Annotated in this window: 101 protein-coding genes, 1 tRNA gene and 5 pseudogenes (2 of these 107 cut by a window edge); 59 read left to right on the top strand and 48 right to left on the bottom strand. The window is 63.7% G+C overall.

All coding sequences use genetic code 11. The features are described from left to right. On the top strand, positions 1–406 hold the 3' end of the coding sequence (locus tag QFZ60_RS11060; RefSeq protein WP_307090517.1) for an HpcH/HpaI aldolase/citrate lyase family protein. The gene continues 440 nt to the left of window position 1, outside the view; 406 of the gene's 846 nt are visible here — the last part of the coding sequence; its start codon lies beyond the left edge, outside the window; its stop codon occupies positions 404–406. 63 nt (positions 407–469) lie between these two features. Here QFZ60_RS11060 and QFZ60_RS11055 read toward each other — a convergent pair whose 3' ends face one another. Beyond that, complete coding sequence (locus QFZ60_RS11055) at positions 470–1,756, bottom strand: TetR/AcrR family transcriptional regulator (RefSeq protein WP_307090515.1); 1,287 nt, start codon at positions 1,754–1,756, stop codon at positions 470–472. 215 nt (positions 1,757–1,971) lie between these two features. Here QFZ60_RS11055 and QFZ60_RS11050 point away from each other — a divergent pair, with 215 nt between their 5' ends. From QFZ60_RS11050 to QFZ60_RS21670, 20 genes and pseudogenes are all read left to right on the top strand, one after another. Continuing rightward, positions 1,972–2,775: an IclR family transcriptional regulator gene (locus tag QFZ60_RS11050; protein ID WP_307090514.1), complete on the top strand. Its 804-nt coding sequence runs from the start codon at positions 1,972–1,974 to the stop codon at positions 2,773–2,775. Positions 2,776–2,911: 136 nt separating this feature from the next. Then, on the top strand, positions 2,912–3,931 hold the full coding sequence (locus tag QFZ60_RS11045) for an ABC transporter substrate-binding protein (protein WP_307090512.1): 1,020 nt from the start codon (positions 2,912–2,914) through the stop codon (positions 3,929–3,931). Between the two features lie 5 nt (positions 3,932–3,936). Next, positions 3,937–4,788: an ABC transporter permease gene (locus tag QFZ60_RS11040; protein ID WP_307090510.1), complete on the top strand. Its 852-nt coding sequence runs from the start codon at positions 3,937–3,939 to the stop codon at positions 4,786–4,788. Then, a complete protein-coding gene (locus QFZ60_RS11035; RefSeq protein ID WP_307090508.1) occupies positions 4,785–5,543 on the top strand; it encodes an ABC transporter permease in 759 nt (252 codons plus the stop codon). The genes QFZ60_RS11040 and QFZ60_RS11035 overlap by 4 nt, the downstream gene beginning before the upstream one ends. A 13-nt stretch (positions 5,544–5,556) precedes the next feature. Further along, the gene (locus QFZ60_RS11030; RefSeq protein WP_307090506.1) at positions 5,557–6,399 is read left to right on the top strand and encodes an ABC transporter ATP-binding protein; all 843 of its coding nucleotides are present in this window, start codon (positions 5,557–5,559) and stop codon (positions 6,397–6,399) included. 41 nt (positions 6,400–6,440) lie between these two features. Then, entirely contained in the window at positions 6,441–7,676 is a 1,236-nt protein-coding gene (locus QFZ60_RS11025; RefSeq protein WP_307093293.1) for a CaiB/BaiF CoA-transferase family protein, read from the top strand. Between the two features lie 58 nt (positions 7,677–7,734). Then, entirely contained in the window at positions 7,735–8,895 is a 1,161-nt protein-coding gene (locus tag QFZ60_RS11020; protein ID WP_307090504.1) for an acyl-CoA dehydrogenase family protein, read from the top strand. Between the two features lie 12 nt (positions 8,896–8,907). Then, on the top strand, positions 8,908–10,377 hold the full coding sequence (locus QFZ60_RS11015) for an aldehyde dehydrogenase family protein (protein ID WP_307090502.1): 1,470 nt from the start codon (positions 8,908–8,910) through the stop codon (positions 10,375–10,377). Beyond that, on the top strand, positions 10,364–11,251 hold the full coding sequence (locus QFZ60_RS11010) for a 3-hydroxyacyl-CoA dehydrogenase family protein (RefSeq protein ID WP_307090500.1): 888 nt from the start codon (positions 10,364–10,366) through the stop codon (positions 11,249–11,251). The genes QFZ60_RS11015 and QFZ60_RS11010 overlap by 14 nt, the downstream gene beginning before the upstream one ends. An 83-nt stretch (positions 11,252–11,334) precedes the next feature. After that, the gene (locus QFZ60_RS11005) at positions 11,335–12,033 is read left to right on the top strand and encodes an IclR family transcriptional regulator (RefSeq protein WP_307090497.1); all 699 of its coding nucleotides are present in this window, start codon (positions 11,335–11,337) and stop codon (positions 12,031–12,033) included. Between the two features lie 143 nt (positions 12,034–12,176). Beyond that, on the top strand, positions 12,177–13,046 hold the full coding sequence (locus QFZ60_RS11000) for an alpha/beta fold hydrolase (RefSeq protein ID WP_307090495.1): 870 nt from the start codon (positions 12,177–12,179) through the stop codon (positions 13,044–13,046). Positions 13,047–13,076: 30 nt separating this feature from the next. Beyond that, positions 13,077–14,804 carry a bifunctional 3-(3-hydroxy-phenyl)propionate/3-hydroxycinnamic acid hydroxylase gene (locus tag QFZ60_RS10995; RefSeq protein ID WP_307090493.1) on the top strand — a complete coding sequence of 576 codons (1,728 nt, stop codon included), beginning with the start codon at positions 13,077–13,079 and terminating at the stop codon, positions 14,802–14,804. After that, on the top strand, positions 14,773–15,711 hold the full coding sequence (locus QFZ60_RS10990) for a 3-carboxyethylcatechol 2,3-dioxygenase (RefSeq protein ID WP_307090491.1): 939 nt from the start codon (positions 14,773–14,775) through the stop codon (positions 15,709–15,711). Before QFZ60_RS10995 ends, QFZ60_RS10990 begins: the two co-directional genes overlap by 32 nt. Then, entirely contained in the window at positions 15,712–16,527 is an 816-nt protein-coding gene (locus QFZ60_RS10985) for a 2-keto-4-pentenoate hydratase (protein ID WP_307090490.1), read from the top strand. 9 nt (positions 16,528–16,536) lie between these two features. Further along, positions 16,537–17,478 (top strand): acetaldehyde dehydrogenase (acetylating), encoded by a 942-nt coding sequence (locus QFZ60_RS10980; RefSeq protein ID WP_307090487.1) that lies wholly within the window; start codon positions 16,537–16,539, stop codon positions 17,476–17,478. Next, positions 17,475–18,506: a 4-hydroxy-2-oxovalerate aldolase gene (gene dmpG / locus QFZ60_RS10975; RefSeq protein WP_307090485.1), complete on the top strand. Its 1,032-nt coding sequence runs from the start codon at positions 17,475–17,477 to the stop codon at positions 18,504–18,506. The genes QFZ60_RS10980 and dmpG overlap by 4 nt, the downstream gene beginning before the upstream one ends. Positions 18,507–18,623: 117 nt before the next feature. Then, complete coding sequence (locus QFZ60_RS10970; RefSeq protein WP_307090483.1) at positions 18,624–19,811, top strand: acetyl-CoA C-acetyltransferase; 1,188 nt, start codon at positions 18,624–18,626, stop codon at positions 19,809–19,811. A 456-nt stretch (positions 19,812–20,267) separates the two neighbouring features. Beyond that, positions 20,268–21,431: pseudogene (locus tag QFZ60_RS10965) on the top strand (diguanylate cyclase domain-containing protein); the annotation flags it as partial. A 17-nt stretch (positions 21,432–21,448) separates the two neighbouring features. Further along, a pseudogene (locus QFZ60_RS21675) lies at positions 21,449–21,604 on the top strand (hypothetical protein); the annotation flags it as partial. 73 nt (positions 21,605–21,677) lie between these two features. Beyond that, positions 21,678–22,237 (top strand): annotated as a pseudogene (locus tag QFZ60_RS21670) (EAL domain-containing protein); the annotation flags it as partial. Between the two features lie 304 nt (positions 22,238–22,541). Here the strand turns inward: QFZ60_RS21670 and QFZ60_RS10960 are convergent. Then, on the bottom strand, positions 22,542–23,564 hold the full coding sequence (locus tag QFZ60_RS10960) for an acetylxylan esterase (protein WP_307090479.1): 1,023 nt from the start codon (positions 23,562–23,564) through the stop codon (positions 22,542–22,544). A gap of 164 nt (positions 23,565–23,728) precedes the next feature. Here QFZ60_RS10960 and QFZ60_RS10955 point away from each other — a divergent pair, with 164 nt between their 5' ends. Further along, on the top strand, positions 23,729–24,460 hold the full coding sequence (locus QFZ60_RS10955; protein WP_307090476.1) for a FadR/GntR family transcriptional regulator: 732 nt from the start codon (positions 23,729–23,731) through the stop codon (positions 24,458–24,460). 134 nt (positions 24,461–24,594) lie between these two features. After that, a complete protein-coding gene (locus QFZ60_RS10950) occupies positions 24,595–25,356 on the top strand; it encodes a glucosamine-6-phosphate deaminase (protein ID WP_307090475.1) in 762 nt (253 codons plus the stop codon). Between the two features lie 44 nt (positions 25,357–25,400). Here the strand turns inward: QFZ60_RS10950 and QFZ60_RS10945 are convergent, their stop codons facing one another. The 8 genes from QFZ60_RS10945 to QFZ60_RS10910 are packed head-to-tail and all read right to left on the bottom strand — an operon-like array spanning position 25,401 to position 34,797. After that, the gene (locus QFZ60_RS10945; RefSeq protein WP_307090473.1) at positions 25,401–26,654 is read right to left on the bottom strand and encodes an N-acetylglucosamine-6-phosphate deacetylase; all 1,254 of its coding nucleotides are present in this window, start codon (positions 26,652–26,654) and stop codon (positions 25,401–25,403) included. After that, a complete protein-coding gene (locus QFZ60_RS10940) occupies positions 26,651–27,334 on the bottom strand; it encodes an N-acetylmannosamine-6-phosphate 2-epimerase (protein ID WP_307090472.1) in 684 nt (227 codons plus the stop codon). Before QFZ60_RS10940 ends, QFZ60_RS10945 begins: the two co-directional genes overlap by 4 nt. Then, positions 27,331–28,296 carry an ROK family protein gene (locus tag QFZ60_RS10935; RefSeq protein WP_307090469.1) on the bottom strand — a complete coding sequence of 322 codons (966 nt, stop codon included), beginning with the start codon at positions 28,294–28,296 and terminating at the stop codon, positions 27,331–27,333. Before QFZ60_RS10935 ends, QFZ60_RS10940 begins: the two co-directional genes overlap by 4 nt. 19 nt (positions 28,297–28,315) lie before the next feature. After that, the gene (locus tag QFZ60_RS10930) at positions 28,316–29,233 is read right to left on the bottom strand and encodes a dihydrodipicolinate synthase family protein (RefSeq protein WP_307090468.1); all 918 of its coding nucleotides are present in this window, start codon (positions 29,231–29,233) and stop codon (positions 28,316–28,318) included. A 45-nt stretch (positions 29,234–29,278) separates the two neighbouring features. Next, positions 29,279–30,085 (bottom strand): ATP-binding cassette domain-containing protein, encoded by an 807-nt coding sequence (locus QFZ60_RS10925; protein WP_307090465.1) that lies wholly within the window; start codon positions 30,083–30,085, stop codon positions 29,279–29,281. After that, positions 30,082–32,193, bottom strand: a complete 2,112-nt coding sequence (locus QFZ60_RS10920) for a dipeptide/oligopeptide/nickel ABC transporter permease/ATP-binding protein (protein ID WP_307090463.1) — start codon at positions 32,191–32,193, stop codon at positions 30,082–30,084. The genes QFZ60_RS10925 and QFZ60_RS10920 overlap by 4 nt, the downstream gene beginning before the upstream one ends. A gap of 3 nt (positions 32,194–32,196) precedes the next feature. Then, complete coding sequence (locus QFZ60_RS10915) at positions 32,197–33,153, bottom strand: ABC transporter permease (RefSeq protein ID WP_307090461.1); 957 nt, start codon at positions 33,151–33,153, stop codon at positions 32,197–32,199. Between the two features lie 21 nt (positions 33,154–33,174). Further along, positions 33,175–34,797 (bottom strand): ABC transporter substrate-binding protein, encoded by a 1,623-nt coding sequence (locus QFZ60_RS10910; protein ID WP_307090459.1) that lies wholly within the window; start codon positions 34,795–34,797, stop codon positions 33,175–33,177. Positions 34,798–35,012: 215 nt separating this feature from the next. Here QFZ60_RS10910 and QFZ60_RS10905 point away from each other — a divergent pair, with 215 nt between their 5' ends. After that, positions 35,013–35,906, top strand: a complete 894-nt coding sequence (locus QFZ60_RS10905; protein WP_307090457.1) for a DUF4862 family protein — start codon at positions 35,013–35,015, stop codon at positions 35,904–35,906. A gap of 39 nt (positions 35,907–35,945) precedes the next feature. Here the strand turns inward: QFZ60_RS10905 and QFZ60_RS10900 are convergent, their stop codons facing one another. Further along, positions 35,946–37,661, bottom strand: coding sequence for an exo-alpha-sialidase (locus QFZ60_RS10900; protein WP_307090455.1), 1,716 nt, complete (start codon positions 37,659–37,661; stop codon positions 35,946–35,948). Between the two features lie 158 nt (positions 37,662–37,819). On the opposite strand from QFZ60_RS10900, the gene QFZ60_RS10895 reads away from it, so the two are divergent. Next, complete coding sequence (locus QFZ60_RS10895; protein ID WP_307090453.1) at positions 37,820–40,768, top strand: exo-alpha-sialidase; 2,949 nt, start codon at positions 37,820–37,822, stop codon at positions 40,766–40,768. A gap of 325 nt (positions 40,769–41,093) precedes the next feature. Here QFZ60_RS10895 and QFZ60_RS10890 read toward each other — a convergent pair whose 3' ends face one another. The 3 genes from QFZ60_RS10890 to QFZ60_RS10880 all read right to left on the bottom strand — a co-directional run bounded on the left by QFZ60_RS10890 (position 41,094) and on the right by QFZ60_RS10880 (position 44,996). After that, the gene (locus QFZ60_RS10890) at positions 41,094–42,128 is read right to left on the bottom strand and encodes a DUF4192 domain-containing protein (RefSeq protein ID WP_307090452.1); all 1,035 of its coding nucleotides are present in this window, start codon (positions 42,126–42,128) and stop codon (positions 41,094–41,096) included. A 1,283-nt stretch (positions 42,129–43,411) separates the two neighbouring features. Then, on the bottom strand, positions 43,412–43,912 hold the full coding sequence (locus QFZ60_RS10885) for a hypothetical protein (protein ID WP_307090450.1): 501 nt from the start codon (positions 43,910–43,912) through the stop codon (positions 43,412–43,414). 232 nt (positions 43,913–44,144) lie between these two features. Continuing rightward, on the bottom strand, positions 44,145–44,996 hold the full coding sequence (locus tag QFZ60_RS10880; protein WP_307090448.1) for a cyclopropane-fatty-acyl-phospholipid synthase family protein: 852 nt from the start codon (positions 44,994–44,996) through the stop codon (positions 44,145–44,147). A gap of 234 nt (positions 44,997–45,230) precedes the next feature. On the opposite strand from QFZ60_RS10880, the gene QFZ60_RS10875 reads away from it, so the two are divergent. The 3 genes from QFZ60_RS10875 to QFZ60_RS10865 all read left to right on the top strand — a co-directional run bounded on the left by QFZ60_RS10875 (position 45,231) and on the right by QFZ60_RS10865 (position 46,702). Next, complete coding sequence (locus tag QFZ60_RS10875) at positions 45,231–45,569, top strand: hypothetical protein (RefSeq protein ID WP_307090446.1); 339 nt, start codon at positions 45,231–45,233, stop codon at positions 45,567–45,569. Positions 45,570–46,130: 561 nt separating this feature from the next. Next, complete coding sequence (locus QFZ60_RS10870; RefSeq protein WP_229666519.1) at positions 46,131–46,337, top strand: ribbon-helix-helix protein, CopG family; 207 nt, start codon at positions 46,131–46,133, stop codon at positions 46,335–46,337. After that, the gene (locus tag QFZ60_RS10865) at positions 46,334–46,702 is read left to right on the top strand and encodes a type II toxin-antitoxin system death-on-curing family toxin (RefSeq protein WP_307090443.1); all 369 of its coding nucleotides are present in this window, start codon (positions 46,334–46,336) and stop codon (positions 46,700–46,702) included. The genes QFZ60_RS10870 and QFZ60_RS10865 overlap by 4 nt, the downstream gene beginning before the upstream one ends. 613 nt (positions 46,703–47,315) lie before the next feature. Here QFZ60_RS10865 and QFZ60_RS10860 read toward each other — a convergent pair. Further along, positions 47,316–49,724 (bottom strand): alpha/beta fold hydrolase, encoded by a 2,409-nt coding sequence (locus tag QFZ60_RS10860; RefSeq protein WP_307090441.1) that lies wholly within the window; start codon positions 49,722–49,724, stop codon positions 47,316–47,318. A gap of 69 nt (positions 49,725–49,793) precedes the next feature. Here QFZ60_RS10860 and QFZ60_RS10855 point away from each other — a divergent pair, with 69 nt between their 5' ends. Together QFZ60_RS10855 and QFZ60_RS10850 are read left to right on the top strand one after the other, a co-directional pair. Beyond that, entirely contained in the window at positions 49,794–50,426 is a 633-nt protein-coding gene (locus tag QFZ60_RS10855) for a TetR/AcrR family transcriptional regulator (RefSeq protein WP_307090439.1), read from the top strand. 24 nt (positions 50,427–50,450) lie between these two features. Further along, positions 50,451–51,305 (top strand): 3-hydroxyacyl-CoA dehydrogenase, encoded by an 855-nt coding sequence (locus QFZ60_RS10850; RefSeq protein ID WP_307090436.1) that lies wholly within the window; start codon positions 50,451–50,453, stop codon positions 51,303–51,305. Positions 51,306–51,316: 11 nt separating this feature from the next. Here QFZ60_RS10850 and QFZ60_RS10845 read toward each other — a convergent pair whose 3' ends face one another. Together QFZ60_RS10845 and QFZ60_RS10840 are read right to left on the bottom strand one after the other, a co-directional pair. After that, positions 51,317–51,538, bottom strand: coding sequence for a VOC family protein (locus QFZ60_RS10845; protein ID WP_373427677.1), 222 nt, complete (start codon positions 51,536–51,538; stop codon positions 51,317–51,319). 90 nt (positions 51,539–51,628) lie between these two features. Then, complete coding sequence (locus tag QFZ60_RS10840; protein WP_373427719.1) at positions 51,629–52,378, bottom strand: alpha/beta fold hydrolase; 750 nt, start codon at positions 52,376–52,378, stop codon at positions 51,629–51,631. A gap of 440 nt (positions 52,379–52,818) precedes the next feature. Here QFZ60_RS10840 and QFZ60_RS10835 point away from each other — a divergent pair, with 440 nt between their 5' ends. Then, complete coding sequence (locus tag QFZ60_RS10835; protein WP_307090434.1) at positions 52,819–53,019, top strand: ribbon-helix-helix protein, CopG family; 201 nt, start codon at positions 52,819–52,821, stop codon at positions 53,017–53,019. Positions 53,020–53,488: 469 nt separating this feature from the next. On the opposite strand, the gene QFZ60_RS10830 is transcribed toward QFZ60_RS10835, so the two are convergent. Next, positions 53,489–53,800, bottom strand: coding sequence for a 4a-hydroxytetrahydrobiopterin dehydratase (locus QFZ60_RS10830; RefSeq protein ID WP_307090432.1), 312 nt, complete (start codon positions 53,798–53,800; stop codon positions 53,489–53,491). Between the two features lie 188 nt (positions 53,801–53,988). Between QFZ60_RS10830 and QFZ60_RS10825 the strand changes: the two genes are divergently transcribed. Next, positions 53,989–54,330: a hypothetical protein gene (locus tag QFZ60_RS10825; RefSeq protein ID WP_307090430.1), complete on the top strand. Its 342-nt coding sequence runs from the start codon at positions 53,989–53,991 to the stop codon at positions 54,328–54,330. 446 nt (positions 54,331–54,776) lie between these two features. Next, positions 54,777–54,854, top strand: a pseudogene (locus QFZ60_RS10820) (IS3 family transposase); the annotation flags it as partial. A gap of 71 nt (positions 54,855–54,925) precedes the next feature. Here QFZ60_RS10820 and QFZ60_RS10815 read toward each other — a convergent pair. The 3 genes from QFZ60_RS10815 to QFZ60_RS10805 all read right to left on the bottom strand — a co-directional run bounded on the left by QFZ60_RS10815 (position 54,926) and on the right by QFZ60_RS10805 (position 59,536). Next, positions 54,926–56,323, bottom strand: coding sequence for an MFS transporter (locus tag QFZ60_RS10815; RefSeq protein WP_307090428.1), 1,398 nt, complete (start codon positions 56,321–56,323; stop codon positions 54,926–54,928). Between the two features lie 292 nt (positions 56,324–56,615). Next, on the bottom strand, positions 56,616–58,796 hold the full coding sequence (locus tag QFZ60_RS10810) for a glycogen debranching N-terminal domain-containing protein (protein WP_307090426.1): 2,181 nt from the start codon (positions 58,794–58,796) through the stop codon (positions 56,616–56,618). 203 nt (positions 58,797–58,999) lie between these two features. Further along, the gene (locus QFZ60_RS10805; RefSeq protein ID WP_307090424.1) at positions 59,000–59,536 is read right to left on the bottom strand and encodes a hypothetical protein; all 537 of its coding nucleotides are present in this window, start codon (positions 59,534–59,536) and stop codon (positions 59,000–59,002) included. Positions 59,537–59,894: 358 nt separating this feature from the next. Here QFZ60_RS10805 and QFZ60_RS10800 point away from each other — a divergent pair, with 358 nt between their 5' ends. Both QFZ60_RS10800 and QFZ60_RS10795 read left to right on the top strand, forming a co-directional pair. Continuing rightward, on the top strand, positions 59,895–61,103 hold the full coding sequence (locus tag QFZ60_RS10800) for an aspartate transaminase (protein ID WP_307090422.1): 1,209 nt from the start codon (positions 59,895–59,897) through the stop codon (positions 61,101–61,103). 46 nt (positions 61,104–61,149) lie between these two features. Further along, positions 61,150–61,845 (top strand): 4-carboxy-4-hydroxy-2-oxoadipate aldolase/oxaloacetate decarboxylase, encoded by a 696-nt coding sequence (locus QFZ60_RS10795; protein WP_307090421.1) that lies wholly within the window; start codon positions 61,150–61,152, stop codon positions 61,843–61,845. A 150-nt stretch (positions 61,846–61,995) separates the two neighbouring features. Here QFZ60_RS10795 and QFZ60_RS10790 read toward each other — a convergent pair whose 3' ends face one another. Together QFZ60_RS10790 and nac are read right to left on the bottom strand one after the other, a co-directional pair. After that, a complete protein-coding gene (locus QFZ60_RS10790; protein WP_307090419.1) occupies positions 61,996–62,238 on the bottom strand; it encodes a hypothetical protein in 243 nt (80 codons plus the stop codon). Positions 62,239–62,362: 124 nt separating this feature from the next. Next, positions 62,363–63,313, bottom strand: a complete 951-nt coding sequence (gene nac / locus QFZ60_RS10785; RefSeq protein WP_307090417.1) for a nitrogen assimilation transcriptional regulator NAC — start codon at positions 63,311–63,313, stop codon at positions 62,363–62,365. A 397-nt stretch (positions 63,314–63,710) separates the two neighbouring features. Here nac and QFZ60_RS10780 point away from each other — a divergent pair, with 397 nt between their 5' ends. From QFZ60_RS10780 to QFZ60_RS10740, 9 genes are all read left to right on the top strand, one after another. Next, positions 63,711–64,496, top strand: a complete 786-nt coding sequence (locus QFZ60_RS10780; RefSeq protein WP_307090415.1) for a LamB/YcsF family protein — start codon at positions 63,711–63,713, stop codon at positions 64,494–64,496. 2 nt (positions 64,497–64,498) lie between these two features. Continuing rightward, positions 64,499–65,230, top strand: a complete 732-nt coding sequence (locus tag QFZ60_RS10775) for an allophanate hydrolase subunit 1 (protein ID WP_307090413.1) — start codon at positions 64,499–64,501, stop codon at positions 65,228–65,230. Then, positions 65,227–66,240 carry a biotin-dependent carboxyltransferase family protein gene (locus QFZ60_RS10770; RefSeq protein WP_307090411.1) on the top strand — a complete coding sequence of 338 codons (1,014 nt, stop codon included), beginning with the start codon at positions 65,227–65,229 and terminating at the stop codon, positions 66,238–66,240. The genes QFZ60_RS10775 and QFZ60_RS10770 overlap by 4 nt, the downstream gene beginning before the upstream one ends. A 41-nt stretch (positions 66,241–66,281) precedes the next feature. After that, positions 66,282–67,622: an MFS transporter gene (locus QFZ60_RS10765; RefSeq protein WP_142121529.1), complete on the top strand. Its 1,341-nt coding sequence runs from the start codon at positions 66,282–66,284 to the stop codon at positions 67,620–67,622. A gap of 80 nt (positions 67,623–67,702) precedes the next feature. Beyond that, positions 67,703–68,464: an SDR family oxidoreductase gene (locus tag QFZ60_RS10760; protein WP_307090410.1), complete on the top strand. Its 762-nt coding sequence runs from the start codon at positions 67,703–67,705 to the stop codon at positions 68,462–68,464. A 66-nt stretch (positions 68,465–68,530) separates the two neighbouring features. After that, positions 68,531–69,472, top strand: a complete 942-nt coding sequence (locus tag QFZ60_RS10755) for a 2-hydroxyacid dehydrogenase (RefSeq protein WP_307090408.1) — start codon at positions 68,531–68,533, stop codon at positions 69,470–69,472. Continuing rightward, complete coding sequence (locus QFZ60_RS10750; protein ID WP_307090406.1) at positions 69,469–70,239, top strand: SDR family oxidoreductase; 771 nt, start codon at positions 69,469–69,471, stop codon at positions 70,237–70,239. Before QFZ60_RS10755 ends, QFZ60_RS10750 begins: the two co-directional genes overlap by 4 nt. Beyond that, positions 70,239–71,330 (top strand): L-idonate 5-dehydrogenase, encoded by a 1,092-nt coding sequence (locus QFZ60_RS10745; RefSeq protein WP_307093290.1) that lies wholly within the window; start codon positions 70,239–70,241, stop codon positions 71,328–71,330. Before QFZ60_RS10750 ends, QFZ60_RS10745 begins: the two co-directional genes overlap by 1 nt. After that, positions 71,327–71,869: a gluconokinase gene (locus QFZ60_RS10740; RefSeq protein WP_307090404.1), complete on the top strand. Its 543-nt coding sequence runs from the start codon at positions 71,327–71,329 to the stop codon at positions 71,867–71,869. The genes QFZ60_RS10745 and QFZ60_RS10740 overlap by 4 nt, the downstream gene beginning before the upstream one ends. A gap of 32 nt (positions 71,870–71,901) precedes the next feature. Here QFZ60_RS10740 and QFZ60_RS10735 read toward each other — a convergent pair whose 3' ends face one another. From QFZ60_RS10735 to QFZ60_RS10685, 11 genes are all read right to left on the bottom strand, one after another. After that, entirely contained in the window at positions 71,902–73,131 is a 1,230-nt protein-coding gene (locus tag QFZ60_RS10735; RefSeq protein WP_307090402.1) for an amidohydrolase family protein, read from the bottom strand. A 3-nt stretch (positions 73,132–73,134) separates the two neighbouring features. Further along, positions 73,135–73,587 carry a GAF domain-containing protein gene (locus QFZ60_RS10730; RefSeq protein ID WP_307090401.1) on the bottom strand — a complete coding sequence of 151 codons (453 nt, stop codon included), beginning with the start codon at positions 73,585–73,587 and terminating at the stop codon, positions 73,135–73,137. Then, positions 73,584–74,966 carry an MFS transporter gene (locus QFZ60_RS10725; RefSeq protein ID WP_307090399.1) on the bottom strand — a complete coding sequence of 461 codons (1,383 nt, stop codon included), beginning with the start codon at positions 74,964–74,966 and terminating at the stop codon, positions 73,584–73,586. The genes QFZ60_RS10730 and QFZ60_RS10725 overlap by 4 nt, the downstream gene beginning before the upstream one ends. A gap of 354 nt (positions 74,967–75,320) precedes the next feature. Next, complete coding sequence (locus QFZ60_RS10720) at positions 75,321–76,916, bottom strand: glycoside hydrolase family 32 protein (RefSeq protein ID WP_373427676.1); 1,596 nt, start codon at positions 76,914–76,916, stop codon at positions 75,321–75,323. A gap of 70 nt (positions 76,917–76,986) precedes the next feature. Further along, positions 76,987–78,543, bottom strand: a complete 1,557-nt coding sequence (locus tag QFZ60_RS10715; protein ID WP_307090397.1) for a glycoside hydrolase family 32 protein — start codon at positions 78,541–78,543, stop codon at positions 76,987–76,989. Further along, complete coding sequence (locus QFZ60_RS10710; RefSeq protein ID WP_307090394.1) at positions 78,540–79,634, bottom strand: ATP-binding cassette domain-containing protein; 1,095 nt, start codon at positions 79,632–79,634, stop codon at positions 78,540–78,542. The genes QFZ60_RS10715 and QFZ60_RS10710 overlap by 4 nt, the downstream gene beginning before the upstream one ends. Next, complete coding sequence (locus QFZ60_RS10705) at positions 79,631–80,593, bottom strand: ABC transporter ATP-binding protein (RefSeq protein WP_307090392.1); 963 nt, start codon at positions 80,591–80,593, stop codon at positions 79,631–79,633. Before QFZ60_RS10705 ends, QFZ60_RS10710 begins: the two co-directional genes overlap by 4 nt. Beyond that, positions 80,590–81,528, bottom strand: coding sequence for an ABC transporter permease (locus QFZ60_RS10700; protein WP_307090390.1), 939 nt, complete (start codon positions 81,526–81,528; stop codon positions 80,590–80,592). The genes QFZ60_RS10705 and QFZ60_RS10700 overlap by 4 nt, the downstream gene beginning before the upstream one ends. Before the next feature lie 11 nt (positions 81,529–81,539). Then, a complete protein-coding gene (locus QFZ60_RS10695) occupies positions 81,540–82,517 on the bottom strand; it encodes an ABC transporter permease (RefSeq protein WP_056333473.1) in 978 nt (325 codons plus the stop codon). A 195-nt stretch (positions 82,518–82,712) separates the two neighbouring features. Continuing rightward, on the bottom strand, positions 82,713–84,380 hold the full coding sequence (locus QFZ60_RS10690) for an ABC transporter substrate-binding protein (protein ID WP_307090386.1): 1,668 nt from the start codon (positions 84,378–84,380) through the stop codon (positions 82,713–82,715). Between the two features lie 78 nt (positions 84,381–84,458). Beyond that, complete coding sequence (locus tag QFZ60_RS10685; RefSeq protein ID WP_307090383.1) at positions 84,459–85,529, bottom strand: LacI family DNA-binding transcriptional regulator; 1,071 nt, start codon at positions 85,527–85,529, stop codon at positions 84,459–84,461. A 171-nt stretch (positions 85,530–85,700) separates the two neighbouring features. On the opposite strand from QFZ60_RS10685, the gene QFZ60_RS10680 reads away from it, so the two are divergent. The 3 genes from QFZ60_RS10680 (at position 85,701) to QFZ60_RS10675 (ending at position 87,456) form a co-directional block, all read left to right on the top strand. Continuing rightward, positions 85,701–86,003, top strand: a complete 303-nt coding sequence (locus QFZ60_RS10680; protein WP_307090381.1) for a hypothetical protein — start codon at positions 85,701–85,703, stop codon at positions 86,001–86,003. Positions 86,004–86,207: 204 nt separating this feature from the next. Then, positions 86,208–86,663 carry a substrate-binding domain-containing protein gene (locus tag QFZ60_RS21665; RefSeq protein WP_373427675.1) on the top strand — a complete coding sequence of 152 codons (456 nt, stop codon included), beginning with the start codon at positions 86,208–86,210 and terminating at the stop codon, positions 86,661–86,663. Continuing rightward, a complete protein-coding gene (locus QFZ60_RS10675; protein ID WP_307090379.1) occupies positions 86,578–87,456 on the top strand; it encodes an aldo/keto reductase in 879 nt (292 codons plus the stop codon). The genes QFZ60_RS21665 and QFZ60_RS10675 overlap by 86 nt, the downstream gene beginning before the upstream one ends. On the opposite strand, the pseudogene QFZ60_RS10670 reads toward QFZ60_RS10675, so the two are convergent. The 9 genes and pseudogenes from QFZ60_RS10670 to QFZ60_RS10630 all read right to left on the bottom strand — a co-directional run. Next, positions 87,382–88,224 (bottom strand): annotated as a pseudogene (locus tag QFZ60_RS10670) (carbohydrate kinase); the annotation flags it as partial. The gene QFZ60_RS10675 and the pseudogene QFZ60_RS10670 sit on opposite strands and share 75 nt — an antisense overlap. Positions 88,225–88,252: 28 nt before the next feature. Then, on the bottom strand, positions 88,253–89,770 hold the full coding sequence (locus tag QFZ60_RS10665; RefSeq protein ID WP_307090377.1) for a glycoside hydrolase family 32 protein: 1,518 nt from the start codon (positions 89,768–89,770) through the stop codon (positions 88,253–88,255). 23 nt (positions 89,771–89,793) lie between these two features. Continuing rightward, positions 89,794–90,705 (bottom strand): carbohydrate ABC transporter permease, encoded by a 912-nt coding sequence (locus tag QFZ60_RS10660; protein ID WP_307090376.1) that lies wholly within the window; start codon positions 90,703–90,705, stop codon positions 89,794–89,796. 8 nt (positions 90,706–90,713) lie between these two features. Further along, positions 90,714–91,643: a carbohydrate ABC transporter permease gene (locus QFZ60_RS10655; protein WP_307090374.1), complete on the bottom strand. Its 930-nt coding sequence runs from the start codon at positions 91,641–91,643 to the stop codon at positions 90,714–90,716. After that, a complete protein-coding gene (locus QFZ60_RS10650; protein ID WP_307090372.1) occupies positions 91,640–93,100 on the bottom strand; it encodes an extracellular solute-binding protein in 1,461 nt (486 codons plus the stop codon). The genes QFZ60_RS10655 and QFZ60_RS10650 overlap by 4 nt, the downstream gene beginning before the upstream one ends. A gap of 214 nt (positions 93,101–93,314) precedes the next feature. Continuing rightward, a complete protein-coding gene (locus tag QFZ60_RS10645; protein WP_307090370.1) occupies positions 93,315–94,358 on the bottom strand; it encodes a LacI family DNA-binding transcriptional regulator in 1,044 nt (347 codons plus the stop codon). Positions 94,359–94,594: 236 nt separating this feature from the next. Next, a complete protein-coding gene (locus QFZ60_RS10640; RefSeq protein ID WP_307090366.1) occupies positions 94,595–94,975 on the bottom strand; it encodes a RidA family protein in 381 nt (126 codons plus the stop codon). Positions 94,976–95,194: 219 nt separating this feature from the next. Beyond that, the gene (locus tag QFZ60_RS10635; protein ID WP_307090364.1) at positions 95,195–95,644 is read right to left on the bottom strand and encodes a rhodanese-like domain-containing protein; all 450 of its coding nucleotides are present in this window, start codon (positions 95,642–95,644) and stop codon (positions 95,195–95,197) included. Between the two features lie 301 nt (positions 95,645–95,945). Beyond that, positions 95,946–96,548 (bottom strand): TMEM175 family protein, encoded by a 603-nt coding sequence (locus QFZ60_RS10630; RefSeq protein ID WP_307090361.1) that lies wholly within the window; start codon positions 96,546–96,548, stop codon positions 95,946–95,948. A 111-nt stretch (positions 96,549–96,659) separates the two neighbouring features. Between QFZ60_RS10630 and QFZ60_RS10625 the strand changes: the two genes are divergently transcribed. After that, a complete protein-coding gene (locus QFZ60_RS10625) occupies positions 96,660–96,893 on the top strand; it encodes a hypothetical protein (protein WP_307090359.1) in 234 nt (77 codons plus the stop codon). 23 nt (positions 96,894–96,916) lie between these two features. Here the strand turns inward: QFZ60_RS10625 and bioB are convergent, their stop codons facing one another. Further along, positions 96,917–97,963 carry a biotin synthase BioB gene (gene bioB, locus QFZ60_RS10620; RefSeq protein WP_307090357.1) on the bottom strand — a complete coding sequence of 349 codons (1,047 nt, stop codon included), beginning with the start codon at positions 97,961–97,963 and terminating at the stop codon, positions 96,917–96,919. A gap of 133 nt (positions 97,964–98,096) precedes the next feature. After that, a complete protein-coding gene (locus QFZ60_RS10615; RefSeq protein WP_307090355.1) occupies positions 98,097–98,708 on the bottom strand; it encodes a TetR/AcrR family transcriptional regulator in 612 nt (203 codons plus the stop codon). Between the two features lie 276 nt (positions 98,709–98,984). Between QFZ60_RS10615 and QFZ60_RS10610 the strand changes: the two genes are divergently transcribed. The 5 genes from QFZ60_RS10610 to nrfD all read left to right on the top strand — a co-directional run bounded on the left by QFZ60_RS10610 (position 98,985) and on the right by nrfD (position 105,170). Further along, positions 98,985–99,248, top strand: coding sequence for a hypothetical protein (locus QFZ60_RS10610; protein ID WP_307090353.1), 264 nt, complete (start codon positions 98,985–98,987; stop codon positions 99,246–99,248). Positions 99,249–99,463: 215 nt separating this feature from the next. After that, positions 99,464–99,676 carry a hypothetical protein gene (locus tag QFZ60_RS10605; RefSeq protein ID WP_307090351.1) on the top strand — a complete coding sequence of 71 codons (213 nt, stop codon included), beginning with the start codon at positions 99,464–99,466 and terminating at the stop codon, positions 99,674–99,676. A gap of 86 nt (positions 99,677–99,762) precedes the next feature. Then, complete coding sequence (gene fdh / locus QFZ60_RS10600) at positions 99,763–103,077, top strand: formate dehydrogenase (protein WP_307090349.1); 3,315 nt, start codon at positions 99,763–99,765, stop codon at positions 103,075–103,077. Next, complete coding sequence (locus QFZ60_RS10595) at positions 103,078–104,085, top strand: 4Fe-4S dicluster domain-containing protein (RefSeq protein ID WP_307090347.1); 1,008 nt, start codon at positions 103,078–103,080, stop codon at positions 104,083–104,085. Further along, positions 104,082–105,170, top strand: a complete 1,089-nt coding sequence (nrfD, locus tag QFZ60_RS10590; RefSeq protein WP_307090345.1) for an NrfD/PsrC family molybdoenzyme membrane anchor subunit — start codon at positions 104,082–104,084, stop codon at positions 105,168–105,170. The genes QFZ60_RS10595 and nrfD overlap by 4 nt, the downstream gene beginning before the upstream one ends. Positions 105,171–105,185: 15 nt before the next feature. On the opposite strand, the gene selD is transcribed toward nrfD, so the two are convergent. Further along, positions 105,186–106,190, bottom strand: coding sequence for a selenide, water dikinase SelD (selD, locus tag QFZ60_RS10585; protein WP_373427718.1), 1,005 nt, complete (start codon positions 106,188–106,190; stop codon positions 105,186–105,188). Positions 106,191–106,256: 66 nt separating this feature from the next. On the opposite strand from selD, the gene QFZ60_RS10580 reads away from it, so the two are divergent. The 4 genes from QFZ60_RS10580 to QFZ60_RS10565 all read left to right on the top strand — a co-directional run bounded on the left by QFZ60_RS10580 (position 106,257) and on the right by QFZ60_RS10565 (position 110,412). Beyond that, positions 106,257–106,351 (top strand) — tRNA-Sec (locus QFZ60_RS10580). 36 nt (positions 106,352–106,387) lie between these two features. Continuing rightward, entirely contained in the window at positions 106,388–107,719 is a 1,332-nt protein-coding gene (gene selA / locus QFZ60_RS10575; protein WP_307090340.1) for an L-seryl-tRNA(Sec) selenium transferase, read from the top strand. Between the two features lie 3 nt (positions 107,720–107,722). Then, entirely contained in the window at positions 107,723–109,519 is a 1,797-nt protein-coding gene (gene selB, locus QFZ60_RS10570) for a selenocysteine-specific translation elongation factor (protein ID WP_307090339.1), read from the top strand. A gap of 140 nt (positions 109,520–109,659) precedes the next feature. Further along, the gene (locus QFZ60_RS10565; protein ID WP_307090337.1) at positions 109,660–110,412 is read left to right on the top strand and encodes a lytic transglycosylase domain-containing protein; all 753 of its coding nucleotides are present in this window, start codon (positions 109,660–109,662) and stop codon (positions 110,410–110,412) included. A 40-nt stretch (positions 110,413–110,452) separates the two neighbouring features. Here QFZ60_RS10565 and QFZ60_RS10560 read toward each other — a convergent pair whose 3' ends face one another. Then, positions 110,453–111,619 (bottom strand): cytochrome P450, encoded by a 1,167-nt coding sequence (locus QFZ60_RS10560; protein WP_307090336.1) that lies wholly within the window; start codon positions 111,617–111,619, stop codon positions 110,453–110,455. A gap of 194 nt (positions 111,620–111,813) precedes the next feature. Further along, positions 111,814–113,034 carry an aromatic acid/H+ symport family MFS transporter gene (locus QFZ60_RS10555; RefSeq protein WP_307090335.1) on the bottom strand — a complete coding sequence of 407 codons (1,221 nt, stop codon included), beginning with the start codon at positions 113,032–113,034 and terminating at the stop codon, positions 111,814–111,816. Between the two features lie 285 nt (positions 113,035–113,319). Here QFZ60_RS10555 and QFZ60_RS10550 point away from each other — a divergent pair, with 285 nt between their 5' ends. Both QFZ60_RS10550 and QFZ60_RS10545 read left to right on the top strand, forming a co-directional pair. Beyond that, positions 113,320–114,201 (top strand): SMP-30/gluconolactonase/LRE family protein, encoded by an 882-nt coding sequence (locus QFZ60_RS10550; protein WP_373427674.1) that lies wholly within the window; start codon positions 113,320–113,322, stop codon positions 114,199–114,201. A 14-nt stretch (positions 114,202–114,215) separates the two neighbouring features. After that, a protein-coding gene (locus QFZ60_RS10545) for an aldo/keto reductase (protein WP_307090331.1) crosses the window boundary here: on the top strand, positions 114,216–114,478 show its 5' portion. Its footprint extends 769 nt past the window's final position; only the first 263 of its 1,032 coding nucleotides appear in the window; it begins with the start codon at positions 114,216–114,218; the stop codon falls past the right edge of the window.

The raw sequence follows: 114,478 nt of genomic DNA, 5'->3' as shown, positions 1-114,478 counted from the left end.
TGTGACGGATTACGTCCTGGCGGCAGGCGACAGTATCTGCCTCGTAGTCCAGATTGAGACCGCCGAAGCCATCGAAAACCTCGAGGAGATAGCTGCGATGGACGGAGTCGACGGAGTGCTTTTTGGGCCAGCGGATCTCGCCGCCGATCTGGGCTTCAGGGATCAACGTAGCCACCCGGAGGTAGCCCGCACCATCCAGCAGGGCATTGAGACCGCTCGCCGCGCCGGAACTCCAAGCGGCATCATGCTCAGCGACGTCGCTGCCGCCCGGGAGTGGTTGAACAAGGGAATTACTTTCGCCGGTGTCGGCGTGGACTCATCACTGTTAGTCCGGGCAGCGGATAACCTGCTGGGTCAGTTCCGCGCCACCAGCCAGAAACCGGCAGACACAATCAGCAGCTACTGAAGCCGGAAGGTGCCGCAGGTGCCTCTGCCGCCAGGTGGAGCTGCAGAGGGGAAGGGGTTCCGCTCAGACCTTGGACTGCCAGCCCTCCAGGGCCTTGGAAAGCATGGGAACCAGGATGCCGGCAACGGCGTCGGATGCCAGGGGGTGGCCCAACGCCGAGCCGAGCATCAGGCCTTCGCAGAGCCGGGCAACAATCCAGGCCAGATGCACGCCGATTGTCTCTTTATCCTGTGCCGCTGGGAGAACCTCTTCGAACCATAGGGCCAACTGTTCCTCGGCTGACGCTGTACCTGCCAGGACAGCGGACCCACCTGAGGTGGGCGGGTCCCAGCGCTGGAGCTTTAGCAGCAAGCCGCTTTTGACGGTGTCCGGGTGTTCGTGCGCGTCGCTCATCACTTTGGTGAGTGCGGACGACAGTTCCTGCAGCCAATCATTGCTGGTCATTGGCAGCTCGCGGAGGGGTGTCAGCAGCTCCAGGAAGGGTTCCGCGACAGCGGCTGTAATCAGCGCATCCTTGTCCTTGTAACGCCAGTAAATTGAGCTGCGTTTCATCCCTGACGCTTCACAGATCCTACTCATCGTGGCGCCTTCATAACCATGTTCGGCGACCAATGCCCGGGTTACGTGCAACAGGTTGGGGGTTTCCGGCGCGGTCTGGGCCGTCTCAGGCCGCGCCGGGAGGGCGGTAAGGGGGTTCCGTTCCGGGACGAGATGCTGAGCGGATCCAGTCATGACCTCAAATGCACCAGCAAGGGCATGTGCCACGATGGTGCTGCGTTGGGCCGCGTCACGGTCCTCAACCGCGACGTCGGAAATGTAGTGGCCGTCCAGGAAGGCCATGGTCAGCCTTCCCATCCATTCAACCCCCGCGGCCCGGGCGGCAGCTTCAACCGCACTTTGCCCGGCGAAGGCGGCCTCCCACCAGGCTTCGATACGCAGTTGAGCGCCTGTCCGGCGCCGCTGGAAGGGCTCCTGGATCTTGGAGTTGGCCGCGCTTCCCTCCAGCGCGAGCATGATGCCGAGCCGCAGCGGGTCTTCGGACTCTGAAGCGCGGAGTTCGGGTTCCAGTTCTTCCCTGAGCTGTTCCAGCAGCGGACGTTCAGGCTTGAACTCTTCCCATGGCCGGCGGGAGGGGGCTCCGTGCGAATACGAGTTTTCCAATGCCGCCGTAATCAGCTCGTCCTTATTCTCAAAAAACCAGTAAATCGAGCTGGCGGGGCGTTCAGTAGCTCGGACAATTCTTGCGATGGTCGTGTTGTCGTATCCGTAACGGCTGACCAGTTGCACCGTGGACTGCAGGATGCGCTGCAGGCTGGCTTCCCCGCGGGCGTTTCGACGGCTGGTGTTCATGAAAATCTCCCCTCGGAGGGCTGTGCCGCGGAGGGCGGAGGCGGAAGCGCTGGCACCCCATCGTACTTCTGCCGGGCTCAAGGGCGGCCATTGCGACGGAGTGGAACGCTCGTTACAATCAGTGTACCATTCACTACAGAAGTGAGTCAGCTCACCGCCTTCCGTGAGTAGACAGCGAAGTGGCAGGCCCGCCACGGACAGAAGTGGAGTCAACCATGACAGCAGTAATAGAAGACCGACACGATCTTCACGAGACGGCCCGACTCGATGCCAGAAGCGACAGCCAGGGAACCGCCTCAGTACTCAAGGCCCTCCAGTTGTTGGACGCCTTCCGCGATGGCGGCCCCCTCCTGGGTGTGAGTGAGATTGGACGCCGCGTCGGGGTTCCCACCTCCACCGCCTTCCGTCTGCTGGCTTATCTGGTGGAAGGCGGTTTCGTTTCCAAGGAAGGCACTCGCTACCGCCTGGGAGACAAACTCTTCGAACTTGGAAACCAAGTAGCTCTGTGCCGGCCCAAGGGGTTGCGGGAGCAGGCCTCGCCTTACCTCGGGGAGCTTTACGCGGCTACGGGCATGACGGTCCGGCTTGCCGTCCCCGAAGGCTCCGAGATTGTTCTCGTGGACAAGGTCGTGGGGCTGCGCACCGTTCCGGCCCCAACGGCGATCGGCGGCCGTGCTCCTTCCACGTGCACCGGCCTGGGCAAAGCCATGCTCGCGTTCCAGCCGACCGAGACGGTCGCACGAGTCCTGCAGGGACTGCTTCCGCGGCCCACCCGCTACTCCCTAATCCACCCCCGGCTGCTGCAGAAGCAACTCATCGATATCCGCTCGACCGGGTTGGCTTACGACCTGGAGGAATCTGTTCTGGGCCAGGTCTGCGTCGCCGCGCCCATCCTGCATCGCGGTGTGGCCGTGGCCGCCATCAGCGTGTCCGCACGGACACACCAGACGAACCTGGCGCAGTCCACGACCGCCCTTCAGCGAGCGGCGGGTCAACTTCAAAAAACTCTCGGCGCCTAGGATCCGGCGTTAGCTTTGCGCCATGTGGAAAGACCCGTTGCATGGCCCGCCCGCCCTTCGTAGCATTCTGTACCAAGCACTACATAAGTGATTCACCGCACAAATCATTCCGCTTACATGAGACCGGAGTTACCCAATGCCCGCCATTACCAACTCATCCTCCTTGGTTCGCCGCAGCAGCGCCGCCGCAGCGACCGTGGCCCTCGCACTGATGCTGGGCGCGTGCGGGGGTTCTGACACAGCCGCCCCCCAGCCAGCCGCCGCGGACCAGGTAAAGGATCTCAAGGTCGGAGCGACGCCAACTCTTTCGGGGTTGGGCTTGCGCGTGGCCGTCAGTGACGGCAACTTCTCTTCCAGCAGTCTGAACGTCTCGGCAGTAGCCAACAAATCGGCAAACGATGCGGTGCCCCAGCTGCTCAGCGGTGAGCTCCAAGTCGCTCAGATGGATACCATCACTTTCATGCAGGCCCGCAGCCAGGGCCTGCCGGTAAGGATCATCGCCGTCAATGGTGAGCAGTCCACCAACGGCGGTAACGGCGAAATGTCCGCTGCCGGGGTTGTGGCAAAGACCGACAGTCCCATCAACTCTCCAACTGACCTCGTGGGGAAAAAAGTCGGCGTTCCTGCAATCAAGACGCAGACGTGGATGAACATCAGGGCATTCGTTGACGCCGCCGGCGGTGACTCGTCGAAGATCGATTTCGTGGAGGTTCCCTCCGCTCAGACCATCGATCTGGTCACGCAGGGGACGGTTCAGGCCTCCACTCCCGCTGAGCCGTTGATGTCCAGCTCCATTGCCGCAGGAAAGGTCAAGCTGATCCACAACACGGACGCCCCGGGAAACAAGGGAGTTCCGAGCTCTGTTTATGTGGCTACCGAAGACTTCATCGCTAAGAACCCGGACACGGTTAGAAAGTTTGCCGACAGCGTCTACGCCGCTGCCAAGAAGGTCAACGGCAACCGTGAACTTGCTGCGAAGGTGGCCCAGTCGGAGCTGAAATACACGCCGGAACAACTTGCCAACGCGTTCTACCAGACCTTCGGCACCTCGGAGACTACTCCAGCCCAACTCGATAAGATCTCCGATTTGGCGGTCAAGTACGGGATCCTGACCGAAAAGCCCAAGGCCGAGGACCTCCTCGCTGATATCAAATGACCGAAATGACGGCGAACAATAAGGCGGCTGCCCTTGCAGGGGTGCGCGCAAAAGCCAGGAGGGGGAACCCCGCGAGCCCTGAGCGGAAACGGGTCGGGCTGGGTTACAAGGCTGTCGCTGTCGCCGCCGTCCTGCTGATCTGGCAGCTGGTATCTGTGAGTCCACTCGTGGACAGTGACAGCCTCCCTGCCCCGACGGCCGTGTTTAGCGCGCTGATCGGACTGTGGGGTACGCGCGGATACTGGGCTGCCCTCGGCAGCACCCTGCAGGTATGGGCCATCGGGTTGGCACTCTGCGCGGTCATCGGCATCCCGGCCGGGTTGCTTATTGGCGTGTCCCTGAGGGCGACCCAGAGCACACGGTGGGTCATTGACTTCTTTCGTACCATTCCAACAATCGCCCTCCTGCCTCTGGTCCTCCTGCTCTTCGGGGCCACGAGCAGGATGGAAATCACCATGATCGTCCTGGCCGCGGTCTGGCCGCTGCTCATCCAGTCGATGTACGCGGCCAAACAGGTGGAACCACTGCTGAAGTGGGTTGTGCGGGTGTTCCGCATTTCCACCAGGGACCGGTTGCGTTTCCTGTGGGCGCCGAGCGTGACCCTGCTCGTTTCCACCGGGATGCGGCTCGCGGCAACAATGGCTCTGCTCATGACAATCGCTGCCGAGTACATCGGCGGTGCGCCGGGACTGGGCCTGGAACTGTCGCATATGGAACAGGCCTTCAAACGCCCAGAGGTGTTCGCATACGCGATCACCGCCGGTGTTCTCGGTCTTTTGATCAATGCGGCCCTCGTCCTGTTTCAGCGCCGGATGCTCTGGTGGCATCCGATCATCCGAGGGGAGCGCTCCGCATGAAGCGCCTTACGTCTCTTGCCTGGGAGATTTGGCTCCCGTTCGTCCTCATTATGCTGTGGCTCGTTTTGTCAGCCGGCAGCAAGTCCTTCTACTTTCCCCCGCTGGCGAAGATCCTGGATGCAGTGAACCGGCTCTGGTTTTTCGACGGGATCGTAGAAAACCTGGTTCCGAGCCTGTTCCGGATTCTGACAGGATTCGGGGTCGCCCTCCTGGTGGGGGTCATCGGAGGGATCGTGCTGGGACTCCTGCCCCGTTTCGAGGAAGCTATCCGGCCGCTTCTGGAATTCCTTCGTTCGACCCCCGGCGTTGCGCTGCTTCCGATCGCAATTATCTTCCTCGGAATCGGGGATGGCATGAAAGTCTTCATGATTGCCCTTGCTTCCATGTGGCCGATCCTGCTGAACACCATCGATGGTGTGCGTTCCGTCGAGCCGGTCCTGCTCAGGATGGCCAGCAGCTACCGCCTCCCGCTTAGAGACAGAATCCGCTTCATTTACGTCCCCAACGCGGCACCGCAAATTTTCTCAGGTGCCCGGGTAGCCCTTGCTATTGCCGCTGTCGTTATGGTGGTGACCGAAATGGTCGGTTCCCCCGGGGGTATCGGCTACTTCATTCTCGACTCCCAGCGCACCTTCAAAGTGTTGAACATGTGGTCAGGCATCGTGATGCTCGGCGTGCTGGGGTATCTCCTCAACTTCGGGTTCCGATTGGTGGAATCCCGGGTCCTCGACTGGCACAACAAGAAGAATGCTTAGGAGCCTGACTGACATGACCACCTCTGAAACACCACTCGTGGGCGACCCGGCCCAAACGGACGAACTCCTCGTAGTGGAAGGTCTCGGCAAGAGCTTCGCGGACCACCAGGTACTCGGTGACATTAACGTCACCGTCCGCTCCGGTGAGTTCATGTGCATCGTCGGTCCTTCCGGCGCCGGAAAGACTACCCTTCTCCAGTGCCTTTCCGGACTGACCACCCCCACAAGGGGAAAGGTCTCCCTCCGGGGCCGGGAAGTCACAGAACCGCCGGCCGAAATGGCAATCGTTTTCCAGGACTACTCGCGATCACTCATGCCATGGCTCTCGGTCATTGACAACGTCATGCTCCCGCTGCGCTCGGCCGTGAAGGATAAGTCCAAGCGCCGGGCCAAGGCAATGGAGGCGCTCGTTGAGGTAGGCCTGAAGGACCACGTGGACAAGTACCCGTGGCAGCTCTCCGGAGGCATGCAGCAGAGGGTCGCCATCGCGCGGGCGCTTGCCTATGCGCCTGCAATCGTGCTCATGGATGAGCCCTTCGCCTCGGTGGACGCCCAGACCCGCGGTGACCTCGAAGACCTGACCCTGAAGTTGAAAAACCACCTCGGCATCACCATTGTGCTCGTAACCCACGACATTGATGAAGCCGTGTATCTCGCCGACCGCGTCTTGGTCTTAGGTAAAAAACCCACCCAGGTCGTCGATCTGATCGAAACCAACCTGGGCGAGCGGCGCGACCAGATCACCACCAAAGCCACCCGTGAGTTCGCCGAACTGCGCACGCGTGTCTACCAGGAAATCCGGCATGGCGACATTCCTAGTTCGTCGGGGTCTGTAGCTGCGCCGGCGGGCGGCTAGTCGCTGTCTTTTTGACCGCGGTTGGCGAATTTTTGAAAGGAATGCTGTTGGAATCTCACGGTGGGCCGGGCCCTCATCATGTGCTGCCGTTGAATGGCCTCGTTGTGGCGGACTTTTCGCGTGTCCTCGCCGGCCCTCTCGCCAGTATGACGCTGGCAGATCTTGGGGCTCGGGTTATCAAGGTCGAACGTCCCGGTGCCGGTGATGACACGCGCAGTTGGGGGCCTCCCTTTTCAGCTACGGGAGCTACGTATTTCGAGAGCGTGAACCGTAATAAGGAATCAGTCTGCCTCGATCTTGCCGACCCGGAAGATCGGGAGCTGGCCCGTGAGCTGGCCCGCAGGGCCGACGTCGTCATTGAGAATTTCAAACCGGGCGGGATGGCCCGGTTGGGGCTCGGCTATCCGGACCTGGCCGCGGATAATCCCGGTCTGATCTATGTTTCGGTTACGGGGTTCGGTAGCGGTGGCGGGGCCGATCTCCTCGGATACGACTTTGTGGTCCAGGCCCTGGGAGGCCTTATGAGTATCACGGGAGAGGCTGACGGTGACCCGACCAAGGTTGGTGTTGCGCTCGTTGACGTGCTGACGGCCAAAGATGCAACCATCGGGGTGTTGGCGGCGCTGAACGAACGCAACAGGTCAGGGAACGGGGCACTGATAGAAGTCAATCTGCTCTCGAGCCTTCAGGGTGCGCTGGCGAATCAGGGCCAGGGGTTCCTTGGCGCCGGTGTGGTCCCTGGAAGGATGGGCAACGCCCATCCTTCCATCGCCCCTTACCAGCTCCTCCAATGCGCGGACGGGCCGCTGGCGGTTGCCTGCGGAAACGACGGCCAGTTCGCCAAGCTGTGTGACGCTCTGGGCCTTAGCGCTCTGGCTGTGGACGAGCGTTTTCAAACCAACAACAGCCGGGTTCAGCACCGTGCAGAATTGATCCCGCTGCTCGAAGGCGCTCTCGCCCGCGGCCGTGCCCAGGATTGGCAGGACACGCTGAACAGGGTGGGTGTGCCCGCAGGGCAGGTAGCCACCATCAAAGAATCCGTGGAGTTCGCAGAATCGCTGGGACTGGAACCGACAATTAACGTCCATGATGCGATGGGCCAGGTCACGGGCAAGCAGATCCGGCATCCCATCACTTGGACGCCCCCGCTGCATGAGCGCCGCTTCGCGCCACCTGCGTTGGGGGAGCACAGTACCTCGGTGCGCCGCTGGCTAAACGACACCCCTGACGATGCTGAAGACCGCGCACCAAGGACAAAGCAAACCACTGAAGTATGACCGGTTCGACGCTGGAACCTGCCACTACAGAGACCACATCTCGCACTAAAAGGACACCATGACTGACCCTTCAGACCTTCTCAAATTCGACACACTTCTGACCCCGGACGAGATTGCGCTCCGGGACACCGTGCGGTCTTTCGTTGACTCAACCATCAAGCCCAACATTGCCAACTGGTATGAATCCGCCGTGTTCCCGCTGGAAATCGTGCCCGAGATGGCAAAACTGGGCCTGCTCGGTATGCATCTGAAGGGTTACGGCTGCGCCGGCCGCACGGCCGTTGAATACGGCCTTGCCGGGGCAGAACTGGAAGCGGGTGATTCCGGGCTCAGGACCTTCGTCAGCGTCCAAGGCTCCCTCGCCATGAGCGCCATCTACAAACACGGCTCCGAAGAGCAGAAACAGGAGTGGCTGCCGCAGATGGCGGACGGGGAAGCGATCGGCTCATTCGGCCTCACTGAACCCACCGCCGGGTCCGACCCCGGTGCCATGAAAACCTTCGCCCGGCGTGATGGGGACGACTGGATCATCAACGGCTCCAAACGCTGGATCGGCCTGGCCTCTGTTGCCAAATTGACGATTATTTGGGCCCAGACAGAGGACGGTGTCCGCGGCTTCATCGTGCCCACCGACACCCCCGGATTCAAAGCCACTCCGATTGAGCCGAAACTTTCCATGCGCGCATCCATCCAATGCGACATAGAGCTGACAGACGTCAGGCTTCCCGCCGACGCAATCCTTCCCAACGCGAAAGGATTGAAGGGTCCCTTCGAATGCCTCAACGAAGCACGCTATGGCATCATTTGGGGCGCCATGGGCGCTGCCCGCGACAGCTTTCTCACCGCCCTCGCCTACTCCCAGGAACGCCTGCAGTTCGACAAACCCCTCGCCGGCTACCAGCTCACCCAGCAAAAACTCGTCGACATGGCCCTGGAAATCAACAAAGGCTTTCTTCTCGCCCTGCACCTGGGTCGGCTAAAGGACGCCGGAGATCTGGAGCCGCACCAGATCTCAGTCGGTAAGCTCAACAACTGCCGGGAGGCCATCCGGATTTGCCGTGAAGCCCGCACCATGCTCGGCGGTAACGGCATCACCATGGACTACTCCCCGCTGCGGCACGCCAACAACCTCGAATCCGTCCGCACCTACGAAGGCACAGACGAGGTCCACACGCTAATACTTGGCAACAAAATCACCGGCCTACCCGCCTTCCGCTAAGAAAGCACAACCATGACAGCAACAATCGGACTCCAGCACCTCATCAACGGGGCCTGGGAAGACGGGACCGGGTCCCCTGTGGCAAGCAGCAATCCCGCCCGCCCCGCCGAAACAGTAGCCCACGGCCTCCAAGCGGGCGGGCCCGATGTTGACCGGGCCATGGCCGCCGCCACGGCAGCCAAGCACGGCTGGGCCAGGACACCGGCTCACGAACGGGGCCTGGTGCTGCTGCGAGCAGCAGCCATCCTGGAGCAATCCGCCTCAGCCCTGGGACTGGAATTGGCCCGCGAAGAGGGAAAAACCCTGGCCGAAGGAGAAGGCGAAGTCCTGCGCGCCGCCCAAATTCTCCGGTACTACGGGAACGACGGCGACCGCGCAGCCGGTAGCATCTACTCCTCACCCCGGCGGGGAGAGACCATCATGGTCACACGCAAACCCCTGGGCGTCATTGGCGTCGTCACTCCCTTCAATTTCCCTATCGCCATCCCGGCCTGGAAAATCGCCCCCGCACTGGCATACGGCAACACCGTCGTCTGGAAACCGGCCAGCACAGTACCGTTGCTGGCCATGCGGCTCGCGGAAGCCCTGCAATCAGCCGGCCTGCCCAAGGGCGTACTGAACCTGCTGATAGGCCCGGGGTCGATGGGAAACAGCATCGTTGACCACCCCGCACTGGACGGGCTGACCTTCACGGGATCCACCGGTGTAGGCAGGAACCTGGCCTCCAAAGCCGCCGGGCGGGGTGTCCCCGTGCAGGCCGAAATGGGCGGAAAAAACGCCGCCATCGTGCTCTCTGATGCCGACCTGGACCTGGCCGTCGAACAAGTGATGCTCGGCGCGTTCCGCTCCTCGGGACAAAAATGCACAGCCACCTCCCGGCTCATCGTCGCCGACGAGATCGCCGATGACTTCCTCACCGAACTAGGGAAACGGGCTGCCGACCTGGCAGTAGGGGACCCCACAACACCCGGAATTAACATGGGCCCGGTGATCAACGAAGCAGCACGCTCATCCATCCAACAGGGAATCAACACTGCAATCTCCCAGGGAGCCAACGTCCTCGCCGGCGGAACCCCCTACGCCGGTGACCTCGCTGCAGGCTACTTCATCGCCCCGACCGTGCTGGAACTCCCACGTGACCAGAACCAGGACGTTTGGACTCAGGAGCTCTTCGGTCCGGTGCTCTCGGTCCGCAGAACCGGCTCAACCCAGGAAGCGCTGGAGTTGGCAAACGACAGCGAATTCGGCCTCTCCGCGGCACTGTTCACCCAGGACATAACCACAGCACTCTCTGCAATCGACGAAATCGACGTCGGGATCCTGCACGTCAACTCCGAATCAGCCGGCGCTGACCCTCACGTCCCGTTCGGCGGGGCGAAGAAGAGCGGTTACGGCCCCAAGGAACAGGGCGACGCCGCCAAGGAATTCTTTACGCACACCACGACCGTCTACCTCCGCGGAGGCAACAATGTCAGCCGCTGAGGGGGCAAACCAGCGCGAGATTGAGCGAGTCCTCGTTGTGGGGGCAGGTGCCATGGGCTCCCAGATCGCCATGGTCTTCGCTCTGGCCGGCCACCACGTCACCATCCAGGACATAGCGGAATCGGGTTTGACGACGGCCAGGAAGCAGCTCGAGGAGCGCATGGATACCGCCGTGGCCAAGGGCCGCACTAGCGCGTCGGCCGCCCAGGAGGCACTGAGCAGGCTCAGCTTCACTACCGACTTGGGCAACGCGGCATCAGCTGCGGACTTTGTCATCGAGGCTGCCACGGAGCGGTTGGAGATCAAGCAGCAGATTTTCGCCGACCTCGACCGGTTTGCTCCACCGCACGCCATCCTTGCCACGAATTCCTCCACGCTTGGCTCCTCAAAAGTCGCCAAAGTCACGCACAGGCCAGAGCAAGTATGCAACGTGCACTTCTTCAACCCGGCCCTCGTAATGAAGTGCGTGGAAGTGGTCCGCCACCCCCAGACTTCACAGGCGACGGTGGACATCGTCATGGAGCTGGTTCGAAAGATCGGCAAACAGCCGGTCCTAATCAACAAGGAGATTCCCGGCTTCGTGGCCAACCGACTCATGGGCGTGCTCCGTGACGAAGCGCTGAACCTCTTAGGCGCCGGAATTGCCAGTACCGAGGACATCGACACCGCCGCCAAAACCGCCCTTGGGCATCCCATGGGCCCCTTCGAACTCATGGATCTGGTCGGAATCGACATCAACTGCATGATCGCCGAAGCCACCTACGCAGAAACAACCGACCCCGCCGATCTACCCCACCCCATGCTCCGTGAAATGCACCAGGCAGGAAACCTAGGACGCAAAAGCGGCAAGGGCTGGTACACCTACGAACGCTAAATGGCGTGGGTGTCTGCCGCAGCAGGCGTCCTTCGTGACAAAAGCCGGGACCCCACGTTTTCTCCTCTCACTAGGATGTCCCTGTGACCAGAGAATCGCCCGGAAAGCCGTCCCGAACCGTCGGATCTCAAACTCTTGCCCGCGGACTTGAGGCCTTGAAGGCTATTGCCGACGCCCCCGACGGGCTTGCCGTCAATGACGTTGCCCTGAATCTGGATGTTCACCGCACCATTGCATACCGCATCCTCAATACGTTGAGCGACGCGAAACTAATACATCGAAGCGACGACAACCGCTACAGGGGCGCGGCAGGGTTGCTCCAACTCACTTCCGCTGCACATGACGCAATTCGTGCCGCCGCCCTCCCGGTACTAAACGATGTTGCCAATGACCTGGCTTCCACAGTCTCGCTACTCATCAGGGAGGGGGGAGAGGCGGTGGCACTGGCGGTAGTAGAGCCGCGGGGCGCCTCGTACCACGTCTCATTCACCCAGGGAAGCCGGCATCCACTTAACCGCGGAGCCGCGGGACTTGCAATCCAAGCAAGCCAGCCCCCGCTGTCCTCAGAAGACGAAGCTGTGCGCACTGCCAGGGGCAACGGCTTTGCCATCACCTTCGGTGAAGTGGAACCCAACATGTATGGCCTCGCAGCGCCCATCAAAGGTTCCGGACCAGAAGTCGCAGCCTGCATCAACCTCATCACCACCCGAAGGGAAGTCGCAGAAGGCGCCGCCACCACCATCGTTTCCGCGGCGGAACGTATCTCCAACCGCCTTCGCTAAGCGTGCACTTCCAAAACTTGACCTGGGATTCCACTGGGCGGCAAGCGCCTGTAGACCCTGAAATCCTCCCCATGATCTGATGATTTCAAGAAATTGTAATTATCGCCTTTCCTTGTGCGTTATATACACAATAGGAGCCCGCTATGCCAGCACATCCGTACACGAGCGTCTGGTCCGACCTGGCCGAGACGGAATTCAGCCAGGGATATATCCAGGCCGGCCCCTACCGGACCCGCTACCTGCACGCAGGGGACTCCTCGAAGCCCACCCTGATCGCCATGCACGGCATCACGGGCCACGCCGAGGCCTACGTTCGCAATCTGCGGGCCCTGTCCGAACACTTCGATGTGTGGGCCATCGACTTCATCGGCCATGGCTACAGTGCGAAGCCTGAACACCCCCTTGAAATCAGGCATTACATCGACCAGCTTCTTGGCTTGATGGACGCACTAGGCGCCGAGAAGGCCTACCTGACCGGGGAATCACTGGGTGGATGGGTTACCGCGCAGTTCGCTATCGACCATCCGGAGAAAGTTGAGCGCATCTTCCTGAACACCATGGGTGGAACCATGGCCAATCCCGCTGTGATGGAGCGCCTTTACACGCTCTCCATGGAAGCAGCCAAGGATCCCTCGTGGGAAAGGGTGAAGACGAGGCTGGAATGGCTGATGGCTGATCCTTCCATGGTCACCGAAGACCTCATCCGCACCCGCCAGGCCATCTTCCAACAACCGGGCTGGCTCCAGGCCTGCGAAGCCAACATGGCACTTCAGGATCTGGAAACCCGGAAGCGCAACATGCTGACGGATGAGGCGCTGGCCAGGATCAAGGCGCCGGCACTGGTGCTCTGGACTACCAAGGACCCCTCCGGGCCAGTAGACGAGGGACGCCGGATTGCCGGCATTATCCCCAACGGGGAGCTGGCCATCATGGAAAACTGCGGTCACTGGCCGCAGTACGAGGATCCGGCCACGTTCAACAAGATTTTCCTTGACTTCATGCTGGCCCGCTAGAACAACGTGCAACGACGCGAAAGCACCCAAATGACAACCGACAGCTTCGATATTGAAACCGAAGTCCTGGTGGTAGGCGCCGGGCCGGTAGGGCTCATGCTCGCCAACCTGCTTGGCCTGTATGGCCAGGACGTCACCCTCGTGGAGCAGTTGCCCGAGTTGATTGACTACCCGCGTGGAGTCGGTATCGACGACGAATCACTCCGCTCGGTCCAAACGATCGGGCTCACCGAAACGGTCCTGCCCCACACCACCGCCCAGCACATCATGCGGCTGGTTAATGGCCGGGGCAAGGTCATCATGACCAACGAACCCAAGGCTGATGAATTCGGCTGGCCCCGCAAAAGTGGTTTCGTCCAGCCTTTGGTGGACCGCGCCATGTTCGACGGCCTGAACCGTTTCGCCTCAGTGACGGCGCACTTCGGCCACGCCGTCGTGGATGCAAAGGAAACGGCCGACGGAGTCATCGCCACTCTCGAGTACCGCGACGGCGGCACGCCTGCCGTCAAGCGGATCAAAGCCCAATACCTCGTGGGTTGCGAAGGCGGAAAGTCACCGACCCGGAAGAGGCTCGGTACCAGCTTTGACGGGCAGTCGCCATCAACCCGCTGGCTCGTGGTTGACGTGGAGAACGACCCTTTGGGTACCCCGAACGTGTTCCTTGGCGCCGACCCCAAGCGGCCCTACGTATCCATCGGCCTGGCCCACGCAATCCGGCGCTGGGAGTTCATGATCTTCGACCACGAGACCGACGAACAGGTCACGGACAAGAAATTCATCCATAACCTGCTCAAGGACCACGTCCCTGATCCCTACGAGCTGGAAGTGATCCGGGAGCGGGTCTTTACGCATCATGGCCGGATCGCCGGTTCCTTCCGCAAGGGACGGCAGATTGTTGCCGGGGACGCCGCACACCTGATGCCGGTCTGGATGGGCCAGGGCTGGAACTCCGGCGTCCGGGATGCCACCAATCTCGCTTGGAAACTGTCCACTGTGCTGCGAGGACAGGCCGGGGAGGGGCTTCTGGACACGTATGAGGACGAGCGCCGTGACCACGCCAAGGCCATGATCGACCTCTCCCTTACCCTGGGCGCGGTCATCAAGCCAACAAATCCGGTGGTAGTGGGAGCCCGCGATGCGACGGCCGCGGTCCTGAACCTGTTCCCACAGGTGAAGTCCTACTTCTCAGAGATGCGGTTCAAACCGATGCCCCGCTATACCAGAGGTGTTGTTGTTGACCCCACCTCAGCTTCCCCGGGGACCGCCAAGGCCCGGCTGACCGGCAAGCTGATTCCCGTCCTCACGGCCAACAACCGCAATTCGCCCGTGGGCGTACAGTTCATCCAACCCCGCGTCAACACCAAGGACGGTCAGGGCGTCCGTCTCGACGAGGCGATCGGTAAATGGTGGACCGTGCTGGCTTGGGGCAATAACCCCAAGGGCATGTTCAGCTCCGAAGAAGTCGCAACCCTGGAGGCACTCGGGGCCACCTTCGTCGCCGTCGTTCCCGAATCCCAACGAAGCTGGGCCGAGGAGCGCTACAGCCGTGACGTGATCGTTGTCGGCGACGCCGAAGGGCGTCTCAAGAAGTGGTTTGATGACCGCCCGACGCCGGTCCTTTTCATCCGCCCAGACCGCTTCGTAGCTGGTGCCTGCCTGGCCCAGGACGCGCCGCGCACACTTTCCGCCATCCTCACCGCAATGTCTTTCAAGAAAGGAGCCAGCCATGACACTCGCTCTCGTCTGCATGTCGCATAGCCCGCTGCTGGAGGTCACCGACCCTCCGGAGGAAATCCAGAAGGACGTCGACGCCGCCTTCGCGGTGGCACGCAAGTTCGTTGAAGACTTCGATCCGGACCTCGTCGTGTCCTTCGCGCCGGACCACTACAACGGCTTCTTCTATGAACTGATGCCGCCATTCTGCGTCGGCTACGAAGCCGTTTCCGTAGGCGACTACGGATCCGAGGAAGGCCCGCTGAACGTCCCCACGCAAATTGCCAAGGACCTCGCCCAGGCAATCATCGACGCCGACCTTGACGCAGCGATCTCGCTCAAAATGGAGATCGACCACGGGGCCGTGCAGCCCCTCGAGCTGCTCTTCGGCTCCATTGCTGCCAAACCGGTCGTGCCGATTTTCGTCAACTCCGTGGCCCCGCCGTTCGTCTCGATGCGCCGCGTGCGGCAGCTGGGAACCGCCGTCGGCAACTACCTGAAGACCCTGGACCAGAAGGTCCTCATCATCGGTTCCGGGGGACTTTCCCATGATCCACCCGTGCCCCAGATTGCCACCGCCACTCCCGAGCAGAAGGCAATGCTGCTTAATGGCCGGCACCCCACGGCGGCCGCCCGTCATGCGCGGCAACAACGCGTCATCGACACTGCCGCAGCATTCGCGAAGGGAGAGGCCAACATCATGGAGCTGAACCCCGATTGGGATCGCGAATTTCTCGCCATTATCGCCTCCGGCGACCTCGAGAAACTCGACACATGGACCGCCCCCGCCATGGCCGCCGCCGCCGGCAACTCCGCCCACGAGGTTCGCAACTGGGTGGCCGCCTATAACGCCCTGGCAACGGCTGGGGATTACACGGTCGTCTCCGAGTACTACCGCCCCATACCCGAATTCATCGCCGGCTTCGGCGTGACCACAGCAACGGTGAAATAGATGAGCACCCAAACCGAAACCGCACGTACCGAGCTGAAGAACCAGATGGCCGCGGAACTGCTGGAGGCCACCGGCACCCGGGTACCCGTGGCACCCTTACGGGACCGGCTCGAAAACATGACCGTCCAGGACGCTTATGAGATCCAGACGACCCAGCTTGAGCATCATCTGGCAGCCGGACGGGTACTCGCCGGCCGCAAAGTCGGGCTTACATCTCTTGCCATGCAGCGGCAGCTCGGCGTGGACTCCCCCGACTTCGGCTTCTTCTTTGAAGACATGGTCCACCACGATGAGGCGCGAATCCCGGCTTCCCAGTTCATTCAGCCCAAGGTGGAACCGGAACTCGGATTCATCCTGAAAGAGACCCTGCACGGCCCAGGTATCACACTCGAGCAGGCGGCGGCCGCAATCGGAGCCATCTACCCTGCAATCGAAATCATCGACTCCCGCGTCACGGACTGGGACATCAAACTCGTCGACACCATCGCGGACAACGCTTCCTGCGGAGCCATCGCTGTCAGTGCCCACGCACTCTGGCTGGATCCGTGCGATCCCGCCGGTCTTCTTGATGTCACCTGTTCGCTCCTCATCGATGGCGAAGTCACCGGTACCGGCACAGGCGAGGACGTCATGGCGCATCCACTCGCACCGCTCGCCTGGCTGGCAAACGTCCTGGGCGAACAGGGCGTAGCACTGGAAGCGGGACAACTCATCCTTCCGGGCTCCTTCACCGTTGCCATGCCAGTGGTGTCAAACAGCACCGCGACCGCGGATTTCGGGCCGCTGGGATCGCTGACCATTCACTTCACAGACTAAGGATCCTCCATGGCCAAGAAAACCGCCGCCATCGTCGGCTCGGGCAACATCGGCACCGACCTGATGTTCAAAATCATGCGACGCAGCAAAAACCTCGAAGTAACGTACATGATCGGTGTTGACCCTGCCTCGGACGGGCTCGCCCGCGCCGCCCGCCTCGGCATCACCACCTCCGCGGAAGGCGTCGACTGGCTCCTCGCCCAAGACGAACTCCCGGACTTCGTATTCGAATGCACCTCCGCCAAAGCCCACGAAGACAACGCCCCCAAGTACAAGGCCGCAGGCATCCACGCGATCGACCTGACCCCTGCCGCCGTCGGGCCCTACCTGTGCCCGGTCGTGAACCTCGACGCGCTCGAGGACGTCCTGAACGTCAACATGATCACCTGCGCAGGGCAGGCCACCACCCCGATCGTCGCCGCGATCGCGGCAGTCGTCCCCGTGGACTACGCCGAAATAGTCGCATCCATCGCCTCCAAATCCGCAGGGCCGGGAACGCGCGCCAACGTCGACGAGTTCACCGAAACCACCGCCAAGGCCCTGGAAGAGGTCGGCGGAGCCAAACGGGGCAAAGCAATCATCATCATCAACCCGGTCGAGCCGCCCATGATCATGCGCAACACCATCTACGCCGCGATCCCCGCCCACGCCGCCGAACCCGGCCAGGAGCAGGACAGGATCATCGCTTCAATCAACGATGCCGTCGCCCGTATCCAGGACTACGTGCCGGGATACTCACTGCGGGTGGAGCCCCAGTTCGACACCGCCCGGGAAGACTGGAACGGCAACGGCCGGGTGGGCGTCTGGGTCCAGGTCAAGGGTGCCGCCGACTACCTGCCCGAATACGCCGGAAACCTGGACATCATCACCGCCGCGGCCACCCGGACAGCTGACCTGCTCGCCGAACGCATGGACGCCAGCACATCGACCCCCGTAGGAGCACAGCCATGACCCCCACCCAGAATCTGAGCGTCCGACTGACCGACACCACCTTGCGCGACGGCTCCCACGCCATGAGCCACAGATTCACAGAAAAACACGTGCGCTCCGTGGTCCGCGCCCTCGACGACGCCAAAGTCCAAGTCATCGAAGTCACCCACGGAGACGGCCTCGGCGGCTCCTCCTTCAACTACGGGTTCTCCCTCACCCCCGAACTGGACCTCGTCCGCGCCGCAGTCGACGAAGCCAGGAACGCCAAGATCGCGGTGCTCCTTCTCCCAGGCCTGGGCACCATCCACGACCTGAACCAGGCCCACGACGCAGGCGCCTCCGTCGCCCGCGTCGCCACGCACTGCACCGAAGCCGACGTCTCCATCCAACACTTCCAGCACGCCCGGAAACTCGGCATGGAAACCGTCGGATTCCTCATGCTCTCCCACCGAACCACACCCGAGAACCTCGCCAAGCAAGCCAGAATCATGGCCGACGCCGGCTGCCAATGCGTCTACGTCGTCGACTCCGCCGGCGCCCTCATCCTCGACGACGTCTCCGACCGCGTCTTCGCACTGGTCACCGAACTCGGCACCGACGCCCAGGTCGGGTTCCACGGCCACCAGAACCTGTCCTTCGGCGTCGCGAACTCCGTCTACGCCGCGCGTGCCGGCGCCAAACAAATCGACGGCACACTCCTCGCCCTCGGCGCAGGAGCCGGTAACTCACCCACCGAAGTCCTCGCCGCCGCCTTCGAACGGCTCAACATCCACACCGGCGTTGACGTCCACGGCGTCATGGCCGCCGCCGAAGACATCGTTAAACCCATCATCACGCGCATGCCCATCATGGACCGCGCTTCCATCATGCAGGGCTACGCAGGCGTCTACTCCTCCTTCCTCATCCACGCCGAACGCGCCGCCAAACGCTACGGCATCCCTGCCTGGCAAATCCTCGAAGAAATCGGCAAAGCAGGCTACGTCGGCGGCCAGGAAGACATGATCGTCGACGTCGCAGTCCAGCTCGCCTCCGGAGCACGGGTCGCCTGAAGAACCTTCCCTACCGAAGTTTCCTTAAGCCCTTGCTGGTCTGCCGGCCCTCGATCAAGGGCACCGCATCAGCCGTTACCCCGCATTTGTGGCTTTTCGTTCCCATAAAGGAGAAGTATGAACTCCAGTTCTGACGTAGTCATCGTTGGTGCCGCCCGCACAGCCCAAGGCAAGCTGATGGGCCAACTGGCTCCGTTGTCCGCCGTTGAGCTCGGTGGCGCGGCGATCGCTGGCGCGCTGGATAAAGCGGGGCTCCGGCCGGAAGCCGTCGAAGCAGTCATCATGGGTCACGTACTCCAGGCGGGCGCCGGGCAGAATCCTGCCAGGCAGGCTGCCGTACTCGGTGGCATCCCGCTCAGCGCGCACGCGGCCACCGTCAACAAGGTGTGTCTGTCCGGGCTCAGTGCCATCATCGAGGCAAGCCGACTCCTGAGGCTGGGTGAGGCCATTGTGGTGGTGGCTGGAGGTCAGGAATCCATGAGCAATGCCCCGCATCTGTTGACAGGGTCACGAGCAGGGCACCTCTATGGGGACGCGGCGCTGATCGACTCCGCTGCTCGCGACGGCCTCACCGATGCCTTCAACCACGAGTCCATGGGATTAGCCACCGACCGCGCCAACGACGCCCTTGGCATCCTGCGTGCCGATCAGGACAAGTTAGCCGCCGCATCCCACCAGCGTGCGGCAGCAGCCCAAGCTGCAGGGCGCTTCGACGCTGAAATTATCCCTGTCAAAGTGCCACGGCGCAGGGGGGAGGCCGAACTGGCACGAATCGACGAGGGCGTTCGTCCCGACAGCACAGAGGAATCGCTCGGCAAGCTCCGCCCCGCCTTCTCCGCAGCCGGCACCGTAACAGCTGGCAATGCGTCACCGCTTAACGATGGCGCCGCCGCCGTCGTTCTGACGACGCGGAGCTACGCGGAGAAGCATGGGCTCGAGGTACTTGCGTCGTTAGGCGCCTCGGGACAGATCGCAGGCCCGGACACCTCACTGCCGGACAAGCCCGCCCTTGCCATCCACCAGGCGCTCAAAGCGGCGGACTGGACTGTGGAGGACCTCGACTTCGTGGAAATCAACGAGGCATTTGCCTCTGTGGCCCTGCACTCGGCTGAACAGCTGGGTCTCAGCCCCGAAAAGGTCAATGTCAATGGGGGAGCGATTGCGTTCGGGCATCCTATCGGCGCCTCAGGTGCACGGATTGTCGTCTCCGCTGTGCACGAACTTATCCGACGCGGAACCGGGAAAGCGGCCGTGGCATTATGCGGCGGCGGAGGCCAGGGCGAAGCGCTGCTCTTGTCACTCTGACTTTCGAAGAATGCTTCGCGCGGACAGGAAAATTTGCACGGGGGTAGCCGCCCGGGCCGAAAAAGAGCTTCGAGGGAGCATCGGGGTGTTGCCAGCAGGGGTGGGTGAGCCCTGGCCCTTGGCTTGCGCTGCAGTATCGGTCGAGGGTTTCCGAAGGCGTGCCTTGTGACAGCGCTGGCACGAGAGTGAATGAAGCGCGCTGACGATGCTGCAGGACAGGGACTGGACTCGAGGTGGTTGGGATACTGTGATTTGAATGTGGGTGGGCTGGGTGCGCAAGTTTGGAGAAATGGCTTTTGCGCGCCCGCGCCTGCTCGGGCGAATCCTGATCCAGTTGATGTGGGTTCTGCTGGCTCTTTACGTGCTGTTTCTTTTGTTCCATGGCGGAGGGTTTGATCTGCTGGTGGACGGATTGTTGGGTTGGCTGCCCAGTGGGTTCCTGCAGCGGTGTGTTGGATGGCTGTGCGGAGGGCCCGGGCACGGAGGTCCCTTGTCTTGGTCGCGTCCGCGGTCACCGCGTACGCGGCGGGAAGCACCTGCAATGTTCTTGAGCTGGTCACGGGCGGCTCATTTGTCTTTCCATCCGTGGCTGACATCGGCTTTTTGTCGTTTTACCCGCTGGTACTTTGCGGTTTGTTTGTCTTTGTCCTCGGCCGGGGCCAGCGGTTGCCCCGGGTGGCTCTTTTAGATGGTGCCGTAGGCTCCCTGGGAGCCGGTGCCGTTTTGGCCGTACTGCTCGGCCCGCTGCTGATGCCCTCGGTCGATGCGCCGTCCCTGGTTGTTGTCGTAGCGGTCGCGTACCCGCTGTTTGACCTGCTCTGCATTGCCTTGGTCGCCGGTATTGCGGCGTTGCCTGGTCGTGCCACGGGTCGGTACGGGATGCTTCTGCTCCTGGGGTTGACGATTTTTGCTCTCACTGATGTTTTCTACGCCTATCAGGTGGTGGTTTGCAGCCATCAGTTGGGGACCATGTTGGACGCCGGATGGACGGCCGGTATCTGCCTGACCGCGGCATGGGCGAACAACCTCGGACGTAGCGGCGTTCCGGACCGATGGGAGTCCGCCCCTGGCGCGTTGGCTGTTCCCGCGTTCACAACCACTGCCGCGGCAGCAGTACTGATAGCCGGCACACGAGTACACGTGCCGGTCCTTGGCGTGTTCCTGGCGGGTGCAACTCTTCTAGGTGCAGGGTTCCGCAGGAGCTGGGCATTCCGACAACTAGTGACCCTCGAGGAAGTGCGCCGCCAGGCGAGAACAGATGAGCTAACAGGCCTGCCCAACCGTCGTTCCCTGTATGCAGATGTCCCCGAGCGGCTAGGCACCGGCACCGTGGCCAGCGGCTCGCTGCTGTTGTTGGATCTTGACCGGTTCAAGGAGATCAATGACAGCCTGGGCCACGATGCCGGGGATCAATTACTGGTCCAGATCGGTCAGAGGTTCTCGAAGTCCCTGCGGCCAACGGATCTGATCGCCCGGATCGGCGGGGACGAGTTCGCCCTTTGGCTGGAGGACACCAGCGCTGAGGAGAGTATCACCATGGCCAATCTTCTCCGGGAGGCCCTGATCGAGCCCTTCACGCTCGAAGGGCTGGCCCTGCATATCAATGCCAGCGCTGGCATTGCCCTCTATCCCCGCGCATGGCTAGGATCTGGGCGTGCTGCTCCGAAAAGCCGAACTGGCCATGTACACGGCGAAAACCTCCCGCACCGGGCACTATGTTCACCTCAGCGGCGCTCGTCCGTTGGGACCACCCAGAGCGTGGGTTGCTTTACCCGGGCCAGTTCCTTCCGCTGGCCGAAGAAGCAGGGCTCATGAACCGGCTCAGCAACCAGGTCCTCGAACTGGCACTGGACCTGGCAGTCCCAGAACCAGTCCCTGACGATCGCCGTCAACCTCTCAGCCAGTTCCCTGATCGACGCAGAGTTGCCCGACCGAATCGCTTCCATGCTCCGCGAACGCGCCCTGGCCGGGACCTCCGTCATTATTGAAATCACGGAGGAATTCATGATGCCCGACCGTGACCGGGCCAGAGGGATCCTGTCCCGGCTCCGCGAACACGGGATCCGGATCTTGATCGATGACTTCGGCACCGGTTACAGTTCTCGGCCTACCTCCGCGACCTGCCGGTCAACGAACTCAAGATCGACCGCTCCTTCGTGCTTCCCATGTCCGAAGACCCGAGAGCAGCAGACCTTGTCACTTCCATCATCGTCCTCGCCCAAAGCCTGGGGCTAACAGTTGTCGCCGAGGGAGTCGAAAACGCCCAGCGGCTCGATCAACTCACATTATCCGGATGCGACCAAGCGCAGGGCTTCTACATATCCAAGCCCCTCCCCGCCTCCGACCTAAACGCCTGGCTCACCAGGGACAGCCCAGAACCAAACCCACCCTGGCGGAAGCCGGTCATCAATAAAAGACGGGGTTGAAAATGGTGGCTCAAGACTCCCGAGCGACAGATGCCTGCCAGCAGGAGCCTCCGCAACCGTCACTGATCGGCGACACCGGTTGGGATGTGGCGGGAAGCCCCCGATGATGGTGAGCTGCTCCCCGAACGTTGGACTGGAAAGGAAGGACGAACGCCATCCCCCTCGGGATTCCAGCCCTACTTCAGGCACCTCCTGCACGTATTTGATGATCTGATAGCTGACATTCTGTCGGTCGCCCACACCCGGGGCAGGTCCAAGCCCTCATTGTGTGGAACAACATGTGGTTCCGACGGGGATCGATGTGCTAGCTGGCGAGGCTCTCGTTCAAGTACGCAAGCTGGCGGACCCAGTGGTGTTCCTGTCCGCCCTCGTGTCCGTTGAAGTGGTAGACCTCGATGGATTTGGTGGGCCCTTGTTCCCGGGGTCGTGGCCTTCCGGTTCCGTAGCTGTTGTAGGAAGCGAAGACGGTGGATGGTGGGCAGACGTCGTCGAGCAGGGCGACGGAAAACAGTGCCGGAGCGGTTGCCCTGCGGGCGAGGTGGACTCCGTCGAAGTAGTTCAGGACCTCTAACACATGCTCGTGGTGGTTTCGGTGGCGGGAGAGGAATGCAGTGATCTCCGGGTAGGGACCCCGTTGGGCGAGATTGATTGCGCGGGGAAGGTCCTGAAGGAAGGGTACGTCTGCCAGAACAGCTCGAATCCCGTTGAGCCTTCCGGCAGAAAGCCCGGCCGCGGCCAGGGCCAAACCCCCTCCCTGGCTTATACCGGCGAGGACGACGTTGTCGCTGTCCACCTGGGGGAAGCTTTGGACTGTTTCGATCGCGCGGAATGCGTCCACATACAACCGGCGGTAGTAGTAGTCCTCCTTGGAGGCCAGGCCGCGTGTCATGAGGCCCGGGTGTGCCATGTCTCCTGCTGATGGGTGGGGATCTGGAGTGGCGCCGGTGATCCCGCCGTAGCCTTGGCCTCGGGTGTCCATGATGAAGTGGGCGTAGCCCGCCTGTGCCCATGTGGTGTCCTGCTGGACCAGGCCGCGGCCGCCGGAGTATCCGATGTACTGGACCACTGCCGGCAGACGTTTGCTGGGGGACCGGTGTGCGGGAAGGTGGAGCCAGCCCCGGATCCGGTCTCCGCCGTAACCGGCAAAGGAGACGTCGAAGCTGTCAATGAGTGGCAGAAGGTTCTCGACGGGAGAGTATGCAGGTGCCAGAGGGACGGCGCGGGCCTCGGCGAGGGTTTCATCCCAGAAGGCGTCAAAGTCGTGAGGCTTTCTTGCGGCAGAGGTGTAGTTGCGTAAGTCTTGCAGGGGCATGTCTACGGTTGGCATTTCTCGTTTTCCATCATCTGGTGCTCGAGGGGTCCTCTTACCCAGCCTTGCGGGGTGTAGGATTCTCGGAAATTGGTGGACAGAAAGAAGACAGAGGACGTCCCATCTCCTGTATCATGAGTCTAGACGAATGGCCGCCGCCGAGTGCGGCTGAAGGAGATGACGTGACAGTAGCACCCGCCTCGGTGTCGCCGGCAAGGTTTAGCGCGCAAATCCGTTCCCAGGCCCTGCAGACACGGATCATGGAGCTCATCCTGGAGCGGGGCCTTGATGTTGGTGATGCCCTTCCCACTGAAAGTGAGCTGTCCGCGGAGCTTGGGATCGGACGGAACACTGTTCGGGAATCCCTGAAGGTGCTGCAGGCCCTTGGCGTTATTGAGATCCGGCACGGATTCGGCATGTTTGTCGCTCCGAATAATTTCAGCGCCCTGGTGTCCGGGCTGACGTTCCGGGGCAGGCTTTCGCTCCGGCACAAGGGCGAGGAAGCCATGGAGCTTATCGACGTCCGGCAGGCTCTGGAGTCGGGCCTTATCGGCTCGGCCATCGAGCTCCTCACGGAGGATCATTTGGCTGATCTGCGTGCCACGATGGAAGCGATGCAGGACGCCGCCGGCAAGGGTGAGCTCCTTGTCCAACACGATGCGGAATTCCACCGACGTCTCTATGCGCCCCTGAACAACGAACTGCTCATCAACCTGATGGACGTGTTCTGGCAGGTCTACCGGCAGATCCATGAGGCCTTGGGCTCCGGGCCGGTCAACCTTGACGAACAGGTCCAGATGCACTGGGACATCTACGAGGCAGTGGCGAACAGGGACAAAGCTTTGGCTTCCGAGCGCCTTCAACGGCATTTTGACGGGATACGCCGCAAGTTGAAAGACGTCGCGTCAACCTGACACTCGAGACTGCCAAGCGGGGCGTGAAATCCCTACCGGCGGCAGAATCGTCACCTAAAGCTCCCGTTTCCCGTAGTCCAGATGACTGCCGGAGCAGCGGTGAGGCACCCATTTTGAGAGAGCGCCCTTTTGCCATGGAGATTTTTGTTGTGCCCGACGCCTCGGGTACCGGAGCAGTTGCCGCCGGAATTCTTGCCGCCGTCATCCGAAGCAAGCCGGAAACGGTCCTTGGTGTCGCTACCGGCAGCTCGCCACTGCCCATCTATGCGGCACTGGCCGAGCACCACCTGGACATGTCCCGCGTGCAGGCGTTCGCGCTCGATGAGTACGTGGGCCTGCCTGCCGGGCACCCGCAAAGCTACGCGGAAGTGGTCCGCCGTGAAGTAACGGAACGCCTGGGTCTGGACCCGGCCCGTGTTTCAGTTCCCCACGGTGGCGCCGAAGATCCTGATCACGCAGCGTCCCTGTACGACGCCGCCATCCGCGTGGCCGGCGGCGTGGACGTGCAGATCCTGGGGATTGGCCACAACGGACACATCGCCTTCAATGAACCAGGTTCGGAATTTGGTTCCCGGACGCGGGTGGAATTTTTGGCAAAGCGGACCCGCAAGGCCAATGCGCGCTACTTCCGGTGCATTGACGACGTGCCGACCCGATGCATTACCCAGGGCCTCGGCACCATCCGTGAGGCCAGGCACCTGCTGATGGTGGTCAACGGGGCGGATAAGGCTGACATTCTGGCTGCCGCGCTGCAAGGCCCGGTGACCCCTGACTGCCCCGCTTCAGTCCTGCAGCTGCACCCGCACGTGACCGTGGTGGCCGATGAAGCCGCGGCTGCCCTCCTTGGCGCCGACCTCGGACAGGTGGCCGTCCGGGTCGCAACTCCGAGCGCCTGAACCAGCCCCTGAACCGAGAGTCGGAATGAGCGGCAACCGTGGCCTTAGGACGCAGGCGAAGGGGCGGCCGTGACGGCTGCGACAGGCCGGGGGAGTGGCAGGCCGCGACGGAACACCCTGATCGGGCCGAAGTCACGATCCACCGCCAGGATGTCAGCCTTCAGCCCTGGGCGAAGGCTTCCTACCTCTTGCTGGATCCCAAGGATCCCTGCCGGAACGGCCGTGGCTGACAGGACGGCGCTTGCCGCATCCACCCCTGCTTCGACCGTCCGCCGTAGAACGTCCAGCAGTGTCGCCGTTCCGCCGGCCAGGGCGCCATCGCTGCGCAGCCTGGCCTCGCCATTGTGGACTTTCACTCCTGCCGGGCCAAGGTCGTAGTCGCCGTCCGGCAGTCCCGTCGCGGCCATCGAATCGGTCACCAGGATGACGTTGTCGCGGCCGACGAGTGCGAAGACCATCCGCACGGTCTCGGGGTGGAGGTGGACGCCGTCGGCAACGAGTTCCACGGCAACCGTTCCTGCCGCTGCGAGGCGCAGGCAGGCCGCTGTGGGCCCGGGGTCGCGGTGGTGCAGCGAGGGCATGCCGTTGAACAGGTGGGTGACCGTGGGCCGGGTAGTGCTGCCCTGCGCGGAGGCGAGCAGGCTCGCTGCCCGGGTGAGGGAAGCCGCCGTCGTGGTTGTAGCGGCGTTCGTGTGTCCCAGGGACGGCGTGACCCCGAGATCAACTAAGGCTTGTACCAAAGCTGCGGTGCCGGGCAGCTCGGGTGCATAGGTCATGGTGCGCAGGTGCCCGCCGGAGCTCTCAACGAGGTCCCGGAGCAGGTGAGGATCGGGGTCGAGGAGGAACCGGGGATCCTGGGCTCCGCAGCGCGCGTGGGAAAGGAACGGGCCTTCGGCGTGGATCCCGGCGATCAGTCCCTCCTCCGAAAGAGGCCGCAGGGCCCCGGCAGCGCGCAGCAGGTCCTCACGGGGAGCTGTCACCAGGCTCGCCAGCAGGGTGGTGGTACCGCTGGCGTGGAGAAACTCCACCGCGCGGCGCGCAGATTCGAGATCGCCGCCGGGGAAGTCCCCGCCTGCTGCGCCATGGCAGTGCAGATCCACCAAGCCGGGCAGGAGCAGGGTTCCGGGCGGAAGCTCCACTTCCTCCAGCCCCGGCAGCGAGGAAGTGTCGAAGCCGGTCCGTGGGCCGGCATAGGCGATACGTTCACCGGAAACGGCGACCAGCGCGTCCACAACGACAGTTCCGTCGCTGACAATGGTGCCGGACAGCAGGAAAGCGGGCGGCGTCCGGGTGGTCATTTCAGCGCGTCCGCAAACCAGCCAGTAATGGTGGCCGGATGCGTGATGGCCGTTCCGACCACCACGGCGAAGGCCCCGGCATCAAGTGCCTGCCTCGCCTGGGCGGGGGTGTGCAGCCGGCCTTCGGCGATGAGCGGCACGCCGAAGTCCGCGGCTGCTATCTGTCCCAGCAGTTCAAGGTCCGGGCCCTGGGTTTTGGGGCGTTCGCCGGAATAGCCGGCAAGTGTGGTGCCGATCAGGTCTGCTCCGGCTTCGACGGCGGCGGCTGCGTCCTCGAGGGAGCCGCAGTCGGCCATGACCAGGGCGTGGGATTCGGTGTGGATTCCGGCTACTGTTTGGGCCAGGGTCAGGCGATCCGGGCGTGGGCGGCGGGTGCCGTCAACCGCGACGATGTGGGCGCCGGCGTTGGCTACCGCCAGTGCGTGCCGGAGGGTGGGGGTGATGAAGACGCCGTCGTGCCCGTCCTTCCAGAGCCCGATGACCGGGACCTCCACGGCTGCCCGGGTGTGTTGGACGTCCGCGAGACCCTGTACCCGGACTGCGGCGGCGCCGCCGGTGACTGCTGACGCGGCGACTTGTGCGGTGGTGCGGGGATCGCGCATCGGCTCACCGGGATAGGCCTGGCAGGAGACGATGAGCCTGCCCCGCAAGGATTCAAGGCCATCGGGGGAGAGAATCATGGTCGGTTCCTTCGGAAGGTGAGCGAATCGGTGAGCACCAGCTTGGCTGCGCCAATGATGGCGGCGGCGTTGCCCAGTGAGGCGGGCAGGACGGGAATGTTTGCCAGGGCTGGAAGAAGTTCGGCCCGAACGGCGTCTTCCAGGGGCCGCCACCAGGGTGCTCCTGCGTCCGAGAGCCCGCCTGAGACGACGACGACTTCCGGGTCCAGGATGTTGGCCAGCCCGGCCACGGCCTGCCCGGCCGCTGCGGCGGCAGTGCCGATGGTCCTGATGGCGGTGGCATCGCCATGGGCGGCGAGGGCGAAGACACCGCGGGAATCCGGTGAACCTGCCTCCCCGCCCAGCCGCCGGTAGGCTTCGGCGATGGCAGGTCCGGAGGCGATGGCTTCAACATGGCCTGCTCCGCCGCAGACACAGGGCAGCGGCCGGTCGTCGTAGCATGCGTAGGGTGAGGCAAAGTGGCCAACGTGTCCGCCCACGTAGCGGTGTCCGAGAAATGGTGTGCCTTCATGAATGTAGCTGCCGCCGACGCCGGTGCCGAAGGCCACCAGGAGTGAACTGGCGGTTCCGGCGGCGGCCCCGGTCCAGGCTTCGCCGAGGGCGTGGGCATGGACGTCGTTCACTGCCCGGATGGAGCCCGGCGGCAGGTCCAGGCGCGCTGCCAGGCCGGCGCTGATGGCAGTACCGGCCCACCCGAGGATCGCATCGGTTGCTGAAACCACTTCGCCTTTACGGGCATCAATGACACCAGCCGAACCGATGCCGACGTGATCGACGGCGATTCCGGCAGCAGCGGCGCGTCCCATGAGTCCAGCCACCAGAGCGGCAGTGGCGTCGAGGATTGCCTCGCCGCCGTCACGGTTGAGGGTGGGAATGGTCTCGGAAAACAGCACTTCACCCGTGTCTGAGACGACCCCGGCAGCAGTTTTAGTGCCGCCGAGGTCAACACCAATGGCGTGCATCAGCTTCAGCGACCTGTCCCTAGACCAGGCTGTTGCGTTCGAGGATGACCTTGATCGCGGTGCTTTCCTCGTCGTTCAGCGCGGGCATCGGGATGCTCATGGTGTTGGATTCGATGATGCCCATGATCTGCAGGGCGGTTTTGAAGGCGCCCAGGCCCGCTGCCCCGCCAGAGACGCGTCCGTTGGGGGTGTAGACGATCTCGAAGAGGTCGGCCATGCGGTCCTGTTCGGCGGATGCTTTGGCCCAGTCCCCGGCAGCGGCGGCGTCGACGAGGTTGCGGTAGCCGCGGGGGTCGACGTTGCCCAAGCCGGGAACGACGCCCTGCGCGCCGCCCAGGAGCGCGCCGTCGACCACGACTTCGTGGCCGGTGAAGATGTCGAAGTTCTCGATCTCCCGGGCCGCGAGCAGGAGCTGGCGGAAGGAGACGTCGTCGCCGGAGGAGTCTTTGACGCCGGCGATCACGCCGTCGCGGCCCAGCCGGACCAGCAGGTCCGTGGGGAGCTTGAAGTGGGTACGGACCGGGACGTCGTAGGCGAAGATCGGTGTGTCGACGGCGGCGTGGATGTTCCGGAAGTGGGTCTCTGTTTCGTCGGCGTTGCCGATGGCGTAGTACATGGAGGTGACCACGATGGCGTCGGCCCCGAGGTCGATGACGCGTTTGGCTTCCTCGATGACGCGGTTGGTGGTTTGTTCGTTGGCCCCCACGATCAGGGGCACGGCCCCGGCGTTGGCCGCGGCGATGGTGCTGACCACGAGTTCGCGTTCGGTGTTGGTCATGTACGGCACCTCCGCGGAGGAGCCCAGGACGAAAAGTCCGGAGACTCCGCCGTCGAGCAGGTGCTTGGTGAGGTTCTGCAAAGAGGCGGTGTCGATGCTGCCGTCAGCATGGCGGGGTGTGACGACGGGCGGGATGACGCCGGAGAACTGGGAAGACACGGAAAAACTCCAATGGGTGGGTTGTAAAGGGTGAGGTTTGGGAATCTAGGTGTGCAGCAGGCTGGGGGCTGCTCCGAGGAGCTTCTTGGTGTAGTCGTTCCGGGGGTTGTCGAAGACCTGGGCGGCTGGGCCTTCCTCGACGATTTCGCCGAAGTACATGACGCAGATCCGGTCCGAGACATAGCGGACGGTCTGGATGTCGTGGGAGATGAAGACCATGCCCAGGTTCAGCTGGGTTTTCAGGTCCGAGAGAAGGTTCAGGACCTGCGCCCGGACAGAGACGTCCAGGGCCGAGGTTGGTTCGTCGGCGACGATGATGTCCGGGTCCAGTGCCAGGGCCCGGGCGATGGCCACGCGCTGGCGCTGGCCGCCTGAAACCTGCGATGGCATGACTTCGGCCGCGGAGGCGGGCAGCCCTACCAGGGCGAGGAGTTCTTTGACCTTGGCCGCACGGGACGCGGCGTTGCCGATTCCGTGTATTTGGAGGGGGTCGGTGAGGATGTCCTGGATGGTCATGCGCGGGTTCAGGGCCGTGGCGGGGTCCTGGAATACGACCGATACGGCCCGGCCGAATTCCTTGCGCATGGCGGCGTTCCGTTTGATGGCGGGTTTGCCGTGGAAGAGGACCTGCCCGGATGTCGGTGTTTGGAGGCCTACCAGGACGGAGGCCAGGGTTGATTTGCCGCAGCCGGATTCTCCCACGATGCCCACGGTTTCGCCGCGGCTGATGCTGAAGTCCACGCCGTTGACGGCTTTGACGATGTTGGGGCGGAACAGGCCGCCGGTCCGTGCACGGTGGTGGACTTTGACGTCTTTGAGTTCGATGACGGGTTTGCCGGTGGAAATGCTCATTTTGCATCCTCCTTTCGGTGGCTGGCCCAGTAGTGGTCAGAGTCCCCGCCGACGGCGGTGAGGACCAGTTGCTGGTTCGGATCGGCGCCCGGGCGCAGTGAGCGGGGTGCGAAGCGGTCGCCGGGGGCGAAGTCCTGGGGTGAGGGAACAGTGCCGGGGATCTGGTGCAGGCGGGTGGCGTCGGCTTCGATGGAGAGCACTGCGCCCAGGAGCCCGCGGGTGTATTCGTGCCTGGGGTTTTGCAGCAGCTCGGACGCCTGGGCGGATTCGACCACTTGGCCTGCGTACATCACGGTGATGCGGTGTGCCAGCGAGGCGACCAGGGCCAGATCGTGGCTGACGAACACCATCGCGAAACCGAGCTGTTCACGGAGTTCGTTGAGCAGGTCCACTACCTGTTTCTGGACGGTCACGTCCAGGGCGGTGGTGGGTTCGTCGGCGACCACGATCTTGGGGGAGCGGGACAGGGCCATGGCGATCAGGACGCGCTGGCGCTGGCCGCCGGAGAGCTCGTGAGGGTAGCTCGCGAGCGTGCGCACCGGGTCCAGCTTGACCATTTCCAGCAGCTCGGCAGGGGTTTTGCGGCCGCCCCGGCGGGTCAGTTGAAGTATTTGGTCTTTGATCTTCATGGACGGGTTCAGCGAGCTGAGGGCGTCCTGGTAGACCATGGCGATCTGTTCGCCGCGCAGGCCCTGGTAGGCCTGGGGATCGCTGTGACTGGTTTGCGGGTCCAGCAGTTCCTTGCCATCGAATTTGATCGATCCGCTGATCCGGGCCGTTTTGGGCAACAGGCCCATGACGGCGAGGGAGGTGATGGACTTGCCGCAGCCGGATTCGCCCACCAGGCCCATGGTTTCGCCCTCGCGGACACTGAAGGAGACGTTGTCCACGATGGCTGTGTCACCGAACCTGCCGGGGAACCGAATGGAAAGGTTTGTCACCTCCAGGACCGTGCGGGCGTCCGCGGGGACCTGTGGCAGGCGGTCCGTTCGGGTGGCTTCGACCGCGGCCAGCAGTTCCAGTTCGCGGTCGAGCAGCAGGTGCGGGTTGGCGGCGGCCACCTTGACATCGGTGAGTACAGCTGACCTGTTGTAGTTCTCCTCCTCGAGGGTTCCTCCGGAAGCGGAACGCACGCCGTCGAGCTCGTGCTCTTCCACGACGGATGGCTGCGCTACAGAGGTGGCGACTTCGGAGTCCACGGCTGCGCCGGCGACAACGGCACCGGAGCCGTCGTCGTCCTTCACAGCGGGTGCCTTGCGCAGTTTGGGGTTCACCATGGCGTCGGTGAGGCCTTCGGCGAGGATGTTCAGTGCCAGCACGGTGAGCAGGATGGTCACGCCGGCGAAGGTGGTGGCCCACCATCCGCCGGACAGGACCAGGTTGCGGCCGTAGGAGATCACGTTGCCCCAGGAGGGGGCGGGGTCCTGGACGCCGGCGCCCAGGAAGGACAGGGACGCTTCGAGGATGATGGCGTCGGCGACCATGACGGTGGCGAACACCAGGACCGGGGCCGCGGTGTTGCGGACGATGTGCTTGATCAGGATGTAGAAGCGGCCGGCGCCGATGACCCGCTCGGCACGGACGTAGTCCTCGCCGTACTGGGAGAGTACGTTGGCGCGGACCACCCTGGCCAGCTGCGGGGTGTAGATGATGGCGATGGCAACGATGATGGTGGGCACCGAGTTGCCGAAGGCTGCCAGCAGCACGGCCGCCAAAGCGATCCCGGGGAAGGCCATCAGGATGTCCATGAGGCGCATGATGAGCTCGTTGACGGCCTTGCTGGACGTGGCAGCGAGCGAGCCCAGCAGGGCGCCGGCCAGGACAGCCAATGCCACGGCGCCGAGGCCGATCATGAGTGAGGACTGCGAGCCGTAGAGCAGGCGGGAGAAGATGTCGCGGCCCAGCCGGTCGGTGCCGAAGAAGTGCTCAGCTCCCGGAGGCGTTGCCGGGATGAAGGTTTCGAGTGGGTCGTGCGGTGCCAGGGCCGGGGCGAAGATGGCGGCGAGGACGATCACCACCAGGAAGGCCAGGGCCAGTCGGGAGCTCCAGGGCAGGGCCTTGAAGCGGAGTCCGGGGGCGCTCAGACGTTCAGCGAGTTTGCTGCGCATGGGTCACACGGTCCTGATTCGGGGGTTGATGAGCAGGTAGAGAAGGTCCACGGCGATGTTCACCAGGACGAAGGTGACGGAGATGGTGAGGACCACGCCCTGTACCAGGTTGACGTCCAGGTTGGTGATGCCGTTGAGGATCAGCTGGCCCATGCCGGGCAGCGCGAAGATCATTTCAATGACGACGGCGCCGCCCAGCAGGTAGCCGACCCGCAGTCCCAGCACGGTCACCGGGGTGACGAGTGCGTTGCGGAGCACGTTCTTGGAGACCACTTCCCGGTAGGGGACGCCGTTGCCGATGGCGGTCCGGACGTAGTCCCGGTCCAGCTCCTCCACCATGGAGGTGCGCACGACCCTGATGAGGGAAGCTGAGACCGGGATGCCCAGGGCCAGGGCGGGCAGAGCCATGGAGTTGAGCCAGCCGCCGAAGCCGGACTCCGGGGTGGCGATGCCGCCGGACGGGAACATCGGCGCCGGTCCCAGGGCGAACCACTGGATCAGCAGGATGCCCAGCCAGAACGACGGTGTTGCCACCGCGGCGATGGAGAAGACGCGGACCAGTTGGTCCTGCCACTTGTCCCGGTACAGGGCACCGATGATGCCGAAGACCAGGGAGACCACGACGGCGATGATCACGCCCAGGAAGGTCAGCTGCAGCGTCAGGGGGAACGCGGAGCCGATCATGCTCGCCACGGATTTCGCCGGGGGAGTGGTGACTCCCAGGTCGAACTGCAGGAGCTTGCCGAGGAACCGGACGTACTGGGCCAGCAGCGGATCGTTCAGGCCGTTGGCCTGGCGGTACTGCTCTTTGGCTTCCTCACTGGCCCCTTCGCCCAGGGCGCTGCTCGCCTGGTCGCCGGGTGCGGCCTGCAGGACGAGGAACACGAGCAAGGTGATGCCCAGGACCATCAGGGGCAGGGCCGCGAGCCTTCGGCCCAGCAGGCGCAATATCGTGGTCAATGTAGTCTCCGGTTGGTGGGGCTAAGCCGTGCGGCCGACGTCGATAAACGACAGTCCGGTGGTGGGCAGGGGCTTGAAGCCGTTGAGCTTCTTCTCGTCCCAGGCGCTGGGAAGCTGGCGGTGGAAGATGGGGTACAGCGGAACTTCCTCGGAGATGAGTTCCACGATCTGCCCGGTGATCTTTTTGGCTTCGTCCTTGTTGGCCCTGGAGCCCTTGTCCATCAGGTCCTGCAGCTGGGCGCGTTCAGGGGCGGTCCAGTAGGCGCGCTTGTCCATCCAGGTGGGGCCGGAGTAGAACCAGCTCAGCAGCAGGTCTGCGTCGTTGCCGAAGACGGACGGATCGCCGGGGGCAGCGACGACCGAGTAATCACCCGCGCCGACGCGGTCCGCGTACAGGGCGCCGGACTGGATGCTCTTTACGGTGGCCTTCACGCCGGGGATCTTGTTCCAGGACTCCAGAAGCAGAGGGGCGACGTCCTTGACCCAGGCCGTGTCTGTCGTCAGGAGTTCGAATTCCAGGTTGCTGACCCCTGCCTGCTTCAGCAGGTCCGCGGCCTTGCTGGCGTCGTAGCCGTAGACGTTCTTGGCCTTGACGTAGTCCGGATGGCCTTCCTGGAAGTAGGAGCTGGCCGGCTTGGCGTTGCCGAACAGGGCCTTCTTGATGATGGCGTCCTTGTCCAGGCCGTAGTGCAGCGCCTGGCGGACCAGCTTGTTGTTAAACGGTGCCTTGGCGCAGTTGAACATCAGGAACATGAGCCCGAAGGACTGCACTGCCTCAACCTTGACCTTGGATTTCAGGCCCTCCATGTCCAGGTACGGGACGTCCTCGATGGCCTGGACACGGCCCGACTGCACGGCGGTGACACGGGCTGCCGCGTCCGAGAGCAGCAGCCAGGTCATGCCCTTGGCCAGCGCCGGCTTGGGACCGTTGTAATCGGCGAACGCTTCAAAGACGATCTTGTCGTCCTTTGCCGCGGAGACAAACTTGTAGGGGCCGGAGCCGACCGGCTTGGCGTCGAAGGCCTTCAGGTCGGTGGCGAGGGCCTTGGGGACGACCTTGACCACCGAGATGCGCGGGCCGAAGCCCGGGAACGGGTACTTGAGGGTGAACTCGACCGTCTTGGCATCGAGGGGTTTGACGTCCTGGATGAAGGGGATGAACTGGGAGAACAGGGACTTGTTCGCGGGATCCATCACCCGGGTGAAGGAAAAGGCCACGTCCTCGGTGGTGACAGGGGTGCCGTCGTGGAACTTGGCGTTGTCCCGGATGGTCACCTGGTAGGTGGTGTCGTTGACCTTCTTGGGGTCGGAGGCTGCCAGGGCGTTGTAGGGCTCGCGTGTGGCCGGGTGCAGCTCCACGAGGCCCTCGAAGATGTGCAGGTTGGCGGCCATGGGGGTGGCGCCGGAGGAGCTCAGCGGGTCAAAACCGGTGGACAGGGCGTAGGAGATACCCGCCTCGATAGTGAGGTCCTTGTTAACAGCGGCGGTGTTGGCGGCGCCGCCGGTGGTGGTGGCGGCCGGCCCACCGCAGGCGGCGAGAGAGCTGGTGAAGGCTGCAGCCAGGCCCATGGCCCCGCCGAGCTTGAGGAAGTTCCGGCGGCTGGCGTCATTGACCAGCGGCAGGTTCTTGGAGGAGAAATTCATGAAGCCCCATTCCAGAAGGTTTATCGGACGTAGGACGTCCGAGCTCGTGATAAAACTGTAAGTGCCATCACAAGCAGCCGTCAAGTGGCAAGCATCACCCGCCCTTTGCCTGTTGCTGCTGGTTCATATCCGCTCGGACCTGCACCTTGCCCCGCTTTCGGTCAGGCCGGGCCGCAACCGGCGGCCGGCCGTTTTATCCTCTGAATGGAGTTCAGATGTCCCTGATTGTTGGCGCCTATCCCGCCCAGCCACCCGAGGACTCACGGCGCCAGTTCTATGAAGAGCTGGGGCGGGTTCCGTCGATCCGTGGGCTGGAGCTCCCGTATGGTCCGTGGGGCGGACAGCCGTGGCCTGCCGGCGCCCCGGACGGCTGGACTGCGGTGATCACGGCGATCCCCGGGACAATGCAACGACTGACGGCCGCGACCACCTTTGGCCTTGCTTCGGCAGACCCCGACGGCCGGAAAGCGGCGCTGGACTTCGTTTCCGGACTGCGGGAATACGGCCTCGCACTTGCCGATGAGGGGTACCGCGTGGAAGCCGTGGAATTGCATTCCGCCCCACCCTTGCGTTCGTCTGTGGACTTCTTTGAGCAGTCCCTCAAAGAAGTAATGGACTGGGACTGGGGCGATACCCGGGTGCTCATTGAGCATTGCGATGCTCCCCGAACCGGCAGCAGACCTGAGAAGGGGTTCCTCACCTTTCAGGAGGAACTGGATGTCACCTCGTCCCTCCACAGCCAGGGCGCAGGGAACCTGGGTATGGTGATCAACTGGGGCCGGTCGGTCATCGAATCCCGAAACCCCGACACCGCAGTGGAGCACGTGGCGGAGGCACGGGAAGCCGGCGTCCTGGCGGGCGTGATGTTCTCCGGCTGTTCGCCGGTTTCAACCGAATTTGGCTACCCGTGGATCGACGCGCACCTTCCTGCCGTAGAGGTGGAGGGCGCCCCGCCGAGCTCGCTGCTGAACCACGGTGAAATTCAGCGCTGCCTCGCCGCGGCAGGCCCCGTGCCGATCACCGGCTTTAAGATCGGGCTGCCACAGCATGGACTCTCGATACAGGACCGCGTCGAACGCCTGAAACATATGGGCGCCCTCCTCGGGTGACAGCGCCGGTTCACCTGACCCGAGGCGACCACACCAGAGTTAAGGCCTTGCCGTCATGTCGTCCTGCACCGAGACCTCTCCTGTTATGACGTCAAAGCGGAAAATCCGTGACGACCTCCAAGGAGAGCTCCCACATAGCCCGGAGAGCTCGTAGGTGACGGTGAAAGCGTTCTGCTCCACGTCCTCCTCGGTCACGGTGTAGGTGGGGGTGAAGTACAGGGCCTCCTCACCGGCCAGGAGATCCGCCACTGGAAAGGCATCCGCACCCGGTCCGGACAGGCGGACAGTAGCCGCGGCTTCCGGGCCTTCATTCAGGACCCGGCCGGTGAATGCCAAAATGTCCCCGGCCTTGTACCCGGGGATAATTGGGCCATAATTCAAATCCTGCGCCTCCCGGGTCCCCAGGACCTGGACCTGGTCCGGCGAGTACCCCTGACCGATCTCCTTCCACGACTCGGCGCCCCAGCCCTCCCCGCCGGGGGCCATTACGTGGAACTCTCCGGCGTTCTGCCACACCGCCGGAAGGCCGGGTGTGATGGACCGCAGCTCCATGTCGAAGGTGAGTCCCGGCACCGATGGCGGCAGGCCGCCGTCGGACACTGCTGCGGGAAACGTCGCTGGCGGAAGCTGGCCGGTCAGCTGCCCGGGCGGAACGGACACAAAAACAATCTCCCGGTATCCCTGCCGCTCGTACAGGACGCCGATGTTGCCATCCGGAAGCCGTGTCGCCGTCGAGTACGCCGAACTTCCCTCGCAGAGGACCAGCTTGGCAGGCCAAGTCGCCCCATTGTCGGGGGAGAGGCTCAGCACGGTGTTCCGCCGCAGATTGGCGTCGTGGTTGTTCGTGGCCAGGAGCCAGCTATCTGTCGCAGGCATGGCCAGGTTTGGCACGGAGGGCAGTCCGTCGAACCGGGTAAGGGAGCCGTTGTCGCTGGGATCCGGCAGGTCCTCGACGGGAACCAGAGAGCTCCAACTGTGACCGCCGTCGTCCGAGAACGCTGCCAGGCGCCGTGGAGTGGCGCGGCTGTGCAGGAGCAGCCGCCCGTCGGCCAGCGCGGCGACCTTGTTTTCGTTGGGCGCTCCGCCGTCGGCAGTTCCTTCGATGAGCTTTCCCAGCCGCCAGGTGTCGCCGTGGTCATCGCTGTAGGCCGAGGCCGCCATGATCCTGCCGCCGCGGAGTACGACGAACTGCTGGACGAGCCGGCCCCGGTAGGGTCCTGCGTGGATCTGGATACCCTGGCCGGCGGCCGCGAAAATGCCGGTAATCTGTCGGGCGGCGGCATCGCTGCCCTTCAACTGGGCCGTGATCCGCCGGTGCTGCCACGTCATGCCGTCATCGTCCGAGTAGCTGAGGTCGCAGTGCTGTATGAACTCGTCCTCCGGGTCCAGCCCGGTAGTTGATTCAAAAAACCCCGCCCGTGTCCCCGCGGCATGGAAGAGGAAGACCCTGTTGGTCTCGGCATCGACCAGCAGGCTTGGATCCCCAAAACCATCCAACCCGGACCCGGTCCGCACCACCTGCTGAGCCCCCCAGGTCTGCCCGCTGTCCATGCTCCGCCGGAGCAGCAGATCGATGGGACTGGGCAGGTCATCAAGATTTGGCCGCCCGTCATACGCCGCCAACAGCGTGCCCCGGACGGTCACCGCCAGGGCAGGAATGCGGTACTGCCGGTACCCGGCATACCCACGGACGGCCAGGACCTGCTCAACAGAGGGATGGGCGGATGCAATCGAAGCGGAAAGGTAGGATGTCACATCTTCAGTGTACCCAGCTCTGGTTTTGTGATCGCTGACACCTTAGGGTTTGTAGGACGTCGTATGTAGAAGGAACAGGGCATGTGTTTTGACCGGCATCGACGTCTTCATGTAGAGCCGCGGAGCGGAGTCCAGAAAGGGCAATGGATTTGCGAGATATGACAAGACGCACCAAAGAGCGAACGATAGGCTGGGCAGCGGGAGCAGGCGCACTGGCCCTGGCACTGCTGGCCGGCACCGGGGTGCTGGCGCAGGCGGCCCCCATCCCGTCAAATAGTCCGGCAGCCCCGCCAGGTTCCTTCATGGAAGTAAACCTGGGAGCGGACAGGACAGCGAACAACTTCTTTTACCGCATCCCCGCCTTGACGTACCTTGGCAACGGGGTGGTCCTGGCCGCGTGGGACGGCAGGCCTGGAAGCGCCGCTGACGCCCCCAACCCCAACTCCATCGTCCAGCGGCGCAGCACCGACGGCGGCCGGACCTGGGGCCCGGTGCAGGTCATCGCTTCCGGACACGTAGCCGACGCGGCCGGCCCGAAGTACGGCTACAGCGATCCTTCCTTTGTCTATGACGCCGAGGCCGGCAAGGTCTTCGCGTTCTTCGTCTACTCGAAGGATCAGGGCTTTGGCGGAAGCCAGTTCGGCAATGACGACGCCGACCGGAGCGTGATTTCCTCCGCCGTCATCGAGTCCTCCGATGGTGGCATCACCTGGAGCCAGCCCAGGCTTATCACGGACGTCACCAAACCGGGCACCAGCAAGACCAGCCCCGCGGCCGGTGATGTCCGCTCCAACTTCGCATCCTCAGGTGAAGGCATTCAGCTCAGATACGGCCCGTACAAGGGCCGCCTGATTCAGCAGTACGCTGGAGACGTCCGTCAGGCGGACGGCACCAACAGGATCCAGGCCTACAGCGTTTACTCCGATGACCATGGTGCAACGTGGCACAAGGGCGCCAATGTGGGCGACCGCATGGACGAGAACAAGACCGTGGAACTTTCCGACGGGCGGGTGCTGCTCAACTCCCGGGACAACGCCAACCAGGGCTACCGGAAGGTAGCCATCTCCACCGACGGCGGGGCTACCTACGGGCCGGCCACCCAGGACACCGAACTTCCGGACCCTGCCAACAATGGTTCCATTGCGCGGATGTACCCGTCTGCGGCCCAGGGATCCGCCGACGCAAAGAAGCTAATTTTCACGAACGCCAACTCCAAGACTGGCCGGGAAAATGTGTCCGCCCGGATCTCGTGCGACGATGGCGCGACCTGGCCGGGGGTACGGACTATCCGTCCGGGCTTCTCGGCCTACTCCACCGTGACCCGGTTGGAGGAAGGCAAATTCGGTGTCCTGTATGAGGGTAACTACACCGACAGCATGCAGTTCGGCACCTTCGACGACGCGTGGCTCAACTACGCCTGCGCCCCACTGTCAGTACCAGCTGTCACCTCTGCGCCGGGAGCAACCCGGCAAGTGCCGGTGACAGTTACAAATCAGGAAGCCAGCACCCTCTCTGGTGCCACCGCAACGGTGTACACCCCCACGGGCTGGACCGCCACCACCGTGCCGGTGCCAGATGTCGCACCGGGCGCTTCGGTGACGGTCGACGTGGCATTGACCGCTCCGGCCAATGCCAGCGGCCCGCAGAGCCTTAATGCTGCCTTCACGACGGCGGACGGGCGGGTATCGCAGTACACCTTCGCAGCCACCGTGCCGGTCGCACCGCAGGTGGGCCTGACGATCACGGGCTCGGCGCCTGCCCGTGACGTAGCAGCCAGCCCCTACAAGGCCGGTGACGTGTTGAACTACACGTTCAGCGTCAAGAGTACCGCCAACGTCACCGCCAACTCCGTCCCCGTGTCGGGCTCCTTCGACGCCGGCTTCCTCCCGCCGACGGCTCCCAACTGCCGGTACAACAACCTCGCAGCCGGCGCCAGCTACACCTGCACCACCGCCAGGCACACCGTCACCGCGGAGGACATGGCCCGCGGCTACATCGTGCCCGAAGCCGTCTTCTCCGCAACAGCCAGCGCAACACCCACCCTCACCAAAACAGTGACGTTCACCGGAACGGCGGTGGCCCTGCGCGACGGATTGCTCTCCGCAGAGATCAGGGGCAGCCGCAACGACAGCAGCCGTGACCTTGCCACCCAGCCCTATGCGGCGGGTGACGCATTCCCCTACAAATTCGATGTCACCAACACCAGCCCACTGGCGGAAAAGGTCGTCCCCACGGCCGGGAACTTCAGCCCCTTCGTCCCCGAAGGCCCAGGCAACTGCCGCTACAGCAGCCTGCCCGCAGGACAGAGCTACACCTGCGCCACACCACGCCACACCGTCACCGCTGAGGAAGCCGAGCAGGGCTTCTTCGTCCCCAGCACCACCTGGGAAATCAGCGCCAGCGGGCAGACCACCAAGAGCTACGACGTGGATGGCGGTGAGGTGGACCTGAAGGTCCGCGACGCCAAACTGGAAGGCACCGTTGCGGCTGAATGGAAAGACGCAGATGGCGACCGGTACGCCTCAACAGGGGACACCGTCACCTACACCTACAAGCTGGGAAACGGTGGTAACGTCCTAATGACCAGTGTCAGCGCCCCGGCGGCAGGCATCAGCCGGGAACGGCTCGCCGCCGGCGACAGCATCACAACCACCCGTGACCACGTGCTGACCGCCGCTGACATCACCGCGGGTCGCCTCGAACCCGTAACGTTCGAAGCTACCGGCAGCAACGGATCCAAGACTGTCTCCGTCTCCGTCAGCGGCGACGCGACAGAACTGAACGTCCAGCCGGCACAGCCTGGAATCGTTCCCGCACTGACAGTTCAGGACTTGGACGGGCAAACCCCGCCGTCCGACTTGGGAACCAGCGACAAGTACCGCAATGGCCAGAAAGTGGTCCTCAAGGGCCTCGAGTACGGGCAGTGGTACTACGTCTACCTCAACAAGCATAGTTACCGGATCGGTTGGATCTTCCCGACCACCGAGGACACCGTTGAGTTCATCCTGCCCGCAGAGGTTCAGAATGGCCGCGACGACGTGGTGGTCCTGGACAAGGATGGCAAGCAGGTCTCCTTCGACCGTCTCCAGGTAACGCCGAAAGGATAACCGAGCAACGCCCCTAAAGCTCCAGCATCACTAGGCGTTTCAACAAAAACAGGAGCAGCCCGCACTCCCGCTGGCTGCTCCTGTTCTGTTAAAGACGAAGTCGGTTCCTTTGCTCCTGAAACCAGTCCAACGGCCTCAGCTTCCAGGTCTTCCAGCCCGCATGCCAGATCCGAGTTCATACTGCCTGAACTCGGATGTTACCTCTGCCCTAATGATGAAAACTGGCTGCGAAGCCCCCCTTTCAGGGGTACTCCCCCGGGCATCTTGAAGAGCCGATAGTGTACCTTCCGTTAAGCTGCGCCAACTCGGCTAGTCCTGAAGTGCCTCACGGAAGGTCGTAGGGCAGGGATTTGTATGCGGTGTCTTTGTTCATGTTCCAGCCGGCGACGATGCCGGAGCCGATCATTTGGTCGCTGAGGCGGGCGAGGCGGTAGGCGGGGTCGGTGTCGAGGGCGAGTTGGAGGAATTGGTGGGCTTTGCTGCCTCTGCCTTCCCACCAGTTGATATAGCCGATGGTGGTGAGCACTGGTGCTGCGTGTTCGGTGCTGGTGCGTGTGTAAGCGTGCAGGAGGAGTTGTTGTGCCCATTCGATGCGTGACCATTTCGGAGCCTGGTCGGTTTGGGCGAACAGGATCTGTTGCATGGGTTCGTCCACCCCTGGGATGTCGGCGATGAGCCGGTCACGGATTGCCGGGAACTGCAGGTAGGCGATGAGGGCGTGGCAGTCGTCATCGCTCGGGAAGGTCTTGGAGTTGAGCATTCCTGCCCAGAGTTGCCGGCCCTGCTGGAGCGCGGCGTCAGTTGGTTGGGAGGCGATGGTGTCCATGTGGTGTTCGACGGCGGCGGCTTTGGCTGCTTCCTGACCGGTGGTCGGGAGGGTGATCCGGTCTGTGGGTTCGATGAAGCTGCCGCGGTAGATGAATTCGGCATTGATCGCGCTCGTCTGGGTGGAGCTGACGGGTAGGGCGAGGGTGGTGCCGGGTTCGCCGTCGTAGGGGGAGAAGGTTTCGTCGCCGACGAAGAGTCCGTCCCGGATGGTGATGCCCTGTTCCGCGACGACACCGGTGAGAGCGGCTATGGTGCCGGCATACGGTCTGGCCTGGCCGGGCTGCGCTGGTTCGGTGGTGTACACGGCGAAGAGGATGGCTGTGGCTGAGCTGTCGCTGGTGAGGTAGTGGGCGACGGTGCGTGCGTAGGGGAGTTCTTGGCCGGGTTGGCGGGGGAGGTCGATGCGCAGGGTGGCGCCGATGCTGTTCTCGTTCATGGTGATGCAGACCAGGCTTTCCTGTGGCCAGAAGCCGAGGGTGTGGCCGATGAAGCTGAGGACATCTGCTGGTGTTTTGATCGTGAGCTTTTCCATGATCCCTTTGGTTCCCTTCACCCTTGTGTTGCTGAATTTCTACTTTTGCGGTTGTTGGTTGTGGGCGTCGTTCTGGTAGGGGACCACCCGCTGGGCTGAGGGGCCGGAGTGCAACTTGGGGAACCGGCGCCGAGGCGAAACTTCATGTGGCGGTAGTGCTCCGCTGTTCTGGTGATGAAGTTTTCGGTTCGGGGGCGGCGCGGTAGCGCCCTGGTTGCGCGGAGGACCCGCCCAGCGATCATGGGGCGAATCAGAACGACAAGCAGCGATTGAACTTCTGCCTGTCCAGCGGCGCCGAGGTATCGGGCGGCATGACTTAGCAAGATATGGCCAGTTCGGAACACTCCGAGCGATTCTTGCCCGTGTGCGGAGCATACAAAAGGTGGGATGGCCAGTGTGAATTCTAGGGCCGCAGATGTCTGTTAGGCGCGATCCAAATCTGTCAGGACAAAGAACAACCGCATCCCGTCCTTGCGGGGTGCGGTCTTAAGGTTGATCGCTTAAACGGGGCGGAAATCGGGGTGTGGACATTGTCCACATTCTTGGCCTCGTATTGGGTGATATTGCCCTCGTACTGCTTCAAATTCAGGGTATTTTCGCGGGTTCCCAGTGTTTGCAGGGGCTGGAATGTAGTTCGAGTCCCACCTCGGGCACAGCATCTTCCCTCGTCAGAGGGATTTTTGCTTTAACCTGTTGACAAAGCTTGCGCTGAGGCGCCTCTGACGCTGTGGGTGCGGGCTTTAGCCTGGCTGCCGCGGAGCTTATGCAGGTGTGTGGGGTGGCGGGTTCAGTGTCCTGGCTGGTGGGCGCTCCGCCTGCTGACATGAGGTTATGCTGTTCCTACTTCCGGTTCTGTCGGGTAGGCCCGGGCTGGCCTACACCTATTCATGTGCCGGGAGATCGAAGACGACATGACCGCGCCGATTTTCTGTGCAGGCAATTCTTCGATGCGATCGCGGGGGCGCCTGGGAGTCCATCCCGGCCGTTGTCCTGTCAAAGATGGTGTTGACAGTGTCAACATTTACATCTGCTGTCTTCGGCGCTTTTGCGCTGTGCGTCGCAGCAATAAATGGCCGTCTTTTCGCAGCGCTAAATGCCACCCTCAATCGCTAGGCCGATCCTTCAGATGCTGTAGCAAGCACCACTCGAGGCACACACTCACGGCATGCGCCGGTCGACTGTCTTGAAAGGCTAGGGATTCGAGGCACGGAGGTTTCGAGACACGTTGCGACGGGCTACGCCAGCTTCGGGTGCCCGTAAGGGGATCCCTACCCGGGCACTGGTCACGAGATCGTTGGCAACCGTCCCGTAGAAGGTTCCTTCACCGATCGCAGTCGGCTTCTACATGGCAGGCCGATGCGGGGACGTCCAGTGCGGACTCCCCTGAGTTTGAGTGTGCTGATCCCGTGGATGGGTGGATGGATGGGTGGATGGGTGGATGGGTGGCGAAGCGGGCAGCGGCGCCGGGTGCCCGGCAGGCGCCGGCACCCGCGGGGCGAACGGTAGAACTCGCCGTAATAGGTCCCGAGCCGGTCTCGATAGGCGGGATCGTCAGCGGTGGCATCATCGAGTTCTGGCGAATCCTTGATCTGGGCCTTCGTGAGATCGACGTAGACCTTCTCGTCCGCGTCGTCGACACGCTGAATCGTGCCCGCCGGAAGAATTACCTTCCGGCCGAAGATCCATGGGCCGGTGTCGACCACGATGCTGCTTTCATCGACCGCGTAGCTGGCCTCGTCGACCTTGCCGATGTCGCCATCAAAGGCGTGAACGCGATAGCCCACGATGGTGCCGGACTCAGCTGCGCGAGCCGACGAATCACGGTAATTCCAGGCGTCCCACCGATCGAAGTCATCGGAGACATCCTGTTGCGATGACCGCCAGAATCCACCGATCCCTCAGCGGGCGAATTTCGGTCGTCGTGACCGAATGTGCCCTTTGACCGGACGATCAATGGAGATTCGCCGCGCCCGTGCTTTCGACAGAGTCTTCCAGCGGGATCTGCGGATCGGACCACTAGACAGGCTTGTCGAATACGCCCTGGATGAACACCGTGCGCCCGGCGTCGGTGTTGCGCCCGGAGTTACTCGTCTTGACGGCTGCCTGTTCTCCCAGCACGAGATGCATTCCAAGCGGAGGAGGGGCGCTGGAGCCGCTCGCACCCGACGCTTGCGCCTTCGCCTGCTGTGCCTTACGCGCCGCCACGATGTCGGCGGTAATGTCGCGCCAAGTGCGCTCCAGGAGACCTGCACCGCGGATCAACCCGCGGAGGGATTCTGCGTCGGCCAGATGGCTCTGGTTGGGGCGGCTCGCCCATGGGACCGGAAGCTCGATCGGCTCGCCGTTCCCCGCGCAGATTTCCTGGCAGACGAATAGCCCGCCCGGCCTGAGTACCCGGGCGATTCCGGAATACAGGTGGCGCTTGTCCCGGATGTTCATCTGCATTTGTATCGTCCACACCACGTCGAAGCTGGACGCGGCGAACGGAAGCTCCAGGGCATCACCGGCCTGAAAGCGGGTGCGATCGGACAACCGCGTCATCCGAGAAAGGGCGTTGGCCACCCCGCAGAATTCAGGCGAGAGATCGATGCCTGTCACGTCGCAACCCAAAGTTGCGGCGAGGTAACGCGCCGGGCCGCCCAACCCGCTGCCCACGTCGAGCACTCGCGATCCTGGCGGAATTTTTGCAAGCTCCACCAATGCGCGCGTAGCCGAACGTCCCGCGGAGTGAAACTCGTCGGCCGGCGCGAGATCTTCGTGCGTGACCGAGTCCAGGTCCTTGTCGAGAGCTTGCAACCCCGCCACGATTCGCTGCAGAAGTTCGCCCGGCTCGTAGTGACGAAGCATTTCCTCGTGCGAGTCGCCCATGGACGCAAATTCTGCGCGGATGTCGGGGAGCCGTCAAGTATGCGCTTGCTCCCACCACCCCGTCACCTGCCTTCCTCCGGCAGGAGGGAGGGTCTGGCCTGTGCCCTCACGAGGTCTCCACTCGACGCAGAAAGGCATCGCAGACCCCCTGACCAGCAAACGATCTCTGTCCTCCTAAACGACATCGGAAGGGTCGCGGTCGTGCAATTCTCCCTTCGTCCCAAGGGTCCGTGGGTGGCTGACAACCTGGATCAGCGGATAGCTCGCCTCCCCGCAATCGCTTACGGCTTCGTCGTCCGCTGGACCGTTCCCGAGATGCGATCCATGGCGCAATTCCTACTGGTGCTGTCAGGCGTCTTGCTCGGCACCGCAGCAACGCTTCTTATCGAATTTCTCCTGCCCCGCCGTGCGGCAGAGAAGGCAGAGGCGGCGACGGATGCGTCGCGAGAAATTCAAGAGACGTCGCTAGAACTTCTTCGCGAGACTCAACTCCTGCTCGCCCGCGCGCAGGCCGAGTTGTGTCAACGACCCTGGTGGCGACGGCGGCCGAAAGGTTCAAGGCGATACAAATAGGAACCTTATCTACCTCGACCCTGTCGTCTCGCGGAGGCCAACATCGCCGTTCAGCGATCACAGCGAGCCACCAGCGTTCGTAAGCCGGTCGTCGAGCGTTCAGCCGGACATGGATTCATCCCTCTGCTGCGTTGTCAGCCCCTGATACGTACGTTTGCCCCGAACGATGAAATGCACGGTGAAGGTGCGCTAACCGCTACACCTCCGAGTGCCTCGAAACCCTTGGGAAACGAGACGTCGTAACGGGCTAACAGTCGTCTGACCTGCAGAGTCCCAGATTTCCTGCAGAATCTTGGACGCGCGTTGGCAAGGCGATTCTCGTAACTATGTCTCATAACTTCGTAGCCAAAATCTGGTACTCATCCTTGGTTATGAGACAGGTGAGCGCGCGTCGGCTCGAGGGGACTAGAGCGAGGCCGGAAGTAAAGACACTTCTGGGTCCAGCAGCCTAGCTTCTTGAAAAACTCTCCAAGACACCGCGGCCCTGCTCGGGTGCGTCTGGTCCAATTAGCGGGGCGTGCAGTCCAGTCAAAGCAGGTACCGTTTTGGTACCATAGGGACATGGCTATGAATCTCCGCGTCCCCGAAGACCTCGATCGGCGGCTGGAGAAGTTGGCAGCCGAGGAACATACGTCGAAGTCCGCGCTTCTGTTGCAGGGAGCGGAGTTGGTTCTGCAGCGCCACGCGCGCCGGCGTGAAATCAGCGCAGGTCTTGATTTTGTCATGAGTCATGACGCTGATCTGCTGAAGCGCCTTGAAGACGCGTGACAGCGTACCTGGACATTGAGGATGCACTTCAGGTAGTTGATCGGTACGGCTTCCATGTCCGGGATGTCGGGTTGTTGGCCTCCGCATTGGCCAGGCCGGCTACAACTGCCATGGGCGCGGAAGCCTATCCGGAACTCGCGGTGAAGGCGGCAGCCTTGCTGGAGTCGATCGCCCGGTTCCATCCCCTCATTGATGGCAACAAACGGACTGCGTGGACGCTTATGGTGCTGCTGCTGTGGATCAACGGTTACCGTCATGACTACACCACGGATGAAGGCTTCGACCTCGTCGTCGGAGTCGCCGCGGGCACCATCGACCTGGCGAACGCTGCCGCCCAGATTTCCAGGCATCTGGTGCCCCGATAGTCCTCCGGCGCCCCCGAAAGGGGGTGTGAACAACGTCCACACTTTTCGTCTCGTACTGGGCCAAACAGCCTTCGGACTGCCCCGAATTGCGCATGTTTTCGCGGGTCCCCACTGTTTGCAAGGGCTCGAATGTAGTTCGAGTCCCACCTCGGGCACAAGGTATCCCCTCGTCAGAGGGGTTTTTTGCTTTAACCTGTTGACATGGCTTGTGGTCGCGTCAACTGACGAGTTGGTCGCGGGTTGTGGTCTGGCTGCCGCGGAGGCCTGTTCAGGTGTGTGGGGTGGCGGGTTCAGGACCCTGGCTGGTGGGCCTTCCGCTTCCTGTTTACTGGGTTCTTGCGTTTCCTCGTTTCGGTTCTGTCGGGTGGGCCGGTATTGGCCTACACCTATTCATGTGCCGGGGGAGCCGGGACAACATGACTGTTCCGGACCTGCTCTAGGCGCTGCCGCATGCCGGCCCGGAAGACTGCTGGAAAGGATGGCTTGCGTCTTTTGTCCTATTAAAGAGGGTGTGTACAGTGTCCACACCTATACAGACCGGGCTGGATTCTTTGGGAGCGGTGCCGGCGTCGGACGTGGCGCCCGAAGTCCTTGCCGACGTCGAGAAGCGCCCTTAGATGGTTGCCGCCTGACGGTCTGCGGATACCCTCGTAAGAAAGTCCTCGACTACGGCGGCGAACTCGTCAGGCCGTTCGATCTGCGGCATGTGTCCGGTCTTGGCGAAGACGTGCGACTCGGCGCGGGGCAGCGCCGCGGCGGCAGATTCAAGGTGGCTGAACGGCAGAATGTGGTCGTGGTCGCCCCACACCACCAAGGCTGGAACGTCGGACTTGGCGAGCGCCCCGATCAGAGCGGTGCGCCACTCGGCCCGGACACCGAAGATCGTTCCCAGGTCGCGGGCGACGTCGTTCAGCGTCCTGCGGTGCGCCTCCCGCTGCGACAGGGCGAGCGCGTGGCCGATACGGTCGTCCGTGACCAGCGTTTTGTCGTAGAAGAGCGAGCGGACGGTCCGGCGTGATGCTTTCTCGTCGGGCCGCAGGAGCAGGGCCGCGAGCGGGCGGACCGCAAGGAGGCGAAGGACCAGTGCCACTTCCTTGCCGAATCCGGCGCTGTTGGCCAGCACGAGCGCGGAGACGCGGTCCGGATGGTCGGCGGCCAGCTTCATGGCCACGGCGCCGCCGAGCGAGTTGCCCATCACAGGCAGCGGCCCGGAAACCCCGACGGCGTCCAGGAAAGCCGGCAGGATCCCGGCCAGCTTCGCGAGTGTCGTCGTGCCGGGGAGCCGTTCGGAGTACGCGAAGCCGGGAAGGTCGATGCTGTAAACCGTGTGGCGGTCCAAGAGCCGCTCGTGCTGTTCGTTCCAGTCCTCGAGGCTCTGGCCGATGCCGTGCAGCAGCAGGACCGGATCCCCGCTGCCGGTCTTCCGGTAGCGCAGGCGTGTCCCCGCGACGGTGACATAGCCCGTTCCCGGCAGCGCGAGGGGATCACGGGCCGGGACCGCGGGTTGCTGGACGGTTTCCCGCACCGGCTGCCCGCGCCGGCCGAACCGGACGTGGTCGGTCAGCCTGCCCGCCCGGAGCAGGGCGAAGTCGCGGAAGTAGTTCTGGTGCAGCCGCCACGGCGAGCCTGCGCCCTGCCGGGGCAACTGGTTGGCGCCGCGGAAAATGTAGCCGGCCTTCAGGTCGATCAGCGAGGACAGCGTGCCGTTGGCGACGTCGGCGGGTGCCACGGGTACCACCCACTGGAGGTTCCGGCGGTCGAGCTGCTTGATCAGTCTGCAGATGTAGCCGGCGACCAGGTCCGCCTTCAGGGTCCAGGACGCGTTGGTGTAGCCGATGGTGAGGGCGAAATTCGGGACACCCTCCAGCATCATGCCCTTGTAGGTGAGGGTTCTGCCGACGTCCACGGGCTGGCCGTCGACGGAGAGCTTCATGCCGCCGATCACCAGCAAGTTCAATCCCGTGGCCGTGACAATGACGTCGGCGGGCAGCGATGTGCCGGAGGCCAGGTCAATCCCGTCCGGGGTGATCCGGGAGATCGTGTCGGTCACGATCTCGGCAGTGCCGGCACTGATGGCCCGGTACAGGTCCCCGTTGGGGATCGCGCAGATCCGCTGGTCCCACGGCTGGTACGACGGGGCTAGGTGCGTGTCCACCGGGAAGCCCGCCGGCAGTTTGGCTACTGCCGACTTGCGCAGGATCGCCTTCATCGTCTCGGGCCGCCGTCGGCTGAGCTGGTACGTGAACATGGAGAAGAGAATGTTCTTGGAGCGTACGACGTCGTACGCCAGTTGCGCGGGCAGCTTGCCCCGGAGGCGGTCGGCCAGGTGGTCCCGGGCGGGCACGGGGGCGATGTAGGTGGGGGAGCGCTGCAGCATCGTCACCTTGGCCGCCGACTTTGCCATGGACGGCACCAGCGTCACGGCCGTGGCGCCGCTGCCGATGACCACCACCTGCTTTCCCTCATAGTCGAGGTCGGCCGGCCAGTGCTGCGGGTGGACGATCGTTCCGGCAAAGGTGTCGGCCCCGTCGATGGCCGGGGTGAAGCCCTCGTCATAGCGGTAGTAGCCGGAACATACGGACAGGAACGAGCAGGTGAAGGTGACCGGCTCGGGGGAGGAGACGGTGTCGCCGGACCGGAACTCGCCGCCGGAGGTGCGGACCGCCGTCACGGTCCACAGTGCGGTTTCGCTTGACCACGCGGCGGAAATGACCCGGGTGTTCAACCGGATCCGCGGCGCCAGGCCCTCGTCGGCGACCGTTGCCTCGATGTACTCGCGAATGGACTCGCCGTCCGCGATCGCCTTGGCGCCGGCCCAGGGCCGAAAGGAGTAGCCGAGCGTGTACATGTCGCTGTCGGACCGGATCCCGGGGTACCGGAACAGGTCCCAGGTCCCCCCGACGGCGTTCCGCGACTCCAGGATGGTGAAGGTTTTTCCGGGTACCTCGCGCTTCAGCCGACTGGCGAAACCCACGCCGCTCAGCCCGGCGCCGACAATCAACACATCCACGCGCTCGCTCATGCCGCCAAGTTATCGACTTAATGTTGAGATAGTCAACAGCGTGTTGAGAACCGGGGCTAGGATGGGCGAATGGCTCAAAGGGGAAGACGCAGCGCGAGGATTTCGGGCGATGAGCGGCAGGACGCAATCCTGATCACCGCGGAGGCCCTCCTGGCCAGCCGTGCCTTTGACGACGTCTCCATCGAGGATCTGGCCCGGGGTGCCGGCATTTCGCGCCCCACGTTCTACTTCTACTTCCCCTCGAAAGATGCCGTGCTGCTGGCCCTGCTGGACCGGGTTATCACCGAGGTCGAGCACCGGGTGGGGCACCTGCCGCGCGATTTCGAGAGCGATCCCGCGGGTGCGTGGACCCGTTCCATCGGAATGTTCGTTGAAGTGTTTGTCTCGCACCGCGGTGTGTCGACCGCCGCCATCGCGGCGCGCTCCCGCAACGACGAGGTGCGCGCGCTGTGGTCCAAATCGATGCAGTCCTGGGTCGACTTCTCAAGCGACGTCATCCGCGCCGAGCAGGCCCGCGGGGCCGCGCCGGCGGGCATCGACGCGCACGACCTCGCGGTGAGCCTGAACCTGATGAACGAACGGGTCATTACTGCTGCCCTCAACCGGGAGAGTCCGGCCATCGCGGAGACCGCCGCCCTGGACGTCCTTTCAACCATCTGGATCCGCAGTATTTACGGGTCCGACAACCCCGGCGGCCGCTAAGGCCCGCGCCGAAAGGAAACCATAATGCCCTCCATCAAGACGCTCACCGTGCTCGGCACCGGAGTGCTCGGCTCCCAGATCGCTTTCCAGGCCGCATTCCACGGTTTTGCGGTCACCGCCTACGACGTCGACGAGGACGCGCTTGCCAAGGCGCGGGACCGTTTCACCCGCCTCGCCGGCATCTACCGGGCACAGGTAGCCGGCGCCTCCGAGGGCAAAACCGAAGCAGCCCTGGCAAACCTCCGCCTCGCCGCAGACCTCGGGGACGCCGTCGTCGGCGCGGACCTCGTGATCGAAGCCGTTCCCGAACTGCTGGAACTCAAACGCGACGTCTACCGCAGGCTCGCTGAGCTGGCGCCGGCCAAGGCCATCTTTGCGACCAACTCGTCCACCCTGCTGCCCAGTGACCTGAAAGACTTCACCGGACGCCCGGACCGCTTCCTCGCACTCCACTACGCCAACAACATCTGGGCGCAGAACATCGCCGAGGTCATGGGCACCGCGGAGACGGACCCGGCGGTGTACGCCGCTGTCGTCGACTTTGCCCGGAACAGCGGACTGGAACCGATCGAGATCAAGAAGGAGAAGGCCGGCTACGTCCTGAACTCGCTGCTGGTTCCGCTGCTGAACGCGGCCGCCGGACTGCTGCTGCAGGGCGTCGCCGACCCGCACACCATTGACAAGACCTGGCGCATCGCCACGGGGGCCCCGACCGGACCATTCCAGATCTACGACGTCGTCGGCCTCACCACGGCGTACAACATCGCCTCGGCCTCGCCGGATGCCGGTTCCCAGGCGTTCGCCCAGTACCTGAAGGAGCACTACATCGACCAGGGCAAGCTGGGGGTCGCCTCGGGGGAGGGCTTCTACAAGTACTGAGCCACGGACGTTTAGTGCTGCTGCAGTTCTTCCCGTTCCACGTCTTGGGACGACCGGGAGAGCAGGCAGAACACATTGCCCTCCGGGTCGGCCAGCACCACCCAGCTGACGTCGGGCCCCTGGCCGACGTCAGTGCGTTGCGCGCCGAGGGCGAGCAGGCGCTCCAGCTCCTCGGCGGTGGAGACGCCGTCGGCACGCAGGCGATCTGACGCTCTCTGTCCCCGGTTGCGCACGGGAGGCTGAAACGGGCGCGCGCCTTCCGGCTCAGCGAGACTGAGGTTGTCTTATCGACCAGCCACGGGGGTTGAAGCTGGCGGGATCTGTTACATGTGGGTGTGGAGGTAGTGAAGAATCGCGCGGGCCGTTTCCTCCGGTGCGCTCATATGGGGGCAGTGCCCGGTGGCCTGGAGATGCACGAGGGTGCTGTGTTCCAGGTTCTTGTGCAGGTAAGCGCCCACTTCGGGTGGGGCAAGCCTGTCGTCGGAGCATTGCAGAATTAGGCAGCTGGTGTGCAGCTTTCTCAATTCCGGGCGGGAGTCGGAGAAGAAAGTCACTTCGGCGAAGTGCCGTGCGATGGCCGGATCTGTCCGGCAGAAGCTAGCACTCAGGTCCTCCGCTAATTCCGGCTCTTGCGGGTTGCCCATGATTACGGGAGCCAGGGCCGCGGCCCAGGCGAAATAGTCGCTGTCCAGAGATGCCAGTAGGCCCTCGATGTCTTCCCGCGTAAACCCGCCTACGTAGCCGTCGTATGGGTCGTTGGTATGACGGGGTGAAGGAGCAAGCAGGATCAGGTGGGAAAACCGGGTTGGTTCCTGCGCTGCGGCGATCACAGCGATCATTGTGCTGACACTGTGTCCCACCAGGATGACGTCCTCAAGTTCGAGGGCGGCGCAAATCTCCAGCAGGTCCGTCGCGTACCCATTCAGGGACGCGTACTTATCCCAGTCGTAGGCGCTCATGTCGGAGTGTCCTGCACCAACATGATCAAAAAGCACCAGCCGGTAGTCATGAACGAAGTAGGGGACCAGCTTTCGCCATACCGCCTGGTCGCAGCCAAAACCGTGGGCAAACATCAAAACAGGCCCGTCATCCCGACCCAATACGGTGATATTGTTCCGGTCGATTACCGCAGTATCTGCTTTGATCACATTCTCACTCACGTAGGGTGGCGTCCTCTCCCAGACTATGCACGGGAAGGAGAGAATCCTAGGGATCCTGCCACTGTGACCTTTAGGGGGTGCCGATTCAGCTCGTTGCAGATGATGCGGCTTACCTGATCCCTCGCCCAGGGACGACCGAGCTAGAGTGCGAAGCTGGAACGCCGATAATGGGCGTTCGGCAAAGCAGACAAGTCTCTTTGGATTTAGGCGACTGGATTTAGGCGACTGGCTGACTGAAAGAGACAGCCAGTGAACTTTATGCCGGCGCCCGGGCCCCTTGACTCGGGGCTCGAATTGAAGACGGGAGAGACCGAAAAGGTGCGAGTACCATTTCGGTACCATAGGGGATGGCTATGAATCTTCGTGTCCCTGAAGACCTCGATCGGCGGCTGGAAAAGTTGGCTGCCGAGGAACACACGTCCAAATCCGCGCTTCTGTTGCAGGGGGCAGAGTTGGTTCTGCAGCGGCACGCGCGCCGACACGAAATCAGCGAGGGCCTCAATTTTGTTATAGGTCATAACGCTGAGTTGCTGAAGCGCCTTGAGGACGCGTGACAGCGTACCCGGACATTGAGGATGCCCTTCGAATAGTCGATCGATACGGCTTCCATATCCGGGATGTCGGCTTGTTGGCCTCGTCGTTGGCCAGACCGGCTACCACTGTCATGGATGCGGAGGCGTATCCCGAACTGCCCTAATCACTCTATTTTGAGCGTCCTGCCCTCTGACGTCAGGTTGGGGTGTGTCCAAACCTGGTCTTCAGGGCAGGGAACCTAAGGGAGCAGCCTCATTAAGGACTGCAGGTTTAAGGAGCGCGCTGGGAGCTTCCGGCAACGCCCGTTCTTAAGGGGTGTGAATCTGTTGAGACCCCTAGGCCTCATGCAAGGCTTCATGACGAATCTGCACTCGGGTGTACGGGCGCAGGCGTGTCCGGGGCCAGGATGGTGCCGGCACCGAGCGCGGCTCTTGGCGTTTCCGCTTAGCGCCTTGACGAGCCGTTCGCCCCGTGCCCGACGGCGCGGACTCATTCCGCGGCAGCGACCCCGAGGTCTGCCGCGTGGCCGCTGATGGTGCGGGCCAGGTCAATATCGCGGCTGGTGATCCCCCCGACATCGTGGCTCGAGAGCGTGACGCCGACCTCGGGATAGGTGAGCGTGAGGTCGGGGTGGTGGTTGGCCTCCTGGGCGGAGGCGCCGATGCGGTTCACGAGTTCCAGGCCAGTGGAGAACTTCCGGGTCCGGAAGGTGGCGGCGAGGGCCTCGCCGGTCACGCGCCAGCCGGTGAGCCCGGCCTCGGCGAGTTCGGCGGCGGACAGCTTCCGTTGGGGATCAGTCATGGTGCCATCATGGCTCCGGATGGCCGCCGTGGGCTACCCCTGAGGCACCACCCCTTCCCAAGGGTGATGGCATGGCAGGCGCCGGCGACTGAGGGTAAAACGTCGGCACTGCGCGGGGATAACGCCGACACCCGCTGGCACGTGAGAGAAAAGCCTGGGCGCGCCGTGGCTCGACCACAGCATCAGCAGTGACATTTCGTCCTTTTCGAGACCACCGACGAGAACGTCTGGGGTGGCCCGCGACCGGTTTCGACTGCTACATCAGCGACGATCTCGAGCGCTGGAACGGCCCCATCGCCGCATTCCGCCCTGCGATGGGCATCGCCGAATCAGTGAGTGGAACCATCACGGGCCCCTGGATTCAGCACGACCGGCCCCTGTGGTCCAGCAACGGCGGCCACGGCATGATCCTCCGCACCTCCAAAGGACAGGACTACCTGGTCTTCCACTGGCCAAACAACACCCCGGACGAACGCGTCAAGCTCACCGAAGTGGAAATCAAGGGGACGCGGATCCGGATCCTGTCATGAATTGCGCGTGGGTCTCGCACCAAGCTCCAGGTTCCCAAACTGATTCAGTGGTCCCTGCTCTTAACCACACGTTGGGCTTCTGGCCTGTGCGCGCCAGCCATGCAGCCTGGGCCGTGAAAGTCAGCTAATCGACGTTTTGCAAAGCTTTTCGTCATAATCCGAGGGCCCTGCTCTCAGGGCGACAAGGGCCGGGAGTATCCGTTCCGAGACAACGAATAGGCCGCCGTACTGCACTGAAGAATCGTGGCCGAATGGCGCCAGGTTAACCGCCTGAAGGATATCTGTGGTGAGTGATGGTCCCGAAGTCGAAGCGCGCAAGCAAAGACCTGCTTGACCGACGGCGCGGGATCGCCCAGGGTCCAGCGACGGAGAGGCGTGCAAGTCCGCGCGCAAGAAACATGCGGTTTCTGATTACCGAGGCACCGGCAGTGCCAGTGCACAACCGGTATAACACCAAAAGAATCTCGGCAAAACTCAAGGGCCTGAGCCCGGTGCAATACCGTACTCAGGCCCTTGCGGCTTAGGCTTTGGCCAGTCCAACTTTCGGGGACCAGTTCAATGCGGGTGTGGCGTTTCTAAATGCGCTCTTGGCTCGTCACTTCAAGGTGCCAGGTCTGGCAGCGAGATCGCGCCCGGCCATGCCCGGGAAAGCAGTCGCGGCCGTGAGGACGGCCGTCTCCCGCTCGCCCTGCTGCACCTCGTCGAGTTCCTTGAGCGTGTAGTTTTTGGTCTCCTTGGCCGTGAGGGCCGAGATCCCAGCCAGGACCATGAACCCGAGCGCGACCATGGACGGGCCGACCCAGTCTTTCAGGTCGGGGCCAGCGAGTGCTGTCGATAGAACGGGGCCGATGACGCCCGAGATGGCGAAGCCGATCTGGGTGCCCAGGGCGAGTCCGGAGACGCGCAGCCGGCCGGGGAACATCTCTGCGAAGAACGAGGGCCAGGACGCATTCACCATTGAGTAGAAGAGGGAGTAGTTGATGATGCCAAACAGGAAGATCAGCGACCAGTTGCCGGTCGTGATTGACCAGAGGTAGGGCACCATGGTGATGCCTACGCCGCCCGTTGCGATGAGGAACATCGTTTTGCGGCCGATCTTGTCCACAAGGAATCCTGCCAGTGGGGTGATTCCGAGGGCAATCACTGCCGAGACTGTGGTTGTCAGGAGCATGGTCGGCTTGTCCAGCTTGTATCCGGCGGTACCGAATGCCACCGAGAAGGTTTGCATCATGTAGCTGGTGCCGGCGATGAGTGCACAGAATACGATCCGCAGGACCGCTCGCCAGTGGAAGCGCAGAAGGTGCCTGAGGGGGGCGACGTTCACCTTGGCGGCCTGGAGCTTTACGAACTCGGGCGGCTCCTGGATGTGGCGGCGGATCAGGTACGCGGCGACGACTACGACGGCGGAGGCCCAGAACGGAAGCCGCCAACCCCAGGACAGCAACTGCTCCGAGGGCATGGCTGCGATCGGGATGAAGACCAGCAAGGTGAGCAGCGTGCCCGAGGAAGAGCCCAACGTCGTGAAGCTCGCGAGGAAACCGCGACGGCCCTCGGAAGCATGCTCCAGGCTCATGGTGATGGCACTGGGCTGCTCGCCGGAAAGGCACAGCCCTTGGATGACGCGGATCAGCACGAGCAGGATCGGAGCAAGAGGACCGATTTGGGCGTACGTGGGCAGGCACCCGATCAGGAAGGTACAGCCGCCGATGCCGAACAGTGTGATCATCATGACGAATTTGCGGCCACGGCGGTCACCAAGTGGCCCCAGAATGAGTGAGCCGAGGGGGCGTACCGCGTAACCGACTGCGAAGGTGATCATGGCGAGCAGCACGCTGATGCCCTGGGGTAGCTCGGGCGAGAAGAAGAGGACGTTCAGAATCAACGCGGACGAGGTGCCGTACACGGCGAAGTCGTAGTACTCCAGCGTTGTGCCGATCCAGGCCGCGACTGCGGCCCTGACCGGGGTCTTCTTCGGAAGTATGGTTTGAGTCATTTCATCTCCGTTGGCGATGGGTGAAAACCGGCTGTCGCTACACCTGGGCTCTGGGAAAGAGATTTCGCGTGGGATATCCGGGTGGTCCTGCTGCGAGCGCTCTCGCAAGTCGTATTTACGGCTTTGCGGACTGGCCTCAGAAATCAAGTTAACGTTTGCGGTGTGGGTCACACAAAGTCCCCTTTTGTGTCCCCACATAGCGATTCGTTATGGCATGGAGTCGAAAGAACGAAGACCATTCGCCCCTCCACAGGAGTCCTTCACAGCATTGGTTGGTGAATGGGCTGGACCTTCATCGAAGGGATTTCGACGTGGGGCGGGCGCTTACACGACGCCGTACCGCTTCCTCAACCAGTTCGGACATCCATGGCCGGTGGCCCCGGTGAAACACCATCCCCGGGGGTAGTCCCGTAATGGACGGGACGGAGTCGGCAATGTCGATGGTGATGCGGCCGTTGCCAAGCGGGGCGTTGGAGATGTGCAGGTCCCCGAAGGACTGGGGAAGGACGGGATCGAGCCAGACTCCACCGGCTGAGACAACCGGGTCATAACGCATGAGGCTGGACACGATCTGGATGGGTGCGGTGGCTGCCCATGCCTGGGGCGAGCAGGCGGTGGGGTATGGAACGGGAGTGGAGAGGTGGTCACGGCTGAAGCCGCAGAACAGCTCCGGGAGGCGGCCGTCGGAGAACTCGGCCGCGTCCATTATCCCGGTGGCGATTCTTTGGGCTTCGGCGACGAAGCCGTACCGGAGGAGCCCGGCGGCGATGATGGCGTTGTCGTGGGGCCAGACGGACCCGTTGTGGTAGCTGGCAGGGTTGTAGGCGCCCATGTTGCTGGCCAGGGTGCGTATGCCCCAGCCGCTGAACATTTCCGGTGACATCAGGTGTGCTGCGACTTGCGGGGCTTTGTCTTCGTCGATCAGGCCCTGGAGCAGGCAGTGCCCCATGTTTGAGGCGCAGGCATCCACCTGCCGTTTCCTGCCGTCCAGGGCGATGGCGTAGTACCCGCGCTCGGGCATCCAGAACTGCTCGTTGAACTGTTTCTTCAGCCGGGCAGCACGTTCGGTGAGGTCGTTGCCCAAGGCCATGTCACCGGCGTCGTAGGCCAGCCATGCCCGTGACAGGTAGGCGACGTAAACGTAGGCCTGGACCTCGCAGAGCGCGATTGGGGGCTCGGCCAGGGTGCCGTCGGCAAAGTTGATGCCGTCCCAGGAGTCTTTCCAGCCCTGGTTGAGCAGCCCCTGGTCGTTGAGCCGCTGGTACTCGACAAAGCCGTCGCCGTCCTTGTCGCCGTAGTTCACGATCCAGTCCAGTGCGCGGTCGGCGTGGGGCAGCAGGGCCTTGATGGTGTCCGCGGCGAATCCCCAACGGCTGACGGCTCCAAGTACCATCAGGAACAGGGGAGTGGCGTCCACGCTGCCGTAGTAGTTCGACTTGCCGCCCAGGGACAGGCCGCTGGAGACATCGAGCCGGACCTCGTGGAGGATCTTGCCGGGTTCCTCTTCCGTCATGGGGTCCACCACGGTGCCTTGGCGGTCCGCGAGGGTCTGGAGTGTGCCCAAGGCGAGCGACGGGTCTACCGGCATCGCCATCACCGAGGCCCACAAGGAGTCCCTTCCGAACAGGGTCATGAACCAGGGTGCACCGGCGGCGACGACAACGCGCTCCGGATGGTGGGGGTCCTCGATTCGAAGAGCGCCGAGGTCGTCATAACTGCGGCGCAGGGTCCGTTCCACGGACCGGTTGGCCACCTGCAGTACGGGGATTTTGGCCACCCACTCCCGTCGGCGGCGGTCTCGGGGCGATAAGCTATCCCGCTCGGAATGGGCGAAAGCCGGTGACTGCTTTCCATCGTCAGTGGGCAGAACGGTCAGGACTGTGCTCCATTGCCCATGAGCGGGTACCGACACCCGATATTGAAGGGTGTTACCGGAAACGTGGGCGCCAGGAGCGTGGATAGCGGTGCCCTTGCGGACGTCCTGCCAGCTGCCCCGAATGGTGAGCATTCCGTCGTCGGCTTCCCGTGTTTCCTCCCACCGTCGCCGGAGCCGTGCCTCCTTCACCTCGAAGAGGTCCGCGTAGTCGGCCCCTGTTTCCAGGACGATGAGGCACTCAGCAGGCTCCTGGGAGTAGTTGTGGACGGTGAGCTGCTCCTGGAGGCCCGCCCCGACTTCCCGCAGCCGTTCCACGATAAGTGGGCTGTCCGAGTAACCGTCGGACCGGGGGATGCGTGCAACAAAAGCGGCACGGAACGGCTCCTTTGTCTCCGCTGTGAGTGGTTCAAGCGCCTGTCCATCCACTGTCAGGCGCCAGATTGACAGGATCCTGACGTCGGCCACGAAGAGGCCATGCGGACGATCGGCTTGAATATCCCCGTTGGATGACGAAATACAGAAGGATGAGCCCTCGACCAACGTCACAGAGCCAGCCCCTAGTGGACCGGCCGCCGTATCCGCATTCCACCCAGCCATTCCGGCCTCCTCCGCGCCTTACCGAAGCGCCGTGCAGGCAGACATCATGCTTGCGGCGGCCTCTTTGAAAAGACGCTACGCTTGCTTGCCAGTCGTCGCCAGAGCGGAGGCGCGAAGCTAAGCCGGAGCTCCTCGGCGCCGGTGTCCGCAAGGGACAACTGGTCGGATAACGGCCGGCCGCAGATCAGATCAGCCGGGACAGATCATCCTGGCTGGGCCACACGCGCACCCACGCCCCTGGTCATCTTGCGGATCTCGTCGGACTTCAGTCCGCTTGCGCCGGCCAGTTGGTAGTCATCAAGGAGTCGGAACTTCCTGGCCATGGCCAGTACCTGCGTGCGTTCTTCTTCTGCGGCATTCCGGGTGCCTTCGGCCGCCGCCAACTCCGCAGTTAATCCGGCGATGAGTTGAAGATGTCCACTTCGGGCTTGGCCCGTGGGGTACAGCTCGCCGCGTGCCAGCGCGGCAGAGCGGATACTGGCGGCTGGCAGGCCAGCGGCCTTTGCGACGGCGGCAACCTTTACGCCGTCGCACAGGGCCTGGGCAACGCAGTCGCCCAGCTCGGCGGTGAGGGCACGCACCCTGCTGGACCGGAGCGCGATGGTCGTCCGTAGTTGGGCCAGCACGGCAAGCGCTTGTTCAGCGCGGGCAGTGGCGGGGTCCGCCTTCGGCGCGCCCCTGTACCGGTAGGCGGCCACCCCGGTTCCGCCCGTCCCGGTGCCGGTTGTACGCGGAAGCATCTGTTCCTGAATCTCTCTACCCGGCACCTCTGCTCCTTGTCTCCGTGGTGTTTCAATGTCAGCGCCGCGTCCCGCGGGTAGGGGACTTTTGCCATTGTTCGCCCCGCAGGCCCTGAAAGGACCGTCGCCGGGGCCGGCGCCGTTCCTGCTTTGGGTCCGCTGTCCACCCTGCAGGTTACGCGGCTGGCAAGCCCGGCAGGCAATACCGAAAGTGCGTGGAGCAATACCCGAAAGTTCTGGCTGCTCCCGTCATAAGGGCTGCTTATCTGTCCACGCACTTTAGGTCTTATCCAAGAGTGCGGCTCCTTCCCTAGGCTCGAATGAACCACCCTCATGTACCGGAAGCCTGGAAGAGAACATGCCTGAATTCGTGCCCGCATCACGGGTAACCCGTATCAAATCCTCACCCAGCGTTGCCGCGGCCGCCCGTGTGCGGGAGCTCAGGGCCGAGGGCCGCCGGATCCTGGACCTGACGGTCGGCGAACCGGATTTCGACACGCCGCAGCACATCAAGGACGCTGCCATCGCAGCCATCGGCCGCGGTGAAACCAAGTACACGTCGGTTACCGGGACGCCCGAATTGCAAAAGGCCATCCTGCAGTCGCTGCAGCGCAAAACCGGCCAGCAGTACACCCCGGCTGAGATCACCATCGGCGGCGGCGGGAAGCAGGTCATCTTCACCGCATTCATGGCCACCCTGGACCAGGGCGACGAGGTTGTCATCCCCGCACCGTACTGGGTCTCCTACCCGGACATGGTGCTCGCCAACGAAGGCACCCCCGTCATCGTTTCCTGCGGCGGAGAAACCGGCTTTAAACTCACCCCTGCAGCCCTGGCAGGGGCACTGACGGAGCGCACCAAGTGGGTCATCCTCAACACGCCGTCCAACCCCACAGGAGCTGTCTACTCCCGCAAGGAACTGGCCGCCCTGGCCGCCGTCCTTCAGGACCATCCGGCCGTCTACGTCCTCACCGATGAGATCTACGACGAGATCCACTTTGGCGACGAGCCCATCACTAGCCTGGTGGCAGTTGCCCCTGAGCTCAAGGACCGGGTGCTGGTCACCAACGGCGTTTCCAAGGCCTATGCCATGACGGGCTGGCGCCTGGGCTATGCCGGTGGTCCTGCGCCCCTGGTGGCTGCCATCAACAAACTGCAGTCCCAGATGTCCTCCTGCCCGTCCTCCATCAGCCAGGCGGCTGCCGCCGAGGCACTCACCGGAGACCAGGCATTCGTCCGCGAAAGCGTGGACGTGTACCGCGAACGGCGGGATACGGCCATCACCGGGCTGAACGCCGTCAACGGCCTTCAGTGCACGACGCCGGATGGCGCCTTTTACGCCTACGTCAACTGCGCAGGGGTCATCGGCAAGACGACGCCCGATGGCAGGCAAATCACCAGCGACGAGGACTTCACGCTGTACCTGCTGGAAGCAGCATCTGTTGCCGTCATCCAGGGTTCGGCCTACGGACTGAGCCCCTATTTCCGGATCTCCTACGCCACCGGGCTGCCGGTGATCGAGGAATCCATTGCCGCCATTGAAAAGGCCGTCACGGCACTGGCCTGACCCAACCATCCCCTTGCCTAATCTGTCCAACAACCAGGAGCACCCCATGATCCACGTCAAAACGAAATTCGATCGGCCCTCAGAGGACGCTATTCAGCGCCTTTCCAAGTTCTCCTCCGCTACCGTGCATGAAGCACAGGGCCGCAAAGGTGCCCTGAGCTCCAGGATTAAGCCCATCGAGCGCAGCATGACGTTCTGCGGACCCGCCGTCACCGTGGTCTGTGCACCACGTGACAACCTCATGCTCCAGGTGGCCATCCACTATGCGCAGGAAGGCGACGTTGTCCTGGTAGCAGCGGGCGAGTACGAGGAAGCCGGGACATTCGGCGATGTGCTGGGCAACGCAATGAAGGCGAAAGGCCTGGCAGGCATGGTCACGGATTCCGGTGTCCGCGACACCAAGGACCTGATCGAACTCGGCCTGCCGGTGTTCTCCGGCAGCGTCTGCATCAAGGGGACCGTCAAGGAAACCATTGGCCCCATCAACCATCCCCTGGTGTTCGGCGACGAAATCGTCTACCCGGGCGATGTCCTGCTGGGTGACGCTGACGGCGTGGTGGTGGTCCGGAAGGATGAGATCGAGGAGGTCATCCGCCTGTCCCAGGCACGGGTGGACGCCGAGGACGACCTCATCCGCCGGTACAAGGATGGCGGCACCACCATAGAGTTGTGCAAACTGACGGACGTGCTGAAGGCCAAGGGCCTGCTGGTGGAGGACGCCGAACTGGAGCCGGCCCTGTAGCCACCTATCCCCATCGATTGCTGGGTATTTGCCGTTATGACCCCTTAGAACGACAAATACCTAGCATTCGACACGGTTAAACCAGGAGGCCCGGGGTTCCTTTCGGAACTCCGGGCCTTTCCTTTTGCCGCTTTAGAGTCGATGAGCCGGTCAGTTCATGCCGGGCAGGAGGTAGGCGGGTGGTCCCGCCTGCGCGTCCTCCAGATACCACATGGTGGTGCCGCGCCTGCCCGGGGGCATCATGCTTCCCTCGAACACAAAGACGGGCTCGGTGGCGCCCCCGTCCTCGGGACGCCAAAAACCGTTGGTGGGGCAATGTGAACCGGTGCTGGCTTTCAGCTGGATTCTTCTTTCAGCTGTCTTCCGGTACTGCAGGCTGGTGATCTTCTTCATGGCTGGGCTCCAGGGAATTTTTTATTGCCGCGGTATCGCCTCGGCGACACCTTTATGGCTTTTATCCTAGAACGCACGCAATTCCATGAATAAGACTAAAGCGGCGTGACCTGATAAGGCCCGCTTATGATGCCTCGAACGGTGCGGCGGGGAGCGGGGGATATTTACTCCGGAGCATTTCCTGCAGCATTTCCTTAAGTACCAGCAGGACGGCGGACGCGGCTTCCGACAAAGGTTCATGATCGGGCGTGCACAACGCAATCCTGCACTGCAGGGCAGGCTCGATGATCCTCAGGACCCGGAAGTCCTCCTCATGGAACAGGGCGTCCGCCGCTGACTTGGGCAGGATGGTGGCTCCGAGGTCGGTGCGCAGCAGCCGGGTGAGGGAGGGGACGGATTCCACTTCGCCCACCAGCTTCAGCTTCAAGCCCCTGCTGTCGATGCCCGCCTGAACCACCTGCCGAAGGGTGTGGATCTGTTCCGGCAGGAAGAGCCCCACGGCAGCCACCTCGTCCAGCGTGATGGTGTTCGCTGTGGAGGCTACCGGGAGCTCCCGGCGGGAGTTCACAATAAGGTACAGGTCCTCGACGATGAGGGTGGTGAACTGCACCCCGCGGATGGGCCCTGGTTCATAGATGAGCGCCATGTCCAACCGTCCGTTTTTGATGGCCTCACTGAGCACACCGCCGTAGATCTCGGTCAGGTGCAGCACGATGTCCGGGTAGCGGCGTCCCACTTCGCTGATGATCCGGGGAGTGAGGCTTGAGGCCATGCTGTAGGGGGCGATCGCTATGGAGACGCGGCCCGAAGGTGCCGCTCCTGACGCTGCCACATCTATCCTGGCTTGCTCCACGAGCCGCAGGATGGTCTGCGCGTGCCGGTACAGGGTATGGCCGGCCGCTGTGGGCTCCACCCCCTGCTTGCTCCGGATCAGGAGCCGCTGTTTCAGCTCCGTTTCAAGGGCGGACACCTGCTGGCTCAGCGCGGGCTGGGCCACGTGGAGGGCGGCGGCGGCCTTGGTGATGCTTCCTGAGTCGACGATCTTGACGAAGTACGCCAGCTTCCGGGTGTCCATAGCGCTCCTCTTTTCCGGCGGGGACGGCACAGCATGCGGGGTCATACGTTGGCGCTATGGCGGGACAGGCATTACGTCTTTGTGTGATCCGAGTCTCGGGCATAGGTTAATTGCAGATGACTTTCCAATGACCAAGACATTCTATCCCCGCCCAGCCATCGCCGATTTTGATGATGGCATATGTTTTTTGCATAAGCAGGGAAACAGCTTATTGGCAGCACTATTTTTACAGTAACGAAACAAGAGCCGCGGTACATTCCTTAAGGTTGGTGCCAATAGCGCCGGTGAAGGTCATAACCGCTCCCTATAGGGAGATACCGCATTCGTCTTTGTGTGGCTCAAATTCCGATGCCACACTCATTTACACCCCGCAGTACCAGGCAGAGAAAGGCCCGTAATGCCCACAGTCGATCTCGTAGCGGATCTTGGTGAAGGTTTTGGTGCCTACTCGATCGGTGACGACAAAGCCCTGCTGGAGATCGTATCCAGCGCCAACATCGCCTGCGGCTTCCACGCAGGGGACCCTGACATCATGGACGCCACGGTGGCTGAATGTGTCAGGACGGGAGTTGGCATCGGCGCCCATCCGAGTTTCCCGGATCTCCGCGGCTTTGGCCGGCGGGCCATGGACCTCACAGCTGACGAAGTCCGCACCGACGTCATCTACCAGCTGGGAGCCCTGTCAGCGTTTGCCGCCTACCACGGCGGTTCCGTCTCCCACCTTGCCCCGCATGGCCGGCTGGGAAACCTGGTGGCAACGCGGGCCGACTATGCCGGAGCCGTAGCAGATGCCGCCGTGCGTGTGGATCCCGCCCTCATCATCCTGGCGCAGGACGGTGAACTCGCCACCGCTGCCGCGGGGCGCGGCCTGCGGGTGGCCATCGTCGGCATCGCCGACCGCGCCTACCAGGATGACGGCACACTGGTGCCGCGCAGCCAGCCCGGCGCCGTGATCCACGACCCCTCCGTCATCGTCGAGCGCACTGTGCGGATGGTCTGTGAAGGACTGATCGAGACTGCCTCCGGCAAGGACATCGCCATCCAGGCAGACACGGTGCTGCTGCACGGCGACAATCCCGGCGCCGTCGAACTGGCCCGCCTGATCCGCAGCGAACTTATTGCCGCCGGCGTCACCATCGCCCCGGTGGCAGAGGTACTCGCCGCAAAGCAAAAGGTGTCCTGACCATGACCACAACAACAACGACAACGCCAACAGCACTGGATATTTTCGAATCCGGTGACGCCGCCCTGCGCGTGGTGGCACGGTCCGGCGACGCGGAAGCGAACTGGTCCACCGTCCACTCGTTGGCCGGTTGGCTGGCCACCGCCGGCGTCGACGGCATTTACGGCGCCGTTCCCACCTACGACTCGGTCCTGGTGGAATTCGACCCCTACCTCACCTCCGCGCGCCAGGTCCGGGCGTTCGTCCTCCTGGGAATGCGCCAGCTGGACTTCACCGGCACTGCCATGCGGGAACCGCGCCGCTTCGAAGTTCCGGTGGTGTACGGCGGCGACTACGGGCCCGACCTGGACCGCGTGGCGGACCACCAGAGCCTGGACGTTGAGGACGTCATTGCCAGGCACACGGCAAAAACTTACGTCATCCGTTGCCTCGGGGCGCCGGCAGGTTCTCCGATGATGGATGGGCCGGACTTCCCGGTCCCCGTCCCCAGGCTCAAGGACCCGCGGCTGTCCGTTCCCGCCGGTGCCGTATCCGTCGCCGGACGCCAGGCCGTGATCGCGCCCGCAGTGGCACCGGGTGGCTGGTGCGTCATCGGGCAGACACCCCTGACAGTCCTGGACGCAGCACGCGAACCCCTGGTGCCTTACGTCCCCGGCGACGAACTGCGCTTCTACCGGATTTCCGCGGATGACTTCGGAAACTTCGCGGGGCAGTTCCTGGAGGCCCGGCCATGACCGGTTCCCTGATCATCCTGCAACCGGGCCACTCCGTGGTCACCGACCTCGGGCGGACGAAGGGCCCCGCCTACGGCCTCCCCGTCAACGGCGCCCTGGACCAGTATTCCGCCAAGGCCGCAAACATCCTTGCCGGCAACGAAGACAACGACCCCCTGCTGGAACTGACTGCGCTGGACTTCCGGATGCGGGCCACCACCGACCTGCTGATCGCCGTCACCGGAGCGCCCCTGGACCTCACAGTGGGTGGACGCGACTGCCCCCAGTGGGAACCGGTGCCCGTCCGGGCCGGCGAGGTCGTGGCCGTACGGGGCATCCGGACCGGACTGCGCGCCTACATCGCCGTCCACGGATCCTTCACGGTCCCCACCCTGTTGGGAAGCTGCGCCCCTGACACTGTGGTGGGCTTCGGGTTGAAGCTCGTGGAGGGCTTCCGCCTCGAAACGCGGAAGACCACGGCGCCCATCACCCAGCCCTATTTCGGTTTGCCGCTGTTCCGGCTGGGCCTTACCAAACCCGTCTTCACAACCAACCCGGTCATCGACGTCACGGACGGGCCGGACGTGGCGGAATTCGGGGACACGGCAGACCTGCTGTTCACCACGCAGTACACCGTGAGCCCCCGCAGCAACCACATCGGGCTGCGGCTCGGCGGTGCCCTTCCCGAGCGTCAGCTCACGTCCGAAGTGCTCTCCCGCGGCGTTCCGGTCGGGGCCATCGAGGTCCCGTCCCGCGAAGAGCTGCTGGTGCTGCATCGGGGACGTGGCGTGACGGCGGGCTACCCGGTCCTGGCGGTGGTCACGAGCCGGTCACTGGACACCCTGGCGCAAGCCAGGCCTGGGCACACCATCACCTTTCGAAAGACAACCGTGGCTGAAGCAACAGCCACGCATCGCGCAGCCTGCCTGGAACTGGGCAGGCTCCGGAACACCGTCAATACGGTCTTCGGACTCCTCGGCATCGGCGCCGGCCAGCGCTGGCACGAACTCAGCCCAGCGTCAGGAGCCTGAACACCATGAATACTTTTCCCAACGCCATTAAGGAAAACGAGATGTCAACATCAACACATGCGGTAGCACCGCAGCACGACCGGCTGACTGCGAAGCAGGCACGCAAGGTTGTCACCGCCGGCTGCGTGGGCATCTTCGTGGAGCTCTATGACAACGGCATTTTTGCCTTCATGGCCGGAACCCTGGCCCTGGTGTTCTTGGCACCGGGCAACCCGGACAACGCCCTGCTGTTCGTCTTCGCGGGCTACGCCGTGTCCTTCTTCGTCCGCCCGCTCGGCGCCGTCGTCTGCGGGTACCTGGGTGACCGGATCGGCAGGCAAAAGCTCCTGGTCTTCGTGATCCTGCTCATCAGCATCGCCACCGCCGGCATCGGCGTACTGCCCAACTACGCGGCCATCGGCATCGCGGCTCCCATCCTGCTGGTCCTCCTGCGGCTCCTGCAGGGCTTCTCGGTAGGTGGCGAGGCCGCCGGCGCCATGACCTTCCTCGCCGAGCACGCGCCCGAAGGCAAGCGCGGCGTCATCACCTCCTACGCCCAGATCGCCTCCTTCGCCGCACTCCTCACCGGCACCCTCGTGGCTTACTCCATGTCTCCCTGGCTCACCCAGGCGGCGATCGACGGCGGCGGCTTCGGTGCCTTCGCATGGCGCATCCCGTTCCTGGTCGCCATCCCCATGGGGGTCATCGGCTGGTACATCCGCAAGGCCATCAGCGACACCCCCAACTTCGTGAAGCTGAAGGAAGAAGGCGGCCTGTCCAAGAACCCGCTCAAGGAAGCCTTCAAGTCCGCCGAACACCGCCGCGCCATGCTCCTGGCCCTGTTCATCCCCCTGATGAACGGCTCCGGCTACTACGTCCTGTTTTCCTACATGCCCACCTTCCTCAAAGGCAAGCAGCTGAACTTCACCATCGGCGAGGCCCTGCTGGTCACCGCCTGCAGCCTGGTGGTCATCTGCATCGCCATCCCGTTCATGGGGGCATTGTCCGACCGCATCGGCCGCAAGAAGGTCATCGCCGGCTCGGCCATCGCCATGGCCGTCCTGGGCATCCCGTCCTACGCACTGATCGCCACCGGCAACATGGGCCTGGCCATCCTGGGCGCGTCCATCATGGCCGTCGTCTTCGCCGGCCACACCGCGGTCATCCACATCCTGATCGTTGAACTGTTCCCCACCCGCGTCCGCTACTCCGCCTACGGCCTGGGCTACAACATCTCCTCGGCCCTGTTTGGAGGGACCGCGCCGCTGCTGATGACTTGGCTGATTTCGGAAACCCACAACATCTACATGCCGGCCTTTTATGCAGTGATCACCGCGCTGGGCACCCTCGCCGCGGTGAGCACCGTCAAGGACCGCGCCCACGAACCCCTGCGCGACGCCTAACCCCTTCCAACCCGGGGCTCTTGCGTCCAGTCCCTTGCCGGACGCAAGAGCCCGCCCGACTTCTACACTTTGGAGTACCAATGCCCTTTTCCGATTACACCACCGCCCTCGTCACCGGAGCATCCACAGGCATGGGTGCTGCCATCGCCGAACGACTTGCCAAGCGGGGCCTCATGGTCCACGCGGTGGCCCGCAACGAGGAACGCCTCGCCGAGCTTGCCGACCGCACGGGAGCAGTCCCGCACGTGGTGGACCTGACCGACACCGCCGCCTTGTCCGCCGTCGTCCGTGACCTGAAAGTGGACGTCCTGGTCAACTGCGCCGGCGTCTCCAGGCCGGGCAACATCCTGGATTCCTCCGAGCAGGACATCGACGAACTGGTGGACGTCAACCTCCGCGGGCTCCTCCAGCTCACCCGGCTGGTCCTGCCCGGCATGGTGGAACGGGACCTCGGCCACGTGGTCAACATCAGCTCCATCGCGGGCACCTACAACTTCTACGGCCACACCGTGTACCACGCCACCAAGGCCGCCGTGCACCAGATTTCCAGGCAACTCCGAAACGACACCGTGGGCAAGCGCATCCGCGTCACAGAAATCTGCCCGGGCCGCGTCGAGACCGAGATCTTTGGCCGGAACATGGGCGGCAGCCCCGAGGCCATGAAAGAAGCCTGGCAAACGTACTACGAGGGCTACGAATCGCTGACCACCGACGACATCGTCAACGCCCTGGACTACGCCATCGAAACCCCGCGGCACGTTAATGTAGGCATGCTGGAACTAATGCCCACCTTCCAGGTCCCCGGCGGCCTCACCTTCGACCGTCGCGGGGACTCCGACTAAAGCCGCCCCCACGACGCCCAAACCCGCGGAACTACCTTCCCACCGCACAACCGATAGGCCCTCCAGATGCATTTAGTACGAACCGTCAGTTTCCCCGAACCCCAGCTCCTGGCTGACCTCTCGCCACTCCCCGAAGGACTGCGGGGCGTGGTGTGGGACATGAAGGACGAGCCGGGGGAGGAGCTGGGTGGGATCGACGGCGTCATCCTGCCGTACATCGACGCGGGAGCCGTGCTGGGTTCCCTGGCCAAGGTCCCGGACCTTAAGTTCGCGCAGACGCAGTCAACGGGGTACGACGGCGTATGCGAGGCTGCCGGGCCGGGCGCCGCAGTGGCAAACGCCTCGGGCGTCCACGCAGCTGCCACCGCGGAGCTGGCCGTCGGCCTCATTCTTGCCAAGCTGCGGGGCATTGACCAGGCCGTCAAGGACCAACAGATTGAAAGCTGGAAGCCGCAGCGCCGCCAGTCTTTGGCTGACCGGAAGATCCTGCTGCTGGGAATCGGGGGCATCGGCAAGGAACTCGCCCGCCGGCTCGAGCCCTTCGAAGTCACCGTGACCCGGGTGGGAAGCTCAGCCCGGACGGACGCGGACGGACAGGTCCACGGTCCGGAAGAACTGGTGGAGCTCGCCGCGGGCCACGACATCCTGGTCTCCGTCCTGCCGCTGAACGACAAGACCCACCACCTGGTGGGCCGGGATGTCCTGGCAGCCCTGCCGCACGGCGCCCTCGTGGTGAACGTGGGCCGCGGGGCGGTGGTGGACACCGACGCCCTGACCCGGGAAGTGGTGTCCGGCCGCCTGCAGTGCGCCATCGACGTCGTCGATCCCGAACCGCTGCCCGCCGGCCACCCGCTGTGGTCCGCGGAGAACGCACTCATCACCCCTCACATTGGCGGTAATGCGTCAGCGTTCGAACCGCGGATCCTCAAGCTCCTGAAGCGCCAGCTTGAGGCCCTCGCCGCCGGTGAAACCCCGGCCAACCTCGTTCAGGAAGGCCCTTTCGCATGAGCGCGCTTTTTGACCTGACCGGCCGGGTTGCCCTGGTGACGGGCTCCAGCAGGGGCATCGGTTCGGCACTTGCAAGGGCGTTGGCCGACGCCGGAGCAACAGTAGTGCTCAACGGCGTCAATGAGGAGCGGCTGAAGGACGCCGCCGCGGCAATGGCCGCGGACTTCCCGCCGGGCCGCGTCCACAGCATCGCATTCGATGTGACCCACGACGACGCGGCCGCCCGCAGCATCCGATGGATCGAGGAGAATGTGGGCCCGCTGGAAATCCTGGTGAACAACGCGGGGATCCAGCACCGGGTGCCCATGCTGGACCTGGACGTCGCGGACTGGGAACGAGTCCTCTCCACGGACCTCACCAGCGCATTCCTGGTGGGCAGGGAAGCCGCGCGGCACATGATCACCCGCGGCCGTGGCAAGATCATCAACATCTGCTCCGTCCAGACGGACCTGGCCCGTCCGACCATCGCCCCGTACATTGCGGCAAAGGGCGGGCTGCGGAACCTCACGCGCGCCATGACGGCAGAGTGGGCCGCCTCCGGGCTGCAGATCAACGCGGTTGCACCCGGCTACATCCACACCGAGATGACCCAAAACCTCGTTGATGATGAGGCCTTCAACTCCTGGATCCTGGGCCGGACACCCGCCCACCGGTGGGGCACCGTGGAGGACCTCGCCGGTCCCGTGGTGTGGCTTGCTTCAGATGGCTCGAACTTTGTGAACGGACAAACCATCTTCATTGATGGTGGAATGACAGTGGTGGTGTGATGACTCTGAATACGCACTTGGGCGCAAGCTTGGAAGAACTGCCTGCCACGGGCCCGGCCCTGGTGGCGCACGCCGCAGATGACCTGCGCATCGACGAGGTCCCGCTGCCGCAGCCCGCACCTGATGAAGCGGTGGTGGAAGTTCTGTACGGCGGGATCTGCGGTTCGGACCTGCACTACTGGCTGCACGGTGCCGCGGGGGAGTCCATCCTCAAGGCCCCGCTGGTGCTGGGCCACGAAATCTCCGGCGTGGTGGTGCGCCCGGCAGCGAACGGTGCAGGGCCACAGGCCGGGACCGCCGTGGCCGTCCACCCCGCAACGCCCGGCCCTGGCGCGGCTAAGTATCCCGCAGACCGGCCCAACCTCTCACCCGGGTGCACCTATCTGGGCAGCGCTGCCCGCTACCCCCACACGGACGGCGCCTTCAGCAGGTACGTGAACCTTCCGGTGCGGATGCTTCGAGCCCTTCCCGCGGACATTGACCTGCGCACCGCGGCCCTTGTCGAACCCGCGTCCGTGGCCTGGCACGCAGTCTCCCGCGCCGGCGACGTCCGCGGAAAGACGGCGCTCGTCATCGGTTCAGGGCCCATCGGCGCCCTGGCCGTTGCCGTCCTCAAGCGTGCCGGCGCCGCCCGGATCACCGCCGTCGACCTGCACCCCAAACCGCTTGAGATCGCCACGGCCGTCGGCGCTGATCAGGTGATCAACGCCGCGGACGCCACAGCGATCGCCGCGGTGGAAGCCGACGTCGTCATCGAGTCCTCCGGCAGCCACCATGGCCTGGCCTCAGCCATCCAGGGCGCGGTGCGCGGCGGAACCGTGGTGATGGTGGGCCTGCTGCCCACCGGCATGCAGCCAGTCCCCATCTCGCTGGCCATCACCCGAGAACTGGACCTCAAAGGCTCCTTCCGCTTCAACGACGAGATCGACCACGTAATCGCCGCCCTCGCGGACGGATCCCTGCACATCAGCCCCGTCATCACCCACGAATTCCCGTTGGCCGACGCCCTGCACGCGTTCGAGGTAGCGAAGGACTCCACCAGCTCCGGCAAAGTGCTCCTCTGCTTCGGGGAACCCGGGGACGTCCGATGAGCGGCCACTTGCCTCCATTGGTGGTGATGGGGGTATCCGGCTGCGGTAAGTCCACCGTCGGAACCCTGCTGGGCCAACGACTGGGGATGCCATTCTTCGACGGGGATGACTTCCACCCTGCCGCCAACAAGGCCAAGATGGCCGGCGGCGTTCCGCTGAACGACGACGATCGGGCGCCGTGGCTAGCCGAAATCGGTGCCGCGCTGGCCTCTCCCAGCGAAGGTGTGGACTCCTGCATCATCGCCTGCTCCGCGCTCAAGCGCAGCTACCGGGACCTGCTGCGCAGCTTCGCTCCAAACACAGTATTCATTCATCTCTCAGGCGACGAAAGAACTATCTCTGACCGGCTGAGAACCAGAGAACACGAATACATGCCCGGCAGCCTGCTCGCCTCGCAGTTGGCCACACTCGAACCGCTGGGAACCGACGAGGCACATGTTGCAGTGCACATCCACGAAGACCCGGCGCACTTGGTGGACCGCATCGTGAAGGAGCTGTTCGTCTCGCCTCAGGTCACAAAACCACGCCGAAAGTCATAACCGTCATTGGTCAATAAAGCTAGTTGGCCGCTTTACCGCAGAGCCGTGTCTGCACTTTTAACCACAGCCCCGTCCTGGATGACGTAGTCGAGTTTCGATTGTGAAAGTACGGTGATGTCCTTCAAGGGATCGTCTGTAGTGACAATGAAATCACCCCGGGCGCCGACGGCAATGGTGCCCAGCTCGTTCTCTCGCTGAATGAGTGCTGCAGCCGTCGTCGTAGCGCTGCGGATGACGTCAATTGCGGGCATTACCTTAGCGCGTATGGCGAATTCCTCGGCTTGATGAACCTGCATACCGCCCAGCAAGTCAGTCCCGTAGGTCAAGTTGATGCCTGCCTCATGGGCTTTGCCCAGAGCCTCGTATCCGCCGTCGAGCACGGCCGCAACTTTTTCCCAGTTCTCCTGCGAAAGCCCGAATTTGCGGCCTTCCCGTTCCAGTGCCCAATAGGTCACCAGGTTCATCGTGAGGAATGCGTTGAACTCCTTGAACAGTTCCAAGGACTCATCATCGAGGAGGTTGCCGTGTTCAATACCGCGGACGCCTGCGCGCAGGGCGCGGTTGATTGACCGGCCGGTGTAGGCGTGCGCCGTGACATAGCGGTTCGCGGCGGTGGCTTCCTCTACCGCGGCTTCAATTTCCGAAAGGGAGTACTGCGTGGAGTCAATCCGGTCCGTGGGCGACGCGACGCCGCCCCCGGCCATGATCTTGATGTGGTGGGCGCCTTTGCGCAGTTCGTCCCTGGCGGCCTGCCGTACGGCATCGACCCCGTCAGCCAGTCGGCCGATGTGAGGGTGGCAGTAGCCAGCGTCGTAGGCCTGCCGTCCGCGGGGTCGCGGGTCTGCGTGGCCGCCGGTTTGTGAGAGGGCCTTCCCGGCGAAAAACACCCTGGGGCCGCGCAGGAGCCCTTCGGTCTGTGCATCGTGGATGCCGAAGTCAGCCCCGGCTGCGTCCCGGACGGTCGTAAATCCGCGATCGAGCATTGCACCCATGAGTTTGGCTGTGTGGAACGCAAGGTAGTTCGGGGACCATTCACCGAGTTGGCCAAGATCGGCGGTGGCAGCTGTCACATGCACGTGGCAGTCGATCAAGCCGGGCAGCACGAACTTGTTGCCAGCATCAATAACCGTTTCGCCTTCTGCCTTCAGGTCTGAGCCGATCTCGGTGATCGCGCCTCCTGACACCCTGATGTCGCCCTGGCCATAGCGGCCTTCAGCGACGTTCAGGTACGAAGCGTTCTTTAGGAGCAGGTCATTGCCCATGGATTATTCTCCTGCTGCTTCCACTATGGCTGAGGTGAACCGGCGTGCGATGTCCAGAACCTTGTCAACGTCCTGGGCTGTGTAAGCTCCCTCAGCATCCAGAACGTTCAACGCGGCAACGGTGGTGCCCGCCCGGAGGACAGGTGCGTTAATGATCGAGCCACAGCCCAGGCTTGATATCAGTTCGGCGTCCTTGAAAACTCGTTCAACATCGGCTGCCGTTGGCCCGAAAAATGGTTGCTGCTTCACGAGGCAGGCTTCCAGCCAGTCGGCTGCCACGTCCCGTCCGACGTCCTTCCTTCCTCCCACAGGGTATTCGACAGGGTGGGAGGAATAGATCCTTTCCATCTGCCGGCCCTGGTCCCGGAAGGCCAGGATAGTGAACAATTTGAATCCCACTTCCGCGTTCACTGCCTGCTCAACCTCACCCAGGCTCTCTGCTGCTCTGCCGTTCACCGGCGGGCTCCTTCCCTGCCCTGGATCTCGCTGATCGTAATGTCTTCAAGGGACCTGCCTTTGGTCCGCACCGCGAAGAGCAACGTACAGATGACCCCTACGGCAAGTACTCCTGTTGTCATGCCGAACACTCCCACGAACCCCCATTGCGTGGCGAAAATCCCAATGAGCAGCGGTGCGGTGATCGATCCAATCCGGCCGAAGGAGGAACTCAGGCCAACACCAGTTGCCCGCAACCACGTGGGGAAGACCTCAGGCGTGTAGGCGTAGACGCCGGCGTATGTTCCGTTCAGGAAGAAGGAAAGGGCGATGCCTGCGGCAGTGATCAATGCTGGGTCGGTCATGGTGCTAAGCCAGAACGCACTGATCGCCGAGCCGACCAGGTAGCTGGCAATCGTGTATTTCCGATCGAACTTCTCGTTGACCCATGCGGCACTGAAGTAGCCCGGAATCTGGGCGATGTAGATGTAGAGCGAGAAGGTGAAGCTGGTGGTGACTGTCAGGCCTTTACTGATCAGCAGTGTCGGGATCCAGGAGAAGAAGCCGTAATAGGAAAAGGTGATGACAAACCAGATGAGCCAGGTTACGGAGGTGATCCGCCACATCTGACGGCTCCACAGGAATTTGAGCGCCTTCCCGAGGGAAAACTTTTCCGGCTCCGGCTCTTCCGCATGATTCGGGTCCACCGGCGGTAAAGACTTTCCCGTGGACGCCAGCACCTTATCTTCGAATGCGATGACCACCCTTTCGGCCTCTGCCTGTTTGCCCTCGTTCATCAGGAAGCGGGGTGATTCAGGGAGAGCGCGCCGCCACCAGAGCAACAAAACAATCGGGACAAAGGTGATGACCTGAGCCCAGCGCCACCCTTCCGGAAACGCTGGGACAACGAAGCGTCCAATGAGGGCAGCGCCGACAAAGCCGAACGAAAAGAATCCAGCCAATGCACCCAGGAACCACCCGCGCCGATGACTTGGTACGAACTCTGACAGGAACGGGGCAATGATTGCGCTCTCGGCTCCGGCCCCCAGCCCGGCCAATATCCGCATGATGAGGAACACTTCGAAGTTCCAGGAGACTGCGGCAACTAACGATGCGATGGCGTAAAGCGCCAAGGCGTACATCATGACCGCTTTCCGGCCTAACCTGTCGCCAAGGTACCCGGCCAGGAAGGCGCCAAAAAGAAAACCGAAGGGCGCCGCCGAGGCGACCAGCCCGAGCTGCGCTGACGACAGGGAAAAAGCCTTCCTGACGTCCGGCAGGAGAAATGCGACAACGGCGTTGTCCATGCCGTCGAACGTGTAACCGAGGCCGCCAATAAGCAATAGCGCATAATGAGGTTTGCTGAGAGGCAGGCGGTCCAGCCTCGCGGAGAGGGACACACTGATCTCCTTAGAGGGCCAAAGTGAGGCATGGCCCAGCCCTAAAATGAAAGGCTGCCGTCAGTGTAGGCCGGGGGATGCGTCTAATCAATACGCTCTGGTCCAGGTGTACTCAGCCGGTCGCTCGGTTCCACCTGTTGATCGGCGGGTTGCCTCCAAGACTGCCGTGAGGCGGTGGTTGTGGGAGAAGCTTAGCCATGGCTGCGGGGCCTCGGAGCGAAGTTGGACGTTAAGGGGTGGCGGTAGACCCAGCCTTTCTGCAGTGTGGTTGAAGCGTTCTGCTTTGGGGCAGGCCTTTCTGCGGGACCATACCCTTGGTCTGCAGAAAGACCTGCCGGACAGCCAGGGAACGGACTAGTGCACGTCCTTGATTTCACGGATGGTCAGATCCCGGAAAGTGGCGGCACCCTCGTGGGCATAAAGGCGGATTCCGTTGTCGCCTTCAAGTGGGAATACCCGGTGCGAGTGCACCACCCGACCGTCTCCGACGAACATTTCCACGCTTGTAAGGTCCACGAGGATGCGGACGGTGAGCCGGCCTGTCGAGGGGTCGATTGGAGTCTGGGTTTCGCCGCCAGTCGGGTTGACCGTTGGCCGCCTGTTGAGATACACGAAGGGGCCCCGCAGGTATGCGCCGGCGGCGACGTGCCTGCCGCCGCCCGCTGCGCGGCACAGCTCAAGACCCACGTTGGCAGGTGGGGAAGCGGGGTCCCACACGAGCTCACAGGTCAGGTCATAAGCGGCTGCGTGGACGTCGAGGTCGCGGGTGCCCCGTACAACTACGTCACCCAGGACGTGCTCGCGCTTCACATGGTTTTCCAGCGCTGACGTGGGGGCGGACACGAGGTGGTACCCACCGTCCGTATGCTTGAGGCGGAGGTCACGCACGATCATGTCGTCGCCGTTGTAGCCGTCGGTCTCGAGGGTCGGCGTGTTGTGGGGATAGTCCCAGAAGTTCGCCCAGCCGAGGGCCCGGCGGAGGGTCGCATCTTCGGCGCCCGAGGCGTCGTGGTGCGGATAGGTGACTGCTCCATAAAAGTCATAGCCGTAATCGAGCCATTCGGGCTCGGGCCGGTCTGGCGTGAACGATGTGCCGTCGAAGGTGCCCATCCAGTACGCGTAGGTTGCGGGCAGGCCGCGGCCTTTGCCGTTGGCGCTCGTGCCGAGGATCCAATGCGAGGTGCCGTCGTCAGCGGTCATGCGGAAGATATCAGGGCATTCCAGCAGTCCCAGATCGCTGCGTACGAACTCGCCGACGCGCTGCCAGGTCCGCATGTCGGCGGAGGTGTAGAAGCCGAGCTTCTGTCCCTCGGCGTTCGCCATGAACCATCGCCCCCGGTCACCGTCCCAGATCACTTTGGGATCGCGAAAGTCATGGACTCCGGGGTTCGGCAACACCGGGGCCGTACCGGCGGCCTGGAACGAGCGCCCGCGGTCGGTCGAGTACCAGAGGTATTGGGCCTGGCGGCCTTCGGGTGCCTGCGTCACAAGCGCAAGCACCGCACCCTCGCCATATCCGGCCGTATTCCGCTCGTCGACCACAAGGGAACCTGACCAGCAGTCGCCGTTGTTGTTGCTGAATTTCGGGATCGCAACGCCGCGGTCAGTGAACGTGACGTGATCCGTGGTTGTCGCGCGGCGCCATGACGTGCCTCTGCCGCCCTGCAGGTAGTCGGCGTTGTACAGGTAGTAGTAGTGGTATTCCCCGTCGATGTAGATGGGGCGCTGAGGGTCGTTCTTCCAGTTGTCGGGGACGCTGAAGTGATAGGTCGGGCGCATCCGGCGTGATCCTTTTGACATCGAGCCTTTTAAACCGGGGTCAGGTGTCTTGGTGGGTACGGCGGCGGCGGGCTCGGCGAACGCTGCCGACAGTGCCAGCGATCCGCTGAGTGCAGCCGCCCCGCTTCCAGTAATGAGTGAACGACGAGAGACCGTGGGTGAACCTTCCATGAGTTCCTTCTTGTTTTTGGGCAGCGTCGATGCTGCTGTGTGAGTGGTTGTTGATGTAGAGCCCGCGCGTTTAGGGAAAGAGGCTCCGTGTACCGTCAAAGATGCCGGCCATTGTCCATGCGTCCCGGGACAGTATTTGCGCCGTGCCCTCGGCGGCAAGGCTGACGTGTTCCCCGCCCAGCGTGGGGTAGACGCGGGCCGTGAGCGGGACGCCGTTGGCAAAAATTTCGACGGCGGACCGGTCCAGGAGGACACGAAGGTGCACCCGCCCTTCCGGCATGGGGACGGGTCCGGACTTTTCTTCGACATCAACGGTTGGATCAAGGCTGCTTCGGGTGCGGTCCAGGCGGAGCGTGCCGTTGTTGGTACCGTCAGTTGCCCTGCATAGCTCGATAACAGTCTCCTCGTTGGGGCTGCCGGAGGTGCCCCCCTCAGTGGAGCCCAGGACACCAAGCCGCAGCAGGGCGCCCGGTGCCAGTTGGAGATCCAGCTCGAGGTCGAGTTGCGTGCCGGACAAGCCAAGTTCCAAGGGCCCCGAAGTGCCGGTCAACACCTGCCCGGGCAAACGCACGTGGCCACGGCGCAGCTTCTCGATTTCCGGGACGGGTGCGAAGCGCAGAGAGCCGTCGTCTGCAGCCGTGACGATTCGCGGCAGGCTCATGACGCCGGACCAGCCGGCCTCCACCATGGCGGCATCACTTCGGCCTTCCTGCATCCAGCCGAACATGACACGCCGGCCGGACTCATCCTCGAACGATTGCGGTGCGTAGAAAAAGCGGCCTCCATAGTCGAGCCGGTGCAGCGCCCCGGGCTCGAAGGTGTCCCCGGCGTACCGGCCGGTCCAGTACAGCGGGTGGCGGGTGTCGCCGTCGTTCCAGGCGGAGAAGACCAGCACGTCCGGTGAGCCGTCGGAAGGTGCAGACCCCAGCGAACCCTGTCCGGCCCGGAAAAGGTCCACGCATTCCCACATGGTTCCCGTCCAGTCAGCGTCAGCAGGATCGCCATGCGAAGCATCGCCGATGAACAACGGTTCGATGTAGTTCCACGCCCGCAGATCTGCCGACTCGTACAGGAACGCCGTGCCGCCGCGCCCACGGATGCCTGAACCCACCAACTGCCGCCACTTCGACCCTTCACGCCAAACGCAGTGATCGCGGTAGGCCGTAATGTCTACGACAACCGGCGGTGCTGCAATCACGGGGTTTCCGGGGTCCTTGGTCCAGCTCAAAAGGTCCGGGGATCCTACGGCGACGCAGGGCAGCTCCTTGCCCTCGGACCGCCCCGAATACACCAGGGTGGGCGTGCCGCCGTCGTTCACCAATACTCCGGACCAGCAGCCCTCGGCGTCCGGCCCTTCGGACGGTTCCAGGGCAACAGGCTGGTCCGTCCAGGTGACGAGGTCGGTGCTGGTGGCGTGGCCCCACTGGATGCGGTGGTGGAACGCGCCCTCCGGGTTGTACTGGTAAAAGAGGTGGTACGTGCCGTTCCATTGGCTGACGCCGTTGGGATCGTTGAGCCAACCGGCCGGCGACACGAAATGGAAGCGTGGCCGGAGCGTGTCGGCTTCGGCTCGGCTAATCAACTCGTCCTGCGGGACAGTGGCGAGCGGGTGGGTCAGGTCAGTCATGCGGAGGCCTTTTCTTGGGCGTTCGACGCCGGGAGGTTGGGTTGCGTCGGTTCGCCCGCCAGGGCATGGCCGTCGCTGCCGGCCCACGGCCGGTAGAGGTGGCAGCGCACCCAATGGCGGTTTCCGGGGTCTCCAACCTGGTGCCGCACGGGTTCTTCCGCCGAACAGCGCTGGTTCGGGTCGCCGTCGTAAGCGCAGCTCGTCGAAGCCATGACGGCCTGCCGCAGTTCGGCCCGGCGGACAGGATCGTACGAGCCTGCGCGTGCCGGATCCGGGACAGCCGATACCAGAAGTTGGGTGTAGGGGTGCGCCGGGTTTGAGAGCAGGTCCAGGGATTCGCCTTCCTCAACCAGTTCACCGGCGAACATGACTGCCGTGCGGTCCGCCAGGTAGCGGGCGGACGCGAGGTCGTGGGTGATGTAGAGCATGGAGATGCCCTGCTCGTCGCGGAGCTTGCGCATCAGGTTCAGCACGCCGATCCGGACGGAAACATCCAGCATGGAGGTGGGCTCGTCTGCCAGGATGACCTGGGGTTCAACGGCGAGGGCCCGGGCAATCGCAACCCGCTGGCGCTGGCCGCCGGAGAGCTCGTGCGGATACGAGTCCAGCATGTCAGCCTGCAGGCCAACGGTGGTCATCAGTTCTTCGAGCCGGAGCCGGGTCTCCTCCCCGGAACCGCCACCCTTGCCATGGATCGCCAGCGAACGCCGCAGGAAGTGCTCGATCCTGTGCGCCGGGTTCAGGGAACCGAAGGGGTCCTGGAAGACCATCTGCAGCTGGGACCGGAACGCACGCGACGCCTGGAAACGGTCCCGCTTGAGGATGTCGACGCCGTCAACCAGGATCGCGCCGGAGCTCGGCTTCTCGAGCCGGGCAACACAGCGCGCCAGGGTGCTCTTGCCGGAACCTGATTCCCCTACAAGGGCCACGATCTCGCCGCGGTTAATAGTCAGGTCCACGCCGTGCAGGGCGCGGACCGACCCCCGGGAGAACAGCCCTCCGATGGGGAAGGACTTGCCAAGCCCACGGATTTCAAGGGCGGGGGTGCTGGTGGTGGACGCAGCCACCGGGGATGATACGGCGTGGCTCATCGTGCGGCTCCTGCCAGGTTTTCGGAATCAATCACTGACGCGTCGGCACCAAGCGGGGCCACGAAATGGCCGGGTGCTGCCTCGGTGAGGTCCGGGATGTTCCGGAACTTCACGCCGTCGGGCAGTCCTGTCAGCGGAACACGCGGCCCGGTGAGCGGCGGGAATGCGCCCATCAGCGCCTGGGTGTAGGGGTGGCGGGGGTCGGCGTAGACGTTCTGGGCCTTCGCGGTCTCCACGATCCTGCCGCCATACATCACGGCCATGCGGTGTGAGAGTTCCACCATGAGCGACATGTCATGCGTGATGAAGAGGACCGAGAACTCCAGTTCGCGCTGGAGATCCTTGATCTGAGCCATGATCTCCTGCTGCACCACCACGTCCAGGGCGGTGGTGGGTTCGTCAAGGATCAGCAGCGACGGCTTGAGCGCCACGGCCATCGCTATCACTGCACGTTGACGCATGCCACCGGAAAGCTGGTGCGGGTAGGACTTGAGGCGTGCGCGGTCAATCCTCACGAGTTCCAGCAGCTCACCGGCGCGCCGCAGGGATTCCTTGCGGGAATAGCCGGCGTGGGTGGTGAAGATGTCCACGATTTGTTCGCCGATAGTCAACACCGGATTGAGCGAGTTCATGGCTGACTGGAAGACCATGGCCACGTCCTGCCAGCGGAAGCGTCGCAACTCCTCCGGGCTCATCGCCAGGACATCCTTGCCGCCGAAGGAAATGCTGCCGCCTGCGATCTTCGCGGGATCCTTCAGGAGCCGCATGATCGAGTTGGCGATGGTGGACTTTCCGCAGCCCGATTCCCCTGCGAGGCCGAACACCTCACCGGTGCCGATGCTGAAGGAAACGCGGTCGACGGCGGTGGTGGAGCGGGTGTCGCCGATGTACTTGACGGTGAGGTCCTTGACGTCCAGGACGGGTTCACGGGAGCCGAAGGACACTTGGGAGATGGTCATTTGGAGGTGCTCCTTTCGGTATCTTTCGGGGTTTTGATCTTCCGCAGCCGCGGGTTGGTGACCTCGTCCACTGCATAGTTGATGAGGGCAAGGGCGAAGGCGACCAATGCGATGCAGACGCCCGAGGGCACGAACACCCACCAGTTGCCGGTCAGCAGGGCGCCTTCGTTGCCTGCCCAGAAGAGGTCGTTTCCCCAGGAGACCGTGCTGGCGTCGCCCAGGCCCAGGAACTCCAGGCCGGCCTGCGCACCGATGCCATAGATGACGCAGGCCAGCAGGGTCCCCATGACGATCGAGGCCATGTTGGGCAGGATTTCGCGGAACATGATCCTTCCGGCCCGTTCGCCGGACACCACGGCCGCGGCCACAAAGTCCTTGGAACGGATGGAGAGGGCCTGTGAGCGCAGGACGCGTGCTGAGCCTGCCCAGCCGGTAACCACGAGGACAAGAATCACGGTGCCCAGCCCCGGAGGCAGGAATGCGGCCAGGATGACCAGCAGCGGCAGGCCGGGAAGGAGCAGGAAGACGTTGGTTACCAGGGACAGCGCTTCGTCGATGAACTTCCCGAAGTACGCCGAGGCAAGTCCCACCAGGATGCCGATGAAGGTGGACGCGAAGCCCACGGTCAGTCCCACGAACAGGGAACTGCGGGAGCCGTGGACGGTCAGTGCCAGCACGTCCTGTCCCTTGGCTGTAGTTCCCAGCCAGTGCTCGGCTGACGGTTCCAGCGAGGCCATGGCGGTGATCCGGGACGGGTCGCCGGGGAAAAGCACCGGTGCCAGCAGGGCCAGTGCGATGAAGACGAGCATCACGGCCATGCCTGTGAGGGCTTTTTTGTTGGTGATGAGGCCATGGACGAAGCTGCGGTTCGGCTTGCGGGCCGCCGGGGTCTTGTCGGCCGTTTTGCCGGGTTGCTGCAGGATTGCGGTTGTCATGATGTGTTCCCCTAGTTGCTGCGCACGCGCGGGTCGAGGCGGACGTAGAGGATGTCCACCAGGAAGTTCGCCAGCAGCACGGCGGCGGTGATGGTCAGGAACAGGCCCTGCATGAGCGGGTAGTCGAGGCCTTGGACGGCGTTCAGGAGCTGGTAGCCGACCCCGGGGTAGGCGAACACCACCTCGGTGAGCAGCGCACCGCCCACCACGAATCCCAGTCCCATGCCGAAGCTTGTGACCGACGGGAGCATGGCGTTGCGTGCCGCGTACCGGAGCATGATGCGGCCCGGGCGGAGTCCCTTGGCTTCGGCCATGGTGATGTAGTCCTCGGAGTTGGTGGCGATCATGGTGTTCCGCATGCCCAGCATCCAGCCGCCGATGGAAACCAGCACGATGGTCAGCGCCGGAAGCACCAGGTGGGCGCCGACGTCGCCGATGAACTCCCACGTGAACCCGGGCTCCAGGCCGGCGGTAAAGGCGTGCCGGATGGGGAACCAGTTCAGGACGACGCCGAACAGGTACAGGGCACCCATCGCGAGCCAGAAGTAGGGGAACGAGCCAATGAATACGAGCAGCGGCGGAAGTGCGGAGTCGACCGCGCCGCCGCGGCGCCAGGCTGCAAGGACACCCAGCAGGTTACCCACGACGGCGGCAATCACCAGGGCGGTTCCGCCGAGCAGGAGGGTCCAGCCGATCTGGGACGAAATGACCTCGGTGACCGGGGTGGGGAACCGGGAGATGGAAACGCCCATTTGTCCGGTGAAGATGTTGGTCAGGTAGCCGATGTACTGCTCCCAGAGGGGCCGGTCATCGACACCCAGCAGCTTGCGCAGGGCCTCGATCTGTTCGGGCTGCATTCTGTCCTGGGAGCGGGCAAACATGCGGGAGACCGGGTCCCCGGGCATGAAACGCGGGAGCAGGAAATTCAGGGTGATGGATGCCCAGAAGGCGATCAGGTAGAAACCCAGGCGGCGCAGGATGAAGCGCACGGTTTCCCTCCATTCGGGAATTACGGAAAGTTTGGGGGCTGGCCGCCGGTTATCCGGCGGCCAGCTGGTGTGGGTGGGCCCACGCCGCCCGGGTTCCCTGGCCGAAGCGGAGCGAGGCCAGGGAACGCGGTGGGTGGGCCCACGCCGCCCGGGTTCCCTGGCCGAAGCGGAGCGAGGCCAGGGAGGCGGTGGGGACTACTTGCGCGGTTCCAGCGTGGTCAGTACCAGCACCGTGGTGGGCGACTTTACCGAGAGGGTGGCGTAAGGGTTCTCCTGGGTGGGCCAGCCGGTGAAGCGGGTGTCGTTGAAGGCGCCCCATTCCGGTCCGGAGAACAGCGGCACCAGCGGTGCGGCGTCGTTGTATTCTTCCTGCAGCTTGTTGGCGATGTCCTTCTGCTTGGACTGGTCGGCCTCCGCAGCGAATTCTGCCAGCAGGGCGTCGGCTTTGGTGTCGCCGAAGCGGTGGTAGTTGTCGAACGCCTTGGTGCCCACCGGCTTCACCGTGGCTGTGCCCATGGAGGCGTTGAAGTACTTGTACGGGCTGGGGTCATTGGCGCTCCAGACGATGCCGGAGTCGAAGTCGCCGGTCTCGTAACCGGCAACCACTGCTGCCCAGTCAGGGGACTCCACCTTGGCAGTGACGCCGACTTCTGCCAGGTTCTGGGCGATCACGTTGGCCACCGAGAGCCAATCGGAGGAGGTTGCGCCTACGGAGATCTTGAACTCGAACGGCTTGCCGTCCTTGAGCGCGCGCTTGCCGTCGGCACCCTTGGGGTAGCCCGCCTTGTCCAGAAGCTCGTTGGCCTTTTGGACATCCAGCTTGGTCCAGGTGCAGTTGTCCTTGACCTCGTTGTTCTTCCAGGTCTCGTAGTTGCCGGATAGTCCTGTGCAGTCTGCGGGCTTGGCGTAGCCGCTCATGCCGATCTTTGTGACCTGGTCCCGGTCAACTGCCATGCTCAAGGCCTTGCGGACATCCACATCGTTGAACGGTGCCTTGGTGGTGTTGAGCTGCCAGTTGATCATGGCGCCCGTCGCCGGGAACCAGTAGTGCCGGTGGTCCTTGTCCTTCGAGACGAAGGTCTTTTCGATGTTCGGGATGTACTGCGGGGCCCAGTCCACATCGCCGTTCGCGGCGGCGAGGTTGGCGCCGTCGTTCCCTGCAAAGGCGAGCATCTTGACACCGGCGATCTTCTGCTTTTCGGGCTCCCAGTAGTTGGGGTTCTTTTTCAGCACGAAAGACTGGGCCTGGAAGCTGTCCACCTCCGTGTACGGACCGGTGCCGACCGGTTTCGCGTTCGCGTCCTTCTCCGGATCGGGGAGCGCGGACCAGATGTGCTTGGGCAGGATGCTGAGCTGACCGACGTCGTAGAGGGCAGGGGACCAGGGCTTGTTGAAGTTGAACGTGACCTTGTTGCCTTCTGCGGCCACGCCGTCAAGGTACTCGTAGCCGCCCTTAAGCTTCTTCTGAAGCTCGAACGTGTAAGCGACGTCGTCGGCAACGAACGGCTGGCCATCGGACCACTTCACTCCGTCGCGCAGGGTGAAGGTGATGGACTTGCCGTCATCGGCGGCCTTCCATTCGGTGGCCAGCCACGGAACCGTGTCCCCCTTGGCCGGGTTGAAGATCAGCAGCGACTCATAGATGGACTGCTGGACCATCGGATTGACAGTGGGCGCGAACGGGTTGAAGTTCTGCACGAATGTGCCCATGTCCTCACGCGGGATGGTGAGAAAGGCGCTGGCGTTCGCCGCGGCGTCGGTGCCGGCAGGCTTGTTGGCTGCACAGCCGGTCAGCAGGAGTGCGCCTACGGCAAGTCCGGCTGCCGTCACGCGGGCAGCCATCAGGAATCGGGGTTGTGTCATGATGGGTATCTCTTTCCTATCTTCATCAGCAAGGTGAAGGGGTGGGGGAGGGGTTGCTCTTCGCTATTGATTTCGCGGTCAGACCGAAGAGCGTTCTAGCAGCGGACAGCCGACTAATTGCTGGTCGGCAGTTATCGGCTGTCCTGCTGTCAGGGCTGCGAGCGTCTGGACTCCCAGGGCGCCCATTTTTTCAAACGGCAACGCAACCGTGGTCAGCTTGGGCCTGAGGTAGGCCGCAATCAGTTCCTGGTTGTCGAAGCCAATCACGGCGATGTCTCCGGGGATGGTCAGGCCCCGTTCCTTGATGGCGTCGTAAGCGCCCATCGCCATGCGGTCGTTGAGGCAGAACAGCGCGGTTGGCCTGTCCTCCTGTGGGTAGCGGTCCAGGATGCGGCACGCGGCCTCATACCCGCCGTCCGCCGTTGCATATCCAGAGACCACGAGCTCGGGGTCCAGCTCCAGTCCGGCGTCGGCGAGTGCTTCGCGTGCACCCGCCAAACGCCCGATTGCTGCGGGAATGTCCGGGTCCAGGTTGATGACTCCGATCCTGCGGTGGCCGGCTTGGAGCAAACGTTCGACGGCGGTGCGGCCGCCGGCGCGTTCGTCCGGGACGATCGAGGGCAGCTTTCCGTCGGCGTCGAAGCAGTTGATTAGGACGGTGGGTACTTCCTTGGTGCTTTCCGGCACGTGCACGCCACGGTGGAACGTGGCTGCGTAGAGAAGTCCTTCCACGCGCTGCTCCAGCAGCTTCTCGGTCGCGGCGTCTTCCATACCCTGGTTGGGTCCTACGGCATCGGCCTGGTCGGAGGGCGCGATGAGCAGGAACTTGCGGTCCAGCCAGGCCTGGTCCTGCGCACCTTTGATGATGTCGACGGCGAATGGTGCCGTCACAATCTCGGTGACAATCCCATACCAGTCACTTCGCTGGGATGCCAGTGCACGTGCTCCGGCATTAGGGCGGTAGCCCAAGGCCTGAACAGCTTCGTTGATCCGGGCACGGGTTTCCTCGGAGATGCTGGCATTCGCGCGGTTACTCAGGACGAACGAAACCGCGGTCCGGGAAACACCGGCGTGCTTGGCAACATCATTCATGGTGACACCCCGCTGCCGCGCAGCCGCGGCAGGTTTCGAGGTAGTGGTCTTCGCCATTGAATGCTCCGGTGGTGGTGGTGGTGATGCTGCCAGGACAGGTAACGCGCGTTACTAACACTGCGTGTGATAGAGGTTACGCGCGTTACTTGAATGCTGTCAAGGGGTTGGTTCTGGACTTCATCGCGGTCTCCTGCATTGAGCCCTTCCGCGGGTGGATGCAGACCTTCAGTGCCCGTCCTGGCAAAGTGGTTTCTCGGAAAGGTCATCGGTGAAGCAGCGCAAACGCTCCGGGAAGCCGGGTTCGACGTGCTCCTTTTTGAGCTGGCCACCCTTGCGCAGCGGGAGCGGTTCTTCGGCGGTGCGCATCTGCATGGCCGGACCGACGGCGTCATCATCATCGCGCTGCAGCCCACCGGGGACGAGTTGGAATCGCTCCTTCCCAGGGCCAGACAGTGGCGTTGCTTGGTGCGGAAGCACCGGGCATTGGATCGGTATCAGTGGACAACGCCGGCGCAGGGCAGGCAGCCGTGAGGCACCTGCTGAATCTGGGCCACGAACGGATCGCGTTCATCGGCATCCGTGATGACGAGGGCAGCAACCTCGGCGGTGTCCCTCCCTTGCAGCGCTCATGGGCTATCGGGAGACCCTCTCCACGGCGGGACTAACCCAGGGCGTCACGCTTGAACAGTTTGATGGGAACAGTGTCGCAGGGGTGCCCTTGCCACGTCGCGGCTGTTGGTTGCGGAGCAGGTCCCGACAGCGGCTTTTGTTGCCTCCGATGAGATGGCCTTCGGCGTTCTGAAAGTCCTCCGCAAGGCAGGCCTGGATGTACCACGGGATTTCTCCGTACTGGGGTTCGACAATCATGAGCTCTGTGGCGTCGTGGACCTGACAACCATGGATCACGACGTAGCCGAGCAAGGACAGGACGCCGCCCGGATCCTCCTGGAGGTCCTGAATGGACGGTCCCCTGCTGCCATCGTGCGTCCTGTACGCCTGGTGGTGCGGGGGACCACTGCACCTCCCCGTGCACTGCGCTTGGCTGCCGGCACCCCGGATTCTCCCCCTTCCGCCGGACCCCCGGCACCCCTTGAAAGGAAACTTCATGCAATACCGCAAACTCGGCACCAGCGGTATGTACGTCAGCGCCATAGCCCTGGGCAACTGGGCCACACACGGCGAAACCGTTGACCAGGACCTCGCCACGGAATGCGTCCGCAAGGCGCTGGATTTGGGCATCACCACTTTTGATACGGCGGATGCGTATGCAGGCACCAAGGCCGAATCCATGCTCGGCGAGGCACTGAAGGGAGTGCGCCGCGAAGGCGTGGAAATCATGACCAAGGCGTTCTTTCCCACCGGACCGGGCAAGAACGACCGCAGGCTGTCCCGCAAGCACGTGATGGAATCGATCAACGGTTCGCTGAGCCGTCTGCAGATGGATTACGTGGACGTTTACCAGGCTCACCGCTACGACTACGAAAGCCCGCTGGAGGAAACCATGGGGGTCTTCGCGGACATCGTCCATGCCGGTAAAGCCCACTACATCGGCGTGTCCGAATGGACCGTGGAAGAGATCCGGGCCGGCGCAGCGCTGGCGGCCGAACTGGGCATCCGGTTGGTGTCGAGCCAGCCGCAGTACAACATGCTGTGGCGCGTGATCGAGCCCGAGGTAGTGCCGGTCTGCGAAGAGTTGGGGATCACGCAGGTCTGCTGGTTCCGGCGGCGGGCCGGCGTCCTTGGACCACAGGAAGCCGGGGACTGGATTATTTCCGGTCCCCGGCCGCGGGGAGGCGCCGTGCTAGAACGAAAGCTGGGGCTGATGCTGAAGCCTTGCTCGGAGTTCATCTTCAGTTGGAGGCCGGGCACCCGCCCGGGATACGGTGATCGCGGCCGCAGCGGCCGCTGTGCGTCCGAGCTGGTCAAGGACCGAGGGCGCGAAGCCAGTGGTTCCGCGGGTGAGGAGTCCCAGGATCAGGGCTGACATGTAGGAGTCGCCGGCGCCGATGGTGTCAACCACAGAGGTCTTCACTGCAGGGACGCTGAGGGAGGCGGTGGGTGTCGCGAGCAACGAGCCTGATGAACCCTTGGTGATGACGGCAAGATCCGTTCCCAAGCCCAGGATGTGCGTTGCCGTTTCCTCCAGGGTCTTTTCCGGGTAAAGCCATTCGGCGTCCTCATCGCTGAGTTTGACGACGTCCGTGAGGTATACCAGGTCCTCGAAAGTGCGCCGTGCTTCGGCGCGGGTTCCGAGCAGGTCCGGCCTGATGTTGGGGTCGTACGTGATGATGCACTGGCTGCGGAGTCGTTGGAGGATTGCCTTGACCGTGCCGGCGCCCGGTGAAAGGAAACTTGCGATCGAACCGGTGTGAAGGACCTTGGGCGGGGCGGGTGCCAGGTCCAGCGGTTCCACATCCCAGGTGATGTCGAAGGCGTAGCTGGCCGAACCATCGCGGGCGATCGTGGCGGTCGCCGTCGACGTTCTCTCCGGTGACCGGGAGCCGGGCAAAAGCGTCACACCGGCACCGCTGAGATGCTCCTCGAGCGCATCACCCCGGCGGTCAGCGCCCAGGGAAGTAAGCAGCCCGGTGCTGACTCCGAGCTGGGCAAGGCCGTAAGCGACATTGGCCGGCGACCCGCCTGGATGTTCATTAGTCCCCTCAGGCGTGGTCACGACGTCGATAAGGGCTTCCCCGATAACGACGACGTCCAGCACCTGCCGGGGAGGGGTGGGCTTGCCGTTGTTCTGCATTTCCGTTTTCCTTGCTTTTGGTGCTTCCCTACGCGAGCTGCGTGACCTTGATGCTGTTGATGGTTGCCGTGCCGGCGGCGGCGTAAACGGCGACGTCGGTGCTGGTTTCTGCGGGGAAGATCAGTTCGGTCATGGTGACCTGGCCGTCCTGGGCAAAGACTTCAACCGAGCAGTGGTCCACGAAGACCGTGAGGTCGTAGGACCCGTTCCTTGCCAGGATGGGAGCCGTGTCTTTCGAGCTGAAGGATGGGTGGAAGTCTGTCCTGCCGGATTCGCGACGGTCCACCAGCAATGTGGCTTGGCCGGGGCGGATGCCCACGCGGGTTCCCTTCGCGCCGTCTCCACGCAGGATGAGACCGAATTCCTCTGCGCTTCCGGGGGTGAAACTGACGTCAATGCGCTGGACCGTGCCGGCGGCGCCGGGCAGAACCTGCACGCCGTCGTGCATGGTGGTTCCAGAAAGGCAGAATGATTCCGGATCGGCCAGGCCACCCCGGTCGTTCGCGGGCTGCTGGACCAGGCACAGCTTTCCGTCGCTGGTCTGGAGCGAAATTTCGCGGGCGAGGCTCATAGGGCTGCGCCACGGCGCGGTGGGGATGTGGTTGGCGTATTCCCAGTTGTTCATCCAGGCGATCATGAGGCGGCGGTTGTCCGGGGCGTCGCTGAAGGAGACCGCGGCGTAGTAGTCCCGGCCCCAGTCCAGCCACTGGTATTCGCCCAGCCGGTCCGGGTCCTGGAGTCCTTCGGTTACGGTGCTGTCCGGGATGAAGGTGGTCCCGTCGAAGCCGCCCAGGAAGTACTGGCCGGCTGACCCCCCGTTGGGCCCGCCGGGGTTGAGGTTGACGGTGAGGACCCACTTGAGGTTTTCAGGGTCGCCGTCCACTGGCAGGGGAAACAGGTCAGGGCACTCCCAGACGCCGCCGGTGGCGTTTGCGGGGCCGAAGGTGCTGAGCAGTTCCCAGTGCTTGAGGTCGTCGGATCGGTAAAGCACCACCTGGAAGTCCGTGGCTTCCACGGCGACCATCACCCAGTAACTCTCCGTGCCGCCGTCGTACCTAAATACCTTGGGGTCGCGGAACTCCGCGGACCCGCGATTAAGGACGGGGTTGCCTAAGTATTTTGTCCAGGTGTGGCCCCCGTCCAGGCTGTAGGCCAGGGACTGGGCCTGGACGCCCTCATACGGCGAGCCCGGCTTGAAGGCACTGGTGTAGATGGCCACGAGCGGGGCAACGGAACCGCTGCCGAATCCGCTGGTGTTGCGACGGTCATAGACGATGCTCCCGGAAAAGATGTCCTCGTTGGCATCACAGGCGATGGCCACTGGGTGTTCGGTCCAGGTCAGCAAATCGGTTGAGGTGGCGTGACCCCATGACATGTTTCCCCAGACGTTATCCAGCGGGTTGTTCTGGTAGTACAGGTGATAGACGCCTTCATGAAAAATCAGGCCGTTGGGATCATTGAGCCAGGTGTTTTTTGCGGTGTAGTGCAGGGCCGGGCGGTAGCTTTCGGCTGTGGCTGCAGTGGGAGTCGAAGCAAGTGTATCCATGAGGTTCCTTGTGAGAGTCTGAGTTATTTGCTTGCGCCGGCCGTGAGACCTTCGCGCAGGGTGCGCTGGCCGAAGATAAAGACCACCAGTGCGGGCAGCATGGACAGGATCACGCCGGCGAGGACCACTGAGATGCTCCCGGTGCCGAGGTTTCCCTGGAGCGTGACCAGGCCGAGGGGGAGGGTGAAGTTCTGTTCGCTGATGGTGAGGATCAGTGGCCGGAAGAACTCGTTCCAGTGGAAATTGAAGGCCAGGATCCCCACGATTGCCATGCCGGGGACCGCCAGGGGGACGTAGACGGAACGGAAGATCCGCCATGGTCCGGCGCCGTCCAGGGCGGCCGCCTCTGCGAAGTCGTTTGGTAGGCCCAGGAAGTATTGGCGCATCAGGAAGGTGCCGAAGGCTGTGGGAATGGCCGGCAGGATCAGGGCCAGCAGCGTGTCGGACAGGCCCATCCCTCGAATGAGCATGAACACCGGGACGATCGTTACCTGAACCGGGACCATCATGGTGGCCAGCACCAGTGAGAAGATGGCGTTCTTGCCGCGGAAGTCCAGGCGGGCGAAGGCGTAGCCGGCCAGGGTGGCGGAAGCCATCTGGCCAAGCGCGATCAGTCCGGTCACCAGTGCGCTGTTCAGGACCAGGAGGCCAACGTTGATCTGCCTGAACACCTCCTGGTAAGCGGTGAAGTCCGGGTTGATGGGCAGGAAGGACGGTGGCAGGTTGAACGATTCCGACGGCGTCCGCAGCGAGGTGGACAGGGTCCACAGGACAGGCCCGAGGGTCAGCGCGGCTGCCACGGCCAGGGCCGTGTACCTGCCGACGGTTCCGGCGGCCGGCAGACGGCGGTTGCGGTAGCGCTTGGGGGTGGTCGGTGTTCCGGTGGTGGAGCCTGTGTGCTCGGTGGTCCCGGTGTGCAGGGTCTGGCTGGACATGAGGGACCTCACTGGTAGAAGACGAAGCGGCGGCTGAGGCGGAATTGCAGGGCGGTGACGGCCAGGATCAGCACGGTCAGTACCAGGCCAATGGCCGAGGCTTCGCCGAATTCCAGTTGCTGGAAGGCGGATTCGAAGATCACCATGACGGCGGTGCGGGTGGAATCGCCGGGGCCTCCGTTGGTCAGGACGTAGGGCTGGTCGAAGACCTGCAGGGCACTGATGATGGCCATGACGGAGGCGACGAGCACCGTGGGGCTGATCAGCGGAAGGGTGACATTGCTGAACTGTTTCCAGCCTGTGGCGCCGTCCAGGTTCGCTGCCTCGTGCAGTTCCTTGGGGATGTTGGTCAGCGCGCCGAGGAAGAGCAGGAAGGAGAATCCGAAGTTTTGCCAAACATAGACCAGGACGACGACGGCGGCGGAGGCCGCGGGGCTGGTCAGCCAGGGCACTGCCGGAATGCCGACGAGCGACAGCAGCCAGTTCACCACGCCGAACTGTTCGTTGAACATGTAGCGCATGAAGATGGACACCGACGCGGCGGAAAGGACCAGGGGAAAGAAGAAAGTGGACCGGAGGAACACCCTGAGCCAGGACGGCATTCTGGCCTGGAGCATGGAAGCCAGGCTGAGTGCGATGCCGAGTTGCAGGATGACCGCGACGACGACGAACACGATGGTGTTCATGAAGGACACGCGGACGGTGGGGTCCTGTGCCAGGGAGGCGAAGTTGGCGAAACCGACGAACTGGGGTGCGGAAATGATGTCCCAGCGGAAGAAAGCCAGAACCAGCGATCCGATGATCGGCAGGAACGTGAACAGGGCCATCCCCAGCAGCGTGGGCGCAAGGAAAATCATTGCAAGCCATCGCTCAACGAATGAGCGGCGCGCTGCCGGTGGTTTAACCGTGCGGCGTGGGGCGGTGGACGTGGTGGTCATGAGTTCCTCCTCAGGGCCAGCTCAAGATCGCGCTGGAGGGTACCCATCGCGGCCCGCACATCAGCGGAGCTGCCGCTGACAGCGGTGGAAACGTTCTTCATCAGGGCAGTTTCGACGGCGGCCTGCTGGGGCGGAGCCGGGATGGGGCCGGAGGTGGGGAATTTGTCGAGGGTGTCGTAGAAGACTTTCCAGTGCCGGGGCCCGGTGGCGGCGTAAAAGGACTCGTTCACCATCGAACGGCGGGTGGGAGTGGTGTTCGGCTTGGGCATGGCCAACTGCATCGCCTCGCGGCTGGAGCAGAACTTAACCCATTCCCAGGCGGCATCCTTGTCCTTTGCCGTGCGCATGATCGCATAGCCGGCAGCGCCGAACTGATGCCGCTGCGTCCGCCAGCGGGGGAAGAACTGGACATCGAACTGGTCCGCAGTCATTCCTGCTTCATGCAGGCCCTGCGCCCAGTAACCCCCTGCCGGCGTGGTGCCGATGCGGTTGTTGCCGAACAGGCCAACCAGGGCGTTTCCGCCGCCGGATTCAGGCCGTACGCCCAGTCCTTCGGACACGAGTTCGCGGATGTAGTCGAAGGTTTCGATAACCCGCCCGTCTTCGGCGTTGGGAGCCTGCCACAGGTAGCCGCCGCCGCGGGTGGCCCGGGCTGGGTCGGTAGGGTAGAAACGGTCCCAAAGCCAGTCCCCGCCGGGAGCCTTGGTTTCGGTGAGGAAGCTGGTGTCGTTGGCGTAGAGCCACGGCACTACTCCGCCGAAAAGCCGGTTGGTCCAGTAGTACGGGGTGAAGTCGGTCGGGCGTGCTTTCCGCAGGGCGCGGAGGGTGGCGCTGAAGTCATCCTGCGTCCAGTCGTCCTTCGGGCGGTCAAGGCCGGCCTGGGCGAAGGTTGTGGTGTTCAAGTACATGTTCGCCGCGTTCCAGTCCAGCGGAAGCTGGTAAAGGCTTCCCTGGTACATGAAGGCTTCCAGCAGGCTCGGGTGGACGTCGTCGAAGTAGTCGCTCATGTCGGCTGCGTCCCGGCGGACATAATCATCCAGCGGCTCGGCAAGCTTGTCAGCGAACAGCTGGGCGCCCTCGGTGGCCACGTAGACGACGTCAGGCGGTGTTCCAGCGGCCACCATGGTGAGGATTTTGGAAAAGAAGTCCTTCCAGTCTGCGCCCTGGATGGCCTGCAGCTGCACCGGAATCTCTGGGTGGGCGGAGGTAAACGCCTGAACCAGCCCCTGGCGGGCTGCTGCGTCGGCCGAGGTGCCAAGGATGGCGATGTTCAGGGCCTTGCTCCCGCGGCCCGGAATGTCAGTCCCCGTCAGTCGGGGCCAGGCGCCCACCGTGGCTCCCGCAACAGCCAGGCCGGTAAGGCCCAGCATAGAACGCCGCGTGAGCTGCGAAAGTCCGTTATGGGACGGCGGCCCATATGAGGGAGTTGGTTTCCCCGGTGTCTTTTCAGACGTCATTGTCGGCTCCTCCTAACACGTGTTAAGTAGCGTAAGTACCGCACCTAACACGTGTCAAGTAGGACTTCTGCTGGAGCTTCATTGAAGACGAATTACGTGGGCGAGCCAGCGGCGATACACGGACATCAGGCTCCCGCCGGAGGCTGGGCAGGTCATCTCTGGCCTAACATTTCAGCACCGACGCAATGGGGAAACGGCCGCCAGGTCCGCCAGGTTAGCCGGCCGGGACCGCTGCAGTGGACGCCCGCGGGATGATCCGGCAGGGCATGTAGAGAATTCCTGCTTCCACTTCCTCAGCTGCCGGAGCTTTTCCTTCCACGGCGTCCAACAGCAGGGACATGGCCGCTGCTCCGATTTCGGCGTGCGGAAGCGCCACCGTGGTGAGGGCGGGGACAAGGTTGGCAGCGAGGTTCTGCTGGTCGTCGTAACCCACCACGGACAGATCCTGCGGTACGCGCAGTCCTGCGGCAGCGGCGTAAAGCAAAACGCCGGTGGCAACCCTGTCGTTGGAACAAATGATCGCCGTCGGCCGGTCCTTGCCGCCCAGGACGGAGGAAGCGGCCCGGTAGCCCTCGTCGATGTCCCATCCGGTCAGGTGGACATGCTGTTGTTCAGGACCGAGCCCCGCGTCGGCCATGGCTTCACGGTAGCCCTGTTCGCGCTGCGGTGCGGCGGGGGAGCTGAGAGTTCCGGTCAACAGAGTGATGCGGCGGTGGCCCAGGTCAAGGAGCAACCGTGCCGCAGCGCGTCCGCCGTCGACCTCTGCCGGTATCACTGACTGGAGCTGGGACTCGACATCGGTGCAATTGGCCAGAATGGTCGGCAGGGTGAGCATCGCCGGCGGGGCGGTAATTTCGCGCAGGCTGCCGGTGGCGTACATGATCCCGTCGACCTGCCGGTGCACGAGTTGCTCCGCCGCAGCGCTATCGCGGGCCGGGTCATGTTCCGTGTCCACTACCAGGACCATGTATCCCCGGGCCAGGGCCGTGCGTGAGGCGCCACTGATCAGCCGGCCTGCGAAGGGGCTGGTGACGATGTCATCCGTGATGATGCCGATCGTTGATGTCTGCTGGTTGCGCAGGCTGAGGGCAACGGAGTTGGGCGTGTAATTTAGCTCCGCCGCGGCGCGGCGCACCCTCTCCTGGCGTTCGGCGGTGACGTTGCCGTCTGCCCTGCCATTGAGTACCAGTGACACTGCACTGCGGGACACCCCTGCCCGTCGTGCCACATCCAGTGCTGTTGCTTTGCGCTTGGCCATGCTGATCCATCCCCTGCCTTTCGGCTTAGCATACCTAACTCGTGTGAGGCGGGGGCGGTCAGCGTAAAGGATGCGGGAGCTGCGTTGAAGCGAGCTTCCTTCTCTCAACAGGTTGAAGAAAGCGTGCAGAGAGCGTGTGCGTTGTCCACGGTCTTGGCTCCGGAGTGGCAATCCTGTGCCCGGGCGGGGACGTCTGTCCAGCCGGAGAGGGGTGAATTGGACTTTGTTCGGGTGCCTCAGCTGATGAAGGCGGTCATACGGATCGAAACAAGTATTCCCGGCAGGTCGACGCCGAGCTTGGCCACGTAGCGTGTGGGAGGGTCCTGGGGGAACCACCGTGCATACTCTTCATTTAGTTCCGCGAAGTCCGACGGATTACCAAGCAGCACGCCGACCTCTACTACGTCGCCCAGGCCTGTCCCCGCTGCTTCCAGGATGGCCTCGCAGTTCGTAAGAGCCTGACGCGTCTGGTCTCGAATGCTGTCGCCCGCGAGCTGGCCGTTGCTTGGATCGGTGCCAACGGTCCCCGAGACGAAAATGAATGGTCCCGCTTTCACACCCTGGCTGAAGAACGGCGAACTCGGTGCCTTTGCCGATCTAACGATGTCCCTCGTCATGGCCGATCCTTTCCGTGGCCCAGTGTGGTGGCAGCAGAATGGCAGCCATCGCTGGCAAGCGCAACCCCTTGCCCTCTGCTTACCCAAGGGTTCATACCGCGCGTCCACCACTTGGCCGCGATGTACCGGCAAGCACCGGCCTGCAGGCCCTTTAACGACCCGGCCCGTCATTCTGTGGATGATTGGCCGGTTCTTTATAGGCCTACCTCAAGCGGGTATTTATTCGGACTGCTTGCGCAGCGCTGCCCAGGCCTGGAAACCGCCGATCAGGTCGGTGGCACGTTTCAGTCCCAGCCGTTGCAGGGTGTGCGCGGCGAGGCTGGAGCTGTAGCCCTCGTTGCAGACAACGATGATCCGGCGTCCGGGGTCGTCCGCAATCGGGAGCCTGTGGGGGCTGGAAGGGTCGAGCCGCCACTCAAGAACGTTTCGGTCAATGACGACAGCTCCGGGAAGCTCACCGTCGCGGTCCCGCTGATCGACGGGGCGTGTGTCCACAACAAGGGCGCCCGCTGCCATCTCCCGCCCGAGATCCGCGGGGTGAACGCGTTCAAGTCCGACGCGGCTCTCGACGAGCAGTTGGTTGATAGTAAGAGTCCCGGGGGAGTCGCTCGAATCTGAACCGGGCTGAGAGACTGCGACGCCGTCGTCGGAAATATCAGACTGCTTCACGGTTTTCCTCGCTTTGCCTGCTGATCGCTCTGGGTTCCACCCTGAAGCGAAACGAGGAGCTGCTCTTTGTCCCCAATTATCACCGCCCAGAACCTGATCGTGGGTTTTTCTTCTGAAAGGCCGGGCACGTAGCGCGCAGAACGGGGACTCTCTGGGGGTGCGGTGGTGCTGGCAATTAACGCCTTCAACCGGATCTCAATCAGCAGTGCCTACACGGTTGGACGCGAACGTAGGCCTGCAGGCGGTGGCTGCCAAAGACTGTCATGACGGAACCATGCGTCTTTGGCCTGCCCGTGCCGCCCTAGCTGTTTCCAACGTCACCGTGGTGGGCCGAGGCGACGAAATGCTCCACGCGGCGGTCCGGCACCAGCCAGATCAACGCCACGACTGTATAGACGGCAATTCCGAGCAGGGGCTGGGCAAGGGTAAGCGCGATGCCAAGAAGGTAGATCAGCGGGGACGCTTTGCCCTTCCAGTCCCGGCCGACAGCCTTGGCGAGTGCCCCGTCCCTGCCCTGCACGGCGATCAGCCGGCGTTCGAGGATGAAGAAGGCGATCGCGGCTAACAGCAGATTGATGCCGTAAAGCAGGACAGGGACCTGCATGAAACCGGATTCATCCATCCACCGTGTGGTAAACGGAAACAGCGACAGCCAGAACAAAAGGTGGAGGTTGGCCCACAGGATACCGCCGTTCACCCGGCTCGCCAGGTGGATCATGTGATGGTGGTTGTTCCAGTAGATGCCCACGTACACGAAACTCAGCAGGTAACTGAACAAGGTGGGCAGGATGCCGGCCACACCTTCCCACGTTGGTTCCTCGGGGACGTGAAGTTCCAGAACCATGATGGTGATGATGATCGCCAGGACGCCGTCGCTGAATGCTTCGAGGCGGTTCTTGTTCATGAACTGGGTCCTTTCGGATGGCCCTCTGATGCTGTTTCTTCAGAGTGCAATCGACCGTTGCGGCGCTATGGGCCCGGGAATGGCGGGCTCGCTGCCAGCCAGCCTAACGCGATGTCATCTTTGGACGCCTTCCTGGACCAGCGTTTCCCCCGCTCCATGGCGGGAGCACTCCGCCGTCCAGCCCAGCGGTGTTACCTGTACCTTCATCCGGCGCCCGCAGGCCGCGCAGTAGCGCGGCGGCTCCATCGTCAGGCGCTCGCCGCAGCGGTGGTGGACGTACGACGGCGGCCCGTCGCCGCCGTCGTACGCCTCGCCGCAGTGCCCGCAGAAGTTTCCCGCGGCTGAACCTGCGGGGAGTGGAACGCTGTTCACAGCGTCTTCTGGAGTTCCTTGATGGGCATGTTGAGGTCCACGAGCAGGTTCAGGTCTGCGGTGGCGGGGCGGCCGAGCGTGGTGAGGTAATTTCCCACGATGACGGCGTTAATGCCGCCGAGCAGGCCGTCCCGGGTACCGAGGTCACCCAGGGTGAGCTCGCGGCCGCCCGCGTACCTCAGCACGGTGCGGGGCATGGCCAGGCGGAAGGCGGCGATGGCGCGGAGGGCGTCCTTGCCGTCCATGATCTGTTGGTTTTCCAAGGGCGTTCCGGGCCTGGGGTTGAGGAAGTTGAGCGGGACCTCGTGCGGCTCCAGTGCCGCGAGCTGGGCGGCGAGTTCGGCACGCTGCTCCAGGCTTTCGCCCATGCCGATCAGGGCGCCGCAGCACAGTTCCATGCCGGCCTCCTTGACCATCGCGCAGGTCTCCAGCCGTTCGTCATAGGTATGGGTGGTGACCACTTCGGGGAAGTAGCTGCGCGCTGTTTCCAGGTTGTGGTTGTAGCGGTGCACGCCCCAGTCCTTGAGCTGGTCCACCTGGCGCTGGGTGAGCATGCCCAGGGAGCAGGCGATGTTGATGTCTACCTCTGCTTTGATGCGGTCAATGGCGAACTTGATCTGGTTCATCAGCTTGATGTCGGGGCCGCGGACGGCGGCGACGATGCAGAATTCGGTGGCTCCGGTGGCTGCTGTTTCCTTGGCGGCCTTGACCAGTTCCGGTATATCCAGCCAGACGCCGCGGACGGGGGAGTCGAAGAGGCCGGACTGGCTGCAGAAGTGGCAATCCTCCGGGCAGCCGCCGGTCTTGATGGAGATGATTCCTTCCACCTCCACGTCTTCGCCGCAGTGCCGGAGCCGGACCTGGTGTGCCAGCTCCAGCGCCGCGGGGAGTGCCTCGTCCGGAAGGCGAAGGACCTCTTCGAGCTGGGCCTGGGTCAGGCCGATGCCGTCCTCGAGGACCTGCACGCGGGCGGTCTCGAGGATCCCATACCCTGTGCCGGTGCCGCGGCTCGGTGCGGTGGGAAGGTTTGGCTGGATGGTCATTAAGTCGTCCTTCACGTCTGCTTGGAATATCCCTTAGAGCAGACGCTAGTTCTCCTTTGATGAGCCTATTTTGGAGGGGTCCAACAAAGAATGGGGTGATTGGGCCGACGAAGGCGCCCACTACAGGGCCGGCTCAGGACTTTCCTGAGTCTCCAGGAAGAAGCAGGCGGACCTGGGTCCAGATGTCCTGGACAATGTCCTCGATGCCGGCGGCGGGATCCGGGCTTCCTGCCATGCCGAGGAACATCATTGCCGAGACGACGTGCGCCGTGGTGGCGGCATCAGCGGCGCTGAGCCTGCCCCTGCGCGCCAGGACGGCAGCTATGGCCTCCTCGGTTCGCGCGACGATGTGCAGGGCTTCCCGCTGGCGGGGCTCAGAGGAATCGCCGAAGACCATCTCCTTCAGGTAGGTGCGCCCGTTTTCGACCTGGACCCGGTTGCACTCCAGGATCGGCTGCAGGATGGCCATCACCGCATCGAGTTCATCCGGAATGGTTTCAGCGGCGGCGCGGCCCCGCTCCAGCGCTTCGACGTAGTGGGCATTCTGCACCAGCAGGAGGAGCTCGCCCTTGGACTTCGCGTAAAGGAACAGGGTGCCGGTGCCTATATCGGCCCTGCCGGCGATCTGCTGCGTTGTCACTTCCTCCACGCCGTGTTCGGCGAACAGCTCACTGGCTGCGGCGGTGATGCGGTCCAGCTTCTGCTGCTTGTTCCGCTCGCGCCGCCCGGGGGCCGGGAAGAGCACCCCGCGGCTCCGGCAAAGGCAATCAGCAGGCACACGGCAAAGGCAAGACCTGATTGCCTTTCCTTCCTTCCCACATTTCCATGGTGGTCACGCCCATAGCGCAAGGCAGTGGTGCGACGATTGACAGCACCGCCGGGCCGGAGTATCACAGCCAATGGCGGGTCCAATTTCGGGCCGCCGCAGACAATTGTGCATGCACCGGCAGGGCAGGGGTGCCGTTCCCCATTGAGGGACCGGGCCCGCCAACGGTGCGGCACGCTTCAAAGGAGAAGCGCCATGACTGTTGCCCATATCCTTCACCGTGTTGCCGACTACGACGCGTGGCGCAAAGTTTACGACTCGGTCGGTGACATGCAGAAAGACGGCGGGGTAACCCAGGAATCGGTCCACCGTATGATCGACGACCCGAACAATGTCCTCGTCATTCATCATTTCGATACCCTGGAGACCGCAAAGGCGTTCCTCGGCAGAAGTGACCTCAGGGACGCCATGCACCGCAGCGGTGTCCAGGGAGAACCGCGCATCGAGCTCTTCGAATAACGCCAATCCTGAAGTTCCTTCCGTGCGGGCTTTGCCCCCGGAAGGACCCGCCGAGGGCGGGTTGACTGTCGACAATCAACACAACCTCAAGATTGGAGCAATAAGTCCCGATGATGGACGAAATACCTTCCGTCTTCCCGTAGTGCTTTTTAGAGTGTCCATACAGGCATTACGTCGGGGGACATTCCCCCGAAAGAGCAGGTCAAGGGGAGGCCATGAGCACAAGCAAGCCGCTGACACCCAAGGACGCCCGTGCTGCAGCCCCGGGAATGGGCGGATCTCCTGTACCCGCACCGCCCAAACAGCCCTTGGTAGCACCCAATGCCGTTCATCAAACGTCGACGTCCAGAGGACGTGAACATGAGGTGCAGCGCCTGATCCGTGACCTCGCCGTGCTTGCTGCCACGCGCCGCCCGAAAGCCTCGTAGGCGCGACGCAGCAGCGCTGCTCACGGAGGAGGACGCGCCCAACTTTCTTCTGTCACTGCCGCTGTCCTTTGGGATATGCTCCTGAAATGGCACCGCGAAGTTTTCTTCAATGGCCGGTCGTCCGTCAACTGACTACGGGCGACCTACTGGGGCGCGGGCCGTCTGTGACCTCGCCCCGCACGCAGGCAATCGCTCCACGGACGGCCACCGCAGACCGCGTGGTGCAAAGTGTGTGCCCGTATTGTGCTGTTGGATGCGGGCAGCGGGTTTACGTCAAAGACGAAAAAGTCATCCAGATCGAGGGAGATCCGGATTCACCCATTTCCCGCGGTCGTCTGTGCCCCAAGGGCTCTGCCAGCGAGCAGTTGGTCAATTCTCCGGGCCGGCAAACAAAAGTGCTTTACCGTGCACCGCGTTCCACTGAGTGGGAACATCTGGACCTGGCTACGGCAGTTGAGATGGTGGCGGACCGCTTCATCGAAACCCGCCGCAGGACGTGGCAGCAGGAAGATGACCAAGGCAGGCTTCTGCGCCGCACCATGGGCATAGCCTCGTTGGGCGGCGCCACCCTGGACAACGAAGAAAACTACCTGATCAAGAAACTCTTCACAGCTGCAGGGGCGGTGCAGACCGAGAACCAGGCCCGCATATGACACTCCGCCACGGTTCCCAGTTTGGGAGCCTCGTTTGGACGCGGTGGTGCAACGCAATCACTGCAGGACATGGCTAACGCTGACTGCATCATCATCCAGGGTTCCAACATGGCCGAGTGCCACCCGGTGGGGTACCAGTGGGTGGCGGAAGCGAAGGCCCGTGGTGCGAAGGTTATCCACATCGATCCGCGGTTCACGCGCACGTCGGCGGTTTCGGATAAGCACATTCCCATCCGTGCAGGTTCTGATGTTGTGCTCCTGGGCGCCCTCATTAACTACGTCATCAGCAACGACCTCTGGTTCAAGGAGTACGTCGGCGCGTACACCAACGCAGCCACACTGGTTCACGAGGACTATCGCGATGCCGAGGACCTGGGCGGCTTGTTCTCCGGTTTCGATCCGGAAAAGCGGGCGTACGACACGTCGTCGTGGTCTTATGCAGAACAAGGGGAGGGAAGCATTGACGACCCCGGGCCCGGCTCCGAACACGGCGAGGATGCTACGGCCCGTGCTGCCGGCCATGCCTACGGCAGCGGCGGCCCGCCCTTGGAGCACGCGGAAGTGCAGCGTGACGATACCCTGCAGGACCCCCGGACGGTCTTCCAGATCGTAAAGCGGCACTACGCCCGCTACACCGCGGAGATGGTCAGGGACATGTGCGGTATCGACGTCGCTGACTTCGAGTACCTGGCCCGTGCCATTACGGAAAACTCGGGACGCGACCGGACCACCTGTTTCGCCTACGCTGTCGGTTGGACACAGCACTCCCTGGGAGCCCAGTTCATCAGGGCCGCAGCCATCCTGCAGCTTCTGCTGGGAAATATGGGACGCCCTGGCGGCGGAATTATGGCCCTGCGCGGCCATGCCAGTATCCAGGGTTCCACCGACATCCCCACGCTGTTCAACCTGCTGCCCGGATACCTGCCGATGCCCAGTGCCGGCCGCCATGACAGCCTTGGCGAATACCTGGAAGCTGTGGGGTCGAAACAGCAGAAGGGCTACTGGGCGGATGCCGACGCCTACACCATCAGCCTGCTCAAGGCCTGGTGGGGCGACGCCGCTAACGAGGACAACGATTGGGCCTACGACTACCTGCCCAGGCTCACCGGTGCCCACGGTACCTACGAGACGGTCATGGGCATGCTCGAGGACGAAGTGGAGGGCTACTTCCTGCTCGGGCAGAACCCTGCCGTGGGCTCTGCCCACGGCCGCATGCAACGGCTGGGCATGTCGCATTTGAAGTGGCTCGTGGTGCGCGACCTGAATCTCATCGAGTCGGCAACGTGGTGGAAGGACGGTCCGGAAATCGAATCCGGCGAGCTGCGCACCGAGGACATCGAAACTGAGGTGTTCTTCCTGCCTGCAGCAACCCACGTGGAAAAAGCCGGCTCGTTCACACAAACCCAGCGGCTGCTGCAGTGGCGGCACCAGGCGGTGGCACCACCGGGGGAGTGCCAAAGCGAACTGCAGTTCTTCTTCGAGCTGGGCCAACGGATCCGGGAGAAGCTGGCCGATTCACAGGACGAGCGCGACCGTCCGCTGCTGGACCTCACGTGGGACTATCCCGTGGACGAACACGGAGATCCGGATGCGGAGGCGGTGCTTGCCGAAATCAACGGCCGTCACCTGGCGGGCCCGGAGGCCGGAAAGCCCCTCTCCGCATACACCGAACTCCGCGCCGACGGTTCCACATCGGCCGGCTGCTGGATCTACACCGGGGTGTACGCCGACGGCTTCAACCACGCCGCAAACCGCAAGCCGGGCCAGGAACAGGGGCCGGCGGCGTCCGAATGGGGCTGGGCATGGCCGGCCAACCGCAGGATCCTCTACAACCGGGCGTCAGCCGACCCCGCGGGTAAACCCTGGAGCGAACGGAAGAAGTACATCTGGTGGGACCAGGAGCAGGGTAAATGGATCGGGGACGACGTGCCCGACTTCCCGCTGGACCGGGCACCAGGCAGCCACCCGGACCCCTCCGTTGGCGGGGCAGCCGCCCTCAGCGGTGACGATCCCTTCATCATGCAGGCGGACGGCAAGGGCTGGCTGTTCGCGCCGAAGGGACTCATGGACGGACCCCTTCCCACCCACTACGAGGCCCAGGAATCACCGGTGGCCAACGCGCTGTACCCGCAGCAGCAGAGCCCGGCGCGGCTGGTGTTCCCCCGCGCCGATAACCTCAGTGCGCCCAGCGCCGGCACCCCTGGCGCAGACGTGTACCCGTACGTCTTCACCACCTACCGCCTCACCGAGCACCACACGGCGGGCGGGATGAGCCGCTGGCTGCCGTACCTGTCGGAGCTGCAGCCGGAGATGTTCTGCGAGGTCTCGCCCGAACTGGCCGCTGAGCGTGGACTGGAGCCCTACGGGTGGGCCACCATCATTTCGCCCCGCTCCGCTATCGAGGCGAAGGTGCTTGTCACCGACCGGGTGAGGCCCCTGGCCGTCGGCGGGCACACGGTGCATCAGATCGGGCTGCCTTACCACTGGGGTGTCGGCAGCAATGCCGTGGTCAGCGGTGACGCGGCCAATGATCTGCTGGGTGTGACGCTGGATCCCAACGTCCAGATCCAGGAATCCAAGGTGGCCTCCTGTGACATCCGGCCGGGCCGCCGGCCCCGCGGAGAGGAACTGCTTGCCTTGGTTGCCGAGTACCAGACGCGCGCCGGACTGACCACCGAGACCGGTAACCGGGCCGTCACCGATCAGCTCGGCAGTATTCCGGGTACCGACCCGACATTGGAGGACTAGATGGGCCAGTTGTCCGGACCGACCGACCCTACCGCCGATGCCCACTGGGAGCACAACCACCCGCGCAAGGGGTTCTTCACCGACACCTCGATCTGCATTGGCTGCAAGGCCTGTGAGGTTGCCTGCAAGGAGTGGAACCACAACCCGCAGGACGGCAACCTGGAACTGCTCGGGTCCTCCTACGACAACACCGGCTCCCTGGGGGCCAGCACCTGGCGGCATGTGGCGTTCATTGAACAGGGCCAGGAACGCATCGAGGAGGCGCGGGAATCAGGACGGGCCCTGGTCAGCCTGGGCATGCCGCGCATCGGTCCGCCCCAGGCGGCGCCTGCCGGGACCGATTTGGCGGGCGCGGACACCACGCCCCCGGACACGGCAGACTTCCGGTGGCTGATGTCCTCTGATGTCTGTAAGCATTGCACGCACGCCGGATGCCTGGACGTCTGCCCCACCGGAGCGCTGTTCCGCACCGAATTCGGCACCGTGGTGGTCCAGGACGACGTGTGCAACGGCTGCGGAACCTGCGTGGCCGGCTGCCCCTTCGGCGTGATCGAACGCCGCAGTAACGGCACTGTCAAGGTCGCCGCCAGCAGGGAGGAACAGCACGCCAAGCATCCCGCGGTGCCGAACGAGGGCATCGCCCAGAAGTGCACGCTGTGCTACGACCGGCTGGTGGCAGACGAGACGCCTGCCTGCGCCAAGGCATGCCCGACGACGTCCATCAAGTTTGGCGATCACGACGACATGGTGGACACGGCCCGGGAACGCGTCGCCACGCTGCATGCGCAGGGCATGACCGAAGCGAGGCTTTACGGCGCGAACGAGAACGACGGGGTCGGCGGAACCGGATCGGTCTTCCTGCTGCTGGACGAACCCGAAGTCTATGGACTGCCGCCGGACCCGCGGGTGCCCACCGCCGATCTGCCCCGGATGTACCGCCGGGCCGGGATGGCAGTAGCGGGCATGGCCGCGGCAGCTGCCCTGGCTTTCCTGGGAGGACGTGCGTGACCCTCTCAGAGTTCGACAGCTTCCGGCCATCCGAGCCTGCCCGCCGCCGGCAGGGCGCCAAGCGCGGCACGGGCCGCCGACGGGACAATAGTGACGGCTCCCGGGAAATGCCCATGGTGCCGGAGCCGGACTTCACCTCGTACTACGGCCGTCCGGTGGTCAAGCCGGCGCCGTGGGGCGATGACGTGGCCATCTACCTGTTCCTGGGCGGCGTTGCAGCCGGGTCGGCCCTGCTTGGCCTCGGCGGTCAACTGACCGGACGGCCAATCCTCTGCCGCAATGCCAGGCTTAGCGCGCTGACGGCGGTGAGCGCCGGCGCCGTCGCTTTGGTGAAGGACCTGGGCAGGCCGGAGCGTTTCCTGCACATGTTGCGGACCTTCAAGGTGACCTCGCCCATGAGTGTGGGCTCGTGGATTCTCAGCGCCTTCAGCGCCGGCACTGCCGTCACTGCCGTCGCGGAGATCGACCGGCTGAGCGGAACGCGGCTTCCGTTGGGTGTGTTGCGGAAAGTGCTGCAGGCTGTTGAGGGACCGGCCGGGTTTGAGGCCGCCGTCTTCGCGGGGCCGTTGGCGGCCTACACCGCGGTCCTGCTTGGCGATACCGCCACACCCACATGGAACGCCGCCCACGAGGAACTGCCTTTTGTCTTCGTGAGTTCGGCCTGCCTCGCGTCTGCCGGGCTCGCCATGGTCACCACACCCGTACGGGAGACCGGGCCTGCACGCAAACTCGCCGTACTGGGCGTCCTGGGTGACGTCGCTGCCATGAGGGTGATGGAACGCCGGATGGATCCGATAACAGCCGAGCCCCTGCACCAGGGCAAGGCGGGCGCCATGCTGAAGTGGAGCGAGCGGTTGGCGGTGGCCGGTGGCGTGGGGACGCTGCTGGGCGGACGTAACCGCGTGGTGGCGGCGGCTTCGGGACTGGCGTTGCTGGCGGCATCGGCACTGACCCGCTTCGGGGTATTCGAAGCGGGGCTCGCCTCTGCAAGGGATCCCCGGTACACCATAGAACCGCAAAAGAACCGGCTTGCGGCCCGCCGTGCCGCCGGCGTTACCGGCGACGCGATCACTACTGCCGGCTGAGCGCGCTGCCGGGCTTCAGCGGACCTGGATGCCCTGGCCCGCGGTGGTGTGGCCAATCACGGGGTGACCCGGCAGCTCACCGACCACCAGCAGGCCGCCGGAGGTCTGGGCATCGGCCAGTACCAGCAGATCGTCCTCGGTGACGCCGGGACCGGCCTCCACGTGCGGCCGCACCCAGTCGAGATTGCGTCGGGTCCCGCCGGAGACGAAGCCATCCCGCAGCGCCTCACGCGCCCCTTCGATCAGCGGTACCGCTGATCGGTCAATCACGGCGCCTACTTCCGAGGCACGGACCATCTTGTACAGGTGTCCAAGCAGGCCAAAACCCGTTACGTCTGTCGCTGCCCGGACGCCGGCGGCCACGGCGGCTTCGGCCGCGTCGCGGTTCAGCGCCGCCATGGTCTCGACGGCTTCGGTGAACACCTCGCCGGTCTGCTTGTGCCGGTTGTTGAGAAGCCCGACGCCGAGTGGTTTGGTCAGCGTGATCGGCATCCCGGGCTGGGCGGCATCATTGCGGAGCAGGCGGTCGGGGTGGGCTATTCCGGTGACGGCCATGCCGTACTTTGGCTCCGGATCGTCGATGGAGTGCCCGCCGAGCACCGGGCACCCTGCTTCTGATGCGACGCTTAGGCCGCCGCGCAGCACCTCCGTCATGAGCTCCAGCGGCAGGACTCCGCGGGGCCAGCCCACGAGGTTGATCGCGGTGACCGGCTGGCCGCCCATCGCGTAAATGTCAGAGAGGGCATTGGCGGCAGCGATGCGGCCCCAGTCAAACGCATCGTTGACAACGGGGGTGAAGAAGTCGGCGGTGGTAAGGACCGCCAGATCGTCGCGCACCAGGACCGCCGCCGCGTCGTCGCCGCTGTCAAGGCCAACCAGGACCTCTGCGCCCTGTTGGCCAATGAGCCCGCGGACCGCGTCTTCGAGCTCGCCCGGCGGAATTTTGCAGGCGCAGCCCCCGCCGTGGGCATATTCGGTCAGCCGGAGCGTGCCGGCGGCAGCATGATCTGGTTGCTGAATTGGTGTCTGAACCTCACTCACCCGCCCAGCCTAACCCCCGCAGGACAACCTGCTATATTGAGGCGCGGTGGCGTCCGGGTCCTGGTGGGCCCCCCGGTCTTCAAAACCGGTGCGGCTGAGCATCTCGGCCTGGCGGGTTCGATTCCCGTCCGCCACCGCCAACTTTCGGCAGTGAATGCCGCGACACGAGGAGGGCTGTGGACCAGGTCGATCCCCGGCGCCTGATTCCCCGCACGAACGACCTGCTGGCACTGCCGGCCGTTCACGAGGCCCGGACAAGGCTCCACGAGCGGGTCATCCGCGAACTGGTCCGGCAAGTCCAGGAGCAGGCCCGGTGCGGTGATCTCCCTTCAGGCCAAGTGGAACCAACCCTGCTCGCCGCGCTGGCTTCACGAACGGCCATGACCCTGCGCCCGGTGCTCAATGCCACCGGCGTCATCGTCCACACCAACCTGGGACGTGCGCCCCTTTCCACAGCCGCGGTGGACGCCCTTGTCACCGCCAGCGGCTACGTGGACGTGGAACTGGACCTGGCGGACGGCAGCCGCTCACGACGCGGCGCGGGCGCCCGCGCTGCATTGCTCGCCGCCTGTCCCGCCGCCGAGGACGCCCTGGTGGTCAACAACGGGGCAGCGGCGCTGGTGTTGGCCACCACAGCCCTGGCCGCCGGCCGGGAAGTGGTGGTGAGCCGGGGCGAACTCGTCGAGATCGGTGCGGGCTTTCGGCTGACGGACTTGATGGAGTCGACCGGTGCCAGGCTGCGCGAGGTGGGCACCACCAACCGGACACACCTGCATGACTACGCCGGCGCCCTCGGACCGGACACCGGTTGCGTACTCAAGGTCCACCCCAGCAACTTCCGGGTGGACGGATTCACGTCCGCTGTTCCGCTTGACGAACTGAGCCCGCTTACGGTGGCACACGGCGTTCCACTCGTGGCCGATCTGGGCAGCGGGCTGCTGGCCCCCGACCCTTACCTGCCCGATGAACCCGATGCTGCCACCGCTTTGGCGAGCGGGGCCGACGTCGTCATAGCCAGCGGTGACAAGCTGCTGGGCGGCCCCCAAGCGGGCCTGTTGCTTGGCCGTAAGGAGATCATCACCCGCCTGGCCCGCCACCCGCTCGCCCGTGCGGTCCGCGCCGACAAACTTGCCCTCGCCGCCCTGGAGGCGACCCTCGCGGGGCCAGCGGCGCCGGTTGTCCAGGCCCTGCACGCCGATGTCGAACAGTTGCGCCAACGTACAGAGCGGCTGGCCCATGCCCTGGGTGTACCCGTTGTGGCACATGACGGCAGGGTAGGGGGCGGCGGCGCCCCCGGAGTTCCCCTGCCGGGATGGGCCCTCCGACTCCCTGAGAAAATCGCAGGCCACCTGCGCACAGGCAACCCGGCCGTCCTGCCGCGGGTCAATGACGGTTCCTGCCTGATCGACCTGCGTTGCGTGCCGGCAGCGGACGACGACAGGATTCTCAATGCGGTACGGCAGGCACTGGCAACCCGTGAGGGCGCCGATGCAGGCAGGGCAGGCTGATCCGTGCACGTTGTTGCCACCTCCGGACATGTCGATTCCGGTAAAAGCACCCTGGTCCGCGCGCTCACCGGCATGGAGCCGGACCGTTGGGAGGAAGAACGGCGCCGCGGGCTGACCATTGACCTGGGCTATGCCTGGACAACCCTCCCGTCCGGAAAGGATGTTGCGTTCGTTGACGTACCGGGCCACGAACGGTTCCTCGGCAACATGCTTGCCGGAATAGGGCCGGCGCCGGTGGTCTGCTTCGTCGTAGCCGCGGATGAGGGCTGGCAGGCGCAGTCAAGCGATCACCGGGACGCCGTCGCTGCGCTCGGTATTGAACACGGCGTCGTGGTCCTCAGCCGCGCGGACCGGGCATCCCGGCAGCGGGTTGCAGACGTACTCGCCCGGACCCGCAGTGAGTTGGCCGGGACCGGTTTGAAGGACGCGCCCGCCGTAGCTGTGTCCGCCATCGACGGAACAGGCCTGGTTGACCTGCGGACAGCGCTCGACGACGTCCTGTCCCAGGTGCCGGCTCCCGCCACCACCGGGCGGGTCAGGTTGTGGGTGGACCGCTCGTTCACCATCACCGGTTCCGGAACGGTGGTCACCGGAACACTGGCAGCAGGCACACTCGCCCAGGGTGACCGGCTGGAGCTGCTGGGCCACGCCGGTTCCCGCACCGTCACAGTCCGCGGCCTGCAAAGCCGCGACACCTCCTACGCCTCAGTGGAGCCTGTTAGCAGGGTTGCCTTGAACCTGCGCGACGTTGCCCCAACGGATATCCGGCGTGGGGACGCGCTGGTTACTCCCGATGCGTGGCCCACCACCGGCGTGGTCGGCATCCAGCGGACCACCGGCGTCGCCTATACCGAGGTGCCGGAACAACTCGTGGTGCATGTTGGCACTGCCTCCGTGCCTGCCCGCCTGCGGCCGTTCGGAACCGACCATGCCCGGCTCGTCCTGGACCGGCCCCTGCCGCTTGTCCTCGGCGACCGGATGGTGCTGCGTGACCCCGGAAGCCGGTCCGTGCTGGGCGGCGCGCGCGTCGTCGATGCCGACCCTCCGGCCTTGGAGCGGCGCGGCGATGGCGCCCGCTGGGCCGAACGGCTTGCAGGCATGGACCCCGCCGGAGATGTACTGGGAGAAGTAGCAGCCCGCGGAGCCGTCCAGGTTCAGCATCTGCGCAGGCTCGGACTGCTGCCCGGGCAGGACGCGGACGCGCCGTCGGGCATACGGGCTTTTGGGGATTGGTGGGTGCATGTCCCCGTCCTGGAGGCATGGCAGGATCGGCTGCGCAATGCGGTCCAGGCGCTGCAGGAGCGTGATCCATTGGCGCCCGGCCTTTCCATGGGCGCGGCGCGGGACCTGCTGAGGCTGCCCGGCGAGAGGCTTCTGCCCCACGTCATCCGTGGGGCCGCCCTTGAACAGGACAGCGGCCACATCCGGCTGCCTGGCAGCCAGGGCAACCTCGGCCCCGTGGAGCCCGCCATCGCCGAATTGGAGCGCAGGCTCGGCGCAGATGCGTTCCATGCCCCGGAGGCCGATGAGCTGGCTGCACTGGGCCTCGGAGCCCGGGAAATCGCCGCCGCCGAACGCACGGGGCGCCTGCTGCGGTTGCGCGACGGCGTGGTGTTGCTGCCTACGGCGCCGGCCCTGGCGATGCGCACCCTGGCACGGTTGGACCAGCCCTTCACCACAAGCGAAGCACGGCAGGCACTGGGCACAACACGCCGGATTGCCGTTCCGCTGCTGGAACATCTCGATTCCCGTGGCTGGACGCAGCGCCTGGATGCCGGTCACCGCACGGTGGTGCGCTGACCGCGCGGCGGCGTCACGGGAAATCATGCCGGGCAGGTCATTTGGGTCCCGGCTTGGGACGTCGTCCAGAATGTGCTCCAGCGGCGCCATCTGCAGTCGTCCGGTTATCCAGCCTCGAAGCTTGATGGTTTGATTAGTCAGTGCTCCGTGTAAAACGCTTTGTGGTCTTTGGCCTGTTGGTGGTTTGCGTCAGCACGGCATTCTCCTTTTGGTTTATCCGGCAGCCGGGCGCGGATGCCCGGGTGGCCTTTTCCGCACCACCGCGGGCCGGCGTGATCTTCGATGCCCGGCCCGCCGGCATGGATACCGCCGTGAACGTCACGCGGAGTCCGGACGCCGAGTGGCTGGTGCGGTCCGCGGCACAAACAGGGATCCCTGCCCGGGCGCTGCGGGCGTACGTTGCTGCCTCCGACGCCGCCAATCGTTCCACCCCTGACTGTGGAATCGGCTGGAATACGCTGGCGGCGGTGGGCTTCGTCGAATCAGCCCACGGAACTTATGGCGGCGGCAGACTTGGCGCCGACGGGCAGGCCAGCGGTCCCATCGTTGGTCCGAGCCTTAACGGCGATGGATTCGCTGCCATCGCAGACACCGATGGGGGTCTCCTGGACGATGATGCCCTTTGGGACCACGCCGTAGGACCGATGCAGTTCATTCCCTCCACGTGGCGGCTTGCTGGAAGGGACGGGAACGGGGACGGAGCGGCAGATCCGTCCAACATTGACGACGCCGCCCTCAGCGCCGCCACGTACCTGTGCGGCCACGGCCGGAACCTGACAACCGCGCGGGGGTGGACGGACGCCGTCCACTCCTACAACCAGTCTGATGCCTATATCCGCCAGGTGCGGGCACAGGCGGCTGACTACGCCGCAAAAGCGGGTGCCCCGGAATAGGCCGGGCCACCTGCCGGTCAGGCGGGCTGCCACCTGCCGGTCAGGCGGGCTGCCACCTGACGGGCAGTGCCTTCAGCCCGTAAACAATGGTGCTTTCCATTCGTTCCAGCTGCGCTTCAGGTGCCAGGGAAAGCCCCGGCAGGCGGGCCAGCAGTGCCTCCAGTGCGATCCTCGCCTCCAGCCGGGCCAGTGGCGCGCCGAGGCAAAAGTGGACGCCGTGTCCGAAGGCCAGGTGCCGGTTCGGGCTGCGGTCGACGTCGAACTCAGCCGGCCGCTGGAACTGCTGCTCATCGCGGTTGGCGGAGCCGATCCAGGCCACGATCGGTGCCCCTGCCGGGATACGTTGATCGCCCAGGAATGTCTCCGCCACGCTCACCCGGTACATCGATTGGACCGGCGACCGGAAGCGCAGCACCTCTTCGAGGGTCTGGGGCAGCAAGTCGGGCTCTTCAAGGACACGCTCGAGTGTGCCGGGCGACTCAGCCAAACAGAAGACGGCGTTGCCGATCAGGTTGGTGGTGGTCTCATTGCCGGCGACGAGCAGCAGACTGCAGAATCCGAGCAGTTCAGGCACCGTCAGTTTTTGGCCGTCTATTTCGGCGGCCAGCAAGGTGCTGATCAGGTCCTCGCCGGGCCGGCTCCGGCGTTGGTCAATGAGGGCCAGGAAGTACCCGATCATCTCTGCTGCGGTGGCATCATCTCCGTCGCCGGCCGGACCGGACTGCGTTTGGCTGACGATCACGTCCGACCATTGTTTGAAACGCTCGCGGTCCTCCGCCGGGATGCCCATGAGCTCGGAAATCACGATGACCGGCAGCGGATATGCCAGTTCTTTGATCAGGTCTGCGCTCCCGCGGGCAGCAATCCCTTCCAGAAGCTCGTCCGTGAGTTCGACAATGCGTGGAGCCAGCGCGTCAACGGCTTTCGGGGTGAAAGCCTGCGTGACCAGGGAGCGCAGCTGCCGGTGCCTTGGGGGATCGGTGGTGATGAGGCTTGCGGCGAAGAGCTGCCCGGAACCGGATGGATTATCACCGCCCATGCGGGACGAGAATGTTGCGTGCTCGGACAGCACCCGCTGGACGTCGTCGTACCGGAAAACGTGCCAGCTCCCCGATCGGTCATCCTGAAAGACAGCGGCTGTTGCCCGCATCCGCTCATAGTGGGGGAAGGGGTCCAACGCATGCGCGCCCGGCTGTGTGACGTCCATGGTGGCCTCTCTGCCTCCCCGACGCTCCCCGGGCCCGACGGCGCAAGGCCTCAAATGGCTGAGCGTGGAACCTCGATCTTAACCAAAGCCTGCCTCCGCGTCATTACCTCCGGCGTCGAACTTTGCCCGGTAAATATCTACCCGGCCCGGCCGGCCAATGGAGCCGGCCGGGCCACGCTGTCCCGCAGCAAAGCTCAGCTGACGCGCTCCTGCGCCGGCTGTCCGGCTGCTATTGCGGGCGGGACTGCCAGCAGGCCTACGACGGCGAGTGCCCCGGCTGCCGCGAAGGCGTAGAAACCCCATGGGTAGGCGATGCCTGCGGCGACCAGGCCGCCGGTGACGGCGGGTCCGGCGATGGCGCCGACGCGGCCGACGCCCGCGGCGAAACCGAGGGCGGTTGCACGAAGGTGCGCCGGGAACAACTGGCTGACCCAGGCATAAACGAGCACCTGCGAACTGAAGACAAAGACGCCCGTGACGAAGACAAGGGCATTGAGCAGGATCGCGTTGTCAACCTTGAAACTGAGCAGGGCAAGGAACACGGCAGAAAGACCGAACCACACCAGCACAATGGGCTTGGTCCCGTGCTTATCAGCAAGGACGCCAGCGATGAAGAGGCCTGCGACGGCACCCAGGTTCAGCACGAGCAGCAGGGAAAGGCCTGCACTGACGGGGTATCCCGCCGACGCCATCAGCTGCGGAAGCCACGTGTTCAGGCCGTAGACCAGCAGCAGCCCCATGAATGAAGCAGCGGCGATTGCAGCAGCAACCAGGGGATATGGCTTCTTGCCCAGATCCCGGAAAGTGGCCTGCTTCTCTTTCCGCGCGCTCCGTTCCGCGTGTGTCATTTCCGGCAGTTTGAACCACAGGAACGGCAGGAGAACCAGCCCTGTAACGCCGCCCACCACGAACATCGTCCGCCAGTCCGGAATGACCAGCAACGCCAGGAAGGCTGTTGCCACGGCGCCGACGTGGTACCCGGTCATTGTGCGGGTGGTTGACTTACCGGCTGACCCCGCCGAAGCGTAGTCGTTCATGTATGCGAGGGCGACCGGGAGGCAGGCCCCAAGGCCGAGGCCGGCCAGGAGCCGGAAAGCACTGAATACAGCCACGTTGGGAGCCCATACGACGGCGATGGTGAAGACCGAGAACCAGAGTACGCAGGCGAAGAGCAGTTTCCTGTGCCCGAACTTGTCTGAAAGCGGGGCTATGAACAACGCGCCCAGGCCAACGCCGACAAGGGAAATAGTTGCTGCCAGCGTGGCGCCAACCGCATCAAAGCCCAGTTGGCCGGTCTTGAGCAGCGTTGGGATAACGGTGCCCAGCACCACCAGGTCAAAGCCGTCCAGGACCATGGCCAGCCAGCAAAGCCAGACCGGCCATTGGGAAGGGCGGGCCGTGGGGGAAATAGTCATGTAATCCTCTTTGATCAATACGTCTAAACAGGCATGCCAGGTGAGAGCTCCATTACTTGGAGGAGTGATCTGTGGCACGCAATTCTGCGAGAATACCCTAAGTTCATGTCACGTACAAAAGTTCGACATACGAACAGCGCCATTCTATGGGCGCGTCCCACGGACCAGGGATCTTGCCCGTGACGCTAGGGTGGTCCTGTGCATGCCGTCTCCCGGGCTTCGCGCCATGACGGGCAGTGCAACGGCAGAAATCTGGACCGTAGGGGAGCGTCGATGAACGGCGGAATGACAAGCGGCACACTGGAGTGCCTTTTCACCGGCTCCGTGTGGGCGGAGGGACCTTTGTGGGTACCGTCGTCGCAGACGGTGCGATGGAGTGACATCCCCAACAACCGCATCCTCGAGTTTGACCCGGCCACCGGGACCATTCGGGAATACGCAGGTGGCGTGGAGTTCACCAACGGTCGCACCCTGGATCATGACGGCAGCGTGGTGCAGTGCAGCCACGGCCTCCGCCGGGTGGAGCGCGACCGTGAAGGAACCGTAACCGGCCTGGTGGATTCCTTCCAGGGCCGCAGGCTGAACTCACCCAACGACGTGGTGATTGCCCGGGACGGCAGCATCTGGTTCACCGACCCGCCGTATGGGATTCTTCCGGGGACGAAGGAAGGCCACGAAGGCGAGCAGGAATACGGCGGGTGCCATGTGTTCCGCTTTGAGCCCAGCTCAGGATCAATGACGGTGGAAGTTACGGACCTTGTGCACCCCAACGGGCTCGCCTTCTCGCCTGACGAATCCGTCCTCTATGTCGCGGACACGGCCGGTTCCCCTTATGGCGTGCCCCTGCGGATCGCCACCTACAGCGTGCATGAGGGCCGCTGCAGCCGCAGGACAGGGACGCTGGAGCTGGAAGAGGGTTTTCCGGCTGACGGACTGCGGGTCGATGTCGAGGGCAGGATCTGGACCTCCGCCGGCCCGTCCGTAAGGATCTACTCACCGTCTTTTGAACTCCTGGAAACCATTGCCGTGCCGGAGACCGTGTCCAACCTGTGCTTCGGCGGTCCGGACGGGCAGGACCTGTACGTCACAGCAACCACCAGCCTGTACCGGATCCGCACCAGCACCCGGGATGCGGCCGGCCGCAGCTTTCCGCCCAACCACCACTGAATGTGAGGACAACCATGCAGTACCGAACACTGGGAAACAGCGGCACCATCGTCACCAGCTATGCGCTGGGCACCATGACGTTTGGCGCGGAGGCGACGGAGGAAACCTCCCATGCCATCCTGGACAGCTACTTCGAAGCCGGCGGCAACTTCATTGACACCGCCGATGTCTACAGTGCTGGAGTCTCGGAAGAAATCATCGGCCGCTGGCTGGCCAACCGGCCCGAGGTGAGGGATAAAGCGGTGATCGCCACTAAGGGACGCTTTCCCATGGGTGC

Source organism: Arthrobacter sp. B2I5 (genome assembly GCF_030816735.1).
Classification (GTDB): domain Bacteria; phylum Actinomycetota; class Actinomycetes; order Actinomycetales; family Micrococcaceae; genus Arthrobacter.
Note: the sequence above shows the minus strand (reverse complement) of the source record. Positions and strands in the feature narration are given on the sequence as shown.

Excerpts from the sequence above, each read along its gene's own strand:
- QFZ60_RS10720 (WP_373427676.1), bottom strand. The coding sequence starts at position 76,916 with ATGGAAGGTTCACCCACGGTCTCTCGTCGTTCACTCATTACTGGAAGC.
- QFZ60_RS10555 (WP_307090335.1), bottom strand. The coding sequence starts at position 113,034 with ATGACTATTTCCCCCACGGCCCGCCCTTCCCAATGGCCGGTCTGGCTT.
- QFZ60_RS10815 (WP_307090428.1), bottom strand. The coding sequence starts at position 56,323 with ATGACTCAAACCATACTTCCGAAGAAGACCCCGGTCAGGGCCGCAGTC.
- QFZ60_RS10985 (WP_307090490.1), top strand. The coding sequence starts at position 15,712 with ATGAGCACCCAAACCGAAACCGCACGTACCGAGCTGAAGAACCAGATG.
- QFZ60_RS11045 (WP_307090512.1), top strand. The coding sequence starts at position 2,912 with ATGCCCGCCATTACCAACTCATCCTCCTTGGTTCGCCGCAGCAGCGCC.
- QFZ60_RS10715 (WP_307090397.1), bottom strand. The coding sequence starts at position 78,543 with ATGACTGACCTGACCCACCCGCTCGCCACTGTCCCGCAGGACGAGTTG.
- QFZ60_RS10625 (WP_307090359.1), top strand. The coding sequence starts at position 96,660 with ATGTCATCTTTGGACGCCTTCCTGGACCAGCGTTTCCCCCGCTCCATG.
- QFZ60_RS10775 (WP_307090413.1), top strand. The coding sequence starts at position 64,499 with ATGACCACAACAACAACGACAACGCCAACAGCACTGGATATTTTCGAA.
- QFZ60_RS10655 (WP_307090374.1), bottom strand. The coding sequence starts at position 91,643 with ATGACCACCACGTCCACCGCCCCACGCCGCACGGTTAAACCACCGGCA.
- QFZ60_RS10610 (WP_307090353.1), top strand. The coding sequence starts at position 98,985 with ATGACTGTTGCCCATATCCTTCACCGTGTTGCCGACTACGACGCGTGG.
- QFZ60_RS10605 (WP_307090351.1), top strand. The coding sequence starts at position 99,464 with ATGAGCACAAGCAAGCCGCTGACACCCAAGGACGCCCGTGCTGCAGCC.
- bioB (WP_307090357.1), bottom strand. The coding sequence starts at position 97,963 with ATGACCATCCAGCCAAACCTTCCCACCGCACCGAGCCGCGGCACCGGC.
- QFZ60_RS11000 (WP_307090495.1), top strand. The coding sequence starts at position 12,177 with ATGCCAGCACATCCGTACACGAGCGTCTGGTCCGACCTGGCCGAGACG.
- QFZ60_RS10650 (WP_307090372.1), bottom strand. The coding sequence starts at position 93,100 with ATGACGTCTGAAAAGACACCGGGGAAACCAACTCCCTCATATGGGCCG.
- QFZ60_RS10890 (WP_307090452.1), bottom strand. The coding sequence starts at position 42,128 with ATGGAAAAGCTCACGATCAAAACACCAGCAGATGTCCTCAGCTTCATC.
- QFZ60_RS10980 (WP_307090487.1), top strand. The coding sequence starts at position 16,537 with ATGGCCAAGAAAACCGCCGCCATCGTCGGCTCGGGCAACATCGGCACC.
- QFZ60_RS10770 (WP_307090411.1), top strand. The coding sequence starts at position 65,227 with ATGACCGGTTCCCTGATCATCCTGCAACCGGGCCACTCCGTGGTCACC.
- QFZ60_RS10705 (WP_307090392.1), bottom strand. The coding sequence starts at position 80,593 with ATGACCATCTCCCAAGTGTCCTTCGGCTCCCGTGAACCCGTCCTGGAC.
- QFZ60_RS10760 (WP_307090410.1), top strand. The coding sequence starts at position 67,703 with ATGCCCTTTTCCGATTACACCACCGCCCTCGTCACCGGAGCATCCACA.
- QFZ60_RS11050 (WP_307090514.1), top strand. The coding sequence starts at position 1,972 with ATGACAGCAGTAATAGAAGACCGACACGATCTTCACGAGACGGCCCGA.
- QFZ60_RS10905 (WP_307090457.1), top strand. The coding sequence starts at position 35,013 with ATGTCCCTGATTGTTGGCGCCTATCCCGCCCAGCCACCCGAGGACTCA.
- QFZ60_RS10950 (WP_307090475.1), top strand. The coding sequence starts at position 24,595 with ATGGAGATTTTTGTTGTGCCCGACGCCTCGGGTACCGGAGCAGTTGCC.
- QFZ60_RS10700 (WP_307090390.1), bottom strand. The coding sequence starts at position 81,528 with ATGACAACCGCAATCCTGCAGCAACCCGGCAAAACGGCCGACAAGACC.
- QFZ60_RS11020 (WP_307090504.1), top strand. The coding sequence starts at position 7,735 with ATGACTGACCCTTCAGACCTTCTCAAATTCGACACACTTCTGACCCCG.
- QFZ60_RS10935 (WP_307090469.1), bottom strand. The coding sequence starts at position 28,296 with ATGCACGCCATTGGTGTTGACCTCGGCGGCACTAAAACTGCTGCCGGG.
- QFZ60_RS11010 (WP_307090500.1), top strand. The coding sequence starts at position 10,364 with ATGTCAGCCGCTGAGGGGGCAAACCAGCGCGAGATTGAGCGAGTCCTC.
- QFZ60_RS10925 (WP_307090465.1), bottom strand. The coding sequence starts at position 30,085 with ATGAGCATTTCCACCGGCAAACCCGTCATCGAACTCAAAGACGTCAAA.
- QFZ60_RS10750 (WP_307090406.1), top strand. The coding sequence starts at position 69,469 with ATGAGCGCGCTTTTTGACCTGACCGGCCGGGTTGCCCTGGTGACGGGC.
- nac (WP_307090417.1), bottom strand. The coding sequence starts at position 63,313 with ATGGACACCCGGAAGCTGGCGTACTTCGTCAAGATCGTCGACTCAGGA.
- QFZ60_RS10665 (WP_307090377.1), bottom strand. The coding sequence starts at position 89,770 with ATGGATACACTTGCTTCGACTCCCACTGCAGCCACAGCCGAAAGCTAC.
- dmpG (WP_307090485.1), top strand. The coding sequence starts at position 17,475 with ATGACCCCCACCCAGAATCTGAGCGTCCGACTGACCGACACCACCTTG.
- QFZ60_RS11055 (WP_307090515.1), bottom strand. The coding sequence starts at position 1,756 with ATGAACACCAGCCGTCGAAACGCCCGCGGGGAAGCCAGCCTGCAGCGC.
- QFZ60_RS10595 (WP_307090347.1), top strand. The coding sequence starts at position 103,078 with ATGGGCCAGTTGTCCGGACCGACCGACCCTACCGCCGATGCCCACTGG.
- QFZ60_RS10645 (WP_307090370.1), bottom strand. The coding sequence starts at position 94,358 with ATGGCCAAGCGCAAAGCAACAGCACTGGATGTGGCACGACGGGCAGGG.
- QFZ60_RS10560 (WP_307090336.1), bottom strand. The coding sequence starts at position 111,619 with ATGGACGTCACACAGCCGGGCGCGCATGCGTTGGACCCCTTCCCCCAC.
- QFZ60_RS10830 (WP_307090432.1), bottom strand. The coding sequence starts at position 53,800 with ATGACTGATCCCCAACGGAAGCTGTCCGCCGCCGAACTCGCCGAGGCC.
- QFZ60_RS10850 (WP_307090436.1), top strand. The coding sequence starts at position 50,451 with ATGCCCTCCATCAAGACGCTCACCGTGCTCGGCACCGGAGTGCTCGGC.
- QFZ60_RS11040 (WP_307090510.1), top strand. The coding sequence starts at position 3,937 with ATGACGGCGAACAATAAGGCGGCTGCCCTTGCAGGGGTGCGCGCAAAA.
- QFZ60_RS10855 (WP_307090439.1), top strand. The coding sequence starts at position 49,794 with ATGGCTCAAAGGGGAAGACGCAGCGCGAGGATTTCGGGCGATGAGCGG.
- QFZ60_RS10630 (WP_307090361.1), bottom strand. The coding sequence starts at position 96,548 with ATGAACAAGAACCGCCTCGAAGCATTCAGCGACGGCGTCCTGGCGATC.
- QFZ60_RS10640 (WP_307090366.1), bottom strand. The coding sequence starts at position 94,975 with ATGACGAGGGACATCGTTAGATCGGCAAAGGCACCGAGTTCGCCGTTC.
- QFZ60_RS10880 (WP_307090448.1), bottom strand. The coding sequence starts at position 44,996 with ATGGGCGACTCGCACGAGGAAATGCTTCGTCACTACGAGCCGGGCGAA.
- QFZ60_RS10960 (WP_307090479.1), bottom strand. The coding sequence starts at position 23,564 with ATGCCAACCGTAGACATGCCCCTGCAAGACTTACGCAACTACACCTCT.
- QFZ60_RS10550 (WP_373427674.1), top strand. The coding sequence starts at position 113,320 with ATGACAAGCGGCACACTGGAGTGCCTTTTCACCGGCTCCGTGTGGGCG.
- QFZ60_RS10795 (WP_307090421.1), top strand. The coding sequence starts at position 61,150 with ATGATCCACGTCAAAACGAAATTCGATCGGCCCTCAGAGGACGCTATT.
- QFZ60_RS10895 (WP_307090453.1), top strand. The coding sequence starts at position 37,820 with ATGACAAGACGCACCAAAGAGCGAACGATAGGCTGGGCAGCGGGAGCA.
- QFZ60_RS10835 (WP_307090434.1), top strand. The coding sequence starts at position 52,819 with ATGAATCTTCGTGTCCCTGAAGACCTCGATCGGCGGCTGGAAAAGTTG.
- QFZ60_RS10745 (WP_307093290.1), top strand. The coding sequence starts at position 70,239 with ATGACTCTGAATACGCACTTGGGCGCAAGCTTGGAAGAACTGCCTGCC.
- QFZ60_RS10755 (WP_307090408.1), top strand. The coding sequence starts at position 68,531 with ATGCATTTAGTACGAACCGTCAGTTTCCCCGAACCCCAGCTCCTGGCT.
- QFZ60_RS10920 (WP_307090463.1), bottom strand. The coding sequence starts at position 32,193 with ATGCGCAGCAAACTCGCTGAACGTCTGAGCGCCCCCGGACTCCGCTTC.
- QFZ60_RS10840 (WP_373427719.1), bottom strand. The coding sequence starts at position 52,378 with ATGTTTGCCCACGGTTTTGGCTGCGACCAGGCGGTATGGCGAAAGCTG.
- QFZ60_RS10685 (WP_307090383.1), bottom strand. The coding sequence starts at position 85,529 with ATGGCGAAGACCACTACCTCGAAACCTGCCGCGGCTGCGCGGCAGCGG.
- QFZ60_RS10710 (WP_307090394.1), bottom strand. The coding sequence starts at position 79,634 with ATGAGCCACGCCGTATCATCCCCGGTGGCTGCGTCCACCACCAGCACC.
- QFZ60_RS10860 (WP_307090441.1), bottom strand. The coding sequence starts at position 49,724 with ATGAGCGAGCGCGTGGATGTGTTGATTGTCGGCGCCGGGCTGAGCGGC.
- QFZ60_RS10810 (WP_307090426.1), bottom strand. The coding sequence starts at position 58,796 with ATGGCTGGGTGGAATGCGGATACGGCGGCCGGTCCACTAGGGGCTGGC.
- QFZ60_RS10740 (WP_307090404.1), top strand. The coding sequence starts at position 71,327 with ATGAGCGGCCACTTGCCTCCATTGGTGGTGATGGGGGTATCCGGCTGC.
- QFZ60_RS10735 (WP_307090402.1), bottom strand. The coding sequence starts at position 73,131 with ATGGGCAATGACCTGCTCCTAAAGAACGCTTCGTACCTGAACGTCGCT.
- QFZ60_RS10780 (WP_307090415.1), top strand. The coding sequence starts at position 63,711 with ATGCCCACAGTCGATCTCGTAGCGGATCTTGGTGAAGGTTTTGGTGCC.
- QFZ60_RS11015 (WP_307090502.1), top strand. The coding sequence starts at position 8,908 with ATGACAGCAACAATCGGACTCCAGCACCTCATCAACGGGGCCTGGGAA.
- QFZ60_RS10765 (WP_142121529.1), top strand. The coding sequence starts at position 66,282 with ATGTCAACATCAACACATGCGGTAGCACCGCAGCACGACCGGCTGACT.
- QFZ60_RS10800 (WP_307090422.1), top strand. The coding sequence starts at position 59,895 with ATGCCTGAATTCGTGCCCGCATCACGGGTAACCCGTATCAAATCCTCA.
- QFZ60_RS10995 (WP_307090493.1), top strand. The coding sequence starts at position 13,077 with ATGACAACCGACAGCTTCGATATTGAAACCGAAGTCCTGGTGGTAGGC.
- QFZ60_RS10660 (WP_307090376.1), bottom strand. The coding sequence starts at position 90,705 with ATGTCCAGCCAGACCCTGCACACCGGGACCACCGAGCACACAGGCTCC.
- QFZ60_RS10790 (WP_307090419.1), bottom strand. The coding sequence starts at position 62,238 with ATGAAGAAGATCACCAGCCTGCAGTACCGGAAGACAGCTGAAAGAAGA.
- QFZ60_RS11030 (WP_307090506.1), top strand. The coding sequence starts at position 5,557 with ATGACCACCTCTGAAACACCACTCGTGGGCGACCCGGCCCAAACGGAC.
- QFZ60_RS10870 (WP_229666519.1), top strand. The coding sequence starts at position 46,131 with ATGGCTATGAATCTCCGCGTCCCCGAAGACCTCGATCGGCGGCTGGAG.
- QFZ60_RS10990 (WP_307090491.1), top strand. The coding sequence starts at position 14,773 with ATGACACTCGCTCTCGTCTGCATGTCGCATAGCCCGCTGCTGGAGGTC.
- QFZ60_RS10970 (WP_307090483.1), top strand. The coding sequence starts at position 18,624 with ATGAACTCCAGTTCTGACGTAGTCATCGTTGGTGCCGCCCGCACAGCC.
- QFZ60_RS10910 (WP_307090459.1), bottom strand. The coding sequence starts at position 34,797 with ATGAATTTCTCCTCCAAGAACCTGCCGCTGGTCAATGACGCCAGCCGC.
- QFZ60_RS10940 (WP_307090472.1), bottom strand. The coding sequence starts at position 27,334 with ATGATTCTCTCCCCCGATGGCCTTGAATCCTTGCGGGGCAGGCTCATC.
- QFZ60_RS10805 (WP_307090424.1), bottom strand. The coding sequence starts at position 59,536 with ATGCTTCCGCGTACAACCGGCACCGGGACGGGCGGAACCGGGGTGGCC.
- QFZ60_RS11025 (WP_307093293.1), top strand. The coding sequence starts at position 6,441 with ATGCTGTTGGAATCTCACGGTGGGCCGGGCCCTCATCATGTGCTGCCG.
- QFZ60_RS10690 (WP_307090386.1), bottom strand. The coding sequence starts at position 84,380 with ATGACACAACCCCGATTCCTGATGGCTGCCCGCGTGACGGCAGCCGGA.
- QFZ60_RS10945 (WP_307090473.1), bottom strand. The coding sequence starts at position 26,654 with ATGACCACCCGGACGCCGCCCGCTTTCCTGCTGTCCGGCACCATTGTC.
- QFZ60_RS10675 (WP_307090379.1), top strand. The coding sequence starts at position 86,578 with ATGCAATACCGCAAACTCGGCACCAGCGGTATGTACGTCAGCGCCATA.
- QFZ60_RS11035 (WP_307090508.1), top strand. The coding sequence starts at position 4,785 with ATGAAGCGCCTTACGTCTCTTGCCTGGGAGATTTGGCTCCCGTTCGTC.